We start from the raw sequence: 81,775 nt of genomic DNA, 5'->3' as shown, positions 1-81,775 counted from the left end.
CAACAAAGAGCCCTTCAAACAGCCCCTCGAGCCATCAACCCAGTGCTCACCGAACCATTCAAAACCTCCAGTCGAAAGACCTAACAAGGGGACATTTCTATTTGGGACAAATGAGGACATTTTAAAATGGGATTGACAGAGTATGAGCTTGTAAGCCCCAGATAGTAATGTCACTATTTTCTAAAGCTATTCTTTTCATCGTTTCCCGTTAAACCCTTAATACAACTGGCACCTCAAGCATATTGAGTTCACCAGCATTCTCTAAACGCTCTTTTAACCCAATCATGATTCGTTTATACAAAGCCAATTAACGAGAACATTTGTTCCGTCTGTCTGCTTAGATCTTTTTTGTACTCATGATTAACCGCGCTGTGTGCGAACCTTATGGCATTGCTGTCGTTTTTTTTTCAGATTTCACACACGCCACTGTCGACGTTGAGAAACACTTAGCTCACTCACTACCTCTTTATAGTAATTATCAAAAATAAATACGCCAATAGGTAAAGGTACTACCCCAGAGTGCATCTTGTGGATGTTCATTGTCAGTTGTGGCGACAAATTGCTATCGCAGAATCCAGCGATATATCTATGTCACGAAGCTCTTCAAGCAAAGCCTTTTTAATTTTATTTTGGTTACAACGATATTTTAGATAAAGTGCTAACTGTCCGAATAACAAGGCTACAGCAGCTGATAGCAGACCAATTATCAGCTTTTCATTAACCAAAAAGTAATTTGTATCCATTCAATTATCTCACATTCATCTTCACAGCTTTTACTCGCGATCAGGCAGGTGAATTCAGAATTCATCTGCCTAGCCCTATTCATAGCAATTAATTATATACATCAACCCTATCTATAACAGTGATTTAAATCATTAGCTGTGAAACTAGATGCTAATCACTCAATCTCTTATGGTGGGCATTAAAAGCTCACTTCTACAAGTGAAGACTGGAGTAAATTATTGACGTGTCTTGAAGCGCTTTAGTGTGGTATTGCCTCTGACCACTCGCCCATTTCTAAGCGTGTAGCCTTTCATTAACTAGCAATTTTGCTTTCTACCTTTGAACTTATAACCTTTCTTAGCCATTGGAATCCTCCAATTTCCGTATCCGTTGATCTTGGTCTTGTTGCACTCGCTTTATCCAGTTGATGTCCGTTTTCAAGGCTTGAGACTCAACCTGTAATCAGTGCTACGACAAACCAATAAGGGTTTGGGATGCTCTGCAGTGCCTTGAAGCTTTGTTCGACATATGGCGTGTAATTGAGAATTAAAGACAAAATGAGTGGTACGAGCGCTCTCATAAACACAAAGTGTTTCGATAAAATTTAGCTCTAAAAGTGACACTGCAACATAACTGCCCTCCACTTTAATTGATGAACAGTAACAGTGGCCTCGTGAGTCGTTATCACAGCTAACCATAAAACTTACACACCACTCTGATTACAACAAACCGAGCCACTTTAAATTTAACTGTATAAATATACAGTTAAATTATTACCCCCGTAAAAACCGCACTTACTGAGCAAATAACATTCAAAATCAAGGCTCTGCGTTCGAATTTTAAACTTACATTTGGTTAAATGAATCTCTTTACTGTATAACCTGAGCTCTGCGTTAGTTCTAGGTATACCGATTCCACCTAAGGCGATACTCAAATAGAATCTTCGATTGCGCCAACTCTAAGGCATTGCGCATTACATTCGAATCACATGTACGGGTTAGTATCATGAGCGACAAAGCATTCCGAAAACTCAACATATTCCTTTCGATTTTTTGCCTAGCAATCACGCTAGTGTCGTTGATCTCTTTTAATACGCTCATGAATAAGAGCTACGTAATTACACCAGACAAATACCCTACACGCGTTAACACAGACAGAGACCACGATGGTGGCACCGTAGGCTCATTACATAAGCTAGAAGATGGAATTGAGTTACAGTGTGACTTTGAGCGAACCTATAGCTTGCCCTTCTGTGAAATTGAATTCGTTATATCGACACAAGGTAAAGGGCTCGATCTCTCTACGTTCGATTCGGTCACCATTAATATGGATTACCAAGGCCAAGAAGACCCAAGGTTTCGCTTCTACATTCGTAATTACGACAAAAATTACAGCGTGAAAGGCGATGCTATGTCGAACAAGTTCAATCGCTTAGACTTCTCGTTACCAGATAAAAACCACATCGACTTAAACTACTTCAACGTCCCGTTTTGGTGGATTGATCATTACAACCAACCTATTACTAGTAGCGCGGTAGACATTACAAACGCGGTGTCTGTTGAGCTTGGGCTCGGAGCCAGCACGCTTGATGGCCACCATTCAATTAAGATCTCGAGCATTGTTTTCCACGGTAAAATCATCAGCAAAGCTTTGTTAGGTGAACTCTTAATTGGATTATGGGTGACCTATGCCATCTGTTATGTGGGTTGTGCGTTACACATCGCACAGCGAAGCAAAACGCACGCAGCAGAGCAACAACGCTATTTAACCCAAGAAATTGAAGAGTTAAAGGTAAAGGCCACAACCGATCCGTTGACCGGATGTAGAAACCGAACCGAAGCGTTAGATACCTTCTATGACTTCGAATGGCTGGCGCAACAAGGAAAAACGATTCACATCTCGTTGTTTGATTTAGACCATTTTAAGCAGATCAATGATCAACATGGCCATGAAGTGGGTGACAAAGTACTTATTCAGTTTGTCGCAACGGCTAACGAGAGCCTTGGTGAGCAGTACTTGCTTTATCGCTGGGGTGGTGAGGAGTTTCTACTCGTTTGCCTTGAACAAACTGCGCTACAGTGTAACGAATCTATCGATAATTTTTACCTAGCAATGGACCAAAGCCCTTGGCCTAAAGCGCTTAAAGTAACGACTTCGACCGGAGTAACACAGCTTAAGGAGCATGAATCGATACGTACTGCCATCAAACGTGCAGACAAAGCGCTCTACCAAGCGAAAGACAACGGACGAAACCAAGTCGTTACGTTTTATTAAGCCTCGCTAGACTGGACTGCAGTTACACATTCAACTCTCGGCCAATACTCAATCAACTATCTGCTAATGCTCAATCAGCACGCCATTAATACCCTGTCGATATCTACTCTCCACTTAAGCACCCGTTAGATTCTTAAGTGCTGACCAAACAAGCCCATAAGCTTTGCTGTCTCATCAGAACTTAAATCGATTCGTATGCCTATAAGCGCGCTCTCGCCATCTGCAATAACACCGTTTGCTATAACACCATCTGTAATAACGTCATCGATAGCATTCTCAGGTTGATACGTATCGTTCCTGAATCGCTCTATAAACAGCTCTTCCGTACGCCTCTAAGCTTCCTAAGCACTTGTTTTAAAAGTCCACATATTGGCTAGTAAAGCGCGCTTTGACCAGTGGTTAGTCACTCGCGGTAACGGTTTTGAACATTACCGTCGTCACTTATCTCGCACTGTTCTTAGATGAAATCCTCATTTGTCTGCTTCTGAACATTCATGCACTCGTATCCGCTAAAAATAGAGGTCACAACGTCACTAGCCTTAAAAAACGGCATATATTTAACCACTTAGACGTGGTGACATAAATACTGACACCTAAAATGGCGATTGTTTTACTTTCAGATCTTGCTGTAATTTAATTACAACCCAAAGCCAAGAAAAGCCTGAAAAGTGGATTACTCCGACGTAACTGACTGAATATACGGTATTTAAGGGTTTTTGGCAGATCGGTATTTAGGGTAACTAAAGAGTTCTGATGTACGAGATAATATACCAGAGGGTAATATATTTAGTTATAGTGCACTAAGGTGTTAAAAAAGAAGGGCTGATGCCCTACTCTTCTTTATTACTCATTTCTTCACGAATTTGCTCAGCAACAATTTTGATGGCTTGTCCTGTGCTGATGCCCTGGGTCATCATTTCTTGAATTCGTTCAACAGCTTTCTGTTGTTCTTCGTGAGAAAGGGTTGGTAAGTCGTTTAGCATGCTCTGCTCCTTTATTTAGGAGCAGAACTATATAAGGACTGTTAGTAACTAGCAAGGAAATTGATTGAAGCACCCATTGCATTTTCGTTTGTGTAGTTCGCACTTAGATCTAACTGGAACAAGTTGAGTGGCGAGATACCAATACCGGCTGTGACTGTTCCTTCCGAATCAGAGTAAGCCAGGTTCTTGTAGTACCCTCCCCTTAACTTAAGCTGACGTAGAAGATCGACTTCGGTACCAACACGAATCATCTGTTCGTTATCAGCAAACGAAGTAAACTTCTCAGTCTCATTCAAATCGTAATCGACACTGAACGTAAAGTAGTCAGACACGATACCAGCACCCACAGTGTAAACTGGTTCAAGTTGATAAGTGTATTTACCGCCAACTTGATGTGTCGCACTACTTGTGCTGCTGTTTAACGTTTTAGTCGTATCTTTGGTTTCGATGTCTCGAGAGATCAAATTAGTTGCCGCAATACCCACTCGGAATGGGCCGAAGAACCAAAGCGCTCCAGCATCCATGTTGAATGCCGTCTCACCATCACTGTTCTCTCTTACATCAGATAAGTCGTAATCATCAACCGATGCAACATAGTTGTACGTGTAAATACGTTGGATTTTAGGTGTGATACCAAATGAGATGTGTTGGCCCATAAAAGTTTGGTATTTTGCTAGAGAAAGGCCGACTTCTGCGACACCGATTGAAACTGCTTCAACGGTAGACAGCTCAACTTTATCTTCATCCGAACCAGTTGTGTAAACGTTAGGTGTCGCGAATGATTCTGTGTAGGCTTTAGCGAAAAGGTTTGCCGCGATAAATTGATTAGGAAGAGCAAAGGCTACAACGCCACCCAGTTCAACATTGGCTTGGTTGCCGTCTAGTTTATTAAGAGCAGCATCTAACTCAGCTGTATTTGACGCATCAACGACACTATCGATGTTCGATTTCATATCGTTAGGGTCATTATAACTACCGCCAAAACTTGGCGTGATCATGCCCATATCATCGTTACGACGATAAATAGCTACCAATGCTGGGTTATAGAATGGAGCGGTTAGGAAGTTTGCTGAAACAACACCAACACCGCCCATCGCATCGCCACGCGCTTCAATGGCGTAGTTTGCTGCTGAAAGAGGAAGACTGGCGAATGCAATTGACGCTGCGAGTAGTTTATTAGTTTTTTTCATGCCGTTTATCTTTGTTAGATCCCTTACATAGTTAACGGCACAATTTTAAATTACTTTAACTCTTCTTCGCTAGAAATATCATAAGTTTTACTGATAGTTTGTGCTTGTTCTATCGCTATGTCACCTTGCCAACGTGAATGCACCATTGAAACGGCTAATACATAACGATCATTAGGCAATTCTTCACCCGTCAAACTCATCGGATAATCAGATTCATAGCTCTTACCCCACACCTTTTCATAGTGTTCGTCTATATAATCGTACAAACCAACTTCTAACTTAGGCAGTGGACAATAAGGATTAAGCAGTTCTTTTTTATCAATTAGCCATGTATCTTTTGATGCCCAACGAACTTGCTGACGCATGACGATCTCACCAAGGATAATCCAAGTACTCCAAGAGTTACCCCCATCGCTTTTAACATTTAAGCGATATAAACCAGAATCAAGCTGAGACGTCAAATTGTAACGCTTATGGTAAAGGCTAGCAGAAGTGTTGTTGACGAGCTCATCGTCTTTAGAGAATTCACTATCAGACGAAACGACCTTATCGACCCACTTTTCAAAGGTGATATCTTGAATGTTGTTTTTAGACTCAACATCAATCGCGACGCGGAAAGTATCTCGGCCTGGGCTCTGAATGATGTGTCTTTTGACAACCACTGAGCTGATCCAATCCGGTAAGGTCTTTTTGGTGAGGGTTTTACCGCAATCTTTGTTCAATGCTTGATGGAACAGTTCATTGAGGTGATCTTCTCGAGACTGAGAAGAGTTAATTTGCCAAACTTCCACTAATGAATCAAACATCTGAGATAAATCGTTATCCAATAGATGTTTATGAACTTGGGTTAAAGCATCGCTACTCTTAAACCAATCTGCAGCCTGCGCCGTATTGAAAACGCTCGACAGCATTAGTAGTGGAAGTAAGGCTTTTTTCATTACGCTTTCATCTTATAACCGACGCCGCGCAGCGTTTCGATTTCTAGACCTGGAAGCTTCTGTCTTAATTGCAGAACGTGAGTATCTACAGTACGTGTTGTTGGGAAGTGGTTGTAACCCCAAACGTGGTCAAGCAGTTCATCACGAGTGAATACGCGGCCGAGGTTGCTTGCCAAGAACAATAATAAATCGAATTCAGTACGTGTTAGCGTGACTTCTAGTTCATTGAAAAACACTTCACGTGTCGCTTTATCTATGACAAGATTTTGAGCCATAACTTTTGATGCATCTTGCCCTTCAGAATCCGGTAGGCGAAGTTGAGCACGAATTCGAGCAAAAAGTTCAGCCTCTGCAAATGGCTTAGTGAGATAATCGTTCGCACCTGAATCTAGGCCCGCTACTTTATCTTTTACTGTTACGAGAGCCGTCAGCAAAATAACCGGGATATCTTTCTTTTTCTTCCAGCTTGGAAGTGAATCTACTGAGTCACCATCAGGAAGTTGACGATCTAGAATGACTAGATCCGCTTGCTCCCAATAGCCTTCAACTTCAGAGATCAGCTCTGCATGCAAACATTCATATCCAGCTTGCTCAAGGCTAACTAATAAACCGTCAGCTAAATTTTTATCATCTTCAACGAGAAGCAATGTCTGTTTCACAAGGTATCTCCAAAATAAATGTTGTTGGGGGGCCTATAAGCGTCATGTGACCGCCCATTTTTCCGACCATAGATTCCACTATCGTCAGACCTAAACCGAGTCCACTCTTACTTACGAATGGCTTTCTTAGTTGTCCCCAATCTTTGCGGGATAAGTCTCCATTATCTATAACTTTGAATGTCAGCTTCTTGTCAGAAGTATTCAGTTCTAGTATCACTGGAGCAACACCGTATTTCACGGCATTTCTGATTAGGTTGTCGATACACGTTCCTAACCAATATACGTTCACTTTTGCAGCAATGTCTTTATTCACACGCAGTTCAATTCCTGGTGCGAAATCTTCTTCAACTTTGTATTGCAGCCACTCTTCTACGCTTGGCACCCACTCTGTCGCTAATGGTTGGTTATCCGACTGCAAATAGTCTTTACTCGCTTCTGCTAGTTGTCTTAAACGGCGAGTGTCTTCACATAATCGACGAAACTCATCATATACCGTTTCCGGTAGCTGTTCGAACTCACGTCTAAAGCCTTCAACAGTCAGTGACAAACTTGCAATCGGTGTTCTTAGTTCATGCGTTAGGATTTGAAGCACAAGCATGCGGCTTTTCATCTCTTGCTTCTTACTATTCCAACGGTAAACCGCCCAACCCAAGACAAGCAAGATGTTAGCTATCACCAAGATAAACATGGCGATTTGAAGAAGCTCGGAATGGTCTTCTATCTCCCAACACACGTTACCGCGTTGGACAAAACAACTGTTACCTTCTGACGATAAGCTGAACGATAAGCCGGCAAGTGTCGCGTTTTCGTTCCAAACTGGCTCTTTATACAAATAGTATCGATCGCCGCGTTTGACCCACATTTCATCTAGTTCAACAAACATACTCGCACCGGCTAGCAGCGCCGTGATGGCTTCATTGTCCATTTGTTGTAAACGAGAGAGCAGTTCGTCATGCTCAGTGTTTGGGCGCTCTTGGATATGCATAAAACGCTTTAAAGAGTCGAACTTGTCTGGGTACTTCTCAACGTACCTTGCAGCATATGAACCACCACCCGGATGAATCAAACCACTACGGCTAAACCAACGATCGGAAAGCTTGGTTCCTTTACACAGTGCTCGAGTAAAAACCAAAGGCTCTGTTATTAAAGGACTTAATGGTAATTTTCCGCTACAGGTTTTTGATAACTGGTATAAGCGTTGGATGTCTTTTAATGGATATTCTGCTGTTTGTGGCAGCATCGAAGACGGCATGATCAAACGAGTCGGATAATCAGCTTGAAGCAGTCGAATATCATAAGATTCAACCGCCGTTTCATGATCAAAGAGTTTGGTAAAGTTATCGATACGCTCAGGCAGAGAATCAGCAAACGCGTTTACTGAGACCGATAACGTAGCAATAAGAAGAGTAAATGTTCTTTTGATGATCACAAACCAACGCAAATTCATATAGATCAATCAAATATATACCATTCCCTATCAAAGATAAATTTTTAACCGCATGAAAAATAGTGTTGATTACCAGTGACAACGATTGCGCTGTTGGATTCTGGAAAATATAACGGATACATTTGTCCCATACATACAAATAGTAGCTCTGGGCTCCAGATAGGTAAACTGGATCTCTAGAGAGATAAGCAATGGCACTTAATAGAGAAACAAGTGCTTCATAAACAAAAAAGGAGCTCAAATGAGCTCCTTAGTATTGCAAGGTGTTTAGCCTTTATAGATGCTCTAAGATACCCAAGCAACTCTGTTTAGCATCACCAAACAGCATCTGCGTGTTATCTTTAAAGAACAATGGGTTTTGCACACCTGCATAACCCGTGTTCATAGAGCGTTTGAACACGACAACGTTTTGAGCATTCCAAACTTCCAACACTGGCATTCCTGCAATTGGGCTATTTGGATCTTCTAATGCTGCGGGGTTCACGGTGTCATTTGCACCAATAACCAATACAGTATCTGTCTCATTGAAGTCATCATTGAGCTCGTCCATTTCAAGAACGATATCGTATGGTACTTTTGCTTCAGCGAGGAGTACGTTCATGTGACCCGGTAATCGACCCGCAACTGGGTGGATACCAAAACGAACGTTGATACCTTGCGCTCTTAGTTTTTCAGTGATTTCATGCACTGGGTATTGAGCTTGAGCTACTGCCATGCCGTACCCTGGAGTGATGATCACTGACTTAGAGTTCTTAAGCATGTCCGCCACATCTTCAGCCGATGTTTCGCGGTGCTCACCCTGTTCTTCATCACTGTCAGAAACAACGACTTCTTGGCCAAACCCACCAGCGATAACGCTAATGAACGACCGATTCATCGCTTTACACATGATGTACGACAGAATTGCACCTGACGAGCCAACCAACGCACCCGTTACGATCAACAGGTCGTTTGCAAGCATGAAGCCTGCTGCTGCTGCTGCCCAACCTGAGTAAGAGTTCAGCATTGAAACAACCACTGGCATATCTGCACCGCCAATCGATGCCACTAGGTGGTAACCGAATGCGAATGCGATAAGTGTCATCAGCATAAGAGCAAACATGCTGCCATCAGCTTTAACGAACATAATCATTAGCAATGTAGAAGCAACGATAGCCGCTAGGTTCCACTTGTGCTTATGGGGGATGTTCAATGCAGACGATGAAATAACACCGCGTAGCTTAGCAAATGCCACAATGGAACCGGTGAATGTAACCGCACCAATGAACACACCAAGGAACACTTCAACCAAGTGGATAACATGCTCTGCATGCGTTGCAGCTACTGGGGCATCAATGTAACTGTTGTAACCAACAAGTACCGCAGCCATACCTACGAAGCTATGCAGAATTGCCACCAGCTCAGGCATTTCCGTCATTTCTACTTTTTTAGCAAAGTGAATGCCAATACCGCCACCGATCACCATTGCAATGATGATCCAAACAATACCTGCTGAGTGAGGGCCAAAGATCGTCGCGATCAATGCGATTGCCATACCTGTAATACCGTAATAGTTACCTGCACGTGCAGATTCCTGTTTCGATAATCCAGCTAAGCTCATGATAAAGAATACAGCAGCAACAATATAAGCTGCTTGTACTAATCCTTCAGACATCTGTTACTCCTTAGTCTTTACGGAACATTTCAAGCATACGTTTGGTCACGGTAAAGCCACCAAAGATATTGATACTTGCAATTAATACGGCAATAAATGATAAGAACGTGACAACGCCACTTCCTTGTCCTATTTGTAACAGTGCACCTACCACAATAATCCCTGAAATCGCGTTCGTCACCGACATCAAAGGAGTATGCAGAGAATGACTTACATTCCAAACTACGTAATAACCCACCACACAAGCGAGAACAAAAACGGTAAAGTGAGATAAGAACGCAGCAGGAGCAACCGAAGCTATCCAAGCAAAAGCACCAACGGCAACTGCCATGCCAGCCGCTTTCTTAATTGGAGAGACAGGTTCTTGAACTTTTGGTTCAGGTCTCACCGCTTTCGGCTTAGCTTGTTGTTGTGGTTGAGCTGACACTTGAATTGGTGGAGCTGGCCAAGTTATCTCGCCTTCTTTAACTACTGTTACACCACGCAGTACAACATCTTCAAAGTCGATATTGATGTTGCCGTCTTTCTCTTTGCAAAGCAATTTCAGTAGATTAACCAAGTTAGTTGCGTACAGCTGAGATGACTGGGTCGGCAATCGACCTACCATATCGGTGTAACCGACAACTTTCACACCATTCGCGGTTGTGATTACTTGGTCTGCAACCGTGTATTCACAGTTACCGCCATTGGCAGCCGCAAGATCCACAATCACGCTACCTGCGCTCATGCTGTCTACCATATCTTTGGTAATCAGTTTAGGTGCAGGACGCCCTGGGATAAGAGCCGTAGTAATGATGATATCGACATCTTTCGCTTGAGCCGCGTAAAGTTCTTCAGCTTTCTTGTTGAATGCTTCAGACATCTCTTTTGCGTAGCCATCACCAGCGCTTGTATCTTCCTTGAAATCCACTTCCAAGAATTCAGCGCCCATAGACTCTACTTGTTCTTTCACTTCAGGACGAACGTCGAATGAACGAACAATCGCACCTAAACTACCCGCAGCACCAATCGCCGCTAGGCCAGCAACACCCGCACCGGCAACCAATACTTTAGCTGGTGGAACTTTACCTGCTGCCGTAATTTGACCTGTGAAGAATCGACCAAACTCATGCGCCGCTTCGACAACAGCACGGTAACCCGCGATGTTTGCCATAGAACTTAACGCATCTAACGCTTGAGCTCTCGAAATACGAGGTACAGAATCCATCGCCATCACATTGATGTTACGAGTGGACAGTTGTTCCATTAATTCCGGGTTTTGAGCAGGCCAAATAAAGCTGACCAATGTAGCGCCATCTTTTAGTAATTCGATTTCATTTTTCGTATCGTCAACGATTGGAGCGTTAACTTTAAAGATAATATCGGATTTCCAAGCTTCATCTGCGGTAACAACTTTTGCTCCAGCTTGTTCATAAGCTGTATCGTCAAAACTTGCTAACGCACCTGCTTGTGATTCAACACAAACTTCAAACCCTAATTTTAGAAGCTGTTCTACCGATTTCGGTGAAGCAGCGACTCGCGTTTCACCTGCGAGTGTTTCTCTTGGTACACCAATTTGCATAGCGATTCCTTGACTATTGGCACAATGACTTATTCGTTTGTATCTAACGACAACTAATACTTCAAGCGTTTTGTTCAAAGAACAGGAAAAGTTATTACTTATAACGATTTAGTTGAGTTTTAAGCACTTCATTTCAACAAATGATGGCCTTCTCGAACAAAGAGGTCAAACCACTCACCAATAATCCTTTTAATAACAACCTACTAGCTGTTCTTTATCCCTAAAACTAAAAAGAGCTTTCAGCATATACACTGAAAGCTCTCTAAATGATGACCAACATCAATTCTAACCCTAATTGGTTAGCTAAATATATTGTCGCCCATTTGGTCAATGAACATCTGCGATTTTTTGAGCATCAATCCATTGGCGTCTTCTTTGTTTGAAACAACATCAGAACGAATAAAACGATGCGTTTTGATTTCACCGTCGATCTCTTTCTCAATTCGCCCAGCAACACGGTACTGACCAGATTCTGCAATGGCGTCTTGGTAAATATTGAATCCTTTATATTCCACAGGCTCAATGTCTACTTTTTGTTCGGTTTTGTCTTTGCCACCAAATAATCTAGAAAAGAATCCCACGTTTTTTACTCCTTAAATAATCGTACTGACCTTAAACTATCACGACTATTTGCCGTTCAACAATGGCTTTTCATACCATTGCAATTCTACGTCATCATCAAAATTGTGTTGACTAAAGATAACCGGCATATTGTCCTTACGATCACGTCTTCGATCGTCAATGATCATGCTCTCTGCATTTTTAACCGCGATCTCACTATTTCGTTTATAGAGCACCAATTTGTCTTCTGGTAGCGCAGCAAGAAAGTCGATATCAAAACGAATATAAATAGGTTTTAACTGACCTAACGCCAAACAAGCAAGATCAGCTAACTGTTCGTTGGTATAACTAGACACATATTCCTCGGTAATCAAAACATGACCAACGAGTGTTTCCATATAGTTATGTACATCCACACTAATTTGCATACTACACCTCCGTTTGTAGTGTTCGGTAATGTTGCTCTTTACTCTTAACAACTTACCATGACCAACCGCTTATTGATGTTAACGACTTACGTTTTGTTAAGTATCTATAACGACTAATTAATTTCTCATATATACTGTGTAGTTCGTTCTATGGTTAATAGCAACTCAAATACATATAAATGTGGTTGCACCAATAGCGACCTATGACCATGTTTTTGCTCTAATTTACGCAAAAAGCTTGGCAATCGCTTGTTTAACCGTATCCTACGTATAAAATTAAATTATAAGATCATCAGTACACTTAGGCTCACCACATAAATGGCATTTTCTTTTGTAACGTCGAGCTTGTTTCGATTTTGCTTTCCCTTACTTCTATTAGCAATGTTACTCGTAGGTATGAACAACGTCATTCTTGTGACGAGTTCAAACTTAGGGTTTGCTAGCAACCTCCCATATATTTTGTTGAGTGTTGCCGTTCTGTTATGTCACACATTCAGACAGGGTCGTATGGCAATGGTATCTTTTACCATGCTTGTCGCGTACCTAATCATCCAAATTCGTTTGCAAACGCCACTCAATACTGGCACCACTTTATTAGAACTTTCTCTGCTTGCTACCTTGCTTCCTGTTACCTGTTTGTTGGTATACGCATTTCCCGACAATGGCGTTAACTCAAAGTCGATGTTCTTGTATGCGTTAGTAGTGGTGCTGTTTATGGTTTGGGCACAGCTTATCGTTTCTCACTTCCATGCCGGAGGTTTCGAATCATGGAGCGAAGGTGTGTTGTTTACGGTAAGAGATTTTTCTAAGCTGCCATTTGTTCTTGTTTTGTATAGCCTCTGCTTATTAGGCTTAACGGCAATTTTAGTTCTGGTCTATAACCGCTCTATCGATGTTGTGGTTTATAGCGCGATCTTGCTTGGCTCATGTACTTTCATCTTTTTTGATGTGCAATACATCTCAAGCACTATGTTTTCTTTGTCTGGGACGTTAATAATCATCTATGTGATGTCAGCAAGCCACGATATGGCCTTTAATGACCAACTGACTAATATTCCAGGCCGACACGCTTTAGAAGTTGATATGAAGCACTTAGGGCGAAAATACTCGATGGCGATGGTCGATATTGATCACTTCAAGAAATTTAATGATACCTACGGCCATGATATTGGCGATGATGTTCTCAAGTTAGTCGCACGCCTTATCACAGAAACTGGCGGAGGTGCTCGCGCCTATCGCTACGGTGGTGAGGAATTCACTATCATCTTCAAAGGTAAGCGCACTGAACAAGCAAAAGAACACCTACAGACGTTAATCTCTGAGATTCAGAATTACGACATGATTATTCGCAATACTCTCGATCGTCCTGATGACCATGAAGCCGGTATGAAAAAGCGTGGCCAGAGTAGCAATCCTACTAAAGTGGTGAATGTGACGGTAAGTATTGGACTGTCTGATAGTACGACTACTAAACAACCTGAAGAGGTTTTGAAGCTTGCTGATAATGCACTTTACAAAGCCAAGGAAACAGGCCGAAACAAGCTGTGTGTTAGTCGCTAGAAGCGTCAATAGCTGCTGTAGCTATCAACTATCAACTATCAACTATCAATGACTAAAAGACTCAATAGCTTTAAGTATCCATAACTAGTTACTAATAACCAGTAAACAGAACATTAATAACTGTATGCTTTAATGACGAGAAGAACCACTGGTTATAAGTTCTATGTGTAATAGACAAGGAGATTAATCTTGGTTGAAGAAGATAACTAAGCTCCCTCCTTTCAGACTACTTCCGTAATTGATCGTAAACCCAATTCCAACATTATCAACCCAGTCGTTAAATAGATTTGGGTTGAGTAGCCAACCTACACTGCCTTCGTAATATGACGTTGTACCCATAGAAGCAACGGTATCACCACCGATATCAATTCTCCTTATACTGGAGTACATAGAAGTAATGTTCTTATCCCAGCGTATTAAGTCATAGAAAATCTTGGCTTCATTGGCGATATACCAACCTTCGGGATATCCAACGTTGCCATTATTAGCCTCTCCCCAACCTATACCATTGAAGTAATGCCAACTAGTACTTAACTTGTATTTTCCCCAGTCATTCTTGTCTTCAAAGGTCAATTTAATCTTAGGTTCAATGATGTAAGCCCATGCATCGGTATTAAGATAAACGTTATCCAATTGATCTTTAATAGGCTCAAGCAATGGTGAACGATATTCGAAGTCATTACGGTAATAAGAGATGTGGTTACCAATAGCAGAACTGAAACTCCAGTGCTCATCTAATTGCGATACATTCGCAAATTCTACATAGCCAGAAATGACTGATTCTTTTTGAAAATCGCTTTTCACCGTAGACGCGTACGAAATGTCCTTCTCAATACGCAGTGCTGACAAACGCAATGTTATCTCTTGATGATTATCTTCAATATATTCAGGTAGTTCAAACGTATACGGAAGGCTGATTGAAGTGATATCTTTTCTGCGACTTACAGAGTCTTTTGAGCCAATATCTTCGTTATCTAAACTAAAGACTTTGTTTGGATCAAAATTATTAATACCAAAGGTAAACACGTCGGTGTCGTTAAGCAGTACGCTCGTCGCGAATGTTCGTTCCAGATCCTTTCTGAATGAATCTGTCAACGAGTTTGCATTACCTATTGTAGGAAAGATAAAACAAAGCAGTGGAAGTATGGCTGCCCTATTTATATTAACCCTAGAGCATAACTTTGAATGTGGCATTTCTTTTATCACTAAATCGGCTTCCTAGCTCAATGCTATTAGAAGTATAAATTCAATTATCTAAAAGAGCTCACCAACTAACGTGCAAGCTCCAAAATAGTTCGCTGTATAAAGGTATTTCTACCACTTTGCTTTGCTTGATAAAGCGCCTGGTCAACCTTGTCGTAAATAGAGGCCGTAGATTCATCACCTCCGGGTACAAATGACAACACACCTTGTGACACTGTCACCCTATCGGATACTGTTGAATGATCGTGTGCATAGTTCATTTCATGCAGTGCCTCTTTGACTCGGATAGCTTGTAACTTAGCCGTTTCACTGTCGGTATCACTCAGAATCAAAACAAACTCTTCACCGCCATAACGCCCCACATACTCACCCGCACGAACGAAGAGTTGCTTTAAGGTCGTGGCAAGGCCTTGCAAGCAGGTATCCCCTTGAATATGCCCGTAATTATCGTTGTAAGGCTTAAAGAAGTCTACATCTAATAAAATGACTGTCATGGGTATATTACGCCTTCCATGCCATGCAATACTTTCTTCAAGCTTAGTGTCCATATATCGACGATTATACAGTTTGGTGAGACCGTCTTCGTTGGCTTGTTGCTGTAGGAGTATGTTGAGTTCTTCGAGTTTGGCAGTACTCTGCTTTAATTCTCGTCGCATGTGCGCGATACGCTGCATTGCGATCAACTTGGAATTCAAAACAACTTTGTTAACTGGCTTGATCAGGTAATCGTCACCGCCCGCATCAATCGCCTTAGCAATCATTGCAGGCTCTTCGTGACCACTCAAAAAGATGATAGGAACCCATTCAGGGAATCGACTGCGAACCTCATTAGCGACTTCAAAACCATCCATGTCTGGCATGCTGATATCGAGTAGTACGAGTTCAGGATCAAAATCAGAATAAACATTCAGGGCTTCCTTTCCGCTGCCAACAGCTTCAACAATATGACCTAATTGCTTAAGTCGAATAGCAAGTTGCATCCGGTCAAGTTGAACATCATCAACCAGCAATATGCGCATCGAAGATCCCTTTTCTATCATCACATCACCTTTATCTAGTGTTGAATATTCAAAGTAGCTCAAATTTGAGCTTAAATCATGCCCTAATCTCTATATTATATTGACTTTTTTACAGATCTTTTTAGCATTGTTTCTTTTTAAAGAGAAATACTATGTCAGACGCTACAAACAACGAAGTACAAGAAATCGATTTAACCACTATCTCACCAGAGCTTCGCCAAGTTATCGAATTTGATGAAGTGCCTAAAGAGATGCACAACATGGTTACTTCTATTCATGAGGTGTCTGAAGAAGCAGTGCGTGAAACTTGGAGCAGCCTTCCAGCAAGCGCACAAAATGTTTTAGACAACTTTGAGCAATTCCACGCTCTAATCTCTGTTAGCCAAGCTTTCGCTGGCGTAAACATGATGGAGGAGTTCCCTACTCTTAAACTTCCAGAAGGCATGTCTGATGAAGAAAAAGAAGAGTACCGAGCTCAACTGCTTGACCAAATTTTACATAACTGTGTAAAAGACATGGCTAAGCAAATCAAGAAAGCGCGCCGTGATGCTATCTTGAAGCGTGATTTCAAAGAAGTTTTCATCAGATAAGCCGTTCATCTCACCTAAATTTAGGTTGAATACTTAACGAAAACTTAATGATTAAGCCGCATGTTGCTTTAAACACGCGGCTTTTTTATGTCCGCTGCTTTTTCCTGTCGTTGTTCTTAACGTCTGCTACCGCTCTTGCTGTTACACAGCATTATGCTTATGCACACATACAGTGTGGCGCATAACTGACAGTTATACCGTATAAAGATGACGCATGTACCCATTCATGGAATCAAGATCGAATTTTGAGATTCCCTTAATCCAAAATACCAAGAGCGACACTAAGACTTCCTATAATGCAGAGAAACGTTGAAACCCTCAGAGGGTTTAACGCACCGCAACACTTTAATGTGTAACCGCAATATCTCTTTGAGCGACACTCACGCCCTTAATTTGCGCGTAAACTCGTTGACCAATTTCTAGGTTTAATTCATCTAGCGCCCACAATGTGATGGTTGCCCATAGATAACATCCAGATTCCAACTCCAGCTCAACAGCCACACTCTGTTTGTTAGAGCCCTGCTGATGCGTCTCTACGCTTCGAATGGTTACTGGCAGAATATTACGTATCGAAGTCCTTTGCGGCTGTTCTAGCGCAATAGAGACGTCATTTGCCCTAACTTGCAGCCTTACCGCCGCCCCAATCTCACTCGATACCTTCTGAACCCATAAAGACGTCGATTTTCCTAGCATTAACCGAGACAACGCATAATCATCATTGTGCTCTGCAAGCGTTGCTTCAAATAACGAGCTTTGCTCTGAGAAAGATTGCCATGGCTGCATGGCTCTTGAGGCCCATACATCTTCGGTTACTCCTGATGAAATAACTTTACCTTGATCAATAATCACTAGGTGATTCGCCAAGCGTAAGATCTCATTAAGACTATGGGTGACATAAATGATCGGAATTTGAACGGTTTCGGATAAGTTTTCTAGAAACGGCATCACTTCACGCTTTAGCGGTAAATCGAGAGAGGCCAACGGTTCATCCATCAATAAAATGCTTGGCTTAGATAACAATGCTCGGCCAATCGCCACACGTTGCTTTTCACCACCAGACAAACGCGCTGGATAACGATCGAGCAATGAACTCAAAGATAGCAACGAAACGATTTGATCGTAGTGCGTGTTATCAATGCCTTTCATGCCATATTTAAGGTTCGACGACACCTTCATATGCGGGAATAAACGTGACTCTTGAAACACATAACCGACATTGCGTCTGTGAGTCGGCAAATTAATGCCGTTAGCGCTATCAAACAAAGTCGTACCAGACACACTGATCAAGCCTTTATCTGGTTGTTTAAGACCACTAATCGCGTTAATGAGTGAGGTTTTCCCCGCACCGGAACGCCCAAAAATCGCAGTGATACCATGACTAGGTAGCGTTAAATCGATATCAAAAAAAGTGTCACCAAGCTGTTGTTGATATTGAAGGATCAGAGCGCTCATGCATTTCCTCCCAGTCGCTGTGATGATTTTCTATTTAACCACTCAGATAACATCAGCGAACTAAGCGCAATCACAATAGAAATGACGCATAAACGCGCTGCTTCCATTTCGGCGCCGGGAGTTTCGATAAACGTGTACATGGCCAATGGAATGGTTTGAGTTTCACCGGGGATATTGGAAACAAAGCTTATCGTAGCGCCAAATTCACCCAGGCTTCTCGCAAAAGAAAGCATGGTGCCAGTGATGATCCCAGGGATCATCAAAGGCAATGTGATAGTGAAGAATACTCGAATCGGGGAAGCGCCCAATGTGGCTGCGGCCTCTTCGAGTTTACTGTCTACAGTTTCTAAGCTCAGTCTGATAGAACGGACCATTAACGGCAACGCCACGACTACACAAGCAAGTGATGCGCCCTTCCAGCTAAAGCTAAATACAATACCAAATACGTCATTGAGCCAAGCTCCTATAATGCCTTGCCTACCCATCATCACCAGCAACAAATAACCGATGACCACAGGTGGAAGCACCAAAGGCAGATGGACAACACTTTCTACAATGCTTTTGCCCACAAATTGTTTTTTAGCAAGCAACCATGCTAAGCCGATGCCGATAGGAATAAGCCACAAGATGGCAAAACCAGCGACTTTCAAGCTCAGCATTAAGGCTTGGTATTCGTATTCCGATAAATACATCATTTAACGCACTTCAAATCCAAAACTGTTCAAGGTGTCCTTCGCTTTTTCGCTGTTTAGGAAAGTATAAAACTCTTCTGCGACGACTTTATCGCTCAATTTCGCTACCGGGTAACGTATTGGCGTATGTAAATTTGATGGGAACGTCGACACGAGGTTCACTTCTTTAGAAAGCAACGCATCGGTTTTGTAGACAATGCCAAGCTTAGCTTCACTACGCTCTACCAAAGCCAATGCCATACGAACATTGTTACTTGGTGCCAATCGAGTCTTCACATCGTCCCATACACCTAACGTTTCTAGCGCTTCTTTCGCATAGATACCCGCAGGAACCGACATAGTGTTGCCAACCGCAAGTCTTTCATTCGTGAGTAGTTTAGCCCATTGATCACCGTTTGAGAGATCCAAAGATATTGGCGTCTCTTTCGGGGAAATCAGTACAAGCTCGTTTTCACACAGATTTGTGACATTGTCACTAGAAACCAATTGACGATCGACTAAATGCGTCATCCATTTTTCGTTTGCTGAGATAAAAATGTCTGCTGGCGCGCCTCTTTCGATTTGGCGTACCAAAGATGACGTACTGGCATAGACTGGAATAACATCGACAGAATGATCTTTCTCAAACTCTTCGACCAACAAGTTTACCGCATTCGTCATCGACGATGCAGCGTAAACTCGTAGCTTTTCCGCAGCCAAAAGATGACTAGAACTCAATGCCGAAGTTAAGGCGATGGTTAAAAGGATGACTCGCTTTTTCATTGTGACCACTTATCTATTGTTCGTTTCAGTTCTTGAGCTCGCTTTCAGTTCAGACTTAACGGTTTAACGCAGGCTAAAGCTTTTACATTCAGACCTAAATTGTTAATTCGGGCCAAAGCAAATCAAGATTTAAATGCTCTTCTATGGCATCAGCGATTCGATTAATACCCAGTTCTTTAAGCTGTTCGTGGTCAATCGCTGTCACATCATTGGCTCCTGCCCATTCGCAGATAAGCGACAACGCATCACTGCTATCGAATACGCCATGCAGGTAAGTACCAAAAATTGAGTTATCTTGATTCACAGCGCCATCAAGGCTGCCTGATTCTAACTGAACTGGTAATACTGTTTCTTTGACATCAGTCCTGCCTACGTGGATTTCATACCCTTTTACTTGTGCTGTTTTACCATCAAGTGTCATGGTGCCGCGCACGTTTGTTAAGGTTTTCTGTTGTGTTAGCGTCGTTTCAGTATCGAGATATCCTAACCCTTCGCTGCTTCCTGGCTCACCTTCAACACCATCAGGATCGTGAATGATCTTTCCTAGCATCTGGTAACCGCCACAGATACCCATCACTTTGCCGCCCAGGCGTAGATGACGTTGAATGTCTTTGTCCCAATCTTGCTCTTTTAGGTAATCCAAGTCTGCTCTTACTGATTTTGTACCCGGCAAGATAATCAAATCAGCGTTGCTTACACGCTCACCTTTGCCTACGTAACGTAAATCAATGGAAGGATTGAGTCTTAGTGCATCAAAGTCTGTGTGGTTACTGATTCGAGTTAGAACAGGCACCACGACTTTAAGTTTAGCTTCTCCTTCAGACTCTTGAGTTGAAGTGATGGCATCTTCCGCTTCTAGGTTAAAACCATGAAGATATGGCAATACACCTATCACTGGCTTGCCGGTTTTCTCTTCTAGCCAATCAAGTCCAGATTGAAGTAGCGCGATATCGCCTCTAAAGCGGTTTATCACAAAGCCTTTTACGCGAGCTTGTTCAGACTCAGATAATAACTCTAATGTGCCGTAGAGGTGCGCAAAAACGCCACCACGGTCAATATCGGCAACAATGATCACCGGGATATCCGCCTTTTCAGCAAATCCCATGTTCGCAATATCATTTTCGCGAAGGTTAATTTCAGCTGGGCTGCCCGCACCTTCAATCATCACGCTTTCGTATTCTTCAGAAAGTCGGTCAAACGAGTCAATAACCGTATTCATCGCGACTTTCTTATAATCATGGTAACCCGTCGCTTCCATGTTACTGATCGCGCGGCCTTGAAGAATAACTTGTGCACCCGTATCTGAATTCGGTTTTAACAATACAGGGTTCATGTGAACGGTAGGTTCAATATTACAAGCTTGCGCCTGAACCGCTTGAGCACGACCAATTTCGCCACCATCTTTCGTCACAGCACTGTTTAAAGCCATGTTCTGTGGCTTGAAGGGTGCCACTTTGATTCCTTTTCTTGCCAATACACGGCATAAACCTGCCACCAAAACACTTTTCCCGGCATCTGACGTTGTCCCTTGAACCATAAGGGTGCTTAATGGTGCTCGCATTCGTACTTAAATCCTTAATTTCTTAATTTGCAATTTATAGCTGTGGGCAATATTTCTATTACTCCATCTTAACGCCATTGCCGAGTAGATGCTCAATAAAATGAATGGAAAATGAATGTGTTACTCACTCTGGATTCAACCCAGGTGTTGTTTAATAGCTCCATCGAAACGGAACGTCTCCGCAAAAAATTCTTTAACTTAAGAAAACGTTTCAACTAAAGAATGACGTTTCAACTAAAAAACAACACTTAAGGATTCATCATGAAAACAACTGTATTAGCTATCGCAACCACTATTATTCTTGCTCCTACTTTCGCAATGGCTGGTGACCACCACAGCGACAACGGCAATAGCAACAACAAGCACGAGAGCGCTATTGCCTACACTGGACCAATCGAGACAGTTTCTGTTGCTTCTCTACTTGAAAACACAAGCATGTTTTCAGAACAAGACACCGTTGTTGATGGAAAAATTGTTCGCCAACTAAAAAGCGATACGTTTATCTTCTCTGATGGACAAAGCGAAATTCAAATTGAACTGGATGATGACATTCGCTTAGCTGCACCACTGACTGCTGATACAAAAATTCGTATCTTTGGTGAGTATGAAGGTGGTAAAACACCTGAAATCGAAGTTGATCACATCCAAGTGTTATAAGCAGAAAGCTTAAATAACTTGCTGTAAATAATAAGCTTCAATAAATTGGCCTGCATATTGCAGGCTTTTTTGTATATACTGCCGAAAATACAATTTATATGGAGTCACCATGCTAGGTCGCACAAACAAGACTGTCCTTTTAGGACTAGCTGCACTGTGTTCATTCTCTGCGTCTGCAAACAACTTTAACTACAACACATTCGAGCTGCGCATGGGGACGAGCCCTAGTACGTTTGGTGGTGAAGTCACAACCATGTTTACCCAGAACTCTCATTTTGTTGCTCGTATCGATTCAGAATTTGAAAGTGATTGGGACGCAGCGGTAGGTATGGGATTCCACGGCCCAATTAGTCAATTTGCTGACGTTACGGGTCAAATGTTACTGCATAACATCGAACGTAATGACGACAACCACATCAAAACTGAAGTAAACATCGGTTTGAGAGCATGGATTTTGGCGAATGTTGAACTCAATGCACGCCTTGGTCAGTTGATCGATAACGATGACACACGTTCGATTGTTGGTGTAGGCGCACGTTTTCACTCAACAGACCAACTTTCTGTAGGTCTAGATATGCGTAATAACGGTACTTACGGACACCAAATCTTGATGTCAGCTCGATTCGGCTTCTAAGCTGACTTTGATTTCAATACTGGATTCGCTTTCTTAGCTAGGTTCGGTTTCTTAAATTAAGTCTACACCTAAGCTAGAGTTACTTCTAAGTTATAGCTACTTCTAAGTTAGGTGTCGTTCATAAGCAATGATACAACGACACGAAATAAAAAAGCCCCGAGCATAATCATGCTCGGGGCTTTTTATTGTTGCAGTTATCGCTCGCTTTTAGCTGTATTAACACTTAGCGAGCAATTTACTTCTACAGAGCAACCATCAGCATCTTTTTCTGATGATCTAAGTACTCTTCGTAAGTACCTTGGAAGCTTACCAACTGTTGGTCTTTCACATCAATAATGTGTGTCGCTAATGACGAAACAAACTCGCGGTCATGGCTGACAAAAATAAGCGTGCCAGTGTAAACCTTCAGTGCATCATTAAGCGCTTGGATTGCTTCCATGTCCATGTGGTTAGTTGGTTCGTCCATAACAAGCACGTTGATGTCTTGCATCATTAGCTTGCCAAATAATAGACGGTTCTTCTCACCACCTGAACAATTGCGAGCTTGCTTGTTCGCATCATCAGCAGTAAACAATAGACGACCAAGAATGCCACGTACCATTAGATCATCGTGCTTCACTGTACGCCATTGTGAGATCCAATCAAAGATGCTCAGATCGTTATCAAAGTCAGTTGTGCTATCTTGCGGGCAGTAACCTACAGAAGCATTTTCAGACCACTTAACGATACCTTCATTTTGCTCCAGTTCTTGAACTAGGCATTTTAACAGGGTGGTTTTACCTACACCGTTCTCACCGATAACCGCAAGACGTGTCCCTGCTTCGAGTAACAGATTACCATCAGAGAACAGAGTCTCTCCATCAAAACCATGGCCAAGCTCTTTAAGCTCTAGTGCTTGGCGGTGCAGTTTCTTACCTTCACCAAAATCAATTGATGGGCTCATACGGCTTGATGACTTCACTTCATCAAGCGTGATTTTATCCATCTTCTTGGCACGAGAGCTTGCTTGTTTTGCTTTAGATGCGTTTGCACCAAAGCGGTTTACGAAGTCTTGAAGCTCGCTTATCTCAGCCGCTTTCTTAGCGTTGTTAGCTAGTAGTTGATCACGAATCAAGCCAGACGCTTCTAGGAAGTACTCGTAGTTACCAGGGTAAACGCGTAGCTCGCCGTAGTCGATATCCGCCATATGCGTACATACCGAGTTCAGGAAGTGTCTATCGTGCGAAATGATGATCATTGTACATTTACGCTGGTTTAACTCTTCAGCAAGCCAGTTAATCGTGTGAATGTCCAAGTTGTTGGTTGGTTCATCAAGAAGCAGGATATCTGGGTTCGCGAACAATGCTTGCGCCAATAGCACACGCAGTTTCCAACCTGGAGCAACTTGCTGCATCAAGCCGAAGTGAAACTCTTCTTCGATACCCGCTTGAATTAGGATGTCACCTGCACGGCTTTCTGCTGTGTAGCCATCCATTTCCGCGAATTCGCTTTCAAGTTCCGCGACTTTCATGCCATCGTCTTCGCTCATTTCTGGCAAAGAGTAAATGCGGTCACGTTCTTGTTTTACTTCCCACAGTTTTCTATCACCCATGATCACAACGTCGATAACGCTGTATTGTTCAAAAGCGAACTGATCTTGGCTTAGGACACCCAGTTTTTCTCCTGGAGTAATAGAAACGTTGCCCGAACTTGGCGCTAATGCCCCACTTAGGATTTTCATGAACGTTGATTTTCCGCAACCATTGGCGCCGATCAAACCATAGCGGTTGCCGTTACCAAATTTAGCAGAGATGTTTTCAAACAGCGGCTCTGCGCCAAATTGCATTGTGATGTTCGCGGTAGATATCAAAGAACTAATTCCTAAGCGTGTACTGACAGATAATTATTAGGCGGATTGACGCGCCTAAACAAGAAATATAAAAATATGGATTAAACATAAAACGAAGCGCGGATTATATAGAGATCAGGATCACATTGTCGAGGTTAAACAGTGAACGGATAGCGAACAATTCACAATTAAGTGCATTTAGTCGGTTATTACGCCATAAATAGAAAAAATCCCCGCCAATTCCATTAGCAGGGATTCCATTTATCAAAAATAAAAGTGTCAGATCTCGTCTGAACTACTACAGCTTCTCGCTATTTAGTTATTTTTTTCTGAACATATTTCTGGCCCACATCGACAACCGCAACGTCTCTGAAGAAACTTCTACCCAACAGGAGTGGGAAAGAAAGATGCGTTCGGTCTGCTAACGTAAACTCGGTTTTATCTTTTAGATCACCAATTTGAATCGCAGCTACAACCACAGCGCGTCGTTGTGTACCTTCAGCGCTCGATTGCTTGATCTTAACCCAACGCTCTACAGGTAGGCTGACCTCTTCAGTTGTTATACCGTCATGTTCAATCTTGAACTTAACCCAGTCTTTTCCGTCACGTTCAAAATCAACGATATCCACCGCACTGATTGAAGAAGTTGTAGCACCCGTATCTACACGAGCTTTAAATGCTTCTTTAAGACCAGGGACAAACACCCACTCTTCTTCACCAAGGATCAGTTTACCATCGCTTGTCTTTGTTACTTTTTCTACTGGTTTTTCAACGGGTACAGGTTTTTTCTCTGGCTCAGTTGGTTTTACTTCGTCTGGCTTCTCTGTAGGTTCTGTTACTTTCTCGCCTTCAGTTACATCACCTTTCGAAGAATCATCAACAACCGGTTGTTCTACTTGAGGCTTTTGCTCTGGCTCGACAGGAACCTGAGTCGTCGTCGAACAAGCAAAAAGACCGCCACTTAACATTAGAGTTATAATCGCTTTCCAGTTATACATTCAGTCACCTTCTATTTTGATACGTTGGCAATCGCTTTTGCTACATAAGGGATATGGGATTCAGAAAGACCTGCAATATTGATGCGTCCATCACCAACACCGTAGATTCCATATTCTTCACGTAATTGATTCATCTGAGTTTCTTTAAAGCCTAGTACAGTAAACATACCTTTATGGCTTTCAATGAAATCAAAGTGTGACGTGTTGTAAGTATTTCGCAATTCATCGCATAAGCTTTGACGCAGATTTATCAAACGTTGCTGCATTTCGCTCAGCTCTTGTTTCCAAATCGTGGTTAGCTCTTGATTCTGAAGAATTGTTTTAACCAAAGCGGCACCATGATCTGGCGGCATTGTGTAAGTTGAACGAGCAAGCGTGAGAAGCTTACCTTTGGCATTGCCAACATGTTCGCTGTTTTTACCGATCACGATAGCTGCACCCGTTCTTTCGCGGTACAAACCAAAATTCTTCGAACAAGATGTCGTGATAAGCATTTCTTCAACATTGTTAGCCATATGCTGAAGACCTTTCGCGTCTTCTTCTAGGCCGTCACCAAAACCTTGATAGGCGATATCGACGAACGGTAAGAAACCATTTTTCTGTGATAGTTTGGTAATTTCCTGCCATGCTTCAAAGTTGATGTCGGCACCCGTTGGGTTATGACAACAACCGTGCAGTAGTACCACATCTGAAGGACCGGCTTTCGATAGGTCTTCCAGCATTTTTGCAGTATCAACTTGCTTCGTTTCAGGACTGAAGTAATTATAGTAGCGAACTTTTAAGCCAGCCGCTTCCATCACCGGTTTGTGGTTAACGTAGCTTGGGTTTGAAATCCAAACTGTCGTGTCTGGCTGAGAAACTTTCATCAAGTCACCCAACATACGAAGTGCACCACTTGCACCTGGTGTTTGAATCGCAGCAACGCGACCCATTGCAGAAGTCCCTTTAAGCAGCAGATCAACCATACTCTGGTTAAACTCTTCACAGCCGGCTAGGCCAACGTAAGCTTTGGTTTTTTGAGTTTCGACAACAATATCTTGAGCCATAGAAACGGCTTTCATGATAGGTGTCTCACCTTGATCGTTTTTGTAAACACCAATGCCTAAATCGACTTTATCAGTGCGAGGATCACCGCGGTAAGCGACAGATAGAGATAGAATTGGATCTAAAGTTGGTTTTGGTAGATGTGAAAACATGAAAGTCACAACCCTTTGAAATTCAAGTAATGACCTCCAAGTTATCATTTTATTTACAATTTAAGAAACAGAAATTCATCAAAGTTTTGATTTTTAGGAGATAACTCTAGTTGAATCCAGTGCATCCTAGCAATCCCTACTCCTGATAGTTCAATATTCCATCAATTTACAAATTTAACTGCGTCATAAAATAAAAAAGCCTCAGCAGAGGGGCTGAGGCTAACTATTTGTACTAATGTAGGATGTCGTAAATTTACGTTAGTCCACTAAAGTTGGAACCGATGAATAATTTGGTTTGAGCTGCCTCTCCAATCTAACATTGGATCCGCTTTGTCTTGCTCGAAGCGACCGTCAATCAAAGTATCCACGTATTCAAGTACTTGTTTCTGTTTATCATCCAATTCGTCGAGTTCGTAACCCGTCCACATCCAAATGTCTTTCCCAGCACATTCCGCCCTTACTCTCTGAACCAACTTAAGTACTTCAGACACGTTTGCAGGATGCAGAGGGTCACCACCAGAAAGCGATAAACCACGACGTTTGATCCGCGGATCGTTAAGATCAGCAATAATTTGGTCTTGCAGTTCTTGAGTGAACAAATGCCCAGAGTCCAACCTTTGCGTCGACTGGTTATAACACCCACGGCACTGGTGCACACAACCCGACACAAACAAAGTGCATCGTGTTCCTGGGCCGTTTACAACGTCGATTGGGTGATATTGATGATAATTCATAAGGCAGTATTGAAAACTCGTGATTGCTTAATGGTTTAACTTGAAAGTAGCGAGAAGTGAAACAAATGAATTGGTATCGACATTGAGCCGATACCAATCTTATTTCTAATGCTCTTAGGCCTGACTAAAGGTGCTTCACGCGGCGTTTAACTTCTTCTTGCTTACCGAAGTTAAATGGTCGTGCATCTGGGCTACCAAGGTAACCACAAACGCGGCGTGTTACTGACACTTTGGTTGAGTCATGGTTGCCACACTTAGGACATGTAAAGCCTTTACTCGTACAGTCGAACTCACCGTTGTAACCACATTCGTAACACTCATCAATCGGCGTGTTGGTGCCATAGTAAGGAACACGCGTGTAGCTGTAGTCCCATACGTTTTCTAGCGCTTCGATGTTCTTCTGCATGTTCGGGAATTCGCCGTAACAGATGAAACCACCGCTAGAGATTTCTGGATAAGGCATCTCGAAATCGATCTTGTCGTATGGGTTCACTTTCTTCTGTACGTCTAAGTGGAAGCTGTTGGTGTAGTAACCACGGTCTGTTACGCCATCAATCACACCAAACTCTTTGGTATCGATGCTGCAGAAACGGCTACATAGGTTTTCACTTGGTGTGCCGTATAGGCTGAACGCGTAACCTGTCTCTTTTGTCCAAGATTCCACTTCACGTTTCATGTACTCCACCAGCTCAAGCGCTTTAGCACGCATTTCGCCATCGTCGTACAGGTGAACGTCAGTGCCGTAAAGGGCTGTCATCGCTTCATGGATACCAATGTAACCAAGAGAAACTGACGCACGGCCATTCTTGAAGATATCGGCAATAGAATCGTCTGCTTTCAAGCGAACGCCACACGCACCTTCCATGTATAGGATTGGCGCAACACGCGCTTTCACGTTTTCTAGACGCGAGATACGAGTTTCTAGAGCACGACGAGCTAGCTTCAGTTTTTCATCAAGCAGCTCGTAAAACTTAGTCATATCTTGTTTTGCGTTAATCGCAATACGTGGCAAGTTCAAGCTAACAACACCTAAGTTGTTACGGCCTTCGTGAATCAACTCACCGTTTTCTTCGTAAGTATTCAAGAAGCTACGGCAGCCCATAGGCGTTTTAAATGACCCTGTCACTTCTACCACTTTGTCGTAGTTAAGAATATCTGGGTACATACGCTTAGACGCACATTCAAGCGCTAGTTGCTTGATGTCGTAGTTTGGATCTTGCTTCTGGTGGTTCAAACCATCTTTGATTGCAAACACCAGTTTAGGGAATACCGCTGTTTTGCGGTTCTTACCCAAACCTGCGATGCGGTTTTTCAAGATAGATTGCTGGATAAGTTTCGAACCCCAGCTTTCGCCTAGACCAAAACCAAACGTCACGAATGGTGTTTGACCGTTAGCCGTGTGTAGCGTGTTTACTTCGTATTCCAAAGATTGGAACGCGTCGTAACACTCTTTCTCTGTACGAGAGATAGCAAAAGCTTCAGGGCTATGAATGTCCCACTCTTTCGCTAGTGATAAATGCTTCTCGTAGCTCGCCATTACGTAAGGCTCTAGAACCTCGTCGATACGGTTAATCGTGGTACCGCCGTAGATGTGGCTCGCTACTTGTGCGATGATCTGCGCGGTTACCGCTGTCGCCGTTGAAATAGACTTAGGTGTGTCGATTTCAGCGTTACCCATCTTGAAGCCATGCGTTAACATGCCTTTCAGATCGATAAGCATACAGTTAAACATTGGGAAGAACGGCGCGTAGTCTAGATCGTGGTAGTGAATGTCACCACACTCGTGAGCTTGTACGATGTCACGCGGCAAAATGTGAGTTTTTGCATAGTGTTTAGCCACGATACCCGCCAGCAAATCACGCTGAGTTGGGATAACTTTACCGTCTTTGTTGGCATTCTCATTGATCAGATCAACATTGCTTTCTTCGATCAAACCTTCGATCTCACGTGTTAAAGCGCTTTGCTTTTCACGTGCGATGTCGCGGTCATGACGATATTCAATGTAGGCACGAGCCAGAGACTTATACGGTCCCTGCATTAGCTCGTTCTCGACCAAAGTCTGAATTTCAGAAATATGAACTTCATCGTAGTCTTCGAGCTTCAACTCAACTGCTAATGCCACATTCAGAGCATAAATAGCAATTTCCTTATCGGCTTTGTCTGATGCTGCTTCCACTGCAGCTTGGATACGATCTCTACTGAATGGAGCTCTTGAGCCATCACGCTTGATTACGATTGATTTCACCACTTCTCCTTACTCTTAAGGTATTCACAGACTTATCCACAAACACACTACATAGAGCGATTTATCGTTTAACTAACACTAGATATTGTGGCGTATTTAACGAGAACCACCAACTTTGAGTATTGATTTGGATCAATAAAACGCTCAGGCTGAACAAGATAAATTCAATATTATTACGCTAGTTCTCAAGTCGAAAAGAAACAATGTAACAATAAAAAAACTGCTAAAAAGAGTTGAATTTTTGGTAAGTGTTGTAGGATAACGGCTCAACTATATTGGATGACAGAATTAGGGATATTTGGAATGAAACGACTTCAAAATTGGATATTGTTAGGTTGCTTAATCAGTAGCCATGCATTTGCTGAACCTTTGAGCATATCCAGTTGGAATATCGAATGGTTATCAACCAACGAGGCTGTGAATAAGTTTTCTTCCAAACGTGCTCAAGCGGATTTCGATAAACTCGAACAGTATTTCCGATCCTTAGATGCCGATGTTGTCGCTTTTCAAGAGGTCGATGATGTGAAAGCTATTCAGCATATTGCTGGCGATCACTACGATATATTAATGTCTGACCGAGCATTGCCAAAAAACAACAACCATCAATTCAAAGAAGTGAACCAATACACAGGTTTCGCGGTACGTAAAGGAATAGCACTGACCAACTACGCTGATTTTCCTCTTGAAACGAGTGCTAATAGTAAGCTGAGGTTCGCCAGTTATATAGTGTTAGAAAGGGATGCAAAGCCAATTCACATGTTGTCAGTGCATTTAAAGGCGGGTTGCAGCGGCGCGTATAAGTCTAACCGTGACTGTTCAAGGCTCAAAGACCAAGCTCAACAACTGAATAAGTGGATACAGCAAAGAGAACGTAAAGGCGAAGACTACGCGATTCTGGGCGACTTTAACCATAACCTCTCCTATTCAAGAGATTGGATGTGGAAAGATTTGACGCAAAATACCAATGCTCAGTTGGCGACAAGAAAAACTCGAGCAGATTGTAAGGTACGCTCAAACCGCAATAATCATCGCACACATCAGTTTCGTTCGGTGATCGATCATATTGTGGTGAGCAAGTCCTTAGATGCTTCTCCTGCGAAGCAAAAGGTATTTGAAACGCAAGATGTGCTCGACTACAAACTCAGCGACCACTGCCCTGTTTCAACAACGATCAAACAGTAAGTTATAGATAATTGTAGATAAGTGCAGATAATAGAAAACAGTAGATATAGAAAGAGGCTGATTAGCCTTCTACTTAAAGCGAGTCAACCTCTCTATTGTGTCAGCCCAGAGCGAAACATCTCAAAGCCCATGCTATAAATGATAGGTATCATGCTAACAGGTTTTGTTTGTACGGCCCGCTATCCACATTCCCACCAGCATGCTGACCATAAACACCCACACCGTCGGGTTGCCGCCACTTAGGCTGGTTACTGCTGGGCCTGGGCAAAAGCCTGCAATCCCCCAGCCTAAACCAAAAGCAGTTGAACCCAAGATCAACTTTCTATCTATTAGTGGATTATTACTGCTATCTAAAGGTTCACCATTGATGGCTTTTGCGCGCTTTTTAATGACCAGATGATAAAACGGTGCGAAGACCAATAGCGCGCCACCCATGACGAATGCCAAGTTAATGTCCCAGCTACCGGTAATGTCTAGGAAGCCGAGTACCTTCTCAGGATCAACCATGCCTGAGATAATCATTCCTGACCCAAACAGAACACCTGCGACCAAACCGACAACGATAGTAAATGAAGCGTTTTTCATTATGCCCCCAAGCCAATCAGGTTCTTGATAAACACGGTTACGATTGCCACGCCCATAAATACGCAGGTCGCAACAATAGAACGTTTAGATAAACGAGCCATTCCCACAATGCCATGGCCGCTAGTACAACCGTTTGCTGTTTTAGTCCCGAAGCCCACCAAAAGACCAGCGATAATGACTAAAACGAAATTCATCTCTTCTAACTGTGGAAGTTGATAACCTGTTGGGATTAATAGCCAACCACTTATGATCACTCCCACAACAAAGGCGATGCGCCAGTGCTTTTCGGTCTTCTCAACGTTGTTACCCGTACCTGATTGAGAAGCCTTGCTTGCACTATTATTCGAACCTGATGGCAGTAGTCGACTAACAATACCGCTGATTCCTGCTACTCGCCCTATGCCTAACATAAGTATAATTGCCGACGCACCTAACAACATGCCACCGAACAATGCATCCCAAGGTATTAAACCCATCACCGACCTCTCCTATCCACAAACATCATAAACTCATAACAACCTATAAATTAGAGTTTACTAATAAAAGTAAATTAGTCAATGCTAATGTAGCGCTAGTATGTTTCGGTTTGTAAGTCTGGAATTAAAAAACGTCCCGCATGAAAAAGCCCCTAGGCGTTAACCTAAGGGCTTATTATTTGATTCGGTTATATTTTATCAGTTACTTAGTCTTATTCTTTTCAGCTATCCACTGCGACATGTACTTGGTGCTCGCCATGCTGTGGTGCTTGAGCATCGAGCCAAAGAAGTTATCTAGTCGATGAGATTCAAGTTCAGACTCTAACGCCGTTAATCGCTCAATCAGTGCGTCGCCGAGTTGATTCTGCTCGTAGTACGCTTCAAGGATTGAATGACATTGGCTTTGTGCTTTCAGCCACTTCTCTTCATCTTTATAGAGGGCAACTGCAGCTTCAACAAACTCGTAGATATCATCGGCAACCGCGCCAGGCCATTGCAGTTCGCCTTGCGGTAACATGCCTTCGCTACCAATTTCACTGGTCACGTTCGGAGTTTGTAGTTTCATCGCATCTAGCAGCTTACCTTTAATGCCCGCACCAAATCGAAGGGGTGCAACACACACACGAGCTTGTTCCATCACTTCTTGAGCGTCTTTCGCCCAACCTTTGATATGGAAACCAGTTTTAGGGTTATGCAATGCCGTCGCTTTCGGTGGCGGGTACGATCCATAAATGTGAAGTTCTGTGTCAGGCAACTGCTTACGAATCTTCGGCCAAATCTTTTGTAACTGAAGTACGGCATCCCAGTTCGGTGCGTGTCTGAAGTTACCTATCGTCATGAAATGCTTACGCTCTTCAAAGCTTTTCGTGCTTTCAGCTAGAGTGTTGAGATCAACCATGAACGGCAAGTGATGAAGCAGTGTTGGATCGATATTGAACTCAGATTTAAGCAGATCCATCTCATAGCTAGAAATGATCAACGAAAGATCACAGCGTAAAATCGCGGCAATTTCACGTTTAGCCAAGTCACTGTACAAATGCGCTTTAGTCAGTTCTGTTTCTTTCTTAACAGCTTCGTGTCGAGCATTACGTAGGAACTGTAAATCTTCCGTATCCAGTAACTTAAAGGCATTCGGGCATACTTTTTCCACGCGCCAACCAAACTGCTCTTCCATCATGAAACGGTCAAACATCACGACATCAGGTTGTAGCTCTTCAATGTACTGGTCAAAGCTATCGCAATTTAACTGTATAGATTGGCTTGTGATGCCCTCTTCAGAGAGATCAATCATGTGCTCGGTTTCTTGAGCTGGTGTTGCAAATTCAACGGACCAACCTTGTCTCTTGAACAGGCGTAAAAGAGACATCATATGGCTGCCTGCCGCCGATGAGTTCGGTTCTGGCCAAACGTAGCCAATCGCTAAAACTTTCTTCAAAACACTTCCTAAGAAATAACAAAAGGGACTCTACAAGTCCCTAGTCAAATATTTATCGCTGATGGCCGACTTATATCGCTGACAACTATCAGTTCCAATAACTCAGCGATCAGATCCGTTCACCCACATTGCGAGCTATCATAAGCACTTCGTCAGCAGAGTACAGGTTTGAAATCGTGGTTTCGACCTCTGCACCCAATGTTGACTGATACAGTTTTTGTGCAAAATTGTCTGCTCTGGTGGTAACCAGAACATGCTTTAGTGTTGACCCTTGCTGCGCTAGCTGCTGCTTTACTTGCGGCAGGGAATCTAGAATCAGCTTTTTACCCAATCCTTTGCCCTGTGCGCTTGGCAATACAGCAAGTTGTTCTAACTCCAATACAGCTTGAGGTCTAAACCCACTCTTCTGAACCCAAATAATGTAACCAACAATCTCGCCTTCGCTCTCTGCAACAAAGTTAAGAAAACGTGGCGCAGCACTTAAGTTACATTGTAACCAACATCTTGAGTTCTTTTGTCGAACAAACGTTGCTTGGTGGACTAAAGCCGCCCCATCGAGGTCGGCTTTAGTCATAAGACGTACTTTGCTTACAAGACGAATTGGGCTCATCAGCGTTATTCGTTCGTTGAATTCGGGTGTGTTTTACAGTGTAAAATGGCTCTTTCTAGAAGCTCTAAAGCGGATTTATCAGCTTCTGGAAGCTTAGCATCCGATTGACCTAACGGTTCAACGCGACTACCCCATTTAATATGGCCAGCACCCCACGTTAAACCTGCACCAAATGCCGCAACAAGAATATTGTTGTTAGGCTTAACGAAACCTTGTTCTAACGATTCACACAATGCAATTGGCACAGTGGCTGCCGATGTGTTGCCGTAGTTTTGGATGTTAACAAACGCTTTATCGCGCTCAATACCCGCCATATCACACAGGGTTTGAATAATGCGGATGTTCGCTTGGTGCGGAATCACAACGTCAATGTTATCGGTTGAGATACCTGTGCGGCTCAGTACTGTGTGTGCCGCTGCGCCCATGCCTTTCACTGCACGCTTGAAGATCTCTTTACCAACGAAATCAAAGTCCCAGTAACCGTTATCAGCCGCAAAGCGATCCATAGAAGTACCGAATTTTGGTACCGCTAGAATATCACGGCCTTCAGCATCACAACCGATCTGAGCTTCTTGTAAGCCGACTTGTTCTTCAGTGCGAGATAGAACCACAGCGCCAGCGCCATCACCGAAAAGAACTGCAGTATCACGCTTAGTCCAATCAATGAAGAATGAAAGACGCTCAGCACCCACAACGATAGCATTACGGTAGTTACCCGCTTGAATCAGTCGAGTCGCGGTTTCAACACCGTAAATGAATCCAGTACATGCCGCGTTGAGGTCGAAAGCCGCTGCGCTCTTAATGCCTAAGTTCTGTTGAACTTTAGACGCGGTATTTGGGATAAGGGAGTCTGGGCTGCACGTCGCGATGATCACAATATCGATATCATCAGCGGTCAGGCCAGCACATGCCATTGCATGCTTCGCTGCAACAGTGGCAAGTTCAGAGGTATTTACATGACTGATACGACGGTTTTCGATGCCTGTTCGGGTACGAATCCACTCATCTGAGGTATCAATGAAAGTACTTAAATCGTCATTAGACAGCACGGCTGGTGGCAGACACTTTCCCCAACCAGTAATTTCGGCGTAAAATTTTGTCATCATTTACCTATTTATTGTTTGTTTTTATTTAAGTATCGTATTCTAGTTTTAAACAGTATATGCGTTCCGTGGTCGATTCGTAAATCGCGTTAGACACGGAAGTGACAATAAAAAGAGAAAGTTATGTCTACATTCAACACACGTTGCCCATCTTGTAAGGGCGTAAACCGAGTTCCTTCAGAAAGAATTTCAGAAAGCCCAACTTGTGGTAAATGCAAAACAGCATTGCTCGATGGCGCTCCTATCGAGGGAACGTCACTTAATTTCCAATCTATCTTGAACAGTTCACAGCCTGTGGTTGTCGATTTCTGGGCGACATGGTGTAACCCATGCGTGGGTTTTGCACCTGTGTTCAGCGACGTTGCAAAAGAGCGCTCTGGAGATGTTCGATTCGTTAAGATTGATACTGAAGCTCAGCAACAGCTTGCCGCGATGTACCAAATCAGAAGTATTCCCACGGTGATGGTGTTTAAAGATGGCAGACGTGTCGATACGATTAACGGTGCATTACCAAAAGGTCAATTTGATCAATGGCTTAATCAAGCTCTAACCAAGTAACACTATTATTTAGGCTATTGGTTAAGCTATTGTTTAAGCGATTGAATTAGCTTTTGCTTTGTTCTAAGTAAGTACACAAAAATAGGTTAGAGAGTCTTATCAAATCAAGACTATCTAACCTACTGTTTTATTTATGGTTATCACTTCGCTTCTTGAGTTAAACCACAGCTTCGCCTTTCGATTGAATACTAGATGCTTGCTTACCTAACCCGTATTCCTCTTTGATTTGATCTGCGACTTTTTCAGCAATCATAATGGTTGGCGCGTTGGTGTTTGCCCCAATCAATGTCGGCATCACAGAAGCATCAATGACTCTCAAATTATCCAATCCATAAACCTTAAGATCGTTATCTACCACGGCTAATGAATCACTGTTAGGGCCCATTTTACAGGTCCCGACCGGGTGATACTGAGTGTCTGCACGATTGCGAATATCTTGCTCGATAGCCTTGTCATCACTGGCGTCTACTGGGTAGAAAGCATTGCCACGGATGTCATCAAACGCCGAACTCTCTAACATTTGATACTGCTTCTTCCAGCCCTTAATCATGATCTCCATATCTTCAGGATGACTGAAAAACGCAGGATCGATCTTGGGAGGATCATAAGGATCATTACTATTGAGCGTTACGCTGCCGTTGCTTTTCGGACGCAACAAGGTGACATGAGAGGTAAACCCATGACTGGTATGGATTTTTCTTGCATGGTCATCAACCACAGCGACCACAAATACAAACTCTAAATCCGGCACGGCGATATGATCTTCGGAACAAAGAAAACCAATCCCTTCAGCGAAGTTGCTACTCATCTTGCCACGGCGTTCTTTGTGCCATAGCGGCAGAGCTTTGGTCATTTCAGAGGCCATTTGCAACGAGATGCCGAAGGTTTCGCGCTTTTCGCTGCATTTGTACGAATGCACTAAGTCGATATGGTCTTGCAGGTTCTTGCCCACTCCAGGCAACTCATGAACCTGTTCGATGTCATGCGCCTCCAAATCGTCTTTAGCACCGACACCAGACAATAATAACAACTGGGGAGAACCAAATGCGCCAGCAGATAGAATCACCTCTTTGTTGGATCTGATCTGATAACGCTGTCCGCCCGAGCCATATTCAACGCCAACCGCTTCCTTACCTTCAAACAAGACCTTATGTGTAGTGGCTTTAGTAACAACCGTAAGATTCGATCGTGAAAGGTTTGGCGTTAAGTAAGCCTTGGCAGCGCTGCATCGTTCACCATTTAACTGAGTGACCTGGGTCGACATCGCCCCAAACTGAGCAGCACCGTTAATGTCCTCGTTACGAGGCACACCTATAGACTCACACGCCGTTAAATAACGTTCCAGCATAGGGCTTGGCGATCTAAGATTGGCCACATTCAAAGGACCACCTTGACCATGAAACTCATCTTGATGAACTTCGTTGTTTTCGGCTTTCTTGAAGTAAGGCAGACATGAATCATAGCTCCATCCCGCATTACCCATGCTTGCCCATGTATCGTAGTCGGAACGGTGCCCACGAGCGTACATCATGGCATTGATAGAACTAGACCCGCCAAGTGTCTTACCTCTTGGCTGATAACCTCTACGACCATTTAAACCCGGCTGTTCAACGGTTTCGAAAGCCCAATTATTGAGTTTGGTTGGCATCATAGCCACCACGCCAACGGGTGTATGAATGAATGGGCTCGTGTCTTTACCGCCCGCTTCTAACAAGCAAACAGTGACATTAGGATCTTCCGACAGCCGAGAAGCCATGACACACCCAGCTGAACCACCGCCAACAACAATAAAATCATAACTATCCATTAGTCATCTCCGCTATTTCCAGTGGGTGCAATTCGCGCTTCAATATTTTGCCGGTTGCTGTCATGGGTAAGGCTTTGCGAATGAATACCTTACGCGGATATTTGTAATCGGCCAATTGCTCACGACACCATGTAATCAGAGCTGCACTATCACATTGCGTATGTTCGTGAAGCACCACATGAGCGTGAATCTCCTCGCCTAGGCGATCATGATGTTCACCCACGACCGCGACCATTTCGACATCAGGATGACACATCAATACTTCTTCGATTTCGCGCGGATACACGTTGTAACCCCCACGGATGATCATGTCTTTAACGCGGTCAACAATGAACAAGTTGCCGTGCTCATCGGTGCGTCCAATATCTCCTGTTAGGAACCAACCGTCTCTTATCGCTTCTGCTGTCGCCTCTGGCCTTTGATAGTAGCCTTTCATGACACTTGGACTCTTGATGCAGACTTCACCCAATTCACCCATTGCAACAGAGTTGCCTTGTATATCAGTGATCTTGATAAGGTGACCACACAAAGGTTGCCCCACACTGCCAGACAATCGGTCACCATCAATATGATTAAAGGTCGCAACTGGCGCTGTTTCTGATAAACCATAGCCTTCTAATACTGGAAGCTCAAAGCGAGACTCAAACTGTCGAATAACCTCAAGTGGCATAGAAGCACCTCCAGAAACACCCAACCTCAAGCTGTGTTTAACCTGTTCAGAGCGTTTGCTTATTTCTAAACTACTAGAGGAGTCTTCTCCCGCCTTTAATAGCGCGATATACATGGTTGGAACGCCCGCAAACACGCTGACTTTGTGGTTAATAATCTGGTCGATCACCAGTGACGGTTCGAAACGCGGAATCAACACCATGGTCGACCCTGTTAGCACACTCGCGTTCATCATCACCGTCTGGCCGAAGCTATGGAATAAAGGCAGTGTGGCCATTGTGGTGTCGCTGTACTCCAATCGCATTAGATACTGTGACGACATCGCGTTGGTTTGCATGTTGGTGTGGGAAAGCTCAGCCCCTTTTGGCTGACCTGTCGTACCTGAAGTATAAAGAATCACAGCGGTATCATCATCATGGCAAGCCACAGACTCAAAAGGAATCAAAGGTTGTGCTAACCAGTCAGCGATTGATTCATGCTGCTCGTTTCTTTCTGAAGTCGTGTCTGCGCCGGTTGGGATGGGCATCTCGACAAAGTGTTCACAATGGTTTGCCTGTTCGAAACCTTGTAAGCCATAGCGACCGATGGGCAGCTCTTCACTGCCCTCAAAGCATAAATAGGCTTTCGCGTCCGAGTCATTAAGGTGGTAAGCGATCTCTCTTGCTTTAAATAACACGTTCAAAGGCACCACGACGCAGCCTGCTTTTAGAATCCCATAATAGGCAATCGGGAAATACGTGACATTCGGACACGACAACGCGACCTTATCTCCTTTCTTGAGCCCCAGCCTCTTTAAATTAGCGGCGACGTTTCCAGAAAGTTGTTCCAACTGAGAAAAGCTGACTTCATCCGTCCCCATTCGCAGAGCGACTTTATTTGGGAAAAGCGAAGCGCTGCGCTCCAAGTTAACAGCAAGATTGTGCATCCATGATCTCCTTATTCGGCTTAGACCTGTTAGTCACGGTCACCGTAGACGTTGTTGTATTTTGTTTCGAATATGTGTTTAACCTATGTTCATTTGCTCTTTGCTTTCGTTTCTAATCTATTGTTATTTCGACCCTATGCACACGTGTCCGTGTATGGCTTATTAAATTACAACATTTTGATAACATTCTGCAAAGGTTGCAAAAAGACAAAAAACGGTGATATTCGGACATAATTGCAACACAGCCGACGAAAAGATGTTCGTGGTTAAGATAGAATAAGGACACTCAACAAGAGGCATATTATGGAATACACCGCAGTTTACGAACCGGATATGCAGGCATTTGGTATTCTTGATCTTCAACTATTGTCTCGATATTTTTCATCATCCTTGACAGTCGATACGTTATTGAAAGGCAGTAACATCGATGAGTTCCAGCTCAATACGCCAGATACCCACATCACGCTCGCACAAAAATTAGCGGTGTTCAGTAACGCGCTTGAGAGTTCCAACGTAGAGGGGTTAGGACTAAAAGTTGGACAGGAAGCCCGATTCAGTGATTTTGGTGTGTTGGGTTACGCAGTGTTCAGCAGTGAGACACTGTTAGACGCTCTTTTAATGGGCTTCAAATATCTGCGTCTTGCGGGCCCTGTTCTCAAGAAGACCATGTCCGTTGAACATCAAACGGGATACTTTCGCGCTGAGCAACTTATCGAGCTCGACTCTTTGTTGCCTTTCTGTTGTGAGTATTGGTTTTCCGCTATTCAAAGTTTATGTGAAGAAGTGCTACAACAGCCGTTTCCCTCTCTTGTGATCCGCTTCCCTTACCCTAAACCTACTTATGGCGATCTCTATCAGGAGATTTTCCGTTGCCGTGTAGAGTTTGATTGCGAGCAGCTTGAGTGGCAGTTCGATGCAACACGCCTATATTCACCTTTACCAACGGCTAACCCAATCACGTTACAAATGTGTTTGAAATCCTGTGACGACATGTTGGCTAGAGTCAGCGCGCCCACCACCCTTAAAGAAAAGATCTCACAAATGTTTATTGAAAGGCCTGGCTGTTACCCTTCCATTGAGGCGCTATCCACAGAATTAGGAATGTCTTCTAGAACACTACGTAGACACCTTAAAGCTGCAGACACGAGCTATCAGAAAATATTGGATCACGTGCGATTTCACCTCTCTAGGCACTATCTTTCATCGACGCATATGAGTATTGAAGAGATATCTGAGCGCGTTGGGTTTTCAGACAGCGCTAACTTTCGACATGCCTTTCGTAAGTGGAGTGGAAGCTCGCCCAGACAATACCGAAAAGAAGTGGTCTAACACGATTAAACGCCCTAAATTAAAATCTGATGAATACAACGAATCTCTCTCCGTCTTTCAAATTAAATAGTCGTTTGAACAACGCTTTATCGGCTATTTAACCGCAGAAAATATCGCGAAAACATGAAATATCACAACGGTATTTTAGCCAACAAACACGATAAATTTCTTTTATCTTAACGACCATTTTTATTCGTTTTACCCAATTCAGTTTCTCCCCCATAGTCGCGGAAAATTCATCGTTTCTTTTACTATTTAGAGGCTCCTGCATTGGACAACACCCAACCAACAACTCGCATAACTGTTCCTGTTATTGCATTGTCTTTTTACGCGATCGCTTCAGGCTACTTAATGAGTTCATTACCATTAATGCTGTCTGAGTATGGCTTAGACAGTAATCTATCGAGTTGGTTGGCGAGTGCCTTTTATGCAGGCCTTTTAGCGGGTACGTTATTGATTGAGCGTGCGATCGCTCGCGTTGGTCACAAAGACGCGTTCGTCATTGCACTTAGCGTATTTATCGCCACGATTCTTGTATTACCGTTGGCGCCACATCAATCAGTTTGGTTGTTGGCTCGTTTCGTCGCGGGTGTCTCAGTCGCTGGGATCTTTGTGATTGTGGAATCTTGGCTAATGAGCGGTGAAGAATCTCAACGTGCGAAACGTTTAGGGGTTTACATGTGTTCGTTATATGGCGGTTCGGCCGTTGGTCAACTTGGCATCGGATACCTTGGTATTACGGGCGGCGTGCCTTTCATTGCAATGTTCACCCTGCTGTTTGGAGCAATCATTGTATTGATGTACGGACAAGCGACAGCACCACAAATTCACGATGCGCAGTCTTTATCACTGAAACAAATCAGCAAGCTAAGTCACAGCGCTTTGATTGGCTGTATTGTATCTGGGTTAACACTTGGGTCTATTTACGGATTGATGCCTGTCGAACTCGCTCAGCGCAACATCGCACACCAAGACATTGGCGGTTTGATGGCGTTAGTGATTATGGGTGGTATGGCCGTTCAACCGATGGTGACGTGGTTATCTCACCACATAGGACAAGTGTTATTAATGGCTCTATTCTGCCTGCTAGGGGTTGCAAGCATTGGTGTGCTCACTATCAACCATGATTTTTACGTTCTTGGTATGAGCTTGTTTGTGTTAGGTATGGCGACATTTGCGCTTTACCCAATTGCGATTAACTTGGGTTGTCGTAACTTAGACCCGAGCTACTTAGTTTCAGTGACTCAAGTTATGTTGTTGTGTTACAGCATCGGCTCTGTAGCAGGGCCATTGGTTGCAGATAGCTTTATGGATTCACAAGCAGGATTATTCACTTACCTGTTCGCGTCTCTACTCGCTACAACCATCTACATGCTAATTGCTAGCCTAAAGCGTTCTCCTCTACAGATTGCAGGCGAGTAAATCAAATAGGCAGGCACAAGAACGGTATCACTAGGGCTCTTAGTTATGACTTCCCGTCTAAATTAAGAGCCCTTTTTGTTTAATGTCGTCTGGAGGAAAGATCGACAAAAAAACCAATAACAATAACAATAACAATAACAATAACAATAAGATCTATTATTTCATAAGGTTAAGGTTGGAATACGTAACCTTCACCAGTAATCGTGATGATTAATCCGTCTCCGAATAATGATCTTATTTCAGATATCGCAACAATCACAGATGAGTTGGTCACTTTCTCACTTTCCCAGCCAATCTTCTTTAATTGGCCAACACTGAACAATTCACCTCGATGTCGATTCATAAATAAAATGATCTTTCGGTACGCTAAAGGCATGGTAGCCAGTACGTAACCATTTTCAACATTGCGAATGAGTTTGGTGTTGAGTTCAACAATTTTACCGTTTAGTTCAAGTACTACGTTGTTTTCAGAGTGGTTCGTTTCTATTGCAGGATAAGAGTCCATTTTTATATCATTCCCTTACTATATAGCCAGCGACAAAGTCAGATTCATTCATATTCATATAACGTCGCTTATAAGTGGACGTTTCAGAATTGACGATAATCAATGGAACTCGTACGGTAAAGAGATTAAATTTTTATTATTAATATATTAACAGGATATCAATAGAAGATTATTTATTACTCCATGACATATCCTTCGTTGGAAACGGTTTGTATACAACGGCAGTCAAGAATCCTCCTTATCTCGTAAATGGCAACCAACACAGATGCAGATGTCACCGCTTTACCTGCCCAGCCTACACGCTTCAAAATTTGCTTGCTCACCACTTGGCCTCTGTTCAGGTAAAGATAGAAAAGTACTTTACGATGTGGCTCAGAAAGCGTTCCTATTATTGAACCACAACCCTGCTTGCGTACGATTTTAGTACCTGATTGAAACTCTTTATTGTTTAAAATGAGCTTCGACGGAAGAGCTAAATCATCCGTCTCACTGATAACTTGGTGCATTAATTCCTCGTGTTGCATAAGCAGTCGTCTCTGAGATATTTCCAATACTATCGAATAGAGCAAAAATACTAAATTGATAGATAGCTCAATACAGTAATATTACTGCAAAGCTTGATCTTGCGTAATTGATCGAGGAAATAAGCAAGGCTAACCAAGAAGTCGATGGCTTTTTCGATATTGGCTGGGTGACAAACCAAAATGTTTTTTGAAACGATGTGAAAAGTTATAAGGATCTTTGTAGCCCAACCGATTAGCAATCATAGAGACTGACCAGTCTTGATATTTCAGCAAACTGGTGGCTTTATCCATGCGTAATTGAATCAATTTACTGCGTGGTGAGAGGTTGAATAGCGTCTTGGTGACTCTATTTAGCTGCTCTTCACTGATGAATACCCTTTCGGCCATCCCTGCCACTGTCCATGGCTGGTGCAGACTGCTTTCAATCTCGTTATAGAGCGCTTGAACACGTGCGGTGGTGCTGGTCGATTTGGGTTCAAACCCCGTCAACGTTCGGATGATTTCACTCAAAAGCAACTTACGGTAACTGGCTCTACCGCCTATCTCAAAGTAAACCAAGTTCATTAATGACCAGATCTGCTCACACTCTCCGAACGGCACTATCCCCTGACCTAAACTTGCTATGTGCTGCCATTGCTGCGTATCAGGCGTCAGCATCCACGCCATTTTCCAATAATTATATTGAGGATCGAGTTCAAAACGAAATGGGGTTTCGGCAGGAAGAACCACCAGCGTATAAGGCGTAATCGCTTGTACCGAGGTTGAAGTGGTTAGAATTCCACCCCCTTCTTGAGTAAAAATCAACGTATGAACATTGACGGATTCTCGCTCAACCCAATAACCATCGTATAGCTTTGCCATACCGCCCATATAGACACCAAAGCTTTTCATCTCTGGGATATCTTCAACGGTCAAAAAACGTTCTTTGCACTGTTCGGCAAGAAAAACGTCATCGTGCCAAGTGGATTTTGGCTTCATTGATTCAATGACGGATTCACACAGGTTTTGTTGTTTTTTAAACATGTTGTTACTTCGCTCAAAACACTATAGTTCTGCCATAAATCGGAGAGCTTATGACAACTAACATCAACCCTAACTCATCTATGAATAACAAGCCAGAGAGCATCTTACCTCGTATCGTTAAACTTGGTTTACCTGTTGCTTTGCAAAGTGCGCTTGTCGCTATTCTTGCCCTTGCTGACGTATTAATGGTCAGTGATTATGGTATGGAAGCAGCTGCAGCTGTGGGAATTGCGTCAAAATGGCACTTCGTTGCTATTATGATTATGGCAGGGTTGGCCTCAGCAAACGGTACATTAGTCGCTCAATACTGGGGAAAGAATGACCGAAAAAGCGCACGAACAGTATCCTCGATTGCGATGATATTTGGCTTAAAAGTTCTGTTGCCTGTTACTGCAATCATCACTCTTGGTTCTCAGTTTTTAATGATGTTGCAAACCAGCGATCAAACCGTGATTGAACTTGGCGCGACTTACCTATGGTATGGCTTCCCTGTTCTACTTCTGACTCACATTGTTGTCGTGGTAGAAGCAAGCATGCGCTCGTCAGGTGACACCGTAACTCCGCTATTATTAGGCGGCGTTACCATCGCACTCAACATAGCGCTCAACTTCATTCTTATTAAAGGTGCTTTCGGCATTCCAGCAATGGGCGTAGCAGGTGCGGCATTGGCAACAACCTTAGCGCGATTGATTCAAGTGGGCTTAATGTATAGCTACATGCGTATGCGTAAACATTGGCTATTAACGACGCCGAGTTCACCACATCGCCCGTCATTGTGGTTGTCTTACCGTCGCATTGCTTTGCCGTTGACGATGAATGCTGTGTTGTGGGCAATGGGTACCATGGCATATCAAATGATTTTCGGTCACATGGGCACGACTGAGCTTGCGGTGTTTTCGATGCTCGCACCATTTGAATCGCTGTGTTACTCGATCTTCTTTGGTATATCAGTGGCGTGTTCTGTTTTGTTAGGGCATTCATTAGGCCGTGATGAATTTGATGACGCGATGAGCATGGGTCTAACATTCATTAAAGCCGTCGTTGGTTTTGGCGCGGTCGTTGGGTTGCTACTGTTTATGGGTAAAGAACATATTCTATCATGGCTAAACCTTTCTACCGATGCATTGTACCCACTCGCTGCACCTGCAATGACTATTATGTGTTTTGCGGTAGTCATTCGTATGCTCAACATGGTGATCATTAACGGTATTATTCGTGCTGGTGGTGATAACGCTTTTTGCCTGCGAATGGATTTCATCGCGATGTGGATGGTGGGTATTCCAGTATGTGTTTATGGTGCGTTTGTCGCTGGATGGGATTTCAAATACATCTATGGTTTGATGTTGGTAGAAGAAGTGGTGAAGTTAGCTATATGTTCGCACCGATATTTGAGCCGACGCTGGATCAACAACCTTACAGTGACCTACGACGAGCCTCAAGCGGCATAAGTTACCGGTCTACCTAGCTGCATTCAAGCTTAGATAGAAGTGTATCTACATCAAAAAGGTCTGAGTAATCAGACCTTTTTTGCTTCGATTACTTTCACATTACACATACTTTCACACAGTAAACAATGTGTTACTTCTTATTCATTCGGATATGGCGGTTCGACACATTCGGCAATGGCTTCTCTGGCACTTTCCGCTTCTCATGTATCAAATGTCGTATCGCTAAAATCGGATGCTTGAGTAGCATTCTTGGCCCAGCATATCGCATCACTAAACGCATCTGCTCTTTAGGATCAGGCTTATAGCAATGAATTGGACACTTATTGCAGGTTGGCTTCGCCTCGCCATAAGGACAGCGATCAAGTCGTGTTTCGGCATAACGCAATAGTTGCTCGCACTCTTCACATAGCGCGTTGTCCAAACGAACAGCACCGTGATGATCTTTACAATAGATGTGCACCATAGCAATAACAGTTTTGTACTCGGTTGCGAGTTCGCCTTGCAGGATGTTGTTATGTTGAAACATGATTAATTACTCAGTGATAGACCGTACAGGTTGAGATTGACGCTTTCATTGATCGCCTCTTCAACTCGCTCAAACACAAAACCTAACTTAGTCAGTAGTGCGATACTTCGAATGTTATCAGAGGTTGTGATGGCAACTAAATGATCGATATCAGCATTATGTTGAGCTTGTTCAATTATCGCTTGTGCCGCTTCCTTTGCATAACCTTGGCCATATACTGCAGGTACAAAACCAATATCATGCGCCTCTAGTGTGTCTCTTTTAATCAAACCACAGACACCGATTGGCGTTGAAGACTCTTTAATCTCAACCATCAGTAAACACACACCCTTCTCTCTATACATCTTAAGAATGTTGTTTTCGATGTATTCAACAGCCTTGCCAGTATCTGTAATTTCCTTGTCTCCGATGTAACGTAAGAAATCTTCTGAGCTATATAATCGCTGAATAAACGCCGCATCTTGAGGTGCGATCATTCTTAATCGTAAGCGTGCGGTTTCGACTGCCTGCATAGTGATATTTTCCTTGCTGGATAGCATGTAAATATTGAGTTCTAGATCTAAAATGATTATCCTCCACCGCATAAACTAAATACAAGGCTATGCAGCAATGAACCGTAAGAAAAAAATCAATCAAATTCTAAAGAAAAGACAGAAACAGGCGACGTCTAAACTGCATGGTAGCAACAAGCCTCGCTATATTTCGAAAGCTGATCGCGCAAAAATGGAAGCTGAAGAGCAAGCGAAAGCCGCTCAAGAGCAAGCTGAAGGCACAGTTGAAGCTTCTGTTGAATCGGAAGAAGCTAGTATCGAAACTAAAGAGACAAAAGCTGCAGAGTAAGTTTTAAACTCGCAGTACTCTTGCCCAGCACTCTGACCCAAAACTCAGACTAGAGCCAACGGACAAGAACAAAAAAAGCAGCCTCTATTTGGGCTGCTTTTTTGATCGTGTTTTTTGAACGAGCGGTTTATTAGCTAACTTATTTTAGCCACTTAACCTTTGAAAGGCTCAACTTCCCAGCGAGCAAATGGCGCTTTTGCATTAATCCCTGCTCTTCCCCAACGGTCTACGGAATCAACAACAAGAATTCGCTCATTAGGCACCAGTGACTTAATCAAAGTTGTAGGCTTTTTCGCTGTGACTAACCAGAGTGCATCGTCTTCTGAAAACATGGCTTTGAGTTTCGCTTTGTCTTGATCTGTCCATTCAAGTTCTGCTTTGAACATGCGCTCTTCAACAAACAGTTGGCTACCAGAAGCAAAATCTTCCAAGCTTTCTGAAAGCAACAATACTGAATCTACGTCATTATCCAATAACACCGCTTGTTGCTTGTTAATCAGTTCACGAACATCAAGCATCACGCGTTGTAGGTTGCTATCAATGGTCTCAGCTTGCGCCGGCCACAACAACTTAAAGTCATCAGCCACAATTGCCGCCATACGCGTTAGATTGGTTGGGTTTAACCACGCGTATTTAGACACTTCACCATTTGATAACGTCAGCGCAGCGACACCTTGCGCACGCGGTGTAATCGCTTGAGCAGCATCAACCTCAACCAAACGGATGTTGCCTTGTCTTGCGTATACAAATGTAGGATCAGCTTGCCAGATAGATGACAGCGTTAGTGCAACAGTCGCCTTTTCACCTGACTTAAGCACCTTACTTGCGCCCTTAGTGCCAAACCAATTAGGCAAGCGATCAATGCCGTAGCGTTTTGGTGGTAGGTATTCAGTCGTAATGTCTGTGCCTTTGGTTAGCTCTGTCGCTAACGCGTAGGTCACCGGCGTACTGGTGAGGATATCTTCAGCATTAACATTGAGAGACACCAATGAGCCAACCAACAACAGACTACTAAGTGCACTCACTTGAGCCGCTGCTTTTACGGAGATTGAGATACGATTCATTAAAGAAGTCATGATTATGCCTTTCTTATAATTCGGTATAGCGTTGCCGCTAGGAAAAACGTTGCAGAAACGATGATGATTGAAGCGCCTGATGGCACTGGCAATTTAAGCTCCATCGGTAATACCGTTCCGACCAAACACGCGATGGTTGCCAACAACGCAGAAAGCAAAACAAAGCTGCCCATGCGTTTTGTCAACAGTCGAGCCGTCGCGCCTGGGATGAGCAGTAATGCCCCAACAAGAACCGCCCCCACGATCTTCACTGCTGCAATCGTCACTAAGGTGATCATCATGACAAACAAGTAATCATAAAAGCTGGTGTTATAGCCACGAACCTTGGCAATATCAGGGCTAATACAAGTGAGAAGAATACGGTTGAACGTCGGTATCAAGAGCAAAATGATGAGTGCGCAGCTGCCTGCGAGAATCGCTAAGTCTTGATCTGTTACCGTGAGAATCGAACCAAACAGCACGTTCTCAAGCATGTGGATGTTGATCTTACGTGCCACGTACATCAGTAATGCCGCGCCGACCGCTAAAGCGAGCGCAAGGAAAACGCCGACTAAAGTATCGTATGGCACATTGGTTCTGTTTCTTACAAAGTGAAGAAGCAAAGCAAAGATCATACAGAAACTGAACAGACCAATAATTGGGTTTTCTGGTGGCTCACCAAGCAAAACACCGATAGCGATGCCGGTTAATGCGGCGTGACCTACCGCTTCAGAGAAGAAAGCCAGACGCTTTGCAATCACCAAAGTACCAAGGCCACCTAATAACGGGCCGAGTAATAGCGCCGCAACCAAGGCATTCACCATGAATGCGTACATGAAGCTGTCTGATAACCAACCCGCTTCAACGCCACTTATGGCAAGTTGTCGTAACCAATCCATTACGCAACCTCCTTCGATTTAACAATAGCTGCGCCACTGCTGTAGTGCTGGAATAGACTCTCGATCTTACTTGGATGTAGTACCTGTTCATGTGGACCACTATCAACCAAGAATCGATTCACAACATGTACATTGGCGTCAAGACGACGCACTGCGGTTACATCGTGGTGAACGGCAAGAATCGTGCGGCCTTCATCAACGCATTCACGAATTAACGATTCAAGATAACGAACGCCCTGCTCGTCCATACCTGTTGTCGGTTCGTCCAGCACCAACAAACTTGGGTTATCCAGTAGAGCTTGAGCAAACAATACACGTTGCTGTTCACCACCCGATAACTGCCCCATACGGCGATCGCTACGAGTCGCCATACCCACGCGATCTAACTGTGCGAGTGCAAGATCCAATTGCTTAGATTTTCGACGCCAAAACAGAGGGATTCGCGTTTGGTTAAGCAACACGAAATCCATGACCGTCAGAGGTAAGCTCGATTCGAAGGTCGCTTTTTGAGGAACATAACCAATACTTGGCTTTTCTGGCCAATGAATATTGATTTGCCCAGAGAAAGGCGTCAAACCAAGAACCGAGCGCAGCAAAGAGGTTTTGCCACCGCCGTTTGGCCCCATGATCACATGGCACTGACCCGCTTTAAGTTCTAATGAGATATCGTCAAGTATGACGTTGTTGTCGTATTGCAGACCGAGTTGATTGATTGAAATCGATGGACCTAGCATTATGCGTTCCCGCGCTTAGCTTGGTTAGCCGCCGCAAATTTCATGGCTTCAATTAACGTCTCGAGGTTCTTCTTCATCTCAATTTCGACTTTGTCGTCTTCATATTCGCCGTGCGTCATGTGAGAAAAACGGTAAAGCTGAACACCTGTTTCCGCTTCAATGGTGTCAACAAAACGATTTGGCATGTTGAGCTCATAGAACAGAACATCAATGCCCGAAGCGCGGATCTTTTCGATCGTATCTTGTAGCTGGCTCGCACTTGGCTCAACACCGTGTGCTGGCTCAATCACCGCCGCTACATCTACACCAAACTCTTGCAGAATGTACCCATAAGCATTGTGCGTGGTCGCCACTTTCATGCCTGAAGTATCGAGTTCACCTAATGACAACATCGCATCACGCTTCATAAAGCGAAATTGCTTGGCGTACTTACGCGCGTTTTTGCGATAAAACGCCGCGTTGTCAGGGTCGAGCTTAGAGACTTCACTCGCGATGGTGTAGACCTTTTGGATCGTTGTAGAAAGGCCAACAAACGTGTGTGGATTCACCGCGCCTTGGCCAACAGACTGGCCTAATGCGGGAAGTAGAGGCACTTCTTTGTTTGCTTCGATAACCACTAAGTCATCACGTTGCGCGGCTGAAATCACTTTAAGCGCGAAGTCATCGTGACCAATACCGTTTACCACGATTGCATCCATTTGGCTCAATCGCTTCAAATCATTCGGTTGTGGTAAGTAGTTATGCGGATTAAACCCAGCATCAACTAATGGAAGAATGTTCACTTTGTCACCCACCACCGCTTTTACATAGCTGTAGTAAGGCTGAAGGGTTATACCAATCGTTAGCTTGTCGCTGTCGATCTTATATTCTTTTGCCAATGCATTGGGTGTCATTAACACCGCCAATAACGACATCAATAGAGTCATAATTCGCATAGTAATTCTCTTATTATTAGTGAGCATTTTTATAAGCCGGATTGTTTAATGAGAAGAAGCATCATGCAGGTCAACTTCTGATTCATTGACGACCATTTTCCAGCCATCAGATTCCAGTGTGTTCTCATCAAAATTAGTCGGTTGACTTGCTACGCCACCAAAGAAAATCCAGATTTCAGGAGAGACACTGTTGGCGTTCAAAATAAAGGAGTCAGCGAAGCCGTGTTCGGTTGGCGTAGCTTGTTCACTTGGTGTCGCATATTCGCTTGGCGTAGAAAAGTAATAACCACGCTCGTCCAATAACCAAGTATGAGAACCTTTGCGCTTCCAACTCTGGTCTTCTACAAATGGCGCGACCCATTCATCTTTAAGTGACGCAACACTTGGCCATTCGCCGTCTGAGTCCATACGCAGGTCACGAATCTCTTCAAGCGCTAAACGTAGCTCTGATAACATCGCCAAGTTTTCTTGCTCGACATCGGTCACTAAGATTTGATGATCAAGTACCGCTTTGATATGCGATTCTGCTTGATGAAATGGGATAGCAACCGTAGCAAAGCTCAGAATGAACACAATGATCAGCCCTACCCATTTACCTTCTCTGCCGCCCGTGTCAGCACGTACACCTTGAATCATCATTTCTCGCTGATCTCAACAACGTCTACTTCAACAGGAAACTCGTGGCCAGAATCAAACACAAGGTAGAACTCAGTGTCAGGGTTTGGAAACTCAACGATAGAGCGCTTATCCGTCATCTCTTTTGCAATCAAATTATCTTCGTAGTCGTACATCTCAACCGCGTAATCAATCGCTTTACTACCGTCTGAATAGCCCGCTTCGCAAGCAACGGTTTTGCCTTCAAACCAGCAACTCATCAGGGGAAAGTGTGCTTGCGCAGGTAATGCAGCGAAACCAAGTCCCAAAGCCAAGCATGGATTGATTATCGATTTTAGTTTTGTTTTTATTGTCATGGTTCGTACCCTAGCCACAGTGCAAATTCTCAGAAGTAAACTGAGCGATAAAGGGCTCAAATGAGCCCTTAAGTTTTTTGGTCGTTTAATCAGGGATCTAGCCCCGATATCACAATTATTGAAGCAGTGCTTCGAACGTTAGGTGAACGTTCGCGCTTGCTTTGTCTGCCAGTGGGTTGTCAATCAACTCACCTTTGTAGTTCGCTTTCATTACGTAGCGACCAGCCACGTCTGGAGTGAACGTGATTTCGCCGTTCTCATCACTCACTACATCAATCTGTTCTTGGTGGTTGCGGTAAAGCGTGCCTTCACGAGTGATTTCCGCTTTCACGTCTTTTTGAATTTCACCGTTGTAGAAGAATTGGAATGTCACAGGTTCACCTTCAATGATGTCTGAAGGATGCGTGACTGGCTTCATTTCAAGTAGCTTGCCTTCAATCTTAAATACTGAATCCGATGGCTTACCCACTGTGATGTAGCTTTCCGCACGGGTGAAACTAATTTGTGTTACCACGTCACGCGATTTTTCTGGAAGAACTGAATCACGTTCCGCTTTGTTTGCTTTGACCCATTTCACTGTGTCACGACGACCCGCTTTGTATTGCGTGTAGTAAGAAGGCTCATTGTTAATCGCCACTTTGTGCGTGCCTTCTTCTTCAAAGTAGAAATCAAAGATTGAACGACGTTTGCCGCGAACAACAAAGTTAGGACGTTCGCTACGGCCATCAGGCATGATGACATGTGCATTTTCACTGCCTGCAGGCTTATCAAAAACAAACGTACCGTGAGACGCAGTCACATCGAACGTTAGCCAATCACCGCCTTCTTTCGATACGGTAAAGTGTGATGGCAAAATCCAGCGTGGGTGAGCTTGTGCTGTTGTCGTAACCGCTAGGCCGAACGCCATAACACCCGCTAGTGCAAGTGCCTTAATTTTTGTCTGTTTCATGATGTTCAATTCCATTATTTATAATTGTTAGCCGTGTCGCTCTATCTGAGCCTACGATGACGACTGTCTATTCTGTTCAGTTTGCTTTTGCTATTCGCACTTACTATTTAGCGATGTAGTTCAGAGTGATTTCACCCGTCTCTTCTGTCGCCTTTAACTCATAAGAAGCGTTTGAATCTGTTAGCGATACTTTTTGACGAAGGTAATTACGGCCGCCGTGTTCGCGCACAACCTCGATATGAACCGTGTATTCGCCTTGCTCTAGAGTTTGGCCATCATCGCTCTTACCATCCCAAACGAAACGGTACTGGCCAGCAGGACGCGTTGCAGAAGTTACTGCATCAACCAATTCACGATCGTAACGCCCAACTTTTCTCCACCAGCTACGTAAGTCTTTAAGCCATTCATCTTTACCGACCCAAAGCTCAATGGTTTTCACTGACTTTCGTTCGCTGTTCTCTACCCACACCGCCACATAAGGACGCGCGTACATAGAGGTATCAATCTTTGGAAGCTTAAAGTTCACATCAAGTTTTGCCGTATCAGGGATCGCTTGTGCCATACCTAGGCTTGGCAAAAGAGATAAAGCAAGAAGCGCCTTGCTCCAGTTCATTTTTTTCATGTTTAACAACCTTTTAAATCCGTTTAACCTTTCATCCGTTCTTCAAGTTGATTCACCAAGCTGACTCATCAACCTGATTGATCAAGCTAATTAAGGGTTAAGGTACGGCGACAAAATAGATAGCAAGCGAGATTGCAGAGCCAAATACCGTCCATTTAATGGAGGTATTCAGTGTTTTTTTCTTAGGTAACAGTAAGCACACGCCTGTAAGTACAAAGAAGATCATCAGTAGCGCTGTGATATCGATGAACCACTTCCAAACTTCACCGCTGTTACGGCCTTTGTGTAGATCGTTCAAAAGTGCGATAACGCCGTAATTGGTGGTTTCGACTTCCAGCATTTCAGACGCCACGTCAACGAACACAGAGGCGTTGTAGCCTGGTCCTTTGAAGTCCATAGACACTTCACCGATCAGCAACTCACCGCCTTCAATCTCGGCGTAGATGTCTAAACCTGAAGGAACGCCAGATAGGTTGGCTTCTTCAAACAGAAATGTTTCAAAGGCCGTTTCGTCGGCTTTTAATCGCCCGTCTTGGATTGAAAATAAACTTGTAGGAAGCGTTAACGTAGACCGTTGGATCTTGGGTTGGGTTGATTCAAATAACTCAGGTCGATTAAGGGTGATACCTGTCACTGAGAAGAAAAGAACAACGAACAGAAGCGCCATTGAAATATAAACATGAAGTCGACGAGCCCATGATTGAACCGCCCTACTTTTTAATGACATACAAACCAATACCTATAAATTTTATGGCGTCAATTTAGTTGATAATCATTCGTATTGGCATTCAATTTACATTGTTTACGTTTGCCGAGCGGCGTAAGCAAATTTACATAACATTACAAGGGAAGTAATCGAACTGCTTATCTACTCTGTTAACATGTAAATCTTGTTAACGTTTAGAGCTGGCGGTAATAACAGTTTCAAACGTCAATCAAGGGGACAAACGTCAATGTGATTCAACCCAAAGATCATCGATAGAAAGCAATAGGTGGATACACCGTGCATTTAAGAAAGGAAAACTGGAAGTATTTAGAACTGAGATCACTATCAAGATCATTAACATCACGATCTGTTCAAGAGTAGTTTAAGCTTATTGTCTATAAAACGAGCATGGCGATACATGTTTAAAAGGATTTTGAAATGCGTATTATTATTTTAGCTTTTACCATGTTGGTAACGGCTTGTACTAGCCAGATTATCGGCACTGACGAACATATCGAGAGTTATATCGGCTCCAATATTGCCGACGCCCAAAAGTTGTATTTAACGCCTCACTCTCAAGCTGTTTCATTTTGGGAGTCGCGCACGTTTGCTTGGGTAGAAACTCAAACCCCACTCGAGAATGGCGAAACACAACATGCTTTCAAAAACCCCTATCGTGACTGCACTATCAACTGGGTTGCTGACCAAAACGGAATGATCATCGCGGGATCGCACAGTGGCGAGATGTGTAGCCCTTAACTTTGCCTTTGCTCATACCTCGATCAAACACCAAGGCCTAATGAAGCACTAAGGCTCAATTTTATTCAATATATAAAAAGGGTGTCATTTGAACGATCAAATGACACCCTTTTGCTTTTCTTGTTTCTAATGTGCTGTTTCTTGTCTTCTGTTTGCTATTAGCGGTTAGACGTTTCCGTTATCACTTACCGTTCTAAGCTGAGTCAGGTATTTGATCCAACCTTTCGCCTCAGAAGAGGGCTCAATGCTGTTCGCACGCTTGGCTTGAGCAAGGGCGTTATCTAAGTTCTTAAGCTTGTACCATGAACGCACTTTCGCTAAAGCAACGTCGGCTTGTTTGTTTTTGTCTTTCACTTTGTCTAAAACAACCAACGCTCGGTCGTAGTAACCTTGCTGAACCAATAGCTGTGCCACATTCCAGTGGTATTGAGTGTCCTTTTTAGAGGCTAACGTCCACACTTCAATGGCATTGTCCCACTCTTTAGCTAGCTGCCAGTAAGTTGCTTGCTCCGCCAGAAGTTGAACATCGCTGTTCGCGTCATCTAACTTACTTATTTCTTCAGCAGCTCGCTCTGGAATACCTCGTTTGGCATAAAGCTGTGCTAATAAACGGCGATCCGAATTTTTAAGCTCAACGCCTTGTATATCGGCCAGCGCCAACGTATTTAATGCATCTCGGTTACGTTCTAACCTTAGTTGAATACCCACTAGTTGACGCCACCAGTTGTCTTTTTCTGGTTGAAGTTCAATAAGGCTTTCCAGTGTCGGAATAGACTGCTTCCACTGTTTTAGCTGAAGCTGTGCGCCCAATTTTAGCGATAGAGGCGACAACTCTGCTTTTGAATTGAATTTATCTCGATTACCGATGGCCACTAGGACTTTCGACCAGTTTTCAATTTGGTATTCAGCTTGTGCAATTCGCATCCAAAGCGTGTCTTTCTTTTCTTTTTCTGGCGCTGTTTTCACTAACTCGTAATAGTGCGGAAGCGCGTTTTTAAACTGCTGATCGTTCAACAACAAATCAGCCAGCATGCGCTTCGTTATCCAAGCTTGCTCATCCACCAGCAAATTGCTGTCGACCGCATAAGTAAGCTGCTTGATTGCCGTGTCGGTTTTGCCATCTTGCCAGTAAAACACACCCAGCATACGAGCTACGTACGCTTTGTCGTAGCCTTTCGAAAGCTCCAAGCCTGCAAGTACGTCAATCGCCTGTTTAACCTGTTCATCTTGAGCAAGCTTATGCGCCTTTTGAACACGAATGGCAGTATATTGAGTTAGCTCTTTTGCTTGTGTTGTAAGGGGCATTAACAACAAGCCCACTAATATCCATATCTGTTTCATCATTTTGCCAACTTAAACTCTAGTTTCACGGTTTGACCAACCTGAGCTATCGCTTTTCCATCGACGACTTTCGGTTGATATTTCCATTTTTTAAGTGCTCTCATCGCTTCACGTTCAAACATACGACGTGGGTTTGCGTCAGTGACTTGAATATCAACTGGGCGCCCCGTCTCATCGATAGTAAAAGACATAATGACATGGCCTTCAGCGCCACGCTTCAGCGCTTTTGCTGGGTAACGAGGTTCTACTCGATACAGAGGCATTGCCTGTTGGTTTGACCCAAAATCCGAAAATGTCGGCGCGTTAATCGCTAAGCCATCAACCGATGTATTCAAATCCAATGACGGCAGTGAAGACATCGAATTCAGAGGCGTAACTTCAGCTTGTGACTGAGACGTTTTCGCTTCCGGTGGCGGCTCTGGCATTTCTGGTTTTTCAGGGACTGCACGCTGTCTTCTTTGGACTTCTTGTTCTTGTTCCACCATCACCATGTTGAAACTTAACGTCTCACTATTATCTGGTGAACGTTGGTGGCCATTATCGACCATCCAAGCCATAAAAGAAAACAGAGCTAAGCCCAATGCGCCCGCTAGCGGTAAAGCAAGAAATAGTCGAATCATTTATGAAGATCCTCCAAGATCATCGCTTTTCAGCAGCAAGCGCAATGTTTTTAACACCCGCACCTTTAGCAGCGTCCATCACTTTAACAACCGTACCGTTGTAAGCGTGTTCATCCGCTTGAATAACCAAAGAAGCATCAGGTTGTTCTAGCAACAAGTGTTCTAACGTTGCTTGGACACGTTCAACATCAACAACACGTTTATCGATGAAGATGTCATTCGCTGAAGTGATCGCAACAAAGATGCCCGCATCCTTTTGGCTTACTACGTTAGACGCTTGTGGTCGATTGACTTCAACCCCTGATTCACGAACAAATGAACTGGTCACAATAAAGAAAATAAGCATGATAAATACAATATCAAGCATCGAAGTAAGGTCTATTTGAGCCTCTTCGTTTTTAGAATGACGTCGACCGAGTCTCATCGTTGACTCCTTAAAGATTTTTCTAATTTCAATTCTAAGCGGTTACACACTTTCGCTAAACGAGCGTGAACAAACATGCCCGCTAATGCAGCAACCATACCTGCCATGGTTGGCAGTGTTGCCAACGAGATACCTGAAGCCATCAATTTAGGGTCACTGCTTCCTTGAGTCGCCATGACATCAAAAACAGAGATCATACCGGTAACGGTACCTAACAAGCCCAACATCGGACAAATAGCGACTAACAGCTTAATAAAATTCAAGTTTTGGTTAAGTAAGATACTCGCTTGGCCTAACCAACCTTCACGAATGGCTTTGGCATGCCAAGAAGAGTGATCTTCTCTTTCATGCCACTTTGCAATCCAAGCTTGGCGTTGCTTTGGAAAATAGAACGCAAGATAAAGCACGCGTTCTACCACAAGCACCCAATACACTAGGACAACAGCGGCTAGCCACCACAGGACGAAACCGCCCTGCTCCATAAAGCTTGATAAAGACAGCAGCCAGTCACTCGTTAACCAACTCGCTGGTAATAGAGAACCCGACAAAATATCCATTACGCAGCAGTCCCAACTGGTGAAACAACAGCTTTTGATTCAACTGTCTTTTCTGCCTGCTCAGCAACAAGGCCAATACCCTGCTTCTCAAGAATATTGCGAATATTTTCTGACTGAGTGCTGAGAATGTTGTGTGCCAGTAGTAGTGGCATTGCAGCAACAAGACCAAGTACGGTTGTTACAAGCGCCATAGAAATACCACCAGCCATGACTTTAGGGTCACCATTACCAAACTGTGTGATCACTTGGAATGTTTCGATCATTCCGGTTACGGTGCCCAACAAACCAAGCATAGGAGCGAGTGCAGCTAGAAGTTTCAGCATCGATAAACCTTTCTCTAAGTGAGTCTGTTCATCAACGACGGCTTCTAAAAGGCGTAACTCTAGTGCTTCAACCGTTTGGTTTTGCTCTTTGTTGTAAACTGCAAGAACGCGACCCAGAGGGTTGTCGCCCGCTTGTTCAGGGTTCTTCAGTTGTGCGCGAATTTTCTGACGAGCGATAGCTAAAGAAATACCACGAACCAATGCGATGATTAAACCAATTGCCAACAAGCCAAGAATCACTTTGCCTACTACACCACCAGCTTGAAGACGATCAGTTAGGCTTGGTTCCAAAGCCAATTGTTCTAGCATGAATCCACGAGAAGGATCGACAACGATATTAGATACGTCACCATTCGCAAGTGCGGAAAGCGACGCAAATGTTGGACCATTTGATGGCTGTTTCAGATACGCGATTGCATCCTCGCGCTGGGTGTTCCAGCTAACATAGCCTTGGTCAGTCACTAGGCCGATTGAACCTAGGCGATAAGCATTAGCCTTTTGTGTGTTGCCTTCACCATTGATGAACGCAATTTGAGATTTACTAAGCTCCGAACTCGCTTGAATTTGCTCAACCATACTCATCCACAAGCCAGATAGCTGTGGCATTGATGGCAATGATTTAGCATCAATGATTTGCTCAACGGTTGCAGTATGTTCAGCGCGATCAACACTGTTCACTGTAGAACTAAGCTCTGCACCTAGCTCTTTTGCGTTTTGGCGAACGACGCCAAACAACTCACCGAGACTACCCGTTTCTAAACGCAGTTTCTCTTCTAAACGAGCAAGTTTGTTTTCGTTGTCGCTGAACGTTTGAGTCAGAACGTCTGTAGCGCTTTGGATTGAGGTGCGTTTCTCTTCAAGCTGCACTTTGATCGCTTTGAGCTCTTGTTCTGTCTTTTTGAAATCCGCTTCTCGAACCACATTGTGAGAGGCTTGAGTTCGACTCTCTGATTTTGCTTTATTAACTAATTGAGCAGTCGTGTCTGATGCAGAGAAAGCAGAGAATGAAATAGATGTAATGCAAAGTAATGCGGCCAACGGTTTTAAGTTCATTACTTAACCTCCGCAACAGTTAGAGAAACAGGTAAAGTAATCAAGCTTGGCGCCGCTTGTTGACCAGCAATATCGTAGGCTTTATCCAGTTCAGATTTCATTGAAGAATCAAGCTCTTGCCATTGATCTTCTGTTTGATCCCAAGACCAGTATTGGTTGCCATTTAGATTGCGAGCGACTAAAGAGATGCGACCTAGGTGCAGTACATCAGCCTCAATCGTTTTTTCGCTCGTCAATGCTACGCGACCTTGATAAACACCTAGCTTAATGCCGTAGTCCATCTCGATTTGGTATGCCTCTAGAATACGACGGTATTTTTCAGCATCACTTACGTCAGCGCGAGTCATCATAGCTTGAAGCTTTTCAACTCTCTCTAGGCGTTGCTCTTTTTTAATCGGAATGTCTTGCTCTATTAACTGTTGAAGACCATCAATCATCTGATACATCAAAGGAACAACACCTTGGCGTGTGTACTTGATTTCATCGATCTGCCCTTCAATGCTCTGAGCTTCTCTGTTTTGACTCTCAACCAACGCAGCAAGGTGATCGTGATAGATTTCTAGGTTTTTTACTTCTTCTTGCAGACGCTCAATCTCAGCTTGCAACATTAAGGTCGCTTGTGAGCTTTTATCAATAACCTTTTGGCTCGAAGCCGACGCGTTATTGGTCTTATTTTGAATTGATTGAGCTTGATCCAAGCTGTTTGCCATCGAAGACGTTGCAACCAAACTGATGGCAAGTGCTAGGCTAGTTTTTAAAAGATTCATAATTGTAGTCATTTACTATAGAAGAAGGTCAAATGAGTTTTATTGATAAGCAGTCTCATTATCATTAAAAGTCACTCGCATTACTAGGGATATTTTTATTAAATAGCAGAATCACGAAAGGGGAAAGTCGAAACCTTCCCCTTAATATTTAGGCTAGCAATAATACCCTACTAACAAATTAGTATTTTACCTGTAAAGTCGCCATGTAGTTACGGCCTTCGCCAACAACTACGCTGCTTGTACTGCCACCTTCTAGGTAATCTGTATCAAACAAGTTCTCTACGTTGAAACGTGCAACAAAATCTAGGTTTTCGTCATATTTCATTGTATGTGCGATACCCATGTCTACACGAGTGTAAGCATCTTTTTTGAATGTGTTTGCGTCTTCAGTGTAACGCTCACCTACATGGTAAACACCTAGGTTTACATCAGTACCGTTATTGAACGAGTAAGTAGACCAAATGCTAGCTGTAAACTCTGGCACATCTGCTGGAGTTTTGCCTTCAAGTGCAGGATCGTTTTGATATTCAGCATCCAAGAACATAGTCGATGCACTCAATGAGAACGCTTCAGTCATGTAACCAGTAGCCGACAGTTCTACACCAGTATGAACTTGTTCACCAACTTGGCTTGTGCGTGTCTCTTTGCCGTTATTACTTGCTGGATCTAGATCTTCAGTCACTTGCATGTTCGATTGAGTAATCTGGAACAATGCTCCTGATACAAACAAACGCTCATCAAACAGTTCCCACTTAGAACCTAACTCGTAAAGAGTGCCTTTCTTAGCATCTTGAGACTGACCAAAGTTCACATCATCTTGGTCTGTGATTTCACCAACAGGTTCGAAGCTTTCAGAGTAAACCGCGTAAATTGAACCGTTTGAAGCCGGAGAGTAAATCACGCCAAACTTAGGAAGAATGTTGTTGTAGCTCTCTTCTTGATTAGAACTGCTCGTCGTTTTGTCATAAGCGAAACGTACGCCACCAAGCACTTGCCATTGTTCAGTAAGCGTTACTAAGTCTTGAACGTAAAGACCGTAGTGTTGGCTTTCAGAGTGAGACACTTCATTGTCGTTCTTGTAGCTAACGTTAGAAGGCATATCAAAACCGTTGCCACATGCAGCAACAGCTTCTGCTTCTGTTGCGTTAACACATGTGTAGCCAGAGTCGTATAAGCGCTCGTAGTCGTAATGTAGGCCATTCACGCCAACAAGTAGACGGTGATTAACACCAAGTGCGTCAAAGTCACCAGTAAAGTCTACGTAAGCCGTGTCAAACGTCCATTCATCGTGACGGTCTGATACCTTGTAGCCGTAACCGCCGCTCTTATCGCTATATACTGTGTTGTTCGATTCTGTACGTTGACGCTCGTAGAACTGACGGCTGATACCAGTCTTAACAGACCAAGCGTCGTTCAAGTTAGCGGTTACAGATGCACCATAGTTTGCAACGTCGTTATCCGTTTGAGCAAAACGTTGGTCATTAACCGTGTTAGGGTCGATAACTTTACCAGTAGAAGTATCGATTTTAGAACCGTTGTCTAAATCGCCCTCTTCAATGGTGCGGTCGTAGTGCACAGACAGCATGATGTCTTCGTTAATATCGTAATCAACAAATAAGCCACCAACAAAACGGTCAGTCTCTACATCAGTGCCATCAAAGCGGGTACGGTAAGAGTCTTGGTTTTCTTGTGAAACAATAAGACGAGCACGTAAAGTTTGGTCATCATTCAATGAACCACTTACATCTGCTGTAGTACGTGTGTAGCTATCAGAACCAATATCTTGGCTTACGTTTACTTGAGTTTCGTATGTTGGCTTCTTAGAAACCATGTTAACAAGACCGCCAGGTGCTGATTTTCCGTAAAGCAGACCTGCTGGGCCTTTCAATACTTCAACGCGTTCTAAAAGTTCTACCGGTTGACGGTAATGAGACCAGTGTTGAACGCCATCACGTAAGTAACCAGAGCTACTGTCTAAATCAAAACCACGAAGAGTAAAACGCTCACGGTTAGTTGACTTAGAACCAGCACCAACAGATGCGTCGTTTTTAAGAACTTCACCTAACGTGCTAGCACGCTGTTCATCGATGATTTGCTCATCGATTACTGAAACTTGTCCCGGAGTCTCTAATTGAGTCGCCTCCATGCGCATTGCTGTTGTGTTCGTGTCGGCTTTGTAACCGTAGTCACGACCTTCAACAACCATGTGCTCGTCTGTTTTTACTGTTTCTGCCAATACTGCTGGTGAAGCTAATACCGCGCCGATCACTAGGGCCAATGGGCTCTTTGAAAACATGTCCTTTACTCCGCTTTATTCTTTTATTCGAACACTTTTTAGTTATTTGATGTGCTCGTTGAACCGTTTCCGGTACCACTGAATCATTTCGGGAGTGAATATAAGTGATAACTATTACCATTTGCATTAAATTTACATTCTTTGCATTCGTAAAGGTTTGTAAAACCCACTGAACGCACGCTTTCTATAGCTCAACACAATCAATTCAATACGTTAATTGAGCGTGCAGATCTGTAAACATGAATTCAACATTTCACTATAAGGTCATTGGCTTGATAAATCTAAGCGACCAAGATCAATAAAAATACTGTCTTGTCTTATTTACTACCTTTGAAACGACTGATTGATGTATAAAACCCTCGATAAATGTAAATAAATGGTGAATTATTTTGTTTTTATTTGTTTAATTTACACAATTATCAGTGATTCTGATCACATCTATAATTTCAAACTCATTTTTTGTTTTTCGATTTGATCAACCGACTGCTAATCTCCCGCTCACTTTGAAAAGGTATCAAAGTTATAAATAATAAGGAGTGTTCTAAATGAATACCAAGAAACCTATGTCTCTAACTGGTCGAGTTATCCTCGGTATGGTCGTGGGCATATTAACGGGATTTACCATTCAATCCCTTTTTGCAGACAGCGGATTTGTTAACAACTACATCGTTAATGGACTCTTTGAAGTAGGCGGGCAGATTTTTGTCGCCAGTTTAAAAATGCTTGTTGTGCCTCTAGTCTTCGTTTCACTAGTGTGCGGTACGAGCTCTCTTAAAGATTTATCAACTCTTGGCCGTATGGGTGGCAAAACGCTTGCACTTTATATCGGTACCACAGCCGTTGCTATCACTCTAGCACTCACTATCGGTAACCTGTTCCAACCTGGAGCTGGTGCGGATCTTACTGCTGCGAGCTCTTTCAAATCAGCGGATGCCCCTTCTTTGGGCCAAGTAATCATCGACATGTTCCCAACCAACCCTATTCAGGCGATGGCTGAGGGCAAAACGCTGCAAGTTATCGTATTTGCTGTGTTGTTTGGTATTGCAATCAGTGCAGCGGGTAAACCTGGCGAGCGTATCGCTGCGGTTTTCTCTGACTTGAACGAAGTGATCATGAAGCTTGTTGCGCTACTGATGAACCTTGCGCCTTATGGTGTGTTCTTCTTGATGGCGAAGCTGTTCTCCGGCCTTGGTTTAAGCGCAATCTGGAACCTAGCAGAATACTTCTTAGTACTTGCAGGTACCCTACTCCTACACGGTTTGGTTACTTACAGTGCGATGCTAAAAGGTTTCACAGGTTTAAGCCCTATTACGTTCCTACGTAAAATGGAAGATGCCATCATGTTCGCATTTTCAACGGCATCTTCAAACGCAACGATTCCAGTAACTATGGAAACGGCTAAAAACCGTATGGGCGTAGATAACAAAGTCGCTTCTTTCACTGTACCACTAGGTGCAACAGTGAACATGGACGGCACAGCTATCATGCAAGGTGTTGCAACGGCGTTTATCGCACAAGCCTACAACATTGACCTTACGATGGGTGACTACTTGATGGTTATCCTAACAGCGACATTGGCGTCTGTTGGTACTGCAGGTGTTCCTGGTGTTGGTCTTGTTATGCTAGCGATGGTATTGAACCAAGTTGGCTTACCGCTTGAAGGTATCGCGCTTATTATGGGTGTTGACCGCCTTCTTGATATGATTCGTACCGCTGTAAACATCACAGGTGATAGTGCCGTAACTATCATTGTGGCTAAGTCTGAAGGTTCTTTTGACGAAGCTCGCTTCAATGACCCAGCAGCTGGTGAGAAAGAAGAAGAAGTTAAGCTAGCACGCCAACAGGCATAATCTAGTTTCTCTGTCGCTCTTACCTTCAAACTGAGGCGTAATTAATGGCTATGCCTTAGCTGATAATCAAAAGCGTATAAACAAAAACGCCACTGCATCTGCAGTGGCGTTTTTATTGGGCTATGTTTCTAAGCTATATTACTTAGTTATATTTCTAAGCAATGATTCTCAGCACGCTTTCAGTCATCGTTATCTATGGAGCACAACGCATAACAACGGGAAGCTAATCGACGATTGGGAACATAAGGTTCACTCTAAGCCCCCCACCGTCTCTGTTCTCAGCAGTTACATGCCCATTCATCACACCCATCGCTTCCTTGACGATCGCGAGGCCTAATCCATAGCCACCAGACTGTTTATCTCGGGCTGACTCTATGCGAGTAAACGGATCGAAAATCCCTGCAATCTTGTTATCAGGAATGCCATCACCGTCATCTTCCACAGATATGACACTGTAACGTTTATCGACTAACAGTTCATAAGTAGTTACGACAACATGTGTATTCTCGCCAGCATATTTAATTGCGTTACCGACCAAATTACCGATAACTCGTAGGAGCAACCTTTCATCAACATTAACCATTGATGTTGGCGTCTCTAAATCACCGACTAAGGTTTGATTCGGCTTTAAGTCGTTTTGCATCTGCGCGATGAGCATCGAACAGTAATGCTCAAGGTGCATCAAGCTTAACTTGGAGTCATAGCGAGACGTTTCTAGACGGCTGAATTCAAGGATCTCACCAACAAGCTTATTCATCTCTTCCGTTTCGCTTTCCATTCGTTCAAGCAAGCCAATGCTCTTATCATCGACCTTGCTACGCAATAGATGCAATGCGAGGTTCTGCCTTGCTAGTGGCGTTCTAAGCTCATGTGATACATCACGAATCAAACGACGCTGCTTTTCAGCCAGAGACTTAATCTCAACCGTCATGTGATCAAAGTCATGGGCAAGTTCGTTAAATTCACGCGTAGTTGAATCAAGCTCTGAAACAACACTCACCGAGAAATCCCCTTGCGCTAATCTTCGACTTGCTTCCCTTAAACGATCCAGAGGTTGCTGAAGGCTTTTCGCCATAATAATGGAGAACAGTGTCAATACGACCAATGCAATCAAGGCTTTGAGCATATAGGAATATGGAGCAAAGGATTTAGCAGGATGGAACTGGTGCGGCAGTTGAATAACCAGTGTTTTGCCATTATCAAGTGGCAGTCCGAAGATAGGCTTACTGACACGATCACTTAATTGATGATCTAAGGTACGTAGGTACTTCAGTTTGAATTCAAAGTGCGGGTGCATGTGTCGATGGGTAATTGGTCGATTGTTTTCATCGATCACAAATAGATAGTAACCTTGAGCATTGCCCCAGTCAGCTAACTCATCCATATCCCCTTCTTCGATCAGCACATTAGCTTGATACGCAAGATCCAACATTTCGGCTTTGACGGATTCTGGTACCTTCAACAAAGCCTTCATCAACGCTCGTTCAGCCACGCCTTGAAGGATTAATATGCTTACCAAAATCACCGTCAGGTAGCTGAACAACTGGAACGTTAAGCCATCCTTACGTTTGGCAATAAAATCAGGGCAACGCAGCAGTTTCTGACTCATACCCCTACCGACTCTAGGTAGCTATAGCCTTTACCACGAACGGTTTTGATGTGTTGCTTAGACAAGCCTGCCTGAACGAGCTTTCGACGTATATTACTGATATGCATGTCTAAATTACGATCGAAAGGACAGAGCTCTTTCTTTAGAACATGGATTTGAAGGTCAGATTTAGATACAACAATACCGTCATTTTTTACCAAGTAATCAAGCAGTTCTTTCTCAGTACCCGTTAACGGTAAACGAGAAAGTTGTTCACACAAGCCCTGATTAGATGAAGCCAAAGATTGCCTTTGACGTTCAAAACCAACGCGGCGCAAGATCACCTTGATGCGAGTCAGTAGTTCAGGAACATTGAAAGGTTTGGCGATGTATTGATCGGCACCCGCTTGATAACCGTCTAGCATCGAGGCATCGTCATTAAGAGCCGTCAGCATAAGAATGGGTGTAGCAAATCGCTGGCAAATTCGCCTAGCAACTTGAATACCACTGAGGTTAGGCAGCATTACATCAAGTAAGACTAAATCAACTGGGTGAGACTGGATGAACTCAAGCGCAGACTCACCACAATGAACGGTATCAACGTGATACCCTTCATTTTCTAAGACTTCACCCAACAATTCACATAACTGAATATCATCATCAACAACTAAAACGCGCGACATCATACAAACCGATAAATAATAATAGTTTGCATTCTAATTATCGTTATTATTGATTTCAATTATAAAATACGAGATTTCTCTTAAAGTAAGAAATCTTTTTCAATCGGTACAAATTTTGACGCAGAATCGATAAGATTTTGAGCAGTTAGCCCCGGAACACCATACACTTCAACAGGCTTACCAAAGCGCTCCTTGATTCGCTCAACAAGGATTTCAAAATCGCCATCGCCAGACACCAAAACAATCTTATCAACCGTCTCTGCAAGTTCTATCGCATCTAACGCGATACCGACATCCCAATCCCCTTTTGCACTGCCGTCTCGACGCTGAATAAACGGTTTTAGCTTCACACTAAAGCCAACCCCACGCAGGATATGGTGAAATTGACGCTGTTTAGGATCTTGGCTAGAGATCGCGTAAGCATTGGCTGCAACAACGTTACGCCCTTCAGTGGCAACATACCAAAACTGGTTATAGTCGAAGTTAGAACGGTATTTGTCGCGCGTTGTATAGTAAACGTTCTGAACGTCGACCAATATTGCTATGTTTTCCATAAATTCATACCTTTAGATTTTCCGTATACCCTATTCTACTCAATACCAAAATGCGAGTCGCTTTATTTAATAAAAATGAACCTGTTAGCTATCGTTAACGTAAACCTAAGTCTCTTTAACGCAAACTTAAGCCTCTTGAGCTCATTTCTCGTGAACGCAAACCTAAATTTATTTAGCGTGAACCTCACTATAGTTAATGCACTTGCTTTCAACTGGAACGTAAAGGCTTTGGATTCTACACTTTAGATAGAGAGCATTCAGAGCGCTCTTTATTTCAACCGCTTATCAAACGGAGTTTGGCTATGCAGCATCGACAAATATTCAAATCGTCCGCAAGCACCGATACGACTGACGTGCTGCTAGTTGCAAATGGTTCACCCGAAGCTATCTGGGGGTCATGGTTAACAAAACTGCTGTGCATCAGCACGGTGATGATAATGAGCTTAACGATGAACCCAGCCCTCGCGTACCCAGCCTACTCCCACTCAAAAGCTTTGCCACATCGTAGTGTGATTTATTTTGCTCCTACTGAAGACTCAGTGGTCAAAGAATTCTTAAACGAGGTGTTGATCAACAATTGCCAGCTGGACGAAAGAGATGTCGTCGTCATGGTCATCGCAGAAAGTGGCTATACCATTCCGACTTGGCTCAATGAAGAGTTTAATTTAGATGCAGTAACCAGCAGCTACGAGATCCAAAAAGGGTCACATACGGCTGTTTTAATTGGAAAAGATGGCAAAGAAAAGCACAGATGGAATGGGAAAACAGATTGGAATTTGCTTACCAACCTCATTGATGAAATGCCAATGCGACAACAAGAAATGCAGCGACAAAACAGCCGCTGCAGTATTTGATCAGGCTTCTTTAGTAACCCCTACAAGGTTAGTTGGCTAGACCTCAAGTGAACGATGAATTAAGTCTACTGAGCATTAAGGTAACTAAATATTAAGGTAATTAAGCATTAGTAATGCTGACCTTAACGCCAGAAACTCACTAAACTTGTTCTTTAAACCAAGCCAATTTTTCATGAAGTTGAGCAACACTACCGACAACGATCAAAGCAGGGCTTTTCGCTTCGCTAGCTAGATTTGCCAAGTCATTTAACCCGCCACGGAATACCTTCTGCTCTTGGCGCGTACCGTTTTCAATAATCGCCACAGGCATGTCTGCACGCATACCATTATCCAGTAAATTTTTCTGAATATTAGGGCTCTCTTTTAAGCCCATATAAAACACGATGGTATGGTTGTGTTGAGCAAGTGAACGCCAATCAATATCTTCGCCATCCTTTTTCAGGTGCCCGGTAATAAACTGAACGCTTTGTGCATGGTCTCGATGAGTTAGTGGAATACCGGCATAAGCTGTTGCACCTGCCGCAGCGGTGATACCCGGAATTACTTCAAATTTCACGTCATTTTCAGCAAGCGTTTCACACTCTTCACCACCACGACCAAAGATAAAGGAATCACCGCCTTTTAGGCGAACAACGTGCTTATTTTCTTGTGCTTTAGTCACAAGCAATTGGTTTATCTGATCTTGTGGTACACAATGATGGTCGAGTTTTTTACCCACATACAACATCTCTGCTTTTGCGTTGGCCATGGCCAAGATATCTTTTGATACCAGTCGGTCGTAGACCAAAACATCGGCTTGTTGAATAACTCGTGCCGCTTTAACCGTTAATAAATCTGGATCCCCCGGACCCGCACCTACTAATGAAACAAATCCTTTGTTTCCTGTATTAACATTCGATGGCGATACTTCTGACATGCTTTGCTCCGAAAGTTAGCTTGTTATATTTCAAGCTTAATTCTGTATAGCAATTCACTGTTAATTCATGTGAATTACCAAAATCCCTACTTCTTAGACTATCAGTTGTTGAGACAAAACTTCACGTTTAATTCTAATCAAGATAGAAGTTTATATAACAAAACAATCTATTACGTCGTTTGCTTCCTATTGCCAACTGATGATGAGCGCTATCTGTAAATGGCAATTTTTCTAAAAGTCACCTATCCGTAAATGGTGGCCATAGACCACCACACAGTTTGCAAGCTCATCAGTAGTGGTTTAATTTCAGGACAGTGACGATCAAAAAAGCCCCAAAACATTATGCTAGGGGCTTATTAAATTTGTTTTAGCAGCTAGCTCTATTTAAATTCAACAGAGCGAGTTGATTACTTCGCGCCTAGAGCCGGAGCCGTTTTAGCGTGAGTTAAGTATAGAGGAATACAAGTGAACAGCAGACCACCAACAATGTTACCTAGGATAGTAGGTACAAGGTTGTAGCTTAACCAAGTTGTGATACCGAAATCTGCACCTAGCATCATGCCTAGTGGGAATAGGAACATGTTTACAACTGCGTGTTCAAATACAAGTGCGAAGAAGATGAAGATTGGTAACCACATTGCCGCAATCTTGCCTGCAACCGTACGAGCAGTCATGTTACCGATTACACCGAGACATACCATTAGGTTACACAAAATACCGCGAACGAAACATGTAATCCAACCATCTGCGCCTAGGTTTTCAAAACCAACAGTACGAGCCGTTGCGATAGCCATAAACTTCTGACCAACTGCGTTTGGTTCCATGCTGAAGTTCATTGTTAGTGATTGAGCAATCAGTGCAGCAACAATAAGAGAACCAATTAGGTTACCAAGACCAACTAGACCCCAACAACGTAATACGCGACCCCAAGTAACACCCGGACGGTTATCAAATTTCGCTAGAGGTGCAAGACCAAATACGCCAGTCACTAGGTCGTAACCCATTAAACTAAGGATACAGAAACCCACAGGGAACACGAGTGCGCCTACAATGCCGATACCCGTTTGAGTAATAGCAGTGATAGCAACTACAACAGCAAGAGACAAGATGATACCAGCCATAGTGCCGCGTAAGATAAGATCACGAGTACTCGTTTTGATCTTAGCTTCACCGACATCGATCATCGTTTGTACAAATTCTACAGGTTTTAAAGCAGACATAAGATTGTCCTTAAAAGTTAAAATTGGATAGGAAAAGATTCTAGTTACCGAGCTAAGGCAATGTCGGGAACTAGAACCCTTGAACTATCAAATCTTGATATGTATCTGATTATGCTGAAATTTCTACAGCACCTTTGATAATGCGAGTTTTATACGCTTTTACGCTAAAGTTCTCGTCTTCCATACAAACACCTGTTGCTAGGTTAAAGCGCTGCTTCTTAAGCGGGCTTGCCACCCAAAGCTCACCTTTATGCTCAACCGTTAAACCGCGAGATAAAACGTTTGATTGGAAAAACGGGTCAGTATTGCTAATAGCGAACACTTCTTCAGCTTTGGTTGGGCGAAAGATAGCAACCTGTTCACCACCAACCAACGCACATACACCTGTACCTGGAATAATATCTTCGATCTTACAAACTTTGGTAAATGCCATGATGTCGTCTCCCAATTAAACCAGTTCAACGTGAAGGATGTCGCCCTTCGCTTCTGGGTGTTTTTCTGTAAATGTTGCAGGGCGGTGTTGTTCACGGCCATCATCAACAAACACAACATTTTCATCACGGTCATCAGCATTGATGAAGTGTGAGAAACGTTTAAGTTGAGCTTCGTCGTTGATTGTATCTGTCCATTCACAAGCGAAGTTACCCACAAGACCAGCAATGTCAGTTTCAAGTTGCTCGTTGATGCCTAACTTGTTATCAACGATCACTTCACGTAGGTAATCAACACCACCTTCTAGGTTGTCCATCCATACCGAAGTACGTTGAAGCGGAGCAGCCGTTCGAATGTAGAACATCATGAAACGGTCGATGTATTTCAACAGTGTTTCTTGGTCTAGGTCGCTTGCCAACAGGTCTGCGTGACGAGGTTTCATACCACCGTTACCACACACGTACATGTTCCAACCCGCGTCTGTTGCGATAATACCTAAATCTTTACCTTGAGCTTCAGCACACTCACGAGTACAACCAGACACACCAAACTTCATCTTATGAGGAGTACGGATGCCTTTGTAACGGTTCTCGATCATCACGCCTAGGCCTACTGAATCTTGAACACCGTAACGACACCAAGTTGAACCGACACATGTCTTAGCCATACGCAGTGCTTTTGCGTAAGCTTGGCCCGTTTCGTAGCCTGCCGCGATTAACTTCTTCCAGATTGCTGGTAAGTCATCCTTTTGAGCACCGAACAGACCGATACGCTGTGCACCAGTAATCTTGGTGTAAAGGTTGTATTCAGCCGCAACATCCGCAAGAACGCTAAGTGCTTGAGGCGTCACTTCACCACCCGCCATACGAGGGATAACAGAGTAAGTGCCGTCTTTTTGAATGTTACCTAGGAAATTATCGTTGGTATCGTGCAGTTTCACTAGCTCAGGCTTAAGGATGTGTTCACCCCAGCAAGAAGCAAGGATAGAACCCGCTAGAGGTTTGCAGACTTCACAGCCGTAGCCTTTACCGTATTTCTCTAGTAACTCGTCGAATGTTTTGATTTCTTCGATACGAATCAGGTGGAAAAGCTCTTGGCGAGAGTAAGCAAAGTGCTCACAAACGTCGTTCTTCACTTCAACACCCGCTTTAGCTAGTTCAGCGTTTAGTACTGAAGTTACAAGTGGAATACAACCACCACAACCCGTGCCCGCACCAGTGACTGCTTTGATATCACCGATAGTGTGGTGACCTTCAGCGACTGCTTGAGCAATCTTGCCCTTGGTTACGTCGAAACAAGAACAGATAACAGCGGTTTCTGGCAATGAGTCAGCGCCAAGCGTTGGTTTTTCACCACCAGCGTGAGCAGGAAGAATCAATGCATCTGGATGTTCTGGTAGGTCGATTTCGTTCAACATAAGTTGAAGAAGGTCACCGTAATCAGAGGTATCACCCACCATTACAGCTCCAATAAGTTTCTTATTGTCTTCAGAAACGATTAGGCGTTTGTAAACTTCTTGCTCTTCGTTTTGGTAAACGTAGCTCTTACAACCAGGTGTACGACCATTCGCATCACCGATTGAACCTACTTTCACGCCCAAAAGCTTAAGCTTCGCAGACATGTCAGCACCTTCAAATGTGCTGTCATTACCTACAACGTGGTCAACCGCTACAGTCGCCATTTTGTAACCAGGAGCAACTAGGCCATAGAACGTTTGGTTCCAAGACGCACACTCACCAATCGCATAGATGTCTTTGTCCGTCGTTTGACAGTGATCATTAATCTCGATACCGCCACGAGGTGCGATACCCAAGCCCATTTGACGAGCAAGTTTGTCTTGTGGACGAATACCAGCAGAGAATACGATGAAATCTGTTTCGAGCTCTGTTCCGTCTGCAAAACGCATCACGTTACGAGCTTCAGTGCCTTCAGGAGCAATCTCAAGCGTGTTCTTGCTTGTATGTACGTTTACGCCCATACGTTCGATTTTTTGACGAAGTTGGTTACCACCTGCTAGGTCAAGTTGCTCAGCCATTAGCTTAGGAGCAAACTCAACAACGTGTGTTGTCACGCCAAGTGCTTTTAGTGCACCAGCCGCTTCAAGACCTAGTAAACCGCCACCAACAACAACACCAGACTTAGAATTCTTAGCGGTTGCTTCAATAGCTTTTAGATCTTCGATTGTGCGGTAAACAAAACAGTCTTTACCTTCATTGCCTTTAATTGGCGGAACGAAAGGGAAAGAACCAGTAGCAAGAACAAGTTTGTCGTATTGGATTTCACGGCCAGTGCTTGAGTAAACCGTTTTTTTCTCACGGTTAACGTTGATTGCACGTTCACCGATCAGCATGTTTATGCCGTTTTTCTCGTAGAAGCCTTCTTTAACTAAAGAAAGTTCGTCTGCAGTGTGGTGTGAAAAGTAAGAAGAAAGGTGCACACGGTCATACGCAACACGTGGTTCTTCACAGAACACCGTAATGTCCATGTTCGCAACATCTGTCTTCTCGACTAAATCTTCGATATAGCGATGACCGACCATCCCGTTACCGATTACGACTAGCTTCATCTTGCTCATAAGAATTCCTGAAGGTTATATATTTCTTAACTACGCGAATAATGAATTATGAAAGAAAATGAAAATATGATGTAAATCAATTACGAAAACAAACTACCCTAAAGGGGTAGAACAAAAGAGGTAGATCTGCTTAATTATCAGGCTAAGCAAACGAATAACCGTAGTTTTGATAGGGTTTAGCGGGATTTTATATACACTTTGGCGCACTAGAAAGAGTGTTGTAAAGTTTCACAATAGGTTAGCAATAACGTAATTGAATAACAATCATTTTCATTTATTGACTTAACACAACACTGAAAATTACGTTAGTTTCAAAATTCATGAAGAACTATGTGCAGTTATGAAGAGGTATCGCCCGAATCAAAGATCAAAAAAAGAACATTGAAACATAATGTCATCTATTTTATTCAATACAAATCGTGACAAACAAGTCGAAAATGTCCTGTGATTATTAACTAACCTTGAAGATAAAGCTTTCCCAATTAGCAAAATGTTAATTTAATTGATCCAGCACATACACCCTTCAGATTCACCAGGGCTATATCAAATCAAACTTCCAACCGAGCGGTGAATAAATTAAGATTGTTGAAAATAATTCTCATTTAATAGAGCCAACGACCATGCGTGTACTTCTACTGATCTTAACTATCATTGCCACTCCTGCACTTGCCGAAACGAAAATAATCAAACAAGTCATGGACATGAACTCTGAAAACATTGACAAAATGTACCAATTTATCCCCGACTATGTAGAAATCGAACCCGGTGACAAAGTATTGTTCCAAGGTACCGTCGGATCTCATACCGCTCACAGTATTCAAGGAATGCTGCCTGAAGGCGTGAAACCAATCATGATCTCAGGTTCAAATGCACAAGAAGTCACATTCGATAAGCCAGGTGTGTATGGCATCAAATGTAAAGTTCATCACCGTCATGGAATGGTTGCGTTGGTTGTTGTTGGAGATCCAGGTGTCAACATTGAAGAAGCGCGCAATGCAGCTAAAAAACGCGTAAGTCGCCGAGCTCAGAAGAAGATGCAGGGTTTACTCGATCAAGCCGAAAAACTTGTTCAGTGACCTGTTGAACAGAAGGTTCTATCAACAAAAACAGCGCAAGTTAGCGCTGTTTTGTGTCAATGGAAACGTTGAATGCTCTTCCCTAATATACAACTACATCAACCACCCCGTTCTAAACGACACACCTACCACAACAAACAGAATTGAAAGGGTTGTGACTGGCACAATATGAAGCGCCATATCGACAAGGTTGTCTTTAGATAACTTAGGTATCACCCGAAAACGCGCATCCAGAGCGAATACAACCGTTAAAAATAACAACGTCAGTTTAGCTGCGATGCCATGCGCCAGCGGAATCGACATATCAAACCATAAGCTAACGTCCGGCAACATATGATAAGCAAGCATCAAACCCGTAACGACTTGTATCACTAAAGCGGGCATACCCACTTTTTCATACCCTTGCTCAAATTCCAGTAACATTTCTGGAGAACGGTGTTTCAAGACTTTAGGCAAGATAACTAGGCTAAGAATAATGTGACCCCCAGTCCAGATGGTTGCCGCTAATACATGCAAAACTAATAACACGCCAAACATAAACTTCCCTTACACAATGTTACGCGGAGCAAAGGAGAAACCTTGGAACTCTCGCTTATATTTAGACTCACCAATTTTCTTTATTTTGGCGACGCCCATTTTGTAGTTGTAGTTACCACTGATTTGGTCAACTACCCTTGTTGTTAACGCATTCGCTGGGTTCTTCATGTCCATCATATTGCAATACAGTACACCTTGTTTCGTTGTCGGTGTGACAATCGCCACAGCCTTTATCTCCGCGTAGTCCAATTGAATATGCCCGTTTTTCATCAGACGACTAAACTGAAAGTCGTGCGATTCAACACCCAAGATCGTATCTTTGAAATTTGCGACGCGCTCTGAGTAAACCAAAACCTCATCCCCAGCTTCGATTCCTCGTTTTGCCGCGTCTTCTGGGTGAACTTCAATCCAATTCTCAGGCCAACGATGGGTTATGTAGGGTCTACGCTCAGTATCATCAAACCCTGATTGCCAAATTTCGTTAATGCGACCGTTGGAAAACCATAACTCGTCTTGTTTGGGAGCAAGCCACGCATGGAAATCACTGAACAAGCCCCACGGATGCTTTTGAAGGTTGACCTTCCCTGTCTGACTGTTGAACCTCGTGAGTTGTTTACGCATGATATTCGCGCCTTGTGGGCCGTCTTGTAAGCCTTTCTCGACCAAATCATCCCAACTCATTTCGGTATCGTGCAATCGCTTAGTACCAATTAGCTTTTTGGTATCGTAATTGTAAAAAACAGGCCCCTGAATACCTTCGGTACCAAATTCAGCCAGTTTTTGATGGAGAGTTTTACCTTCAGCATGAGCGGCGACTTTGATCATATTGAAATCTTTGCGACTTCCTCGGCTAAAGCGCGATGACTCTTCGGCGACATCATTCGAATTCTGCCAATCAAACCCATCGTACCCCATTCGAGAAGCCATTTGAGCCACAATCCACCAGTCGGGCTTCGCCTCACCCGGTGCATCAGAGAACTTCTGGTAAAGACGCAATCGACGCTCACCATTAGCACGCATGAAATCCTCTTCCCCCCAAGTCGCTGCTGGAAAGATGATATCGGCGAATTGTTTACCAATAGGATCGCGCAAGTAGATATCTTGATTAATGACAACCATTCCGCCTGAATCTGCACGCTTTTTCAGAGCATCAATAATATGTTGTTTATCACGTCGAGTCGCTTGGTGTGGGTTACGCGTCGTTAAGTCGGTGAATTTCTCTTTTAGGCCATAGCTACCACACATGGCTTGAATCCAAGTGGTGCCAATAACATGTGCCATGCGTGTGTGCCCAGAATAAAGATATCGGTCGGTATCTATTGAACGTCGGCGCCTACCTGCCAGTTTTTCAGGGGATTTGTTTCGTGGTAATTTCCCACCAGCCAACCCTCCACGTTGGTGACCACCAAATCGACCAATAACGCGCCCTTCTCGCCCACCCGTTCCAATAATGGTTGCAAGTGATGCAATAGCGTTGGTATTACCGGTATTGTTCGACCAATAGAAACCTTTTTCTATACCAATCGACGACTTCACTCGCTTACCGTCAACCGGCATCGCTAACATTTCAGCAGCTTTGTGGATCTTCTCGACATCAATACCAGCAACCGCAGCTGCGTATTCCGGCGCATACTCTTTTTGAGATAAATTCCATTGCTTATAATCGTCAAAACCGTCTGTTTGGAATTTGCCCCAAGTCGTGCGCCATTGCCAAGGTGTGTTACGCGTACCCTGACCAAAGCCTGAGCTCGATTCCCATTTGTTATTGACCCAGTTTTCAATCCACTCGTTATCTTGCCAACCGTGTTCCAGGATCACTCGCGCAATAGCGCCAATGACTAAGTTGTCGCTTCCGGGGTTTATATCGAGATGTAAGCCACCTTGCGCTTTAAGCCATGCAATACCTGCCGTTTCGCGGGGATTTAGAATGACGGTTTTCATTCCACGATGAACCGCAGGCATTATGAATTGGGTAAAAATAATTGTTTTAGTTTCATACGGATCGGTTCCGCAGATCATCAAGGTATCTGCCGCGCCCCAATCATCATAACTCGGTGCGAAATTATCAAAACCAGCGTCTCGAAAGCCCGGAGTTGCGGTGACATCTGAAGGTGTGTCATGGAACGAAAAATTAGCTGTATTAACATGACGCAATGCATATTTTGTTATCGCATACGTATTTTCAATATACTGATAGGAGTAGGTTTTAACGCAGTAACTGTTTGAACCATGAGCATCAATAACGTGGCGCCCGACTTGAGCTGCAATATCTAGCGCGAAATCCCACTCGACAGGCTGCAACTGACCATTGATTCGAATTAGCGGTTGCTTCAAACGATCTTTGGTCGGCGTTTCAGGGTTGTACAATTTCCTTGCAAGCAACCCGCCACGAACCGAAGAGTCGCCACCTTTATTCACCACCTGTATGTCTTTGTCTGCAACCACAACAACATGGTGTGGTTTGCCATTGTGCGAAACAATATTATGTTGCTGTGGTGAAACCCAAGCTTGTAATGCATGAACGGGGAAGTCGACAGCAAATGCATTTTCGTTAGCACGGGCTCCACCTGAAGGGCTATTTACAGGCCAACGGTAAACCTTATAACCACACGCCACGATACAATAATCACAGGCTGTCGTGATAACTTCAGCATGAACAGGAGGCAGCAAAGTATTGGTCGGTTGGAGGTACTGACGGTTTAAAAGAGATTGATTGCTTAAAGAAGATTCACTCATTTAACCAACCTCCACATCGATTAGGTTTTCCATTCGACCAAAGATCAAACCCATAACCCCTACCGCATAAATATCATCGCCTTCTAGCTCCAGCAGTACTTGAGGTAAGCTTTCAAACGCTTGTCCAGAAACCATAATGCCATGGCGTCGCAAATCAAATGTAGACAGATGGAATGGACACTGCCCGACGATACGGTGATCGCCTGTTACTTTATACGCTCCTGCTAATGGCCCACCTTGGTGAGTACAAGTCATTGAATAAGCCACTATGTCCCGCTTTTGCCCTATTCCCCCGCCGCACTCAATATCGGCTTTAACTAGCATCGCAATGGCGTTTTTTCCTTCGTCTGGATACTGAAAATGAACAGGAGTGTGATCACTTAGTTCGCTCAATTTTGCAATTTTCTTACGTGGATAACCCACAATACGGCCTTCAACCTGAGTCTCAGAATCCGTGCCTGCAAATAAGGAAAGAGGAACTATTGAAACAGCGGTAGCCGCTCCTGAATACAGTAAAAAATCACGTCGTGACATCATACATTTATTGTGTCCCTTACTGGAATTTTGCTTCAAATCAACGATCATTTTTTTACCCCAGCAAGTTCTTCTTTAGTAAATAACGGTTGGTATTCAGGAATTTTAGGTTCATCAATAGAAATCTGTTCACCTGAGAATGCCTCAACAAAGCTCAATAAGTTCTTTTTATCTTGTTCCGTTAAACCAAGAGGTTGAATCAAAACAGACTTGGTTTGAGGAAACCCTGTCGTGCGTCCGTCATTAGCTACGCCACCTCGGTCATAAAAATCGATCACCGCTTCTAAAGTTGGAATGGTGCCATTGTGCATATATGGTGCGGTGTACTTTGTATAACGTAAGCTTGGCGTTCGAAATTTCCCTAACATTTCTTTACGTTTGGCACGAAAGTAAGCACCTGGGTCAGCCTTCAATGTACGGTACATTTCTTCAGTGACCCCTTTTGAATAAAGCTCAAAACGAAACGTTATCTGCGCTAAGCCATCATCATTCCACCAAGGGCTTGGCGGTACACCAATGTTGTAGAATTTTTGGTCAGATGCCAAAGAACCGTTGTGACAAGCAATACAGTTCGCTTTGCCTTCAAACAACGCTTTTCCTTTCAATTGGGATTCAGACAAGGCTGTTTCATCACCGAGTAAATAGTTGTCTATTGGTGTGTCACGTTGAACCATAGTGCGTTCAAAGGCAGAGATGGCACGCCAAGCGTTGTGAATTTTTGGTGTATCGTCACCAAACACTTGCTTAAAGCGTTTTACGTATTCTGGTACTAATGCCAAACGCGCTTCCATAATGTCATCTTCGCCATTGCCCGCAACCGCACCTTTCGCAGCATCTTTTGCTTGTGCCTCTAATGACATAGCACTGCCCGCCCAAAACAGTTTATTGTAATAAGCCGAGTTGATAATCGTTTGGCTATTACGCCAGTGCACCGTGCCTGGGTATCCCATAGAAAGATCATCGGGAAAACCCCAACCTTGAGATTGAATATGGCAACCAGAGCATGGGCTTGTAGTGTCACCGCTTAAACGTCCATCAAAAAACAAGATTTTCCCTAGCTCAATTTTTTCGGGTGTTTGTTTGTTGTCCGCAGGAATCGGAACTTCGCCGAGCGGCGCTAGCTTAAGGCTTGCATTGACAGTATTTGGTAAGAAAACGCATCCCATAAACAGAGAAGAAGCCACCAGCCAGGCTAATTTTTTAGTTGCGAGCATTTAACCAGTCCTCCGTAAACTCGTAGCCGAAGTCATACTCTAGCCATTCATATTGACTACCTACTAACGGGTCACCGGACAATGATTGCAAAAATGCTATCAACGCCTGTTTCTCTTCAACCGTTAAAGAGAGCGGTTTTATGCGTGGATCTTTATTGGAATCAGTGCCGCCCCCTTGATTATAAAACTCGACCACTTCCTCAAGAGTGAGCAGCATTCCGTTGTGCATGTACGGCGCCGTCTGGGAGAGCTCTCGTAGTGTTGGAGTAATGAACTTACCTCGATCGCTTCCGTCAGCTTTATGAGTTTGAACGTGGGCACCGACGTCACGCTTTAAAATGAGGTAGTCTTGAACACCCATGAACATGTTGTAAGCCAGAAAAGACTGATGCCTCATTGGGTCTAGAAATATCTCGTTGTTCTCAGGTACACCGGTGTTGTGAGCCTTGCCATCAGTAAATAAGGGGCCGCTATGACACTGGCTACACCCGCCCTTACCTGAGAACAGTTGCTCTCCCTGCTTTGCCAACAAGCTAAGTTCGTCTTTATCGAAAGGGGCATTATTCGAAGTCAGTGTTTTTAGATATTCAGGCAGGGCTTTACGCACACCTCCATTTGAAGGTTCGCCTAGGTTGGCCGCTTTAAACATTTTGACGTATATGGGGTCTTGTTTTAGACGCTCTTGCATCAAACGCATGTCCATATTCATTAACCAGTCTTCGGTAATATTCTCCCGAACCACATCGTTCAAATTAGTGCCAATGCGTCCGTCATGAAACCAGACTTCTTTGTAAACGGTATTAATCAGTGTTGGTGCATTACGAAAGCCATCACTGCCTGTATATGCAGGGCTCAAAGGTTCTGGAAACGAAAAACCGTGAGCTGGGATATGGCAACTCGAACATGATATCGAATCGTCTCCAGACAAACGCGTATCGAAAAACAACCTTTTACCTAGCTCTGCTTTAGCTGGATCAATATTCAAGGGGGGTAAAGCGGCATGTAGACTCACCGAAAAAAGTGCGCACAATCCTACAAAACTTTTTTGTGCGAAGCTTTGACCTATAGAGCTTAGTCGTGAAGCGCTCATTGGCATTCCTTTTCGGATTACTATTAATTTGCTCTATTATTAACGCATGAAACATTAAAGATATGATTAGGATCATACAATTCGAAATGATAAGAGTTATTATTCAAACTTGTTAATCCAGTGGTGCTTAACCCGATGTCTCTTGATAAATTACTTAACCATGTCGAACATGTTTTTCTTACTGGAGACGTGTCCGATCAAATTCTGGCAATACAAATTATCTCAAGGTTTCCGAACACTAAGCACTTATTGTTAAAAGGATTGGATTCCAACATCATCGATGTCGTTATCACTAGCCTCGAATGCCTAGCTTTAGACAAACACGCCCCTATCGAAAGTATTATTCATACCCTTCAAAATTGGGACGACAGCGAAGTTAAATTGGCCGCACTAAGTGCTATTGAACACAATCAAGGTTCAGAACAAGTTGAAGAGTTTTTGGTAGAACTCATCTGCGACGACAGCGATTATTGGGAAGGTGATTGGAATGACGGTGATGATATCCGTTTAAATGCCGCGCGAATTTTGGATAATCACGAACATGACTTAAAACGCGACCAAGCTCTGCGCTTATTATCCCTATTTCAAAATGACCTAGAACCAGACTTGAGAAGCCGTCTTATTTCAGTATTATCTCGTCATTCAACCACTTTACTTGAAGAAGGCGATTACCTAACGCGCATAACCGATACCCGGGTCGCCCTAAAAAGCACATCAAATAAAATTTCGCTGTACAAAGGCACTCAGCACCAAGATTTACGTTGCCAACAAATCGCCTTCCAGCGCTTATCAGAAATGAATTGCCGCGAGTATTTACAACTATTCTTGACTGGCCTTTCACACTCAGATTCAAAGATCAGACGAACATCGCTAGATACATTGGTGAGCTGGAATTATCAAATAGCTCTCAAGTACCTTGGAGATAACGGGCTATGGTCAGAAATACCCATAAAAACCGTTTCCGTATTATTGAGCAGCAGTGACAAGCAACACCTTATTAATCGATGGCAAGTTCAACAACATCCAACCCAAACACTAACGGCGATACTGTGGTTAATTTCGAGCTTAGAGATTTCGCATATACAACAGCAGCTCGATCGTTTTATGCCGATTTTCTACAAGAAATTCTCTAATTTAGACGAAGTAGTTCAACTCGATTGCCTCAATATCTTATTTGACGAAACAACACATATCCTAAGCGTTGCCTTTATTCGTCAACAGTTGCAATCTAACACCATCAGTAACTCCGTAAGACAACAACTCATTGAACACCTTGCTCATACTTTACTTACCGAACATCAAGCCTATCTAAAAGAGCTCGTTATCGGTTTACCGGAAATTTTCACCACAGATACTACAGAGAAACAAGAACCCCTCGCGCTTGCTCAATCTCAAGGAAAAAATGACTTTGGCGAAGACGATGCGCAACCACTTGTTACTTCAACACTTGAAGCGCTAACTCGAACAACACATTCAAAACCTCAAGCAAAAAGTGTTTCCAAGAAACAAGTCCATATCGAAGAATTAACGAACCAACCTTTGGCAATCAAACATTGTAGAAACAGACAATGGTTAGTTGAGCTGTGCTCTGAGCAAACAGTTGCGAACCTCACGAAAACCACGCTTCATGCATTAATTATTGCCTTACATCGCAATAATATAAGTTTCACCCATATTGAAACGCAGCACCTTAGTCATTTAGTGTTTGAGCTAATCGTGGATGTTGATTGCTCAAACCTAGATAGTATTGTCGATTGGCTAGGTACAAGCTGGATAAAACAACACCGTTTGCAACTTATGGAGTTAGAAAGCCTTCCATTACAAACCTGTTTAGTGCCATATACCACTGACGAACCAGAGCTACTAGCTTTGTTAAAGCACCCATACATTAGTATTCAGATAGCGGCTCTCAAGCAATTAAAACAGTCAACGTCTCATGCTCACGAAGAGTTGATTAACTTGATTTTGGATGAACCAATCCTTTACCCTCAAATCAATCATTTTGAAGCTAATACTGTCTACAACGTACTTCTACAAAAGGTCCAACACTCACCCTCAGTCGCGCTTCAGGCAATGCTTTCCTTTATTGGAACATCCGATAGTTACACGATATAAACGTTTGGGTAGTCCACGATAGATACAACGAAAGATAGGAATTTCAGATACAAAAAAACCAGCCACAAGGACTGGTTTTTTCTAAATGATGGAGGCGCCTCCCGGAGTCGAACCGAGGTCCACGGATTTGCAATCCGCTGCATAGCGACTCTGCCAAGGCGCCTTCAATGAGTGTTTTAAGAGAACTACTCTCTCAATCACTACTAAAAGTAGCAATCAAATAGATGGTGCCCCGGGCCGGACTTGAACCGGCACAGCGCGAACGCCGAGGGAT

The 81,775-nt window shown here is 43.4% G+C and carries 77 protein-coding genes and 1 tRNA gene; 16 read left to right on the top strand and 62 right to left on the bottom strand.

The features are described from left to right. Positions 1-542: 542 nt before the first annotated feature. The gene (locus AACW75_RS12975; RefSeq protein WP_145571792.1) at positions 543-743 is read right to left on the bottom strand and encodes a hypothetical protein; all 201 of its coding nucleotides are present in this window, start codon (positions 741-743) and stop codon (positions 543-545) included. Positions 744-1,689: 946 nt separating this feature from the next. On the opposite strand from AACW75_RS12975, the gene AACW75_RS12970 reads away from it, so the two are divergent. Then, complete coding sequence (locus AACW75_RS12970) at positions 1,690-2,997, top strand: GGDEF domain-containing protein (protein ID WP_145571791.1); 1,308 nt, start codon at positions 1,690-1,692, stop codon at positions 2,995-2,997. A gap of 830 nt (positions 2,998-3,827) precedes the next feature. Here AACW75_RS12970 and AACW75_RS12965 read toward each other — a convergent pair. From AACW75_RS12965 to AACW75_RS12925, 9 genes are all read right to left on the bottom strand, one after another. Further along, positions 3,828-3,980 carry a YoaH family protein gene (locus AACW75_RS12965; RefSeq protein WP_017073513.1) on the bottom strand — a complete coding sequence of 51 codons (153 nt, stop codon included), beginning with the start codon at positions 3,978-3,980 and terminating at the stop codon, positions 3,828-3,830. A 41-nt stretch (positions 3,981-4,021) separates the two neighbouring features. Beyond that, positions 4,022-5,170, bottom strand: a complete 1,149-nt coding sequence (locus AACW75_RS12960; protein WP_145571789.1) for a conjugal transfer protein TraF — start codon at positions 5,168-5,170, stop codon at positions 4,022-4,024. A 50-nt stretch (positions 5,171-5,220) separates the two neighbouring features. Beyond that, positions 5,221-6,108: a DUF2861 family protein gene (locus tag AACW75_RS12955; RefSeq protein ID WP_017073511.1), complete on the bottom strand. Its 888-nt coding sequence runs from the start codon at positions 6,106-6,108 to the stop codon at positions 5,221-5,223. Next, the gene (gene vxrB, locus AACW75_RS12950) at positions 6,108-6,767 is read right to left on the bottom strand and encodes a response regulator transcription factor VxrB (RefSeq protein ID WP_017073510.1); all 660 of its coding nucleotides are present in this window, start codon (positions 6,765-6,767) and stop codon (positions 6,108-6,110) included. The genes AACW75_RS12955 and vxrB overlap by 1 nt, the downstream gene beginning before the upstream one ends. Then, entirely contained in the window at positions 6,742-8,214 is a 1,473-nt protein-coding gene (vxrA, locus tag AACW75_RS12945) for a sensor histidine kinase VxrA (protein ID WP_017073509.1), read from the bottom strand. The genes vxrB and vxrA overlap by 26 nt, the downstream gene beginning before the upstream one ends. Before the next feature lie 274 nt (positions 8,215-8,488). Beyond that, positions 8,489-9,868, bottom strand: coding sequence for a Re/Si-specific NAD(P)(+) transhydrogenase subunit beta (gene pntB, locus AACW75_RS12940; protein ID WP_135458695.1), 1,380 nt, complete (start codon positions 9,866-9,868; stop codon positions 8,489-8,491). A 10-nt stretch (positions 9,869-9,878) separates the two neighbouring features. Then, the gene (gene pntA / locus AACW75_RS12935; protein WP_145571787.1) at positions 9,879-11,429 is read right to left on the bottom strand and encodes a Re/Si-specific NAD(P)(+) transhydrogenase subunit alpha; all 1,551 of its coding nucleotides are present in this window, start codon (positions 11,427-11,429) and stop codon (positions 9,879-9,881) included. Positions 11,430-11,728: 299 nt separating this feature from the next. Beyond that, the gene (locus AACW75_RS12930) at positions 11,729-12,010 is read right to left on the bottom strand and encodes an HlyU family transcriptional regulator (RefSeq protein ID WP_145571785.1); all 282 of its coding nucleotides are present in this window, start codon (positions 12,008-12,010) and stop codon (positions 11,729-11,731) included. Positions 12,011-12,055: 45 nt separating this feature from the next. Then, a complete protein-coding gene (locus AACW75_RS12925; protein ID WP_135458691.1) occupies positions 12,056-12,418 on the bottom strand; it encodes a late competence development ComFB family protein in 363 nt (120 codons plus the stop codon). Between the two features lie 318 nt (positions 12,419-12,736). Between AACW75_RS12925 and AACW75_RS12920 the strand changes: the two genes are divergently transcribed. Further along, entirely contained in the window at positions 12,737-13,978 is a 1,242-nt protein-coding gene (locus AACW75_RS12920; protein WP_135458689.1) for a GGDEF domain-containing protein, read from the top strand. A 183-nt stretch (positions 13,979-14,161) separates the two neighbouring features. On the opposite strand, the gene AACW75_RS12915 is transcribed toward AACW75_RS12920, so the two are convergent. Continuing rightward, entirely contained in the window at positions 14,162-15,172 is a 1,011-nt protein-coding gene (locus AACW75_RS12915; protein ID WP_145571783.1) for a Solitary outer membrane autotransporter beta-barrel domain, read from the bottom strand. 77 nt (positions 15,173-15,249) lie between these two features. After that, a complete protein-coding gene (locus tag AACW75_RS12910; protein WP_029224847.1) occupies positions 15,250-16,200 on the bottom strand; it encodes a GGDEF domain-containing response regulator in 951 nt (316 codons plus the stop codon). A 152-nt stretch (positions 16,201-16,352) separates the two neighbouring features. Between AACW75_RS12910 and AACW75_RS12905 the strand changes: the two genes are divergently transcribed. Continuing rightward, positions 16,353-16,790 carry a DUF3069 domain-containing protein gene (locus AACW75_RS12905; protein WP_004731036.1) on the top strand — a complete coding sequence of 146 codons (438 nt, stop codon included), beginning with the start codon at positions 16,353-16,355 and terminating at the stop codon, positions 16,788-16,790. Positions 16,791-17,135: 345 nt separating this feature from the next. On the opposite strand, the gene modC is transcribed toward AACW75_RS12905, so the two are convergent. The 4 genes from modC to AACW75_RS12885 all read right to left on the bottom strand — a co-directional run bounded on the left by modC (position 17,136) and on the right by AACW75_RS12885 (position 21,257). After that, a complete protein-coding gene (gene modC / locus AACW75_RS12900) occupies positions 17,136-18,242 on the bottom strand; it encodes a molybdenum ABC transporter ATP-binding protein ModC (RefSeq protein WP_145571781.1) in 1,107 nt (368 codons plus the stop codon). Continuing rightward, a complete protein-coding gene (gene modB / locus AACW75_RS12895; RefSeq protein WP_135458682.1) occupies positions 18,239-18,937 on the bottom strand; it encodes a molybdate ABC transporter permease subunit in 699 nt (232 codons plus the stop codon). Before modB ends, modC begins: the two co-directional genes overlap by 4 nt. Further along, complete coding sequence (gene modA, locus AACW75_RS12890; protein ID WP_004731042.1) at positions 18,938-19,696, bottom strand: molybdate ABC transporter substrate-binding protein; 759 nt, start codon at positions 19,694-19,696, stop codon at positions 18,938-18,940. It abuts the gene before it with no gap. A gap of 94 nt (positions 19,697-19,790) precedes the next feature. After that, positions 19,791-21,257: a cobyric acid synthase gene (locus AACW75_RS12885; RefSeq protein WP_145571779.1), complete on the bottom strand. Its 1,467-nt coding sequence runs from the start codon at positions 21,255-21,257 to the stop codon at positions 19,791-19,793. Positions 21,258-21,518: 261 nt separating this feature from the next. Here AACW75_RS12885 and AACW75_RS12880 point away from each other — a divergent pair, with 261 nt between their 5' ends. Further along, entirely contained in the window at positions 21,519-21,914 is a 396-nt protein-coding gene (locus AACW75_RS12880; protein WP_145571777.1) for a YgiW/YdeI family stress tolerance OB fold protein, read from the top strand. Positions 21,915-22,023: 109 nt separating this feature from the next. Continuing rightward, the gene (locus tag AACW75_RS12875) at positions 22,024-22,548 is read left to right on the top strand and encodes a hypothetical protein (RefSeq protein ID WP_017073496.1); all 525 of its coding nucleotides are present in this window, start codon (positions 22,024-22,026) and stop codon (positions 22,546-22,548) included. Positions 22,549-22,789: 241 nt separating this feature from the next. Here the strand turns inward: AACW75_RS12875 and AACW75_RS12870 are convergent, their stop codons facing one another. The 5 genes from AACW75_RS12870 to nrdD form a co-directional block, all read right to left on the bottom strand. Further along, positions 22,790-24,397, bottom strand: coding sequence for an ABC-F family ATPase (locus AACW75_RS12870; RefSeq protein WP_081324464.1), 1,608 nt, complete (start codon positions 24,395-24,397; stop codon positions 22,790-22,792). A 290-nt stretch (positions 24,398-24,687) separates the two neighbouring features. Then, entirely contained in the window at positions 24,688-25,374 is a 687-nt protein-coding gene (locus AACW75_RS12865; RefSeq protein WP_017073494.1) for an ATP-dependent zinc protease family protein, read from the bottom strand. Positions 25,375-25,385: 11 nt separating this feature from the next. Further along, the gene (locus AACW75_RS12860; RefSeq protein ID WP_029224846.1) at positions 25,386-26,570 is read right to left on the bottom strand and encodes an amino acid aminotransferase; all 1,185 of its coding nucleotides are present in this window, start codon (positions 26,568-26,570) and stop codon (positions 25,386-25,388) included. A gap of 266 nt (positions 26,571-26,836) precedes the next feature. Then, positions 26,837-27,304 (bottom strand): anaerobic ribonucleoside-triphosphate reductase-activating protein, encoded by a 468-nt coding sequence (nrdG, locus tag AACW75_RS12855; RefSeq protein ID WP_017073492.1) that lies wholly within the window; start codon positions 27,302-27,304, stop codon positions 26,837-26,839. Between the two features lie 124 nt (positions 27,305-27,428). Further along, positions 27,429-29,549, bottom strand: a complete 2,121-nt coding sequence (gene nrdD, locus AACW75_RS12850; RefSeq protein WP_102268154.1) for an anaerobic ribonucleoside-triphosphate reductase — start codon at positions 29,547-29,549, stop codon at positions 27,429-27,431. A 303-nt stretch (positions 29,550-29,852) separates the two neighbouring features. On the opposite strand from nrdD, the gene AACW75_RS12845 reads away from it, so the two are divergent. After that, on the top strand, positions 29,853-30,731 hold the full coding sequence (locus AACW75_RS12845) for an endonuclease/exonuclease/phosphatase family protein (RefSeq protein ID WP_145571775.1): 879 nt from the start codon (positions 29,853-29,855) through the stop codon (positions 30,729-30,731). Positions 30,732-30,884: 153 nt separating this feature from the next. Here the strand turns inward: AACW75_RS12845 and AACW75_RS12840 are convergent, their stop codons facing one another. From AACW75_RS12840 to AACW75_RS12820, 5 genes are all read right to left on the bottom strand, one after another. Continuing rightward, positions 30,885-31,316, bottom strand: a complete 432-nt coding sequence (locus AACW75_RS12840; RefSeq protein ID WP_186437214.1) for a YeeE/YedE family protein — start codon at positions 31,314-31,316, stop codon at positions 30,885-30,887. Next, complete coding sequence (locus AACW75_RS12835) at positions 31,316-31,792, bottom strand: YeeE/YedE family protein (RefSeq protein WP_237297841.1); 477 nt, start codon at positions 31,790-31,792, stop codon at positions 31,316-31,318. Before AACW75_RS12835 ends, AACW75_RS12840 begins: the two co-directional genes overlap by 1 nt. A 202-nt stretch (positions 31,793-31,994) precedes the next feature. Then, positions 31,995-33,227, bottom strand: coding sequence for a glycosyltransferase (locus AACW75_RS12830; protein WP_145571773.1), 1,233 nt, complete (start codon positions 33,225-33,227; stop codon positions 31,995-31,997). A gap of 109 nt (positions 33,228-33,336) precedes the next feature. Beyond that, positions 33,337-33,801 carry a GNAT family N-acetyltransferase gene (locus AACW75_RS12825; protein ID WP_145571798.1) on the bottom strand — a complete coding sequence of 155 codons (465 nt, stop codon included), beginning with the start codon at positions 33,799-33,801 and terminating at the stop codon, positions 33,337-33,339. Between the two features lie 41 nt (positions 33,802-33,842). Further along, positions 33,843-34,940, bottom strand: coding sequence for a ketoacyl-ACP synthase III (locus tag AACW75_RS12820; RefSeq protein WP_145571796.1), 1,098 nt, complete (start codon positions 34,938-34,940; stop codon positions 33,843-33,845). 123 nt (positions 34,941-35,063) lie between these two features. On the opposite strand from AACW75_RS12820, the gene trxC reads away from it, so the two are divergent. Continuing rightward, positions 35,064-35,498 (top strand): thioredoxin TrxC, encoded by a 435-nt coding sequence (trxC, locus tag AACW75_RS12815; RefSeq protein ID WP_145571771.1) that lies wholly within the window; start codon positions 35,064-35,066, stop codon positions 35,496-35,498. Between the two features lie 157 nt (positions 35,499-35,655). Here the strand turns inward: trxC and AACW75_RS12810 are convergent, their stop codons facing one another. Together AACW75_RS12810 and AACW75_RS12805 are read right to left on the bottom strand one after the other, a co-directional pair. After that, the gene (locus AACW75_RS12810) at positions 35,656-37,305 is read right to left on the bottom strand and encodes a GMC family oxidoreductase (RefSeq protein ID WP_108098974.1); all 1,650 of its coding nucleotides are present in this window, start codon (positions 37,303-37,305) and stop codon (positions 35,656-35,658) included. Beyond that, positions 37,298-38,899 (bottom strand): long-chain-fatty-acid--CoA ligase, encoded by a 1,602-nt coding sequence (locus tag AACW75_RS12805; protein WP_145571767.1) that lies wholly within the window; start codon positions 38,897-38,899, stop codon positions 37,298-37,300. Before AACW75_RS12805 ends, AACW75_RS12810 begins: the two co-directional genes overlap by 8 nt. Positions 38,900-39,202: 303 nt before the next feature. Between AACW75_RS12805 and AACW75_RS12800 the strand changes: the two genes are divergently transcribed. Further along, positions 39,203-40,228 (top strand): AraC family transcriptional regulator, encoded by a 1,026-nt coding sequence (locus AACW75_RS12800; protein ID WP_145571765.1) that lies wholly within the window; start codon positions 39,203-39,205, stop codon positions 40,226-40,228. Between the two features lie 270 nt (positions 40,229-40,498). Next, on the top strand, positions 40,499-41,650 hold the full coding sequence (locus AACW75_RS12795) for an MFS transporter (RefSeq protein ID WP_017093569.1): 1,152 nt from the start codon (positions 40,499-40,501) through the stop codon (positions 41,648-41,650). A 169-nt stretch (positions 41,651-41,819) separates the two neighbouring features. Here AACW75_RS12795 and AACW75_RS12790 read toward each other — a convergent pair whose 3' ends face one another. The 3 genes from AACW75_RS12790 to AACW75_RS12780 all read right to left on the bottom strand — a co-directional run bounded on the left by AACW75_RS12790 (position 41,820) and on the right by AACW75_RS12780 (position 43,702). Further along, positions 41,820-42,155 (bottom strand): winged helix-turn-helix domain-containing protein, encoded by a 336-nt coding sequence (locus AACW75_RS12790; RefSeq protein WP_017079269.1) that lies wholly within the window; start codon positions 42,153-42,155, stop codon positions 41,820-41,822. 176 nt (positions 42,156-42,331) lie between these two features. After that, positions 42,332-42,679 carry a winged helix-turn-helix domain-containing protein gene (locus AACW75_RS12785; protein WP_228607426.1) on the bottom strand — a complete coding sequence of 116 codons (348 nt, stop codon included), beginning with the start codon at positions 42,677-42,679 and terminating at the stop codon, positions 42,332-42,334. Positions 42,680-42,808: 129 nt separating this feature from the next. Next, positions 42,809-43,702 (bottom strand): helix-turn-helix transcriptional regulator, encoded by an 894-nt coding sequence (locus tag AACW75_RS12780; RefSeq protein WP_017079271.1) that lies wholly within the window; start codon positions 43,700-43,702, stop codon positions 42,809-42,811. 50 nt (positions 43,703-43,752) lie between these two features. Between AACW75_RS12780 and AACW75_RS12775 the strand changes: the two genes are divergently transcribed. Further along, positions 43,753-45,150: an MATE family efflux transporter gene (locus AACW75_RS12775; RefSeq protein ID WP_145571761.1), complete on the top strand. Its 1,398-nt coding sequence runs from the start codon at positions 43,753-43,755 to the stop codon at positions 45,148-45,150. Positions 45,151-45,280: 130 nt separating this feature from the next. On the opposite strand, the gene AACW75_RS12770 is transcribed toward AACW75_RS12775, so the two are convergent. Both AACW75_RS12770 and AACW75_RS12765 read right to left on the bottom strand, forming a co-directional pair. Then, positions 45,281-45,676: a nitrous oxide-stimulated promoter family protein gene (locus AACW75_RS12770; protein WP_017079273.1), complete on the bottom strand. Its 396-nt coding sequence runs from the start codon at positions 45,674-45,676 to the stop codon at positions 45,281-45,283. 2 nt (positions 45,677-45,678) lie between these two features. Further along, on the bottom strand, positions 45,679-46,188 hold the full coding sequence (locus AACW75_RS12765; protein WP_237297839.1) for a GNAT family N-acetyltransferase: 510 nt from the start codon (positions 46,186-46,188) through the stop codon (positions 45,679-45,681). A 97-nt stretch (positions 46,189-46,285) separates the two neighbouring features. Here AACW75_RS12765 and AACW75_RS12760 point away from each other — a divergent pair, with 97 nt between their 5' ends. Next, the gene (locus tag AACW75_RS12760) at positions 46,286-46,516 is read left to right on the top strand and encodes a DUF2986 domain-containing protein (protein WP_145571759.1); all 231 of its coding nucleotides are present in this window, start codon (positions 46,286-46,288) and stop codon (positions 46,514-46,516) included. Positions 46,517-46,668: 152 nt separating this feature from the next. Here AACW75_RS12760 and AACW75_RS12755 read toward each other — a convergent pair whose 3' ends face one another. The 9 genes from AACW75_RS12755 to AACW75_RS12715 form a co-directional block, all read right to left on the bottom strand. Beyond that, the gene (locus AACW75_RS12755) at positions 46,669-47,592 is read right to left on the bottom strand and encodes an ABC transporter substrate-binding protein (RefSeq protein WP_145571758.1); all 924 of its coding nucleotides are present in this window, start codon (positions 47,590-47,592) and stop codon (positions 46,669-46,671) included. Positions 47,593-47,594: 2 nt separating this feature from the next. Continuing rightward, a complete protein-coding gene (locus tag AACW75_RS12750) occupies positions 47,595-48,470 on the bottom strand; it encodes a metal ABC transporter permease (protein WP_004731167.1) in 876 nt (291 codons plus the stop codon). Continuing rightward, positions 48,470-49,204, bottom strand: a complete 735-nt coding sequence (locus AACW75_RS12745; RefSeq protein ID WP_145571756.1) for a metal ABC transporter ATP-binding protein — start codon at positions 49,202-49,204, stop codon at positions 48,470-48,472. Before AACW75_RS12745 ends, AACW75_RS12750 begins: the two co-directional genes overlap by 1 nt. Further along, on the bottom strand, positions 49,204-50,139 hold the full coding sequence (locus AACW75_RS12740; protein WP_145571754.1) for a metal ABC transporter solute-binding protein, Zn/Mn family: 936 nt from the start codon (positions 50,137-50,139) through the stop codon (positions 49,204-49,206). The genes AACW75_RS12745 and AACW75_RS12740 overlap by 1 nt, the downstream gene beginning before the upstream one ends. A 45-nt stretch (positions 50,140-50,184) precedes the next feature. Continuing rightward, positions 50,185-50,778 (bottom strand): DUF6162 family protein, encoded by a 594-nt coding sequence (locus AACW75_RS12735; protein ID WP_145571753.1) that lies wholly within the window; start codon positions 50,776-50,778, stop codon positions 50,185-50,187. Next, the gene (locus AACW75_RS12730; protein ID WP_145571751.1) at positions 50,775-51,110 is read right to left on the bottom strand and encodes a hypothetical protein; all 336 of its coding nucleotides are present in this window, start codon (positions 51,108-51,110) and stop codon (positions 50,775-50,777) included. The genes AACW75_RS12735 and AACW75_RS12730 overlap by 4 nt, the downstream gene beginning before the upstream one ends. A gap of 115 nt (positions 51,111-51,225) precedes the next feature. Further along, complete coding sequence (locus AACW75_RS12725; protein WP_017082149.1) at positions 51,226-52,062, bottom strand: DUF4198 domain-containing protein; 837 nt, start codon at positions 52,060-52,062, stop codon at positions 51,226-51,228. A 100-nt stretch (positions 52,063-52,162) separates the two neighbouring features. Next, the gene (locus AACW75_RS12720) at positions 52,163-52,681 is read right to left on the bottom strand and encodes a DUF2271 domain-containing protein (protein WP_061025159.1); all 519 of its coding nucleotides are present in this window, start codon (positions 52,679-52,681) and stop codon (positions 52,163-52,165) included. 97 nt (positions 52,682-52,778) lie between these two features. Further along, positions 52,779-53,408: a PepSY-associated TM helix domain-containing protein gene (locus AACW75_RS12715; RefSeq protein ID WP_145571747.1), complete on the bottom strand. Its 630-nt coding sequence runs from the start codon at positions 53,406-53,408 to the stop codon at positions 52,779-52,781. A 417-nt stretch (positions 53,409-53,825) separates the two neighbouring features. Here AACW75_RS12715 and AACW75_RS12710 point away from each other — a divergent pair, with 417 nt between their 5' ends. Beyond that, the gene (locus AACW75_RS12710; protein WP_102454104.1) at positions 53,826-54,146 is read left to right on the top strand and encodes a hypothetical protein; all 321 of its coding nucleotides are present in this window, start codon (positions 53,826-53,828) and stop codon (positions 54,144-54,146) included. Positions 54,147-54,311: 165 nt separating this feature from the next. Here AACW75_RS12710 and AACW75_RS12705 read toward each other — a convergent pair whose 3' ends face one another. The 7 genes from AACW75_RS12705 to AACW75_RS12675 form a co-directional block, all read right to left on the bottom strand. After that, positions 54,312-55,490 (bottom strand): tetratricopeptide repeat protein, encoded by a 1,179-nt coding sequence (locus AACW75_RS12705; RefSeq protein ID WP_145571745.1) that lies wholly within the window; start codon positions 55,488-55,490, stop codon positions 54,312-54,314. Next, positions 55,487-56,107 (bottom strand): energy transducer TonB, encoded by a 621-nt coding sequence (locus tag AACW75_RS12700; protein ID WP_017093558.1) that lies wholly within the window; start codon positions 56,105-56,107, stop codon positions 55,487-55,489. The genes AACW75_RS12705 and AACW75_RS12700 overlap by 4 nt, the downstream gene beginning before the upstream one ends. Positions 56,108-56,126: 19 nt before the next feature. Next, complete coding sequence (locus tag AACW75_RS12695) at positions 56,127-56,531, bottom strand: ExbD/TolR family protein (protein ID WP_004731145.1); 405 nt, start codon at positions 56,529-56,531, stop codon at positions 56,127-56,129. Beyond that, on the bottom strand, positions 56,528-57,088 hold the full coding sequence (locus AACW75_RS12690; protein ID WP_010429842.1) for a MotA/TolQ/ExbB proton channel family protein: 561 nt from the start codon (positions 57,086-57,088) through the stop codon (positions 56,528-56,530). The genes AACW75_RS12695 and AACW75_RS12690 overlap by 4 nt, the downstream gene beginning before the upstream one ends. Beyond that, the gene (locus tag AACW75_RS12685) at positions 57,088-58,464 is read right to left on the bottom strand and encodes a MotA/TolQ/ExbB proton channel family protein (RefSeq protein ID WP_135458632.1); all 1,377 of its coding nucleotides are present in this window, start codon (positions 58,462-58,464) and stop codon (positions 57,088-57,090) included. The genes AACW75_RS12690 and AACW75_RS12685 overlap by 1 nt, the downstream gene beginning before the upstream one ends. Next, entirely contained in the window at positions 58,464-59,231 is a 768-nt protein-coding gene (locus tag AACW75_RS12680; protein ID WP_017076003.1) for a DUF3450 domain-containing protein, read from the bottom strand. The genes AACW75_RS12685 and AACW75_RS12680 overlap by 1 nt, the downstream gene beginning before the upstream one ends. Before the next feature lie 178 nt (positions 59,232-59,409). Beyond that, complete coding sequence (locus tag AACW75_RS12675; protein WP_145571743.1) at positions 59,410-61,527, bottom strand: TonB-dependent siderophore receptor; 2,118 nt, start codon at positions 61,525-61,527, stop codon at positions 59,410-59,412. Between the two features lie 545 nt (positions 61,528-62,072). On the opposite strand from AACW75_RS12675, the gene AACW75_RS12670 reads away from it, so the two are divergent. Continuing rightward, positions 62,073-63,377 carry a dicarboxylate/amino acid:cation symporter gene (locus AACW75_RS12670; RefSeq protein ID WP_017095758.1) on the top strand — a complete coding sequence of 435 codons (1,305 nt, stop codon included), beginning with the start codon at positions 62,073-62,075 and terminating at the stop codon, positions 63,375-63,377. Between the two features lie 223 nt (positions 63,378-63,600). Here the strand turns inward: AACW75_RS12670 and AACW75_RS12665 are convergent, their stop codons facing one another. From AACW75_RS12665 to AACW75_RS12655, 3 genes are all read right to left on the bottom strand, one after another. Next, positions 63,601-64,986, bottom strand: coding sequence for a sensor histidine kinase (locus tag AACW75_RS12665; protein WP_145571741.1), 1,386 nt, complete (start codon positions 64,984-64,986; stop codon positions 63,601-63,603). Further along, positions 64,983-65,648 carry a response regulator transcription factor gene (locus tag AACW75_RS12660; RefSeq protein ID WP_017076006.1) on the bottom strand — a complete coding sequence of 222 codons (666 nt, stop codon included), beginning with the start codon at positions 65,646-65,648 and terminating at the stop codon, positions 64,983-64,985. The genes AACW75_RS12665 and AACW75_RS12660 overlap by 4 nt, the downstream gene beginning before the upstream one ends. Positions 65,649-65,728: 80 nt before the next feature. Beyond that, the gene (locus tag AACW75_RS12655) at positions 65,729-66,202 is read right to left on the bottom strand and encodes a LabA-like NYN domain-containing protein (RefSeq protein WP_145571739.1); all 474 of its coding nucleotides are present in this window, start codon (positions 66,200-66,202) and stop codon (positions 65,729-65,731) included. Positions 66,203-66,504: 302 nt separating this feature from the next. Between AACW75_RS12655 and AACW75_RS12650 the strand changes: the two genes are divergently transcribed. Then, positions 66,505-67,056 carry a DUF4174 domain-containing protein gene (locus tag AACW75_RS12650; RefSeq protein ID WP_145571737.1) on the top strand — a complete coding sequence of 184 codons (552 nt, stop codon included), beginning with the start codon at positions 66,505-66,507 and terminating at the stop codon, positions 67,054-67,056. 139 nt (positions 67,057-67,195) lie between these two features. Here the strand turns inward: AACW75_RS12650 and cobA are convergent, their stop codons facing one another. From cobA to nirB, 4 genes are all read right to left on the bottom strand, one after another. Continuing rightward, entirely contained in the window at positions 67,196-67,972 is a 777-nt protein-coding gene (cobA, locus tag AACW75_RS12645) for a uroporphyrinogen-III C-methyltransferase (RefSeq protein WP_145571735.1), read from the bottom strand. A 407-nt stretch (positions 67,973-68,379) separates the two neighbouring features. Next, positions 68,380-69,192 (bottom strand): formate/nitrite transporter family protein, encoded by an 813-nt coding sequence (locus tag AACW75_RS12640; protein WP_017076010.1) that lies wholly within the window; start codon positions 69,190-69,192, stop codon positions 68,380-68,382. 109 nt (positions 69,193-69,301) lie between these two features. Further along, the gene (gene nirD, locus AACW75_RS12635; RefSeq protein WP_145571733.1) at positions 69,302-69,625 is read right to left on the bottom strand and encodes a nitrite reductase small subunit NirD; all 324 of its coding nucleotides are present in this window, start codon (positions 69,623-69,625) and stop codon (positions 69,302-69,304) included. Between the two features lie 15 nt (positions 69,626-69,640). Further along, a complete protein-coding gene (gene nirB, locus AACW75_RS12630; protein WP_017076012.1) occupies positions 69,641-72,199 on the bottom strand; it encodes a nitrite reductase large subunit NirB in 2,559 nt (852 codons plus the stop codon). A 620-nt stretch (positions 72,200-72,819) separates the two neighbouring features. Here nirB and AACW75_RS12625 point away from each other — a divergent pair. Further along, complete coding sequence (locus tag AACW75_RS12625) at positions 72,820-73,275, top strand: plastocyanin/azurin family copper-binding protein (RefSeq protein WP_017076013.1); 456 nt, start codon at positions 72,820-72,822, stop codon at positions 73,273-73,275. Positions 73,276-73,368: 93 nt separating this feature from the next. Here AACW75_RS12625 and AACW75_RS12620 read toward each other — a convergent pair whose 3' ends face one another. The 5 genes from AACW75_RS12620 to AACW75_RS12600 are packed head-to-tail and all read right to left on the bottom strand — an operon-like array spanning position 73,369 to position 79,386. Next, positions 73,369-73,812, bottom strand: coding sequence for a CopD family protein (locus AACW75_RS12620; protein WP_237297838.1), 444 nt, complete (start codon positions 73,810-73,812; stop codon positions 73,369-73,371). Positions 73,813-73,821: 9 nt separating this feature from the next. After that, the gene (locus tag AACW75_RS12615) at positions 73,822-76,548 is read right to left on the bottom strand and encodes an arsenate reductase (azurin) large subunit (protein ID WP_237297837.1); all 2,727 of its coding nucleotides are present in this window, start codon (positions 76,546-76,548) and stop codon (positions 73,822-73,824) included. Then, positions 76,549-77,133, bottom strand: coding sequence for an arsenate reductase (azurin) small subunit (locus AACW75_RS12610; RefSeq protein WP_237297836.1), 585 nt, complete (start codon positions 77,131-77,133; stop codon positions 76,549-76,551). It lies immediately after the preceding gene. Next, positions 77,130-78,296 carry a cytochrome-c peroxidase gene (locus AACW75_RS12605; RefSeq protein WP_445329521.1) on the bottom strand — a complete coding sequence of 389 codons (1,167 nt, stop codon included), beginning with the start codon at positions 78,294-78,296 and terminating at the stop codon, positions 77,130-77,132. Before AACW75_RS12605 ends, AACW75_RS12610 begins: the two co-directional genes overlap by 4 nt. Further along, a complete protein-coding gene (locus AACW75_RS12600) occupies positions 78,283-79,386 on the bottom strand; it encodes a cytochrome-c peroxidase (RefSeq protein WP_237297835.1) in 1,104 nt (367 codons plus the stop codon). Before AACW75_RS12600 ends, AACW75_RS12605 begins: the two co-directional genes overlap by 14 nt. A 135-nt stretch (positions 79,387-79,521) precedes the next feature. Here AACW75_RS12600 and AACW75_RS12595 point away from each other — a divergent pair, with 135 nt between their 5' ends. Continuing rightward, complete coding sequence (locus AACW75_RS12595) at positions 79,522-81,501, top strand: HEAT repeat domain-containing protein (RefSeq protein WP_237297834.1); 1,980 nt, start codon at positions 79,522-79,524, stop codon at positions 81,499-81,501. Between the two features lie 89 nt (positions 81,502-81,590). Here the strand turns inward: AACW75_RS12595 and AACW75_RS12590 are convergent. Then, positions 81,591-81,664: transfer RNA gene (locus tag AACW75_RS12590), tRNA-Cys, on the bottom strand. Positions 81,665-81,775 lie beyond the last annotated feature (111 nt).

It is taken from the genome of Vibrio sp. L3-7, assembly GCF_963898195.1.
Lineage (GTDB): Bacteria > Pseudomonadota > Gammaproteobacteria > Enterobacterales > Vibrionaceae > Vibrio > Vibrio echinoideorum.
Note: the sequence above shows the minus strand (reverse complement) of the source record. Positions and strands in the feature narration are given on the sequence as shown.

Coding starts and splice junctions, on each gene's coding strand:
- AACW75_RS12975 (WP_145571792.1), bottom strand. CDS start 743: ATGGATACAAATTACTTTTTGGTTAATGAAAAGCTGATAATTGGTCTG.
- AACW75_RS12965 (WP_017073513.1), bottom strand. CDS start 3,980: ATGCTAAACGACTTACCAACCCTTTCTCACGAAGAACAACAGAAAGCT.
- AACW75_RS12960 (WP_145571789.1), bottom strand. CDS start 5,170: ATGAAAAAAACTAATAAACTACTCGCAGCGTCAATTGCATTCGCCAGT.
- AACW75_RS12955 (WP_017073511.1), bottom strand. CDS start 6,108: ATGAAAAAAGCCTTACTTCCACTACTAATGCTGTCGAGCGTTTTCAAT.
- vxrA (WP_017073509.1), bottom strand. CDS start 8,214: ATGAATTTGCGTTGGTTTGTGATCATCAAAAGAACATTTACTCTTCTT.
- pntB (WP_135458695.1), bottom strand. CDS start 9,868: ATGTCTGAAGGATTAGTACAAGCAGCTTATATTGTTGCTGCTGTATTC.
- pntA (WP_145571787.1), bottom strand. CDS start 11,429: ATGCAAATTGGTGTACCAAGAGAAACACTCGCAGGTGAAACGCGAGTC.
- AACW75_RS12925 (WP_135458691.1), bottom strand. CDS start 12,418: ATGCAAATTAGTGTGGATGTACATAACTATATGGAAACACTCGTTGGT.
- AACW75_RS12920 (WP_135458689.1), top strand. CDS start 12,737: ATGGCATTTTCTTTTGTAACGTCGAGCTTGTTTCGATTTTGCTTTCCC.
- AACW75_RS12915 (WP_145571783.1), bottom strand. CDS start 15,172: ATGCCACATTCAAAGTTATGCTCTAGGGTTAATATAAATAGGGCAGCC.
- AACW75_RS12910 (WP_029224847.1), bottom strand. CDS start 16,200: ATGCGCATATTGCTGGTTGATGATGTTCAACTTGACCGGATGCAACTT.
- AACW75_RS12905 (WP_004731036.1), top strand. CDS start 16,353: ATGTCAGACGCTACAAACAACGAAGTACAAGAAATCGATTTAACCACT.
- modC (WP_145571781.1), bottom strand. CDS start 18,242: ATGAGCGCTCTGATCCTTCAATATCAACAACAGCTTGGTGACACTTTT.
- modB (WP_135458682.1), bottom strand. CDS start 18,937: ATGATGTATTTATCGGAATACGAATACCAAGCCTTAATGCTGAGCTTG.
- modA (WP_004731042.1), bottom strand. CDS start 19,696: ATGAAAAAGCGAGTCATCCTTTTAACCATCGCCTTAACTTCGGCATTG.
- AACW75_RS12885 (WP_145571779.1), bottom strand. CDS start 21,257: ATGCGAGCACCATTAAGCACCCTTATGGTTCAAGGGACAACGTCAGAT.
- AACW75_RS12880 (WP_145571777.1), top strand. CDS start 21,519: ATGAAAACAACTGTATTAGCTATCGCAACCACTATTATTCTTGCTCCT.
- AACW75_RS12875 (WP_017073496.1), top strand. CDS start 22,024: ATGCTAGGTCGCACAAACAAGACTGTCCTTTTAGGACTAGCTGCACTG.
- AACW75_RS12865 (WP_017073494.1), bottom strand. CDS start 25,374: ATGTATAACTGGAAAGCGATTATAACTCTAATGTTAAGTGGCGGTCTT.
- AACW75_RS12860 (WP_029224846.1), bottom strand. CDS start 26,570: ATGTTTTCACATCTACCAAAACCAACTTTAGATCCAATTCTATCTCTA.
- nrdG (WP_017073492.1), bottom strand. CDS start 27,304: ATGAATTATCATCAATATCACCCAATCGACGTTGTAAACGGCCCAGGA.
- AACW75_RS12845 (WP_145571775.1), top strand. CDS start 29,853: ATGAAACGACTTCAAAATTGGATATTGTTAGGTTGCTTAATCAGTAGC.
- AACW75_RS12840 (WP_186437214.1), bottom strand. CDS start 31,316: ATGAAAAACGCTTCATTTACTATCGTTGTCGGTTTGGTCGCAGGTGTT.
- AACW75_RS12835 (WP_237297841.1), bottom strand. CDS start 31,792: ATGGGTTTAATACCTTGGGATGCATTGTTCGGTGGCATGTTGTTAGGT.
- AACW75_RS12825 (WP_145571798.1), bottom strand. CDS start 33,801: ATGACTAAAGCCGACCTCGATGGGGCGGCTTTAGTCCACCAAGCAACG.
- AACW75_RS12820 (WP_145571796.1), bottom strand. CDS start 34,940: ATGACAAAATTTTACGCCGAAATTACTGGTTGGGGAAAGTGTCTGCCA.
- trxC (WP_145571771.1), top strand. CDS start 35,064: ATGTCTACATTCAACACACGTTGCCCATCTTGTAAGGGCGTAAACCGA.
- AACW75_RS12810 (WP_108098974.1), bottom strand. CDS start 37,305: ATGGATAGTTATGATTTTATTGTTGTTGGCGGTGGTTCAGCTGGGTGT.
- AACW75_RS12805 (WP_145571767.1), bottom strand. CDS start 38,899: ATGCACAATCTTGCTGTTAACTTGGAGCGCAGCGCTTCGCTTTTCCCA.
- AACW75_RS12800 (WP_145571765.1), top strand. CDS start 39,203: ATGGAATACACCGCAGTTTACGAACCGGATATGCAGGCATTTGGTATT.
- AACW75_RS12790 (WP_017079269.1), bottom strand. CDS start 42,155: ATGGACTCTTATCCTGCAATAGAAACGAACCACTCTGAAAACAACGTA.
- AACW75_RS12785 (WP_228607426.1), bottom strand. CDS start 42,679: ATGCAACACGAGGAATTAATGCACCAAGTTATCAGTGAGACGGATGAT.
- AACW75_RS12780 (WP_017079271.1), bottom strand. CDS start 43,702: ATGTTTAAAAAACAACAAAACCTGTGTGAATCCGTCATTGAATCAATG.
- AACW75_RS12775 (WP_145571761.1), top strand. CDS start 43,753: ATGACAACTAACATCAACCCTAACTCATCTATGAATAACAAGCCAGAG.
- AACW75_RS12770 (WP_017079273.1), bottom strand. CDS start 45,676: ATGTTTCAACATAACAACATCCTGCAAGGCGAACTCGCAACCGAGTAC.
- AACW75_RS12765 (WP_237297839.1), bottom strand. CDS start 46,188: ATGCAGGCAGTCGAAACCGCACGCTTACGATTAAGAATGATCGCACCT.
- AACW75_RS12760 (WP_145571759.1), top strand. CDS start 46,286: ATGAACCGTAAGAAAAAAATCAATCAAATTCTAAAGAAAAGACAGAAA.
- AACW75_RS12755 (WP_145571758.1), bottom strand. CDS start 47,592: ATGACTTCTTTAATGAATCGTATCTCAATCTCCGTAAAAGCAGCGGCT.
- AACW75_RS12750 (WP_004731167.1), bottom strand. CDS start 48,470: ATGGATTGGTTACGACAACTTGCCATAAGTGGCGTTGAAGCGGGTTGG.
- AACW75_RS12745 (WP_145571756.1), bottom strand. CDS start 49,204: ATGCTAGGTCCATCGATTTCAATCAATCAACTCGGTCTGCAATACGAC.
- AACW75_RS12740 (WP_145571754.1), bottom strand. CDS start 50,139: ATGCGAATTATGACTCTATTGATGTCGTTATTGGCGGTGTTAATGACA.
- AACW75_RS12735 (WP_145571753.1), bottom strand. CDS start 50,778: ATGATGATTCAAGGTGTACGTGCTGACACGGGCGGCAGAGAAGGTAAA.
- AACW75_RS12730 (WP_145571751.1), bottom strand. CDS start 51,110: ATGACAATAAAAACAAAACTAAAATCGATAATCAATCCATGCTTGGCT.
- AACW75_RS12720 (WP_061025159.1), bottom strand. CDS start 52,681: ATGAAAAAAATGAACTGGAGCAAGGCGCTTCTTGCTTTATCTCTTTTG.
- AACW75_RS12715 (WP_145571747.1), bottom strand. CDS start 53,408: ATGTCATTAAAAAGTAGGGCGGTTCAATCATGGGCTCGTCGACTTCAT.
- AACW75_RS12710 (WP_102454104.1), top strand. CDS start 53,826: ATGCGTATTATTATTTTAGCTTTTACCATGTTGGTAACGGCTTGTACT.
- AACW75_RS12705 (WP_145571745.1), bottom strand. CDS start 55,490: ATGATGAAACAGATATGGATATTAGTGGGCTTGTTGTTAATGCCCCTT.
- AACW75_RS12700 (WP_017093558.1), bottom strand. CDS start 56,107: ATGATTCGACTATTTCTTGCTTTACCGCTAGCGGGCGCATTGGGCTTA.
- AACW75_RS12695 (WP_004731145.1), bottom strand. CDS start 56,531: ATGAGACTCGGTCGACGTCATTCTAAAAACGAAGAGGCTCAAATAGAC.
- AACW75_RS12690 (WP_010429842.1), bottom strand. CDS start 57,088: ATGGATATTTTGTCGGGTTCTCTATTACCAGCGAGTTGGTTAACGAGT.
- AACW75_RS12685 (WP_135458632.1), bottom strand. CDS start 58,464: ATGAACTTAAAACCGTTGGCCGCATTACTTTGCATTACATCTATTTCA.
- AACW75_RS12680 (WP_017076003.1), bottom strand. CDS start 59,231: ATGAATCTTTTAAAAACTAGCCTAGCACTTGCCATCAGTTTGGTTGCA.
- AACW75_RS12675 (WP_145571743.1), bottom strand. CDS start 61,527: ATGTTTTCAAAGAGCCCATTGGCCCTAGTGATCGGCGCGGTATTAGCT.
- AACW75_RS12670 (WP_017095758.1), top strand. CDS start 62,073: ATGAATACCAAGAAACCTATGTCTCTAACTGGTCGAGTTATCCTCGGT.
- AACW75_RS12665 (WP_145571741.1), bottom strand. CDS start 64,986: ATGAGTCAGAAACTGCTGCGTTGCCCTGATTTTATTGCCAAACGTAAG.
- AACW75_RS12660 (WP_017076006.1), bottom strand. CDS start 65,648: ATGTCGCGCGTTTTAGTTGTTGATGATGATATTCAGTTATGTGAATTG.
- AACW75_RS12655 (WP_145571739.1), bottom strand. CDS start 66,202: ATGGAAAACATAGCAATATTGGTCGACGTTCAGAACGTTTACTATACA.
- AACW75_RS12650 (WP_145571737.1), top strand. CDS start 66,505: ATGCAGCATCGACAAATATTCAAATCGTCCGCAAGCACCGATACGACT.
- cobA (WP_145571735.1), bottom strand. CDS start 67,972: ATGTCAGAAGTATCGCCATCGAATGTTAATACAGGAAACAAAGGATTT.
- AACW75_RS12640 (WP_017076010.1), bottom strand. CDS start 69,192: ATGTCTGCTTTAAAACCTGTAGAATTTGTACAAACGATGATCGATGTC.
- nirD (WP_145571733.1), bottom strand. CDS start 69,625: ATGGCATTTACCAAAGTTTGTAAGATCGAAGATATTATTCCAGGTACA.
- nirB (WP_017076012.1), bottom strand. CDS start 72,199: ATGAGCAAGATGAAGCTAGTCGTAATCGGTAACGGGATGGTCGGTCAT.
- AACW75_RS12625 (WP_017076013.1), top strand. CDS start 72,820: ATGCGTGTACTTCTACTGATCTTAACTATCATTGCCACTCCTGCACTT.
- AACW75_RS12620 (WP_237297838.1), bottom strand. CDS start 73,812: ATGTTTGGCGTGTTATTAGTTTTGCATGTATTAGCGGCAACCATCTGG.
- AACW75_RS12615 (WP_237297837.1), bottom strand. CDS start 76,548: ATGAGTGAATCTTCTTTAAGCAATCAATCTCTTTTAAACCGTCAGTAC.
- AACW75_RS12610 (WP_237297836.1), bottom strand. CDS start 77,133: ATGATCGTTGATTTGAAGCAAAATTCCAGTAAGGGACACAATAAATGT.
- AACW75_RS12605 (WP_445329521.1), bottom strand. CDS start 78,296: ATGCTCGCAACTAAAAAATTAGCCTGGCTGGTGGCTTCTTCTCTGTTT.
- AACW75_RS12600 (WP_237297835.1), bottom strand. CDS start 79,386: ATGAGCGCTTCACGACTAAGCTCTATAGGTCAAAGCTTCGCACAAAAA.
- AACW75_RS12595 (WP_237297834.1), top strand. CDS start 79,522: ATGTCTCTTGATAAATTACTTAACCATGTCGAACATGTTTTTCTTACT.